At 65.5% G+C, this 113,284-nt stretch carries 113 protein-coding genes, 1 tRNA gene and 1 pseudogene (1 of these 115 cut by a window edge); 63 read left to right on the top strand and 52 right to left on the bottom strand.

All coding sequences use genetic code 11. From position 1 onward, the window contains the following. Together ASF09_RS17940 and ASF09_RS20770 are read right to left on the bottom strand one after the other, a co-directional pair. A protein-coding gene (locus ASF09_RS17940; RefSeq protein ID WP_060527446.1) for a hypothetical protein crosses the window boundary here: on the bottom strand, window positions 1-34 show its start. Its footprint begins 287 nt before the window's first position; 34 of the gene's 321 nt are visible here — the first part of the coding sequence; its start codon is at window positions 32-34; its stop codon lies beyond the left edge, outside the window. 2 nt (window positions 35-36) lie between these two features. Continuing rightward, on the bottom strand, window positions 37-213 hold the full coding sequence (locus tag ASF09_RS20770; protein WP_165899516.1) for a hypothetical protein: 177 nt from the start codon (window positions 211-213) through the stop codon (window positions 37-39). An 89-nt stretch (window positions 214-302) separates the two neighbouring features. Here ASF09_RS20770 and ASF09_RS17935 point away from each other — a divergent pair, with 89 nt between their 5' ends. Beyond that, window positions 303-935, top strand: a complete 633-nt coding sequence (locus tag ASF09_RS17935) for a S24 family peptidase (RefSeq protein WP_060527445.1) — start codon at window positions 303-305, stop codon at window positions 933-935. 199 nt (window positions 936-1,134) lie between these two features. On the opposite strand, the gene ASF09_RS17930 is transcribed toward ASF09_RS17935, so the two are convergent. Then, complete coding sequence (locus ASF09_RS17930) at window positions 1,135-1,332, bottom strand: hypothetical protein (RefSeq protein ID WP_082444461.1); 198 nt, start codon at window positions 1,330-1,332, stop codon at window positions 1,135-1,137. 174 nt (window positions 1,333-1,506) lie between these two features. On the opposite strand from ASF09_RS17930, the gene ASF09_RS17925 reads away from it, so the two are divergent. The 3 genes from ASF09_RS17925 to ASF09_RS17915 all read left to right on the top strand — a co-directional run bounded on the left by ASF09_RS17925 (window position 1,507) and on the right by ASF09_RS17915 (window position 8,768). Then, the gene (locus tag ASF09_RS17925; RefSeq protein ID WP_060527443.1) at window positions 1,507-3,507 is read left to right on the top strand and encodes an autotransporter assembly complex protein TamA; all 2,001 of its coding nucleotides are present in this window, start codon (window positions 1,507-1,509) and stop codon (window positions 3,505-3,507) included. 62 nt (window positions 3,508-3,569) lie between these two features. Continuing rightward, window positions 3,570-7,649 carry a translocation/assembly module TamB domain-containing protein gene (locus ASF09_RS17920; protein WP_060527536.1) on the top strand — a complete coding sequence of 1,360 codons (4,080 nt, stop codon included), beginning with the start codon at window positions 3,570-3,572 and terminating at the stop codon, window positions 7,647-7,649. Window positions 7,650-7,766: 117 nt separating this feature from the next. Next, the gene (locus tag ASF09_RS17915; RefSeq protein ID WP_060527442.1) at window positions 7,767-8,768 is read left to right on the top strand and encodes a glycoside hydrolase family 3 N-terminal domain-containing protein; all 1,002 of its coding nucleotides are present in this window, start codon (window positions 7,767-7,769) and stop codon (window positions 8,766-8,768) included. 325 nt (window positions 8,769-9,093) lie between these two features. On the opposite strand, the gene map is transcribed toward ASF09_RS17915, so the two are convergent. Further along, entirely contained in the window at window positions 9,094-9,867 is a 774-nt protein-coding gene (gene map, locus ASF09_RS17910) for a type I methionyl aminopeptidase (RefSeq protein WP_060527441.1), read from the bottom strand. A 1-nt stretch (window position 9,868) separates the two neighbouring features. Then, window positions 9,869-10,075 (bottom strand): ParD-like family protein, encoded by a 207-nt coding sequence (locus ASF09_RS17905; RefSeq protein ID WP_060527440.1) that lies wholly within the window; start codon window positions 10,073-10,075, stop codon window positions 9,869-9,871. A gap of 106 nt (window positions 10,076-10,181) precedes the next feature. On the opposite strand from ASF09_RS17905, the gene ASF09_RS17900 reads away from it, so the two are divergent. From ASF09_RS17900 to tatC, 5 genes are read left to right on the top strand one after another with little or no spacing between them, the layout of a single operon-like run. Beyond that, window positions 10,182-10,904 carry a segregation and condensation protein A gene (locus tag ASF09_RS17900; RefSeq protein WP_060527439.1) on the top strand — a complete coding sequence of 241 codons (723 nt, stop codon included), beginning with the start codon at window positions 10,182-10,184 and terminating at the stop codon, window positions 10,902-10,904. After that, window positions 10,901-11,515 carry an SMC-Scp complex subunit ScpB gene (scpB, locus tag ASF09_RS17895; protein ID WP_060527438.1) on the top strand — a complete coding sequence of 205 codons (615 nt, stop codon included), beginning with the start codon at window positions 10,901-10,903 and terminating at the stop codon, window positions 11,513-11,515. Before ASF09_RS17900 ends, scpB begins: the two co-directional genes overlap by 4 nt. A 35-nt stretch (window positions 11,516-11,550) precedes the next feature. Next, window positions 11,551-11,796, top strand: coding sequence for a Sec-independent protein translocase subunit TatA (locus ASF09_RS17890; RefSeq protein ID WP_056055794.1), 246 nt, complete (start codon window positions 11,551-11,553; stop codon window positions 11,794-11,796). 37 nt (window positions 11,797-11,833) lie between these two features. Further along, window positions 11,834-12,388: a Sec-independent protein translocase protein TatB gene (gene tatB / locus ASF09_RS19880; RefSeq protein ID WP_082444438.1), complete on the top strand. Its 555-nt coding sequence runs from the start codon at window positions 11,834-11,836 to the stop codon at window positions 12,386-12,388. A 43-nt stretch (window positions 12,389-12,431) separates the two neighbouring features. Further along, window positions 12,432-13,229, top strand: coding sequence for a twin-arginine translocase subunit TatC (tatC, locus tag ASF09_RS17880; protein ID WP_060527437.1), 798 nt, complete (start codon window positions 12,432-12,434; stop codon window positions 13,227-13,229). A 59-nt stretch (window positions 13,230-13,288) separates the two neighbouring features. Here the strand turns inward: tatC and ASF09_RS17875 are convergent, their stop codons facing one another. The 3 genes from ASF09_RS17875 to ASF09_RS17865 form a co-directional block, all read right to left on the bottom strand. After that, entirely contained in the window at window positions 13,289-13,423 is a 135-nt protein-coding gene (locus ASF09_RS17875) for an entericidin A/B family lipoprotein (RefSeq protein WP_056055798.1), read from the bottom strand. A gap of 272 nt (window positions 13,424-13,695) precedes the next feature. Beyond that, window positions 13,696-15,249, bottom strand: a complete 1,554-nt coding sequence (locus tag ASF09_RS17870; RefSeq protein ID WP_056056072.1) for a sensor histidine kinase — start codon at window positions 15,247-15,249, stop codon at window positions 13,696-13,698. 86 nt (window positions 15,250-15,335) lie between these two features. After that, window positions 15,336-15,545, bottom strand: coding sequence for a NepR family anti-sigma factor (locus ASF09_RS17865; RefSeq protein WP_056055800.1), 210 nt, complete (start codon window positions 15,543-15,545; stop codon window positions 15,336-15,338). A gap of 228 nt (window positions 15,546-15,773) precedes the next feature. On the opposite strand from ASF09_RS17865, the gene ASF09_RS17860 reads away from it, so the two are divergent. Together ASF09_RS17860 and ASF09_RS17850 are read left to right on the top strand one after the other, a co-directional pair. Beyond that, a complete protein-coding gene (locus ASF09_RS17860; RefSeq protein WP_056055802.1) occupies window positions 15,774-16,577 on the top strand; it encodes a response regulator in 804 nt (267 codons plus the stop codon). A 348-nt stretch (window positions 16,578-16,925) separates the two neighbouring features. Continuing rightward, entirely contained in the window at window positions 16,926-17,579 is a 654-nt protein-coding gene (locus ASF09_RS17850) for a sigma-70 family RNA polymerase sigma factor (protein WP_056055804.1), read from the top strand. Window positions 17,580-17,602: 23 nt separating this feature from the next. On the opposite strand, the gene ASF09_RS17845 is transcribed toward ASF09_RS17850, so the two are convergent. Further along, a complete protein-coding gene (locus ASF09_RS17845; protein WP_231420754.1) occupies window positions 17,603-17,854 on the bottom strand; it encodes a hypothetical protein in 252 nt (83 codons plus the stop codon). A gap of 6 nt (window positions 17,855-17,860) precedes the next feature. Here ASF09_RS17845 and ASF09_RS17840 point away from each other — a divergent pair, with 6 nt between their 5' ends. From ASF09_RS17840 to ASF09_RS17810, 7 genes are all read left to right on the top strand, one after another. Further along, on the top strand, window positions 17,861-20,575 hold the full coding sequence (locus ASF09_RS17840; protein ID WP_156359423.1) for a bifunctional [glutamine synthetase] adenylyltransferase/[glutamine synthetase]-adenylyl-L-tyrosine phosphorylase: 2,715 nt from the start codon (window positions 17,861-17,863) through the stop codon (window positions 20,573-20,575). Beyond that, a complete protein-coding gene (locus ASF09_RS17835) occupies window positions 20,565-21,020 on the top strand; it encodes a peroxiredoxin (protein WP_060527435.1) in 456 nt (151 codons plus the stop codon). Before ASF09_RS17840 ends, ASF09_RS17835 begins: the two co-directional genes overlap by 11 nt. 238 nt (window positions 21,021-21,258) lie before the next feature. Then, the gene (locus tag ASF09_RS17830) at window positions 21,259-22,458 is read left to right on the top strand and encodes a M23 family metallopeptidase (RefSeq protein ID WP_060527434.1); all 1,200 of its coding nucleotides are present in this window, start codon (window positions 21,259-21,261) and stop codon (window positions 22,456-22,458) included. Between the two features lie 305 nt (window positions 22,459-22,763). Then, window positions 22,764-23,102 carry an iron-sulfur cluster insertion protein ErpA gene (erpA, locus tag ASF09_RS17825; protein ID WP_056055811.1) on the top strand — a complete coding sequence of 113 codons (339 nt, stop codon included), beginning with the start codon at window positions 22,764-22,766 and terminating at the stop codon, window positions 23,100-23,102. Between the two features lie 7 nt (window positions 23,103-23,109). After that, complete coding sequence (gene xth, locus ASF09_RS17820) at window positions 23,110-23,880, top strand: exodeoxyribonuclease III (RefSeq protein ID WP_060527433.1); 771 nt, start codon at window positions 23,110-23,112, stop codon at window positions 23,878-23,880. A 95-nt stretch (window positions 23,881-23,975) separates the two neighbouring features. Continuing rightward, a complete protein-coding gene (locus ASF09_RS17815; RefSeq protein WP_060527432.1) occupies window positions 23,976-24,743 on the top strand; it encodes a transporter in 768 nt (255 codons plus the stop codon). Window positions 24,744-24,856: 113 nt separating this feature from the next. After that, the gene (locus ASF09_RS17810) at window positions 24,857-25,150 is read left to right on the top strand and encodes a hypothetical protein (protein WP_060527431.1); all 294 of its coding nucleotides are present in this window, start codon (window positions 24,857-24,859) and stop codon (window positions 25,148-25,150) included. A gap of 206 nt (window positions 25,151-25,356) precedes the next feature. Here the strand turns inward: ASF09_RS17810 and ASF09_RS17805 are convergent, their stop codons facing one another. Next, the gene (locus ASF09_RS17805; RefSeq protein ID WP_060527430.1) at window positions 25,357-26,508 is read right to left on the bottom strand and encodes an N-acetyltransferase; all 1,152 of its coding nucleotides are present in this window, start codon (window positions 26,506-26,508) and stop codon (window positions 25,357-25,359) included. A gap of 223 nt (window positions 26,509-26,731) precedes the next feature. Here ASF09_RS17805 and ASF09_RS17800 point away from each other — a divergent pair, with 223 nt between their 5' ends. Next, window positions 26,732-27,829: a fatty acid desaturase family protein gene (locus ASF09_RS17800; RefSeq protein ID WP_060527429.1), complete on the top strand. Its 1,098-nt coding sequence runs from the start codon at window positions 26,732-26,734 to the stop codon at window positions 27,827-27,829. 62 nt (window positions 27,830-27,891) lie between these two features. Here the strand turns inward: ASF09_RS17800 and lptG are convergent, their stop codons facing one another. The 9 genes from lptG to ASF09_RS17755 form a co-directional block, all read right to left on the bottom strand. After that, window positions 27,892-28,989, bottom strand: a complete 1,098-nt coding sequence (lptG, locus tag ASF09_RS17795; RefSeq protein WP_060527428.1) for an LPS export ABC transporter permease LptG — start codon at window positions 28,987-28,989, stop codon at window positions 27,892-27,894. After that, window positions 28,986-30,179 carry an LPS export ABC transporter permease LptF gene (gene lptF, locus ASF09_RS17790; RefSeq protein WP_183128819.1) on the bottom strand — a complete coding sequence of 398 codons (1,194 nt, stop codon included), beginning with the start codon at window positions 30,177-30,179 and terminating at the stop codon, window positions 28,986-28,988. The genes lptG and lptF overlap by 4 nt, the downstream gene beginning before the upstream one ends. A 110-nt stretch (window positions 30,180-30,289) precedes the next feature. Further along, window positions 30,290-32,206 carry an ATP-binding protein gene (locus ASF09_RS17785; protein WP_156359433.1) on the bottom strand — a complete coding sequence of 639 codons (1,917 nt, stop codon included), beginning with the start codon at window positions 32,204-32,206 and terminating at the stop codon, window positions 30,290-30,292. Window positions 32,207-32,374: 168 nt separating this feature from the next. Then, complete coding sequence (gene spt / locus ASF09_RS17780) at window positions 32,375-33,637, bottom strand: serine palmitoyltransferase (RefSeq protein ID WP_060527533.1); 1,263 nt, start codon at window positions 33,635-33,637, stop codon at window positions 32,375-32,377. Between the two features lie 138 nt (window positions 33,638-33,775). Beyond that, on the bottom strand, window positions 33,776-34,021 hold the full coding sequence (locus tag ASF09_RS17775; RefSeq protein WP_060527426.1) for an acyl carrier protein: 246 nt from the start codon (window positions 34,019-34,021) through the stop codon (window positions 33,776-33,778). 58 nt (window positions 34,022-34,079) lie between these two features. Continuing rightward, window positions 34,080-34,979 carry an NAD-dependent epimerase/dehydratase family protein gene (locus ASF09_RS17770; RefSeq protein WP_060527425.1) on the bottom strand — a complete coding sequence of 300 codons (900 nt, stop codon included), beginning with the start codon at window positions 34,977-34,979 and terminating at the stop codon, window positions 34,080-34,082. A 31-nt stretch (window positions 34,980-35,010) separates the two neighbouring features. After that, entirely contained in the window at window positions 35,011-36,108 is a 1,098-nt protein-coding gene (gene proB, locus ASF09_RS17765; protein WP_060527424.1) for a glutamate 5-kinase, read from the bottom strand. Window positions 36,109-36,226: 118 nt separating this feature from the next. Next, complete coding sequence (gene obgE / locus ASF09_RS17760; RefSeq protein ID WP_060527423.1) at window positions 36,227-37,273, bottom strand: GTPase ObgE; 1,047 nt, start codon at window positions 37,271-37,273, stop codon at window positions 36,227-36,229. 54 nt (window positions 37,274-37,327) lie between these two features. Further along, on the bottom strand, window positions 37,328-37,927 hold the full coding sequence (locus ASF09_RS17755) for a TetR/AcrR family transcriptional regulator (protein ID WP_060527422.1): 600 nt from the start codon (window positions 37,925-37,927) through the stop codon (window positions 37,328-37,330). Window positions 37,928-37,990: 63 nt separating this feature from the next. Here ASF09_RS17755 and ASF09_RS17750 point away from each other — a divergent pair, with 63 nt between their 5' ends. Then, window positions 37,991-38,866 carry a metal-dependent hydrolase gene (locus ASF09_RS17750; RefSeq protein WP_082444429.1) on the top strand — a complete coding sequence of 292 codons (876 nt, stop codon included), beginning with the start codon at window positions 37,991-37,993 and terminating at the stop codon, window positions 38,864-38,866. Between the two features lie 267 nt (window positions 38,867-39,133). On the opposite strand, the gene ASF09_RS17745 is transcribed toward ASF09_RS17750, so the two are convergent. From ASF09_RS17745 to hspQ, 4 genes are all read right to left on the bottom strand, one after another. Continuing rightward, the gene (locus ASF09_RS17745) at window positions 39,134-39,682 is read right to left on the bottom strand and encodes a GNAT family N-acetyltransferase (RefSeq protein WP_235529882.1); all 549 of its coding nucleotides are present in this window, start codon (window positions 39,680-39,682) and stop codon (window positions 39,134-39,136) included. 174 nt (window positions 39,683-39,856) lie between these two features. Beyond that, window positions 39,857-40,159 (bottom strand): 50S ribosomal protein L27, encoded by a 303-nt coding sequence (gene rpmA / locus ASF09_RS17740; protein WP_060527420.1) that lies wholly within the window; start codon window positions 40,157-40,159, stop codon window positions 39,857-39,859. Between the two features lie 13 nt (window positions 40,160-40,172). Continuing rightward, window positions 40,173-40,517 carry a 50S ribosomal protein L21 gene (rplU, locus tag ASF09_RS17735; RefSeq protein WP_060527419.1) on the bottom strand — a complete coding sequence of 115 codons (345 nt, stop codon included), beginning with the start codon at window positions 40,515-40,517 and terminating at the stop codon, window positions 40,173-40,175. A gap of 252 nt (window positions 40,518-40,769) precedes the next feature. Further along, window positions 40,770-41,165: a heat shock protein HspQ gene (gene hspQ, locus ASF09_RS17730; RefSeq protein WP_060527418.1), complete on the bottom strand. Its 396-nt coding sequence runs from the start codon at window positions 41,163-41,165 to the stop codon at window positions 40,770-40,772. 155 nt (window positions 41,166-41,320) lie between these two features. Between hspQ and ASF09_RS17725 the strand changes: the two genes are divergently transcribed. After that, window positions 41,321-41,410 (top strand) — tRNA-Ser (locus ASF09_RS17725). Between the two features lie 213 nt (window positions 41,411-41,623). On the opposite strand, the gene ASF09_RS17720 is transcribed toward ASF09_RS17725, so the two are convergent. After that, on the bottom strand, window positions 41,624-42,190 hold the full coding sequence (locus ASF09_RS17720) for a hypothetical protein (RefSeq protein WP_060527417.1): 567 nt from the start codon (window positions 42,188-42,190) through the stop codon (window positions 41,624-41,626). Window positions 42,191-42,336: 146 nt separating this feature from the next. Beyond that, window positions 42,337-42,684 (bottom strand): hypothetical protein, encoded by a 348-nt coding sequence (locus ASF09_RS17715; protein ID WP_156359421.1) that lies wholly within the window; start codon window positions 42,682-42,684, stop codon window positions 42,337-42,339. 175 nt (window positions 42,685-42,859) lie between these two features. Here ASF09_RS17715 and ASF09_RS20470 point away from each other — a divergent pair, with 175 nt between their 5' ends. After that, on the top strand, window positions 42,860-43,354 hold the full coding sequence (locus ASF09_RS20470; RefSeq protein ID WP_156359420.1) for a hypothetical protein: 495 nt from the start codon (window positions 42,860-42,862) through the stop codon (window positions 43,352-43,354). A gap of 819 nt (window positions 43,355-44,173) precedes the next feature. Here the strand turns inward: ASF09_RS20470 and ASF09_RS17705 are convergent. After that, complete coding sequence (locus ASF09_RS17705) at window positions 44,174-45,559, bottom strand: aminotransferase-like domain-containing protein (protein WP_235529881.1); 1,386 nt, start codon at window positions 45,557-45,559, stop codon at window positions 44,174-44,176. A gap of 113 nt (window positions 45,560-45,672) precedes the next feature. Between ASF09_RS17705 and ASF09_RS17700 the strand changes: the two genes are divergently transcribed. Further along, on the top strand, window positions 45,673-46,011 hold the full coding sequence (locus tag ASF09_RS17700; protein WP_060527413.1) for a UrcA family protein: 339 nt from the start codon (window positions 45,673-45,675) through the stop codon (window positions 46,009-46,011). Beyond that, window positions 46,008-46,850 (top strand): PhzF family phenazine biosynthesis protein, encoded by an 843-nt coding sequence (locus tag ASF09_RS17695; protein WP_060527412.1) that lies wholly within the window; start codon window positions 46,008-46,010, stop codon window positions 46,848-46,850. The genes ASF09_RS17700 and ASF09_RS17695 overlap by 4 nt, the downstream gene beginning before the upstream one ends. Window positions 46,851-46,900: 50 nt before the next feature. Here the strand turns inward: ASF09_RS17695 and ASF09_RS17690 are convergent, their stop codons facing one another. After that, window positions 46,901-48,052 (bottom strand): PepSY-associated TM helix domain-containing protein, encoded by a 1,152-nt coding sequence (locus ASF09_RS17690; RefSeq protein ID WP_060527411.1) that lies wholly within the window; start codon window positions 48,050-48,052, stop codon window positions 46,901-46,903. A gap of 4 nt (window positions 48,053-48,056) precedes the next feature. After that, window positions 48,057-50,225 carry a TonB-dependent siderophore receptor gene (locus tag ASF09_RS17685; protein ID WP_060527410.1) on the bottom strand — a complete coding sequence of 723 codons (2,169 nt, stop codon included), beginning with the start codon at window positions 50,223-50,225 and terminating at the stop codon, window positions 48,057-48,059. Between the two features lie 146 nt (window positions 50,226-50,371). Here ASF09_RS17685 and ASF09_RS17680 point away from each other — a divergent pair, with 146 nt between their 5' ends. After that, entirely contained in the window at window positions 50,372-51,058 is a 687-nt protein-coding gene (locus ASF09_RS17680; RefSeq protein WP_060527409.1) for a hypothetical protein, read from the top strand. A gap of 34 nt (window positions 51,059-51,092) precedes the next feature. Here the strand turns inward: ASF09_RS17680 and ASF09_RS17675 are convergent, their stop codons facing one another. Further along, entirely contained in the window at window positions 51,093-51,989 is an 897-nt protein-coding gene (locus ASF09_RS17675; RefSeq protein WP_060527408.1) for a LysR family transcriptional regulator, read from the bottom strand. Between the two features lie 109 nt (window positions 51,990-52,098). On the opposite strand from ASF09_RS17675, the gene ASF09_RS17670 reads away from it, so the two are divergent. From ASF09_RS17670 to ASF09_RS17660, 3 genes are all read left to right on the top strand, one after another. Further along, window positions 52,099-52,437 carry a hypothetical protein gene (locus ASF09_RS17670; protein WP_060527407.1) on the top strand — a complete coding sequence of 113 codons (339 nt, stop codon included), beginning with the start codon at window positions 52,099-52,101 and terminating at the stop codon, window positions 52,435-52,437. Continuing rightward, a complete protein-coding gene (locus tag ASF09_RS17665; protein WP_060527406.1) occupies window positions 52,434-53,594 on the top strand; it encodes an MFS transporter in 1,161 nt (386 codons plus the stop codon). Before ASF09_RS17670 ends, ASF09_RS17665 begins: the two co-directional genes overlap by 4 nt. A 752-nt stretch (window positions 53,595-54,346) precedes the next feature. Further along, window positions 54,347-54,634, top strand: coding sequence for a hypothetical protein (locus ASF09_RS17660; protein ID WP_060527405.1), 288 nt, complete (start codon window positions 54,347-54,349; stop codon window positions 54,632-54,634). A 234-nt stretch (window positions 54,635-54,868) separates the two neighbouring features. Here ASF09_RS17660 and ASF09_RS17655 read toward each other — a convergent pair whose 3' ends face one another. The 7 genes from ASF09_RS17655 to ASF09_RS17625 form a co-directional block, all read right to left on the bottom strand. Beyond that, window positions 54,869-55,144: a hypothetical protein gene (locus ASF09_RS17655; protein ID WP_060527404.1), complete on the bottom strand. Its 276-nt coding sequence runs from the start codon at window positions 55,142-55,144 to the stop codon at window positions 54,869-54,871. 177 nt (window positions 55,145-55,321) lie between these two features. Then, window positions 55,322-55,837: a DNA-3-methyladenine glycosylase I gene (locus tag ASF09_RS17650; RefSeq protein WP_156359419.1), complete on the bottom strand. Its 516-nt coding sequence runs from the start codon at window positions 55,835-55,837 to the stop codon at window positions 55,322-55,324. 690 nt (window positions 55,838-56,527) lie between these two features. Further along, on the bottom strand, window positions 56,528-57,556 hold the full coding sequence (locus ASF09_RS17645; protein ID WP_060527403.1) for a c-type cytochrome: 1,029 nt from the start codon (window positions 57,554-57,556) through the stop codon (window positions 56,528-56,530). Next, window positions 57,553-58,173, bottom strand: coding sequence for a cytochrome c oxidase assembly protein (locus tag ASF09_RS17640; protein WP_060527402.1), 621 nt, complete (start codon window positions 58,171-58,173; stop codon window positions 57,553-57,555). Before ASF09_RS17640 ends, ASF09_RS17645 begins: the two co-directional genes overlap by 4 nt. Then, window positions 58,170-58,553, bottom strand: coding sequence for a hypothetical protein (locus ASF09_RS17635; protein WP_060527401.1), 384 nt, complete (start codon window positions 58,551-58,553; stop codon window positions 58,170-58,172). The genes ASF09_RS17640 and ASF09_RS17635 overlap by 4 nt, the downstream gene beginning before the upstream one ends. Then, window positions 58,550-61,096 (bottom strand): cytochrome c oxidase subunit I, encoded by a 2,547-nt coding sequence (gene ctaD / locus ASF09_RS17630; RefSeq protein WP_060527400.1) that lies wholly within the window; start codon window positions 61,094-61,096, stop codon window positions 58,550-58,552. The genes ASF09_RS17635 and ctaD overlap by 4 nt, the downstream gene beginning before the upstream one ends. Then, window positions 61,093-62,061, bottom strand: coding sequence for a cytochrome c oxidase subunit II (locus ASF09_RS17625; RefSeq protein ID WP_060527531.1), 969 nt, complete (start codon window positions 62,059-62,061; stop codon window positions 61,093-61,095). The genes ctaD and ASF09_RS17625 overlap by 4 nt, the downstream gene beginning before the upstream one ends. Before the next feature lie 206 nt (window positions 62,062-62,267). On the opposite strand from ASF09_RS17625, the gene ASF09_RS17620 reads away from it, so the two are divergent. From ASF09_RS17620 to ASF09_RS17600, 5 genes are all read left to right on the top strand, one after another. Then, window positions 62,268-62,597 carry a DMT family transporter gene (locus tag ASF09_RS17620; protein ID WP_060527399.1) on the top strand — a complete coding sequence of 110 codons (330 nt, stop codon included), beginning with the start codon at window positions 62,268-62,270 and terminating at the stop codon, window positions 62,595-62,597. 266 nt (window positions 62,598-62,863) lie between these two features. Then, on the top strand, window positions 62,864-63,436 hold the full coding sequence (locus ASF09_RS17615) for an RNA polymerase sigma factor (protein ID WP_060527530.1): 573 nt from the start codon (window positions 62,864-62,866) through the stop codon (window positions 63,434-63,436). Then, complete coding sequence (locus ASF09_RS17610) at window positions 63,394-64,341, top strand: FecR family protein (protein WP_060527398.1); 948 nt, start codon at window positions 63,394-63,396, stop codon at window positions 64,339-64,341. Before ASF09_RS17615 ends, ASF09_RS17610 begins: the two co-directional genes overlap by 43 nt. 79 nt (window positions 64,342-64,420) lie before the next feature. After that, on the top strand, window positions 64,421-66,919 hold the full coding sequence (locus ASF09_RS17605; RefSeq protein ID WP_060527397.1) for a TonB-dependent receptor domain-containing protein: 2,499 nt from the start codon (window positions 64,421-64,423) through the stop codon (window positions 66,917-66,919). Window positions 66,920-66,971: 52 nt separating this feature from the next. Next, window positions 66,972-67,907 carry a metallophosphoesterase family protein gene (locus ASF09_RS17600; RefSeq protein ID WP_060527396.1) on the top strand — a complete coding sequence of 312 codons (936 nt, stop codon included), beginning with the start codon at window positions 66,972-66,974 and terminating at the stop codon, window positions 67,905-67,907. A gap of 144 nt (window positions 67,908-68,051) precedes the next feature. On the opposite strand, the gene ASF09_RS17595 is transcribed toward ASF09_RS17600, so the two are convergent. From ASF09_RS17595 to ASF09_RS17585, 3 genes are read right to left on the bottom strand one after another with little or no spacing between them, the layout of a single operon-like run. Next, window positions 68,052-68,342 (bottom strand): hypothetical protein, encoded by a 291-nt coding sequence (locus ASF09_RS17595; RefSeq protein ID WP_060527395.1) that lies wholly within the window; start codon window positions 68,340-68,342, stop codon window positions 68,052-68,054. A 39-nt stretch (window positions 68,343-68,381) separates the two neighbouring features. Then, window positions 68,382-68,786, bottom strand: coding sequence for a hypothetical protein (locus ASF09_RS17590; RefSeq protein WP_060527394.1), 405 nt, complete (start codon window positions 68,784-68,786; stop codon window positions 68,382-68,384). 22 nt (window positions 68,787-68,808) lie between these two features. Then, the gene (locus ASF09_RS17585; protein WP_060527393.1) at window positions 68,809-69,207 is read right to left on the bottom strand and encodes a hypothetical protein; all 399 of its coding nucleotides are present in this window, start codon (window positions 69,205-69,207) and stop codon (window positions 68,809-68,811) included. 69 nt (window positions 69,208-69,276) lie between these two features. Between ASF09_RS17585 and ASF09_RS20765 the strand changes: the two genes are divergently transcribed. Both ASF09_RS20765 and ASF09_RS20760 read left to right on the top strand, forming a co-directional pair. After that, window positions 69,277-69,882, top strand: a complete 606-nt coding sequence (locus ASF09_RS20765) for an AraC family ligand binding domain-containing protein (protein ID WP_200912590.1) — start codon at window positions 69,277-69,279, stop codon at window positions 69,880-69,882. Between the two features lie 17 nt (window positions 69,883-69,899). Further along, on the top strand, window positions 69,900-70,214 hold the full coding sequence (locus tag ASF09_RS20760) for a helix-turn-helix domain-containing protein (protein ID WP_200912589.1): 315 nt from the start codon (window positions 69,900-69,902) through the stop codon (window positions 70,212-70,214). A gap of 128 nt (window positions 70,215-70,342) precedes the next feature. On the opposite strand, the gene ASF09_RS20465 is transcribed toward ASF09_RS20760, so the two are convergent. From ASF09_RS20465 to ASF09_RS17570, 3 genes are read right to left on the bottom strand one after another with little or no spacing between them, the layout of a single operon-like run. Continuing rightward, a complete protein-coding gene (locus tag ASF09_RS20465; RefSeq protein WP_156359418.1) occupies window positions 70,343-70,495 on the bottom strand; it encodes a hypothetical protein in 153 nt (50 codons plus the stop codon). Continuing rightward, on the bottom strand, window positions 70,496-71,464 hold the full coding sequence (locus ASF09_RS17575) for a DUF6607 family protein (RefSeq protein WP_060527392.1): 969 nt from the start codon (window positions 71,462-71,464) through the stop codon (window positions 70,496-70,498). It lies immediately after the preceding gene. A gap of 8 nt (window positions 71,465-71,472) precedes the next feature. Next, window positions 71,473-73,749, bottom strand: coding sequence for a TonB-dependent hemoglobin/transferrin/lactoferrin family receptor (locus ASF09_RS17570; protein ID WP_235529880.1), 2,277 nt, complete (start codon window positions 73,747-73,749; stop codon window positions 71,473-71,475). 79 nt (window positions 73,750-73,828) lie between these two features. Here ASF09_RS17570 and ASF09_RS17565 point away from each other — a divergent pair, with 79 nt between their 5' ends. Further along, window positions 73,829-74,650: a DUF4198 domain-containing protein gene (locus tag ASF09_RS17565; RefSeq protein ID WP_082444425.1), complete on the top strand. Its 822-nt coding sequence runs from the start codon at window positions 73,829-73,831 to the stop codon at window positions 74,648-74,650. 286 nt (window positions 74,651-74,936) lie between these two features. Here ASF09_RS17565 and ASF09_RS17560 read toward each other — a convergent pair whose 3' ends face one another. The 5 genes from ASF09_RS17560 to ASF09_RS17540 form a co-directional block, all read right to left on the bottom strand. Then, entirely contained in the window at window positions 74,937-75,908 is a 972-nt protein-coding gene (locus ASF09_RS17560) for an FAD:protein FMN transferase (protein WP_235529879.1), read from the bottom strand. 25 nt (window positions 75,909-75,933) lie between these two features. Beyond that, a complete protein-coding gene (locus ASF09_RS17555) occupies window positions 75,934-76,773 on the bottom strand; it encodes a DUF4198 domain-containing protein (RefSeq protein WP_060527391.1) in 840 nt (279 codons plus the stop codon). Window positions 76,774-76,783: 10 nt separating this feature from the next. Then, the gene (locus ASF09_RS17550) at window positions 76,784-77,278 is read right to left on the bottom strand and encodes a DUF2271 domain-containing protein (protein ID WP_060527390.1); all 495 of its coding nucleotides are present in this window, start codon (window positions 77,276-77,278) and stop codon (window positions 76,784-76,786) included. Between the two features lie 11 nt (window positions 77,279-77,289). Further along, a complete protein-coding gene (locus ASF09_RS17545) occupies window positions 77,290-77,949 on the bottom strand; it encodes a PepSY-associated TM helix domain-containing protein (RefSeq protein ID WP_082444416.1) in 660 nt (219 codons plus the stop codon). A gap of 131 nt (window positions 77,950-78,080) precedes the next feature. Then, entirely contained in the window at window positions 78,081-78,992 is a 912-nt protein-coding gene (locus tag ASF09_RS17540) for an AraC family transcriptional regulator (protein WP_060527388.1), read from the bottom strand. Between the two features lie 121 nt (window positions 78,993-79,113). On the opposite strand from ASF09_RS17540, the gene ASF09_RS17535 reads away from it, so the two are divergent. Continuing rightward, on the top strand, window positions 79,114-80,232 hold the full coding sequence (locus ASF09_RS17535) for a zinc-binding alcohol dehydrogenase family protein (protein WP_060527387.1): 1,119 nt from the start codon (window positions 79,114-79,116) through the stop codon (window positions 80,230-80,232). Then, window positions 80,229-80,654, top strand: a complete 426-nt coding sequence (locus tag ASF09_RS17530) for a DUF3291 domain-containing protein (RefSeq protein ID WP_060527386.1) — start codon at window positions 80,229-80,231, stop codon at window positions 80,652-80,654. The genes ASF09_RS17535 and ASF09_RS17530 overlap by 4 nt, the downstream gene beginning before the upstream one ends. Window positions 80,655-80,700: 46 nt before the next feature. Here ASF09_RS17530 and ASF09_RS17525 read toward each other — a convergent pair. Next, a pseudogene (locus ASF09_RS17525) lies at window positions 80,701-81,839 on the bottom strand (efflux RND transporter permease subunit); the annotation flags it as partial. A 612-nt stretch (window positions 81,840-82,451) separates the two neighbouring features. On the opposite strand from ASF09_RS17525, the gene ASF09_RS17520 reads away from it, so the two are divergent. Genes ASF09_RS17520 through ASF09_RS17505 form a run of 4 tightly spaced genes read left to right on the top strand, consistent with a single transcriptional unit; the run spans window position 82,452 to window position 85,477 of the window. After that, a complete protein-coding gene (locus ASF09_RS17520) occupies window positions 82,452-83,702 on the top strand; it encodes a lipoprotein-releasing ABC transporter permease subunit (RefSeq protein WP_060527385.1) in 1,251 nt (416 codons plus the stop codon). Beyond that, on the top strand, window positions 83,695-84,408 hold the full coding sequence (locus ASF09_RS17515; RefSeq protein ID WP_060527384.1) for an ABC transporter ATP-binding protein: 714 nt from the start codon (window positions 83,695-83,697) through the stop codon (window positions 84,406-84,408). The genes ASF09_RS17520 and ASF09_RS17515 overlap by 8 nt, the downstream gene beginning before the upstream one ends. After that, entirely contained in the window at window positions 84,405-85,001 is a 597-nt protein-coding gene (locus ASF09_RS17510; protein ID WP_060527383.1) for a GNAT family N-acetyltransferase, read from the top strand. The genes ASF09_RS17515 and ASF09_RS17510 overlap by 4 nt, the downstream gene beginning before the upstream one ends. Next, window positions 84,998-85,477, top strand: a complete 480-nt coding sequence (locus ASF09_RS17505) for a glutathione peroxidase (RefSeq protein WP_060527382.1) — start codon at window positions 84,998-85,000, stop codon at window positions 85,475-85,477. Before ASF09_RS17510 ends, ASF09_RS17505 begins: the two co-directional genes overlap by 4 nt. 228 nt (window positions 85,478-85,705) lie before the next feature. Here ASF09_RS17505 and ASF09_RS17500 read toward each other — a convergent pair whose 3' ends face one another. Beyond that, a complete protein-coding gene (locus ASF09_RS17500; RefSeq protein WP_060527381.1) occupies window positions 85,706-86,293 on the bottom strand; it encodes an HdeD family acid-resistance protein in 588 nt (195 codons plus the stop codon). A gap of 151 nt (window positions 86,294-86,444) precedes the next feature. Between ASF09_RS17500 and dnaE the strand changes: the two genes are divergently transcribed. The 6 genes from dnaE to rutA all read left to right on the top strand — a co-directional run bounded on the left by dnaE (window position 86,445) and on the right by rutA (window position 94,833). Continuing rightward, entirely contained in the window at window positions 86,445-89,900 is a 3,456-nt protein-coding gene (dnaE, locus tag ASF09_RS17495; RefSeq protein WP_235529878.1) for a DNA polymerase III subunit alpha, read from the top strand. Window positions 89,901-89,919: 19 nt separating this feature from the next. After that, complete coding sequence (locus tag ASF09_RS17490; protein WP_060527379.1) at window positions 89,920-91,512, top strand: long-chain fatty acid--CoA ligase; 1,593 nt, start codon at window positions 89,920-89,922, stop codon at window positions 91,510-91,512. Window positions 91,513-91,737: 225 nt separating this feature from the next. Continuing rightward, complete coding sequence (rutB, locus tag ASF09_RS17485) at window positions 91,738-92,466, top strand: pyrimidine utilization protein B (RefSeq protein WP_060527378.1); 729 nt, start codon at window positions 91,738-91,740, stop codon at window positions 92,464-92,466. 112 nt (window positions 92,467-92,578) lie between these two features. After that, on the top strand, window positions 92,579-92,962 hold the full coding sequence (gene rutC, locus ASF09_RS17480) for a pyrimidine utilization protein C (protein ID WP_060527377.1): 384 nt from the start codon (window positions 92,579-92,581) through the stop codon (window positions 92,960-92,962). Continuing rightward, window positions 92,962-93,750 carry a pyrimidine utilization protein D gene (gene rutD / locus ASF09_RS17475; RefSeq protein ID WP_060527376.1) on the top strand — a complete coding sequence of 263 codons (789 nt, stop codon included), beginning with the start codon at window positions 92,962-92,964 and terminating at the stop codon, window positions 93,748-93,750. The genes rutC and rutD overlap by 1 nt, the downstream gene beginning before the upstream one ends. A 9-nt stretch (window positions 93,751-93,759) precedes the next feature. After that, the gene (rutA, locus tag ASF09_RS17470) at window positions 93,760-94,833 is read left to right on the top strand and encodes a pyrimidine utilization protein A (RefSeq protein WP_060527375.1); all 1,074 of its coding nucleotides are present in this window, start codon (window positions 93,760-93,762) and stop codon (window positions 94,831-94,833) included. Between the two features lie 384 nt (window positions 94,834-95,217). Here rutA and ASF09_RS17465 read toward each other — a convergent pair whose 3' ends face one another. Both ASF09_RS17465 and ASF09_RS17460 read right to left on the bottom strand, forming a co-directional pair. Continuing rightward, window positions 95,218-96,996: a cation:proton antiporter domain-containing protein gene (locus ASF09_RS17465; RefSeq protein ID WP_056055938.1), complete on the bottom strand. Its 1,779-nt coding sequence runs from the start codon at window positions 96,994-96,996 to the stop codon at window positions 95,218-95,220. A gap of 286 nt (window positions 96,997-97,282) precedes the next feature. Then, window positions 97,283-98,503 carry an NADP-dependent isocitrate dehydrogenase gene (locus tag ASF09_RS17460; RefSeq protein ID WP_056055940.1) on the bottom strand — a complete coding sequence of 407 codons (1,221 nt, stop codon included), beginning with the start codon at window positions 98,501-98,503 and terminating at the stop codon, window positions 97,283-97,285. Window positions 98,504-98,645: 142 nt separating this feature from the next. Here ASF09_RS17460 and ASF09_RS17455 point away from each other — a divergent pair, with 142 nt between their 5' ends. Beyond that, window positions 98,646-99,374, top strand: a complete 729-nt coding sequence (locus ASF09_RS17455; protein WP_060527374.1) for a phosphatidylserine decarboxylase — start codon at window positions 98,646-98,648, stop codon at window positions 99,372-99,374. Between the two features lie 29 nt (window positions 99,375-99,403). Beyond that, window positions 99,404-100,222: a CDP-alcohol phosphatidyltransferase family protein gene (locus ASF09_RS17450; protein ID WP_235529891.1), complete on the top strand. Its 819-nt coding sequence runs from the start codon at window positions 99,404-99,406 to the stop codon at window positions 100,220-100,222. Here the strand turns inward: ASF09_RS17450 and ASF09_RS17445 are convergent. After that, window positions 100,161-100,394, bottom strand: coding sequence for a hypothetical protein (locus ASF09_RS17445; RefSeq protein ID WP_056489532.1), 234 nt, complete (start codon window positions 100,392-100,394; stop codon window positions 100,161-100,163). The two genes, ASF09_RS17450 and ASF09_RS17445, sit on opposite strands and share 62 nt — an antisense overlap. A 323-nt stretch (window positions 100,395-100,717) precedes the next feature. Between ASF09_RS17445 and rpsB the strand changes: the two genes are divergently transcribed. From rpsB to ASF09_RS17380, 13 genes are all read left to right on the top strand, one after another. Beyond that, complete coding sequence (rpsB, locus tag ASF09_RS17440; RefSeq protein WP_060527373.1) at window positions 100,718-101,572, top strand: 30S ribosomal protein S2; 855 nt, start codon at window positions 100,718-100,720, stop codon at window positions 101,570-101,572. A gap of 89 nt (window positions 101,573-101,661) precedes the next feature. Continuing rightward, entirely contained in the window at window positions 101,662-102,594 is a 933-nt protein-coding gene (gene tsf, locus ASF09_RS17435; protein WP_056055945.1) for a translation elongation factor Ts, read from the top strand. A gap of 413 nt (window positions 102,595-103,007) precedes the next feature. Then, window positions 103,008-103,736, top strand: coding sequence for a UMP kinase (gene pyrH / locus ASF09_RS17430; protein WP_060527372.1), 729 nt, complete (start codon window positions 103,008-103,010; stop codon window positions 103,734-103,736). Window position 103,737: 1 nt separating this feature from the next. After that, complete coding sequence (gene frr, locus ASF09_RS17425; RefSeq protein ID WP_056055952.1) at window positions 103,738-104,295, top strand: ribosome recycling factor; 558 nt, start codon at window positions 103,738-103,740, stop codon at window positions 104,293-104,295. Continuing rightward, window positions 104,292-105,059 carry an isoprenyl transferase gene (locus tag ASF09_RS17420; RefSeq protein ID WP_082444408.1) on the top strand — a complete coding sequence of 256 codons (768 nt, stop codon included), beginning with the start codon at window positions 104,292-104,294 and terminating at the stop codon, window positions 105,057-105,059. Before frr ends, ASF09_RS17420 begins: the two co-directional genes overlap by 4 nt. Before the next feature lie 65 nt (window positions 105,060-105,124). After that, on the top strand, window positions 105,125-105,880 hold the full coding sequence (locus ASF09_RS17415) for a phosphatidate cytidylyltransferase (protein ID WP_060527525.1): 756 nt from the start codon (window positions 105,125-105,127) through the stop codon (window positions 105,878-105,880). Beyond that, entirely contained in the window at window positions 105,877-107,034 is a 1,158-nt protein-coding gene (locus ASF09_RS17410; RefSeq protein WP_060527370.1) for a 1-deoxy-D-xylulose-5-phosphate reductoisomerase, read from the top strand. Before ASF09_RS17415 ends, ASF09_RS17410 begins: the two co-directional genes overlap by 4 nt. Next, complete coding sequence (gene rseP, locus ASF09_RS17405) at window positions 107,031-108,164, top strand: RIP metalloprotease RseP (RefSeq protein ID WP_060527369.1); 1,134 nt, start codon at window positions 107,031-107,033, stop codon at window positions 108,162-108,164. The genes ASF09_RS17410 and rseP overlap by 4 nt, the downstream gene beginning before the upstream one ends. Window positions 108,165-108,217: 53 nt before the next feature. Next, entirely contained in the window at window positions 108,218-111,025 is a 2,808-nt protein-coding gene (bamA, locus tag ASF09_RS17400; RefSeq protein WP_060527524.1) for an outer membrane protein assembly factor BamA, read from the top strand. Continuing rightward, entirely contained in the window at window positions 111,025-111,687 is a 663-nt protein-coding gene (locus ASF09_RS17395) for an OmpH family outer membrane protein (protein WP_060527368.1), read from the top strand. The genes bamA and ASF09_RS17395 overlap by 1 nt, the downstream gene beginning before the upstream one ends. Window positions 111,688-111,698: 11 nt before the next feature. Beyond that, window positions 111,699-112,181: a 3-hydroxyacyl-ACP dehydratase FabZ gene (fabZ, locus tag ASF09_RS17390; protein ID WP_060527367.1), complete on the top strand. Its 483-nt coding sequence runs from the start codon at window positions 111,699-111,701 to the stop codon at window positions 112,179-112,181. A 104-nt stretch (window positions 112,182-112,285) separates the two neighbouring features. Then, complete coding sequence (gene rpmE / locus ASF09_RS17385) at window positions 112,286-112,516, top strand: 50S ribosomal protein L31 (RefSeq protein WP_055880673.1); 231 nt, start codon at window positions 112,286-112,288, stop codon at window positions 112,514-112,516. A gap of 125 nt (window positions 112,517-112,641) precedes the next feature. Next, window positions 112,642-112,956 carry a PilZ domain-containing protein gene (locus ASF09_RS17380; protein WP_060527366.1) on the top strand — a complete coding sequence of 105 codons (315 nt, stop codon included), beginning with the start codon at window positions 112,642-112,644 and terminating at the stop codon, window positions 112,954-112,956. The last annotated feature ends 328 nt before the right edge of the window (window positions 112,957-113,284 follow it).

The following is a 113,284-nucleotide window of genomic DNA, read 5'->3' as shown; positions in this document are numbered from 1 at the left end:
GCGTGCCCGCATCGGGGCCGCGGATCGCGTCCATCCTCACGATCCGTTCCGCGCGATGAACGACTCGATCCGCGCCACCATCGGTTCGCGCGCCTGACGACCGCGGCGCAGGTCGTGCACCAGCCTCGGATCGCCGACCGCCAGCCGGCCGAACTTGGTCATCGGCATGCCCGTCTGCCGCAGATATCGATCGATCTTCATCAGAATCGTCACCGTCGTTCCTCCCGAGTCCCTTGCTCCGTTCTTGATCTGTTCCGTCAAATCCTACTTGTCTAGGAAATTTCCTGCGCTAGGGTCGCGTGATGTCGAAAATCGCATCTGATCCCGATCCGAGGACCGCGCTGGCGACGCTGGCGGCGGCGCGGGGCGACAGTCTGGCGGCGCTGTCGGCGATGCTCGGGCGCAACGCGGCGTATCTCCAGCAATATGTCCGTCGTGGATCACCGCGAATCCTGGGCGAACGAGACCGACGATTGTTGTCCGCCTATCTTGGCGTGAGCGAGACGGTGCTCGGCGCGCCACCCGATCGCGCGGTGGGTTTCCGCATCCGCAAGCTCGATATCGCCGCGTCCGCAGGGCCGGGCGCGCAGGTCGACGGCGAAATCGTTCTCGGCACCGACACGCTAGACCCCGGCCTCGCGCGGAAACTCGGGCTAAGGGACGGGCAGGCGGCGATCATCCGTGTGCGCGGCAGTTCGATGGAGCCGGGGCTGTTCGACGGCGATCACATCGTGGTCGACACCGCCGACCGGACACCGCGCGCGAAAGGCGGGGTGTACGTCATCCGGATCGACGACGCGGTGATGGTGAAGCGCGTCGCGCTGGCCGGCGGGACGCTGGTGGCGACGAGCGACAACCCGGCGGCGGGACCGATCCCGGCGGGGCGGATCGCCGTGATCGGCCGCGTGGTGTGGCAGATGCGCGAGCCGCGTTAGGGGGGCTACCGCCCTTTCCATTCGTGCTGAGTAGCGACCGAGTAGCTCCCTCAGGAGCGTATCGAGGGCGCGTATCGAAGCACCGGTTCCGCGCGCCACCCTGTCCCTCGATACGCCGTCTCGGTACGCCGCCTGCGGCGACTACTCGACGGCTACTCGGGACGAACGGAAGAGGGGGCGGACGAGCGGAACGAGCCTTCTACCGCCGGTCCCGCAGCCACACCAGCACCGCCGCCAGCACGCCCACCCCGGTCCCGATCAGGAACCCCGGAGTCGCCTGCCCGATGGCAAAGCCGACCCCCGCCCCGCCGAGCATGCCGAGCGCCACGAGGAACCCGCCCGCGGCGCTGGGGTCCTTGTGGGGAGGGAGGGTGTCGCGGGAAGTGGGGTCGGCCATCGCCCCGTCCTGCCACGCACCGCGCCGGGATGCCAGCCGCGCGCGTTCGCCGACCCGCCGGACGACCCGCGTCAGGACGCCCCGCACCAGCGCAATCCCCCGCCCGGACGAAACGTGGCGGAAATGCGGCGTTAGATACTGTTCCGCAACGACAAGCCCGGCTAGGAGCCTGACATGGTGTTCCGCGTCGGGCGAGCCGGGCCGGCCGCCGCCTTTTTCGTTCTGACGACAGCGGGGGCGGTTTCCGGTGCCGGCGTATCCGCCGCGCGTGCCCAAACCGCACCAGCGCCCGCGCCTGCACAGATACCGGCCCCGCCGACCGCGAACACGCCGATGTCGCTCGACCCCAATTCGCCGCTCGCCGCGCTGCCCGATATCGGCGTCGCGTGGCCCGATCTCGCGAACTCGCCGATCGACCCGGCCGCCACGGTCGCCGCGGTCGATGCCAATACCGAAAGCCGCTACGCCTGGCGGATCGACGGTATCGACGGGATCGACGACACGCTGCTGCGGCAGCGGTTCGCGGCACTCTCGACGCTCGACGCGAACGATCACCAGGCCGCCAACGCCGCGCAACTCGACCGCCGCGCGCGCGAAGATGCCGATCTGCTCAACAGCCTGCTTCGTGCCGAGGGCTATTATGACGCCAACGTCGTCACGCGGGTCGAGCCGGGCACCAAGCCGATGGTCGTGCTGTCGGCCAGCCCAGGCACGCTCTACAAGTTCAAGGGCGTGACGATCGACGGCATCGCCGCGGCAGGCGACAAGGCGCCGGGGCTGACGACCGCATTCGGCGTGAAGCCCGATGACCCCGTCAATTCGGATGCGATCGTCGCGGGCCAGGCCAAGCTGACGACGCAGATCGGCCGCGAAGGCTTTCCGTTCGCCAAGGTCGGCGATCCGGCGATCGTCGTCGATCACGCCACCCGCACCGCGACGCTCGACCTGTCGGTGCAACCCGGCGGCGCGCGCAAATTCGGCACGATCCGCGCGCTACCGGGCAACCGCGTGTTTGGCGCGGATCACGTCGCCGAGATCGCGCGCTTCTCGCCCGGCGACCTGTACGACGCAGCGAAGCTCGACGATCTGCGCCGCGCTCTGATCCAGACCAGCCTCGTGTCCGCGGTCGAGCTCAAGCCGGTGCAGGGGGCAACGCCCGATACTGTCGACGTCGCGGTGAAGCTCGACCCGGCACCGCCGCGCACCGTCGCGGGCGAGCTCGGCTATGGCACCGGCGAAGGCGCGCGCGCGGAACTCAGCTGGACGCACCGCAACCTGTTCCCGCCCGAGGGCGCGCTGACGGTACGCGGCGTACTGGGCACGCAGGAACAGCTCGGCTCGGTCGTCTTCCGCCGCAACAATTTCGAGGGCCGCGACCGGGTGCTGACGTTCCAGGCCTCCGGCGTCCACACCAATCGCGACGCGTACGACGCGAAGACCTTCACGCTCGCGGGCAGCCTCGAGCGCCAGACCAACATCTTCTTCCAGAAGACCTGGACATGGTCGGTCGGTGCCGAACTGCTGGCGTCGGACGAGCGCGACGTGATTGTCTCGACCGGCGCACCGCGGCGGCGGACGTTCTTCATCGGCGCGCTGCCGACGACGCTCAACTATGACGGATCGGACGATCTGCTGAACCCGACCAAGGGGTTCCGGCTCGGCGCGCGGCTCAGCCCCGAGGTGTCGTTGCAGAACTCGGTGTTCGGCTATGCGCGCACGCAGTTCGACGGCAGCGTCTACCAGCCGTTCGGCGACCGGGTGGTGCTTGCCGCCCGTACCCGGCTCGGTACGATCGTCGGCGCCCCGCGTGACGAGGTTGCACCGTCGCGGCGTTTCTACGCCGGCGGCGGCGCGTCGGTGCGCGGCTATGGCTATCAGTCGATCGGGCCGCGCGATCCCAACAACGACCCGATCGGCGGGCGCAGCCTGACCGAATTCTCGATCGAGGCGCGGGTCAAGGCGTTCGGCAATTTCGGCATCGTGCCGTTCCTCGACGCGGGCAACATCTACACCTCGCCATTGCCCAAGTTCACCGGGCTGCAATACGGCACCGGCATCGGCGTGCGCTATTATTCGAACTTCGGCCCAATCCGCCTCGACGTCGGCACGCCGATCAACCCGCAGCCGGGCGACAGCCGCGTCGCCGTGTACGTCTCGCTGGGTCAGGCGTTTTGAGCGAGGTGGCCGCTCTTCCGAAGCGCCGGATCGCGTGGTGGCGCTGGATCGTCAGCGCGGTCATGGCGCTGCTCGTGATCGTCGGCACCGCGTTGCTGATCGTCGACACGGGGATCGGCCACCGCTTCGTCGCGGACCGCATCGCCGCGATCAGGACCGCCAACGGCCTGCGCTTCACGGTCGGGCGGATCGAAGGATCGCTGTACGGCGATACGCGGCTCATCGACCTGCGCGTGTACGACCTTGAGGGGCTGGTCTTCCAGGCGCCCAATGTGACGCTTGACTGGTCGCCGTTCGACTGGTTTTCCAACCGGCTGGAGATCCAGCGGCTGATCGTCGATCGTGCGATCCTGACGCACACGCCGCGCACCCGACCGTCCAGGACGCGTGGCCCGATCCTGCCCGATTTCGATATCCATATCGGCAAGCTGTCAGTCGGGCGGCTGACCTTGGCGAAGCGCGTGCTGGGAACGCAGCGGATCGGGACGCTCGAAGGTCGCGCCGACATCCGGTCGGGCCGGGCGCTGGTCGATCTCAAGGCGCGCGTCGCCGGCAGCGACGACCTGAAGCTCCGGATCGATGCCGAGCCCGCGCGCGACCGCTTCGACCTCGACGTCGCCGCTAAGGGGGCCGCGGGCGGCGTGCTCGCGCGGATGGTGAGGGCGAAGGGGCCGGTCGCGCTCGCGGTTACCGGCGACGGTAGCTGGGCGAAGTGGGACGGCCGCGCGAACGGCATCGTCGGCACGACGCGCGTCGTCGATCTCGCGCTCGCGCAGGTCGCCGGGCGCTACACGCTGTCGGGCACGCTCTCGCCGTCGTCGCTGCTCAAGGGGCGGCTGCAACGGCTGACGGCGCCGCGCATCCTCGTCAACGGCAGTGCGGAGTTCGCCAACCGCCGACTGGACGGGCAGCTTTCGCTCCGAACGCCCGCACTGGCGATCGACACGACCGGCATCGTTGATCTCGGTGCGAACGCGTATCGTGACGTCCGGATCAAGGCGCGGCTGCTGCGGCCGCCCGCGCTGTTCGACAACATGACCGGCAACATGGTCGAATTGCGTGCGATCCTCGACGGCCCGTTCGCGACCGCCGCGTTCGATTACCGCCTCGACGCGAGCCGGTTCGCGTTCGACCAGACCGGGTTCGAGAACGCCCACGCCGCCGGCAAGGGCCGCCTCTCCGCGGCGCCGGTCACCGTGCCGATCCGTTTCACCGCGGCGCGCGTCACCGGGGTCGGCACCGTCGCGGGCGGGATCCTGCGCAACCTGTCGGTCGACGGTCTGCTCCGCGTGACGCCGACGCTGCTCACCGGCGACGCGCTCAGGCTCCGCTCCGACAAACTCACCGGCAGCATCAATCTCGCGGTCGACCTGCGCAACGGCCAGTTCGAGGTCGGCATCAACGGCGGGCTCGGCCGCTATCTGATCCCCGGCCTCGGCATCGTTGACGTCAAGTCCACCTTGCGCGTCGTCCCCGGCCCGAACCGCCACGGCACGCGCGTGATCGGCCAGGGCAGCGCGCAGATGGTGCGGCTCGACAACGCGTTCTTCCGCAGCCTCGCAGGGGGGCTGCCGCGCATCACCACCAACCTAGAACGCACCACCGACGGCATCCTCCACTTCACCAACCTCGTGCTGACCGCGCCGCAGATCCGGCTGACCGGCAACGGCTATCGTCGTCGTGACGGAACCTTTCATTTCGAGGGAAGCGGGCGCCAGCAGACCTATGGCCCGGTACAGCTCGTGCTCGACGGCCAGATCGAAAAGCCGACGCTCGACCTCGTCTTCGCCAGCCCCAACGCGACGCTTGGCCTGTCGAACGTCCGCGCGCATCTCGACCCGACGCCGCAAGGGTTCGCGTTCACCGCAGCCGGCGGATCGCGGCTCGGCGCGTTCACGACCAATGGCGCGATCCTGTTGCCGCCGGGCGCCGATGCAACGATCCAGGGCGCTGCACTGAACGTCGCCGGCACGCGGGCGAGCGGCAACATCGCGGTCGTCGATGGCGGCTTCAACGGCGCGCTCGCGGTTGCAGGCGGCGGTATCTCGGGCGAACTTCTGTTCCGTCCGGTCGGGACCGTTCAGCGCATCGAAGGCCATCTCGCCGCCAAGGCCGCGACGCTCGACACCGTTGCGCTCCGATCGGGCAAGCTCGATTTCGTTACGTTGCTCGATCCCGCCGGCACCTCGATCGAGGCGACCGCAACCGGCCTCGGCCTGCGTCGCGGCACGCTCAGCCTCGCCCGGTTCAACGGCGCGGCGTCACTTAGAGGCGGCGTCGGGACGATCAAGGCATCGATCGCTGGCTCGCGCGGACGGGCGTTCGATATCCAGAGCGTCACGCAGGTGACCGCCAACAGCTACGCGATCTCCGCGCAAGGCACGCTCGACGGCCGCCCACTGAAACTGCTCACCCCCGCGATCCTGACTGAGGGCGAAGACGGCTGGCACCTCGCGCCCACCAAGCTCAGCTTCGGCGGCGGCGAAGCGCAGGTCGGCGGCCATTTCACCGGCACCAGCACGGCGGTCGACGCCAGCCTGACGCGCATGCCGCTCGCGCTGCTCGATATCGGGTATCCAGGGCTCGGGCTCAGCGGTTCGGCATCGGGCCGTTTCAACGTCGCCACCGCGAACGGCGCCGCGCCGACCGGCAAGGCCGATCTCACGATCCGCGGGCTCAGCCGCGCCGGGCTCGTCCTCTCGTCGCGGCCGATCGACGTCGGTGTCGCCGCGGTGTTGTCGCCCGACAAGCTCGGCCTGCGCGCGGTGATCGCGTCGGGCGGCAAGACGATCGGCCGTGCCCAGGCCCAACTCGCGCCGTTAGGGCAAGGCGATCTCGCCGCGCGCATCACCAACGCCCGCCTGTTCGGGCAACTTCGGTACAGCGGTCCGGCCGATACGCTCTGGCGGCTCACCGGTGTCGAGCTGTTCGACCTCTCAGGCCCGGTAGCGATCGGCGCGGACGTCGTCGGCACGCTCGCCAACCCGACGCTGCGCGGTATCGTCCAGGCGAACGGCGCGCGGATCGAAAGTGCGACCACCGGCACTGTCCTGACCAATGTCCAGGCGACCGGGCGCTTCGGCGGCTCGCGACTTGTGATCGACCGGTTCGGCGCGGACGCGGGCAAGGGGGGCCGTGTCACCGGCACCGGCCAGTTCGAATTCGCCGCCGCCGCCGGGATCGGCCTCGACCTCGCGCTACAGGCCGACAAGGCGGTGATGATCAACCGCGACGATATCGGCGCGACCGTGTCCGGCCCGCTGACGTTCAAGTCGACCGGCTCGGGCGGCACGATCGCCGGCGACGTCATACTCGACAAGAGCCGCTATCGCCTCGGCCAGGCCACCGCCGCCAGCGCGGTGCCGCAGCTCAACATCCGCGAAATCAACCTGCCCGACGGCGGCGAGGAAGTCGCAACCCCGACCAAGCCCTGGACGCTCGCGATCAAGGCGCGCGCGCCGAACCAGGTCATGGTCAGCGGCCTCGGCCTCACCAGCGAATGGTCCGCCAACCTCCAGATCGCCGGCCAGCCCGAGAACCCGGCGATCGCCGGCCGCGCCACGCTGATCCGCGGCGACTACGAATTTGCCGGGCGGCAGTTCGAGTTGGCACGCGGCGTGATCCGCTTCGACGGGCAGGTGCCCGCGAACCCGGCTTTGGATATCGAGGCGAATGCGGACTCGACGGGGCTGAGCGCATCGATCCGCGTTACCGGCTACGCGCTGAAGCCGGAGATCGGTTTCACCAGCACGCCCGCGCTGCCCGAGGACGAACTCCTGTCGCGGCTGTTGTTCGGTACCTCGATCACCAACCTGTCCGCGCCCGAAGCGTTGCAGCTAGCGGCGGCGGTCGCGGCATTGCAGGGCGGCGGCAGCGGTCTTAACCCGATCAACGCTGTGCGCCGCGCCGCCGGGCTCGACCGCCTCCGCATCCTCCCCGCCGATCCACAGACCGGGCAGGGCACCTCGATCGCGGCCGGCAAATACGTCACCCGACGCCTCTACGCGGAGATCGTCACCGACGGTCAGGGCTATTCCGCTACGCAGGTCGAGTTCCAGGTCACCCGCTGGCTGTCGCTGCTGTCGAGCATCTCCACGCTCGGCCGCCAGAGCGCCAACGTCCGCGTGTCGAAGGACTATTGAGGATATGGCCCCATTGCCGTTCGGGCTGAGCGAAGTCGAAGCCGCTTCCGATACGCAGGCCCTTCGACTTCGCTCAGGGCGAACGGTAAGGGGGGGCTTTCGGTTTAGGACCCAGTCATGAAGCCCGTCATCTTCGGCCTGTCCGGCCCCGTCCTCACCCCCGCCGAACGCGCGTTCTTCGCCGAATGCGAGCCCGCGGGCTATATCCTGTTCAAGCGCAACATCGTCGACCGCGCGCAGGTTAGGGCACTCACGGACTCGCTCCGCGCGCTGGCCGGACGTCAGGACCTGGCGATCCTGATCGACCAAGAGGGCGGCCGTGTCGCGCGGATGGGACCACCCGAATGGCCCGCATTCCCCGCTGGCCCGGTGTTCGATGCAGCCTACGAACGCGCGCCGATGACCGCGATCCAGGCGGCACGCGCCAACGCGCAGGCGCTTGGCGTCATGCTCAGCGAGGTCGGCATCACCGTCGACTGCCTGCCGCTGCTCGACGTGTCGCAGCCGGATACCACCGAAGCCGTCGCCTCACGGACGTTCGGCTCCGACCCCATGCGCGTCGCGGCCCTCGGCCGCGCAACGCTCGAAGGGCTGGCCGAAGGCGGCGTGGTCGGTGTCGTCAAGCACATGCCCGGCCACGGCCGCGCCAAGGTCGACACGCATCACCACCTCCCGACCGTCACCGCGACCGACGCCGACCTCGAGGTCGACATCGAACCGTTCCGCACGCTCAACCAGGCGCCGATGGGCATGACCTCGCACATCGTCTTCGACGCCTGGGACGCCGATCACCCCGCGACGCTCTCGCCGATCGTGATCGACGAGATCATTCGCGGGCGGATCGGCTTCGACGGCCTGCTGATGACCGACGACATCGACATGAAGGCGCTGTCCGGTACCGCCGGCGACAAGGCGGCGGGCGCGATCGCCGCAGGGTGCGATCTGGTGCTCGATTGCTGGGCGCGCATGGACGAGATGGTCGAGATCGCCGGGCGGCTTGGGGAAATCTCTGATGCCTCGCGCGCGAGGCTCGATCGGGCGATGGCGTCGGTAGGGGCGGCCAAGGGTGACTTTGCTGACCTGATCGCAACGCGGGATGCGTTGTTGGCGCGCGCCTGACGGTAGCCCATCATCCACCACCCCGGCGGAGGCCGGGGCCCAGTTGGAAAGATCGCAGTAACGGGGCGCCGTCCTCAATCATCGACGTCCCCCAACTGGGCCCCGGCCTTCGCCGGGGTGGTGGGCTCTGTGGAAAGCACACCATCCGTTCGTCCTGAGTAGCTGCTGAGCTTGTCGAAGCGGCGTATCGACGGACGGGTTGGCGCGCGGAACCTGTGCTTCGATACGCGCCTTCGGTACGGCTCTGCGAGCCTACTCAGGCACTACTCAGCACGAACGGAATGGATTGAACGGTTGCGACCGCCTCAATCACGCTCACCCCAGATTACCCCAACCCCCGAGCCCGCTCATCCCCGCGCAACGTCAGCACCTCGACCCCGCCGCACGTCACCGCCACCGTATGCTCGAACTGCGCCGAAAGCTTGCCGTCGTCGGTCACCACCGTCCACCCGTCATCCTCGGTCGAGACCTTGCGCGTCCCCTGGTTGATCATCGGCTCGATCGTGAACACCATTCCCTCGCGCAGCGTCATGCCGGTCCCGGCGCGCCCGAAATTGAGCACCTGCGGCTCCTCGTGCATCTCGCGGCCGATGCCGTGCCCGCAATAGTCGCGCACCACCGCATAGCCGTGTTTCTTCGCATGCCGCTCGATCGCGAAGCCGATATTGCCGAGATGCGCGCCCGCCCGGACCTGCCGGATACCCTGCCACATCGCCTCCTGCGCGACCCGCACGAGGCGCTTCGCAGCGGGCGAAACGGTGCCCACCATATACGTCTTGCTCGAATCGGCGATGAACCCGTTCTTTTCCAACGTGATGTCCAGATTGACGATGTCGCCATCGCGGATGACGTCGCGCGGGTTCGGCACGCCGTGGCAGACGACATGGTTGATCGAGCTGTTCAGGACATACTCGAAGCCATATTGCCCCTTGCTCGCGGGTCGGGCGGCGAGGTCTTCGGTGATGAAGCGATCGACCATGTCGTTGACCTGCAACGTCGACAGCCCCGCCAGATCCTGCACGTCGAGCATCTCGAACACCGACGCCAGCAACGCGCCCGACACGCGCATCAGCGCCAGTTCGGCCGGCGTCTTCACCATCTCAGGCTGCCGTTTTGTCGGACACGCGCACCGACGCCGCGGCGAGTTGCGCGGTGACGATATCGTTGAACGACAGAGTCGGGTTGGCCTCGGCGAGCATGCCGATCTTCATCCAGAACTCCGCCTGCGCATTGATCGACCGGCATAGTACCTGGCTCGCGCGTCGCGCATCCTCGTGCAGCGCGTCGTCGATCTTCACAATACCCATTCAAACCTCACATTCACCCTGACCATATGAAACGTGTACGGTTCATATGGTCGAGCGTCAAACGTAGAGGGTGGATGCCCGGCGGCACGCGCTGTAGCGTCCGGCGATGGACGAAGTGCAACTGACCCTGGATCTCGACGGATGGGAGGGGCCGCTCGATCTGCTGCTATCGCTCGCGCGTGGGCAGAAAGTCGATCTGCGAAAGATCTCGATCCTCGCACTGGTCGAGCAGTACCTTGCCTATGTCGACTCCGCGCGCGCGCTGAAGCTCGAACTCGCCGCCGACTATCTCGTGATGGCGGCTTGGCTGGCGTATCTGAAGTCGGCATTGCTCCTGCCACGCGACCCGCTCGCCGAGCCCGACCCGGAGGAACTCGCGCTGCGGCTCCAACTGCGGCTCGAACGCCTGAGTGCGATGCGCGAGGCCGGCGCGCGGCTGATGGCGCGCGACCGGACCGGGCGCGACGTGTTCCTGCGCGGCGCACCAGAGGGGCTGCGTACGGTGCGCAAGGCGGCATGGCAGGCCGAGATCTTCGACCTGATCGCCGCGTACGGCCGCATTTCCGCGCGGACGCGGCCGGTGATGCACGTCGTCGCCGACCGCGAGGTGATGACACTGGAGGCGGCGCTGGAGCGCGTGTCGATGCTGGTCGGCGAGCGGATCGACTGGAGCGTGATCGAAAGCTTCCTCCCCGAAGCGGGCGAGCGTCTCCGGCGATCGGCGCTCGCGTCCAGCTTCGTCGCAGCGCTCGAACTCGCGCGGCAGGGGAAGATCGAACTGCGCCAGGCGTCGCCCTTCGCGCCACTGTATCTGAGAGCCCGCGCGTGACGCCGCCCGACGATTTCGCGCGCGCCGTCGAGGCGGTACTGTTCGCGGCCGAGACACCGCTGACGCTCGACTCGATCCGCGCGCATGTCGGTAGCGGTGACGTCCGCGCCGCACTCGACCAGCTGACCGCCGACTATGCCGGTCGCGGCATCGCCATCGTCCGACGCGGCGAGCGCTGGCAGTTCCAGACCGCACCGGACATGGCGCACATGCTCCGCCGCGACCGCGAGGAACCGCGCAAGCTCAGCCGCGCGGGGATCGAGACGCTCGCGATCATCGCCTATCACGAGCCCGTGACCCGCGCGGAAATCGAGGCGATTCGCGGGGTGCAGATCTCGAAGGGGACGCTCGACGTCCTGATGGAGGCTGGCTGGGTGAAGCCGGCCGGGCGGCGCGAAGTGCCGGGACGCCCGCTGATGTTTGCGACCACGCCTGCATTCCTCGTCCATTTCGGACTCCAGAGCCGCCGCGACCTGCCCGGGATCGACGATCTGCGCGCCGCGGGACTGCTCGACCCGGTCGATCTGGCGTTCGATCGCTTGGACGGTGACGGCGATGGTCACCGCGACGCGGACGTCGATGGCGAGATGGCTGGCAATGAGACGGGATGAGGCTTAGATAGGGTCCAGTTTCCAGGAGAATTGCCATGGGCGGTTTCAGCCCGATTCACTTGCTAGTCCTCGCGGTCGTCGCGATCCTCCTTCTCGGCGGCGGCCGATTCTCGAACCTTATGGGCGACGTCGCCAAGGGCGTGAAGAACTTCAAGAAGGGCATGTCCGAGAACGACGACGAGACGCCGGCCAAGCCATCGGCGCGGATCGAAGCGCAGAAGACCGCCGATCCCGCGTTCGATCGCGACGGCAATCGCGTCCGTGACGACCGTCCCGCTTGAAACCGGTTGAGTTGACGTCTCCGAATAGGCGCTGCTGATGTTCAATATCGATGCCTCCGAGTTCCTGCTCGTGGCTTTCGTTGCGCTCATCGTGATCGGTCCGAAGGATCTGCCCAAGGCGATGCGCGTGGTCGGCTATTGGGTCGGCAAGGCGCGCGGCGTCGCGCGGCAATTTCGCTCGGGCTTCGATTCGATGGTCCGCGAGGCCGAACTCGAAGAGATGGAAAAGCGCTGGGCGTCGGAAAACGAACGCATCATGCGCGAGCATCCACAGACGGGTACGGATGCTACGGCCGATACCACGCAGGTCGTGCATTCGCCGGAGACGGAGGAGTACCGTCGCGATTATCGGTCCCTCGACCACGCGGACGATCATACGGACGAGCCAGTGATGGTCGAGAAGCCGGTCGTCGCCCCCGCCGCGCCCGTTGATGCTTCGGGTCACGATACCGGTCACGGCGATCGGCCTGGGGTGGCCCCGCTTTCGCCGGATCGCGCCCCGGACCTGTTCGATACGCAGACGACCGCTCCGGTTCCTGCGCCCCAAGCGATCGACGACAAGACCGGCAAGTCCGACGTCGCGTCGTCGTGATCGGTCTCAACCTCCGCGCCCCCGTGGCGGCTGAAAGCATGACATGAGCGAGATCGACGCTAGCCGGGCACCGTTGCTCGACCATCTGATCGAGTTGCGGCGGCGCTTGCTGTACTGCATCGCCGCGCTGGTCGTGACGTTCGCGATCTCGATGTATTTCGCCGAGGATATCTTCGGCTTCCTGGTCCACCCGCTGCTCGCGGCCGGCCAGAACAAGGTGATCTACACCGAGATATTCGAGGCGTTCTTCGTCCAGATCAAGGTGGCGTTCTTCGCGGCGATGATGCTGTCGTTCCCGGTGATCGCGAACCAGTTGTGGCAGTTCGTCGCGCCCGGGCTCTACAAGAAGGAGAAGCGCGCGCTCCTGCCGTTCATCCTCGCGACCCCGGTGCTGTTCCTGACCGGTGCGGCGATGGCGTATTATGTCGCGATCCCGATGGCGCTGCACTTCCTGCTCGGGTTCGACGGGATGGTCGGCGGCATCCACCGCGAGGCGCTGCCGGGGATCGGCAATTACCTGTCGTTCACGATGCAGTTCCTGTTCGGCTTCGGCATATCGTTCCTGCTGCCGGTGCTGCTCATGCTGCTCGAGCGGGCCGGCATCGTCACGCGCAAGCAGCTGATCGGCGCGCGGCGTTATGCGATCGTCGCGGCGTTCGCGATCGCCGCGGTGCTGACGCCGCCGGATATCGGCTCGCAGCTGCTGCTCGCGATCCCGCTCGTCATCCTATACGAAATGGCGCTGGTCGGGATCTGGTTCACCGAGCGCAGCCGCGCCAAGGCGCAGGCGACGGACGGTGAGGACGAGACCGACGCCGGTACCGATATCGTCGAGCGCTGATACGAAAACGGGGCCCGGTGCATGTGCACCGAGCCCCGCATTGCACTAAGCGTGAAGGCTTACTTGGCGTTGTCTGCGGTCTTCGCGACGGTCTTGCCGGCCGAAGCCACGTCCTTGCCTGCACCCTCGACGGTGTTGCAGGCCGATACCATCAAAGCGCTAGCCACGATCGCCAGTCCAACCAACTTACGCATAATACTTCCTCCAAGGGCTTGAATGCCACCGGAGATGCAATGTTCGGGCGGGAATTTCGTTCCGGCGGCGAAACTCGCCAACGCAGTGGTTTGGATAAATTAAAGGCCCGACAGCATCACCGGGGGGGGAGGGTGATGCGGCCGGGCCTGTGTTCGGGATAGCGAGAGCGGGGGGGCATAAATTCGCTATCCGAATTATCAAACGGTGGTCGCGGCACTCGGTTCCCAGTTTTTCCGAATTTTATCCTGCGAACCGGAAATACCGGGTTCGCTCAATCGCGACCGGTGACCGCGAAGGCGATCTCGTAAGCGCCGACCAACGGATCGTGATGGAGCGGCGAGCGCAACTGGCGCGAAAGACCCTCCATGACACGCCCATAGCGCGAGACGGACTCGCGCAGTGCATCGCTCTCGACCAAGGCGCGCGACACGACGCGTAGCAGTCCGCGGTCGGGTTTGTCGGCGATCTTTTCGGCGGGTTTCACGACGATCCGGATCTGCGCGACCGGATCGCAACTGATCGCGAGTTCGATCATCTCGGTGACGAGGAACGCGATCGCGACGGCGACATCCTGGTTGACGAGATACGGATCGATATCGAGCGTGATGCCGAGGCCATGCGACCGTTCGGACGCGGTCGCGCGGATGTTGGCCGACAATTCGCCGATCATGGTGCGCAGGTTGAGCCCGCGATTTTCCTCGAGCTCGGCGAAATGATTGCGGTGCACCACTGCCAGAGCATCGACGCGGCGCTGGATCGAGGAATAGGCCGCGGTCGCGTCCGCGCTGGGGGCGCTGCGCGCGTGGAAATTGATGAGGCTGGAGATCACCTGGAGGTTGTTCTTGACCCGGTGATGTACTTCGCGCGTCAGCTTAGTCTGTCTGACCAGACCCTCGGCAAGCCCCGCTTCGTGCAACGCGACCGTCCGGCTGATCGACTGGAACGTCTCGCCGAGTTCACGGATTTCCTGCGCGGGCAGCGTGCTGACGACACCGAAGTCGAGTTCCTCGCCCGGCGTGAACGCAGCGACCGCGCCGCGCAACCGCCGCAACGGCCGGATCAGCAGTCGGTCGACCACGAACCACGCGATGCTGGCGGCGGCGAGCCACATCAGCAGCGGCAAGAGCATCGCGACGATCAGCGACGACGTGACCGGCGCGCTGCGGACGCTCGTGCGCAGTGCGAGGCCTGCGACGCCCAGATCGGTACGGGTCGTCTCCATGCGATCGAGCGGCCGTTCGTCGGGGATGGTTTCGAGGTGGAGCGCTTCTTCGTCGAGGACGATCGCGCTGCTGACCGCCGAGGCGCGCGTCGACGGCGTCGCAATCTTTTCGAGGAACGCGCGGGGGAAATAGGCACGTGCGGAGGTGCCGCCGCGTCGGCCGGACGTGGGGCCGGAAATCGCCAACAGCAGCCCGGTGTCCGGTACGATCGCCGCCGAGATTGGCATGTCGTCGCGTCGCAACGTCACCGGGTTGGGCAATGCGACGCCGCACAGCACGTGGCCGGCGCGATCGGTGATGATGAAGCGCGTCCCGGCCGAAGACTGCTGTGCGAAGACGCCCTGTGCGCGTGCGCAACTCGGTGCATCGGCAGGATCGTTGCCAAGCGCGTTCACGGCGACGCGCAACGCCGTCATGTCGCCCACCAACTCGATCGCGATCGCACGCGCACTTTCGTTGGCGGTGACACGCAGCCGTGCCCGTGCTTCCTGATCGGCCAGCCGCGTAGTCTGCAAGGTCGCGAAAACCGCGATCAACGCCAGCGGCAGTAGCGCCGCACTAAGGATGAGGAACAGTTTTGCGCCGGTCGGCAGCCGCCGCATGGTTGCAAACAGTCGATGTTCAGGGAGTTCTGCGAGCGGCGATCGCTCGTCGGACAAATCGATCGGCGAGGCCATCCGGCCCGCCGTCAGTCTAGCTTGCCGAGAAGATCGAGCAGATCGTCCGGGATCGTCTCATCGACAGTTTTCTGATAGACCGAGCGCAAGGCCGACCCCATTTGCTGATCCTTGTTGGGGATAGCCTTCGGGATCTTGGCAGACGAAGTCTTCTCCGTGTCGTGGCCCAAACTCAAAACTTCCCCCTGCACGACGCATACCGATGGTGTGGTTGCGAGCATGGCACGATCCCTGACACAGGTCGCCTACTCACAAAAAGCTGTTCGTGAAACCAAATAGCATCTCGATAGTTCCGTGTTCGAGCGAAATTTCCCCGTCTCCGTACAACGTTGTCATATGTTAAGACGATCGGGCGACGGATCCGGGCCATTTTCGACCGACGCCATTGTAATGCTGCGAGCCGCCCGACACATGAGGGGCCGCATAGGATCAGGGAGTATTCGTTACCCATGTCGCTTGGACAGCAACTCGCACCGCACCTTCCCTTTTTGCGGCGCTATGGCCGGGCACTGACCGGTAGCCAGATGCATGGCGACAAGTATGTTCGCGCCACGCTCGAGGCCATCGTCGCAGCCCCCGAGGAGTTTCCTCGCGATGTCGATCCCCGCCTCGGCCTGTACCGGATGTTCCAGGCGATCTGGAATTCGGCGAACTTCGACGAGGTCGCCGACGAGGGTGTCGATGAGGCGAAGGGTCATGAGGCCGTCGCGCGTGCGCGCTTGGCCCGCATGACTCCGTTGTCCCGGCAGGCCTTGTTGCTGACCGCGATGGAAGGTTTCACACCCGAGGATGCCGCGTATCTCATCGAGGTCGAGCCGAGCGAAGTCGACGATCTCGTCGCCGATGCGCTGTCCGAGATCGAGAACCAGACCCGCGCGAAGGTCCTGATCATCGAGGACGAGCCGATCATCGCGATGGATATCGAGACGATCGTACGTGATCTCGGCCATGACGTGACCGGTGTCGCGGTTACCCGCGACGAAGCCGTCGCATTGGCTATGGAAATGCGGCCGGGCCTCGTGCTCGCCGACATCCAGCTTGCCGACGACAGTTCGGGTATCGACGCGGTCAAGGACATCCTGGCCGAGTTCGAGGTCCCGGTGATCTTCATCACCGCGTTCCCCGAGCGCCTGCTGACCGGCGAGCGGCCCGAGCCGACCTTCCTGATCACCAAGCCGTTCCAGCGCTCGACCGTTAAGGCGGCGATCAGCCAGGCGCTGTTCTTCGATCAGGCGACCGTCCCGGCAAACTAAATCGGTTGGGTCAGGGGCAGTCAACGCCTTGATTAGGGCGTATTTATAATTCAGTATGGGTTCGTGTTCGTTACGGCTGCGGACCCAAAACTGTTCCCGGGGGTTAAACATATCATGGCTGACCCGAACGATCGTATCCACGTCAAAACCGACGACGCGCGCGCTGGGGCAACGCCTCATATGACGCGGTATATTCTGGCGATCTCCTTGGTGTTGGTGATCGTGATTTTCGGTTTTCTCGTCCTTCGTTAACTTTTGTTGGGTGCGCGTTGTTGGTAATGACCACAGCGCATCCTTATGCTTGTCACGTGTCGACGGCATCGCTCCATCGGGATTGATCGGATTACCATGACCCAGCCTGCTCCACGCACCGATGTCGACGACGATATCGACGAAGTCGTCGTGCCGGTCGAGCATGTCTCGTTGTCGGATGCCGAGTTCAAGGTTCAGCTGGCGCAGGTGATCCCGCATCTGCGCGCGTTCGGTCGGTCGCTGTCGGGTAGCCGCGATCTGGCCGACGATTTGGTCCAGGAAACGCTGCTGAAGGCGTGGGCGGCGCGTCTGCGGTTCCAGGCCGGCACCAACATGCGCGCGTGGACGTTCATCATCCTGCGTAACCTGTATCTGTCGCAAATGCGCCGCGCGCGCTTCAAGGGCGAGTGGGACGATCTGGTCGCGGATCGCATCCTGGCAGCACCTGCTAGCCAGGACCGCCATGTCGAACTCGGCGATATGCAGCGGGCGCTGATGCACCTGCCGCAGCCTCAGCGCGAGGCGCTGATCCTGGTTGGCGCAGGCGGGTTCGCCTATGAGGAAGCCGCCGAAATCTGCGGCGTCGCGGTCGGAACCATCAAGAGCCGTGTCGCGCGCGGTCGCGTAGCGTTGGAGACGATCCTCAACGACGGATCGCTGCCGTCACGTCGCGATCACGAGACCGATACGACCAAGACCGCGCTGGATTCGATCATGGGTGACGTCGAGGAACTCAGCCGCGGTCGGTGATCGCGGCTACTCGACTGGTATCGTCAGTGCAGGCGACTGGGAACGGCGTCCAGTCTATGAAGCAACTCTGTAAAGTCTGACGGCGTCGCGTTCGGTTCGTCGAATGCGCCGCGCAACGCATAACCGATCACGTCGGTGACCCGCGGACGGTACACGGTCTGTCGACCATCCTCTTCGCGCTTGATCGTGAGAAATGCATAAGACATGGCCTGATAACGGCCAAAGGTGCTTTTTGTTGCTTTGTAGTTACAGGCTGTCGCCGCGGTCTGTATCATTCCGACATGGCCGAAACATTCTCCGATCCTACGCGCGCTGAGCGTCCCGCTCCCGCCGATCGTATCGTCGACGCGACGATCCGTGCTCGACACTGGTCGCCGTTCCTGTCGATGGTGCTGGACCGCGAGCCGGTGTTGGCGACAGCGCTTGGTGAAGGGCGGCTCGATTTGTCGCTGTCGAGCGCCGAACCCGATATGCCGACCGCCAAGCGATTGCGGCTCGAACGTCGCGCGATGGCCTTGACGGTCGCGGTCGGCGATCTGTCAGGCGTCCTCGATCTGACCGCGGTGACCGGCGCGCTCACCAGGTTCGCGGACCATGCGCTCGATACCGCGATCCGCGCCGCGATCGAGGAGCGCACCCCCGGCGCCGAGGTCCGCGGCTTCACCGCGATCGCGCTGGGCAAGCAGGGGAGCGGCGAACTCAATTACTCGTCGGATATCGATCCGATCCTGCTGTTCGATCCCGCCACGCTGCCGTGTCGTCCGCGTGAGGAACCCGACGAGGCCGCGGTGCGGATCGGCAAACGCGTCGTCGAACTGCTGCAGGCGCGCGATGGCGACGGGTATGTCCTGCGCGTCGATCTCCGGTTGCGACCGTCGCCCGAGATCACGCCGATCGTCCTGCCGGTGGAGGCGGCGATCGGCTATTACGAGGCGCAGGCGCTGCCTTGGGAGCGGGCCGCGTTCATTCGCGCGCGCGCCGCGGCGGGGGATATCGCGCTCGGCACGAAGTTCCTGGAGACGATCCGCCCGTTCATCTGGCGGCGCGCGCGCGATTTCGGCGCGATTCGCGAAATCCGCGGCATGTCGCGACGGATCCGCGATCATCATTCGCAGGGGCAGGCGTTCGGCGCAGGTTATGACCTCAAGCGCGGGCGCGGCGGCATCCGCGAAGCCGAGTTTTTCGCGCAGATCCACCAGCTGATCCACGGCGGGCGCGATCCGGCGTTGCGGGCGCCCGCAACCCGCGACGCCTTGGCGCGTCTTGCCGATGCAGGCTGGATCGCGGGTAACGAAGCGGCCGCGCTGATCGACGGCTATACGCTGCTCCGCACGATCGAGCACCGCGTGCAGATGATCGACGACCGCCAGACGCATACGTTGCCGACCGGCGATGCGCTCGACCGGGTGGCCAAGCTCCACGGCGTGCAGGATGCCGAGGCGCTGCTGGCGCTGCTCCGCCCCCGCGTGACCGAAACCGGGCGGATCTACGACGCGCTCGACGATACCGTGCGGCCCGCATTCTCGCACGATCCGGTCACGCTCGATGCGGATCTGACGCTGGCCGGGTACGCCGACCCGGAGGCCGCGCGGCGCCGGATCGAGGCATGGCGTGGGGGTGCTTACCCTGCGCTGCGCAGTCCTGCTGCGCGCGAGGCGCTGGAGGCGGTGCTGCCGACGCTGGTGCCGGCGCTGGCGACCGCGCCCGAGCCGCAGTCCGCGCTGCTGAGGCTCGATGCGCTGCTCGAACGGCTGCCGAGCGCGATCAACATCTTCCGCCTGCTCGAGGCGCGACCGGGGCTGGCGACCTTGCTCGCGGCGATCCTCAGCCATGCGCCGACGCTCGCCGATGATCTCGGGCGACGCCCCGGTCTGCTCGACGGACTGATCGATGCGAGCGCGTTCGAGTCGGTCGGCGACGTCGCGGCGCTGGAGGCGGTGATGCGCGCCGGCCATGCGGGCGCGGACTATCAGGCGCGACTCGATCATGTCCGCCAGGTGGTCGGCGAAATGCGGTTCGCGCTCGGTGCGCAGATCATCGCCGGAACGTCCGATCCGCTCGCCGTGGCAGCGGGCTATGCGCGGGTCGCAGAGGCGGCGATCGGCGTGCTCACGCGTGCGACGATCGACGAGTTCGCCAAGGTCCATGGCCGCGTGGCCGATAGCGAACTGGTCATCCTGGCGCTCGGTCGGATGGGCGGGGCGATGCTGACCCACGCCTCCGATCTCGACCTGATCTATCTGTTTACCGGCGACTTCTCGGCCGAGTCGGATGGTGCGAAGCCATTGGGGGCGACGCTCTACTACAACCGGCTGGCGCAACGGGTGACCGGGGCGTTGTCCGTCGCTACGGCGGCGGGGCCACTCTACCAGATCGACACGCGGCTGCGACCGTCGGGCGGGCAGGGGCCGCTGGTCGTCACGCTCGACAGCTTCGCGCGCTACCAGCGCGAGGACGCGTGGACCTGGGAGCATATGGCACTGACCCGCGCCCGGCCGGTGTTCGGATCGGCAACCGCGCGAAAGGCGGTGGCGACGATCGTGCGCGATGTCCTCGCCGGTGACCGGCCGCAGCGCGACGTAATGACCGATGCGCGGTCGATGCGCACCGAGATGGCGGCGCACAAACCGGCCAAGGGCCCGCTCGACGCCAAGCTGTTGCCGGGCGGACTGGTCGATCTCGAATTCGCGGTGCACGTCGTCCAGCTCGTCCACCGTACCGGATTCGACCCCAACCTCGGCGCAGCGATCGACCGGCTGATCGAGGCGAAACTGATGCCCGCGACGATGCGCGCGGCACACGATGTCCTGACCCGGCTGCTGGTGACGCTGCGGCTGGTCGCGCCCGATGCCACCGCGCCGGGGGCCGCGACCGAAGCGCTGATCGCGCGCGCGATCAGCGTGGCGGACTGGCCCGCGGCGATTGCCAAGCTCGACTCGACGCGGCAGGAGGTCCGCGAATTCTGGATGCAGCTCACGGGAGACCATGATGGATGACGGTGCGACTATCCCCGACGTGACGGTGACGATCGATGACACGGCGGTGTCGCTGGCCAGCCTCGGCGTGCCGCTCGTGGTCTATTTCTATCCAAAGGACGACACCACGGGCTGCACCACCGAGGCGAAGGACTTTTCCGCGCTTGCGGATGCGTTCGCGGCGGCTGGCGTCAGTGTCGTTGGCATCTCGAAGGACACGCCCGCCTCGCACGCGAAGTTCACCGCGAAACACGCGCTTACCGTGCGTCTGGCCAGCGATGTCGAGGGCATCGCCTGCGAGGCGTTCGGCGTGTGGGTCGAGAAGGCAATGTACGGCAAAAAGTACATGGGGATCGAGCGCGCCACCTTCCTGTTCGGCGCCGACGGCACGCTGGCCAAGGCGTGGCACAAGGTTCGCGTGCCGGGCCATGCGGAGGCCATCTTGGCTGCCGCCCGCGCGCTCTAAAAAGACCGCGATAACCCGCGAAGATCCGCGCGTTTTTCCGGTCGTGACGTCACTGTTCCATCGACTCGCCGTACCGACGCGGCGCTCCGCCGCGCGGTGGGCCGCGTGCTATTGCTGAAATCCATTGTATCCGGCCTAAACCCATCTGTCTGACGCGCGGAGGGGCTGCGAATCAGGACCGCGTTTCGGAGCCGTCCGCTTGGGGGCGAACGGCCCTGTATTATTTTGTCGGGGACCAATGGTCGAAATTTCCGCTGCCGCTCTCGGAACGCGCCTCAAGGCGCTGTTCGCACCGCGCGATGTTCTCTTTCACAATGGTACGACGCTGCGGCGCATCCGCTTCGGCGGCAAGCGCCAGGCTGCGATTGCCGCCATCGGTGCGGTCACGCTCGGCTTTTCCGGCTATGGCGCGGCGCAGGCGGCCCATGACGCGGCTGCGGCAACCGGCGTGGTCGTTCCGCCGACCGCCGATATCAAGCTCGCCCAGATGCAGCATCAGATCGGGCAGATGCGCCAGCGCGTCGCGACGATCCGCGAAACCGCCGAGGCACACGCCAAGCGTATCGAACAGCGTCAGGCGCTGATCACCGCCGCACTGACCGGTAGCGGCGATGCCAAGGCGCTGTCGCTCGCGACGCCGTCGATCGATCCCGCTGCCGACAAGCTCGCCGCCGAAATCGTCAAGCCGCTGGTCAAGCTCGAGGGACGCCAGGTCAAGCTGGCAAGCGTCGCGCAGGACCTGCTCGACCAGCGCTATGCCGAGACGACCGCGACCGTGCGTAAGCTCGGGCTGCGCCCCGAACGGATCGCCAAGCGGTCGCGCGGAGCCAGATCGGCAACGGCGATGGGCGGTCCGATGATCGCCGCCAACAGCGAGGAAGCTTCCGCCGATCTTCGTGCCGACGCGCAGTTCCGCACGCTGTTCCAGACCTGGAAGAAGCTCGACACGTTGCAGCAGGGCGCGATCGCGATCCCGTCGGTCCAGCCGGTGCATGCGCTGTCGTTCACCAGCAATTTCGGCATCCGCTCCGACCCGTTCCGCGGCACCGCGGCGATGCACGCCGGCGTCGACATCCCCGGCCCGATCGGCACGCCGATCTACGCGACCGCCGACGGCATCATCGCGCACGCGGGTCGCCAGGGCGGCTATGGCAACATGGTCGAGATCAACCACGGCAAGGGCATCGCGACGCGCTATGGCCACCTCTCGAAGATTCTCGTCGCGGACAATGCGCGCGTGACTCGCGGCCAGCTCATCGCGCTGATGGGCTCGACCGGGCGTTCGACCGGCTCGCATCTCCATTACGAGGTGCGGATCGACGGCCATGCGGTGAACCCTGTACCGTTCCTGACGACCGCCGATTACCTGCTCGCCGCGCAGGATCGCTCGGTGAATGCCATCCCGGTGTCCACCACCGGCCCTGCCGCGCAGGACTGATCCGACGTCTTTGCTCCCCTCCCTGAAAGGGAGGGGCTGGGGGTGGGTCGGCTTCCGCATGCTCCGATGGGGGTGGCCAAAGCGGGCCAACCCACCCCCCGACCCCTCCCTTCTAGGGAGGGGGGAAGGAGTGCATCGAGACGCCACGGCAGTTTCGGCCACACCCCCGTCATCCCGGCGAAAGCCGGGACCTCGATCCGCGTGGACGGACTCACCGCATGAGATCCCAGCGTTCGCCGGGATGATGATAAGGTGCCCTAAGCCCCGAGGTTGCCGCGGATAGCGCGACCGCCTATCTCTCAGCCATGGCAACGCTGGCACCCGACATCATCCTTACCCCCTCCGCAGCGGCGCGCGTCGCGGCGATCGCCGTCAAGCAGGGGAAGCCCGCGATCCTGCGTCTGTCGGTCGATGGCGGCGGCTGTTCGGGGTTCCAGTACAAGTTCGGGTTCGCCGACTCAGTCGAATCAGACGACGTGATCGCCGAGCATGACGGCGTTCGCCTGGTCGTCGACAGCGTCAGCATCGACCTCGTCCGTGGATGCGCGGTCGATTACGTCGAATCGCTCGCCGGTGCCGCGTTCAAGGTCGAGAACCCCAATGCCGCCTCGGGTTGCGGCTGCGGCTCCAGCTTCTCGGTCTGATCCTTTCATGAAAATCGTCACGTACAACGTCAACGGCATCAAGGCGCGGTTGCCGCGGCTGATCGAGTATCTCGTCGAAGAGCAGCCCGACATCGTCTGCCTCCAGGAGCTCAAGTCGAGCGACGACACCTTCCCCATCACGGACATCGAGGCGGTCGGGTACGGCGCAGTCTGGCACGGGCAGAAGGCCTGGAACGGCGTCGCGATCCTCGCCAAAGGCCGCGTACCGGAGGTGCGGCAACGCGGCCTTGATGGCGAACCCGAGGACGAGCATAGCCGCTACATCGAAGCGGAAATCGACGGGCTGATCGTTGCCGCGCTCTATCTGCCGAACGGCAATCCGCAGCCTGGCCCCAAGTTCGACTATAAACTGCGCTGGATGGACCGCCTCGCCGCACGCGCGCGCGTCCTGCTGGACGAAGAGAAGCCAGCCGTTCTTGCAGGCGACTACAACGTGATCGCCAACGACGACGACACCTATTCGGTGCGCGCGATGCAGGACGACGCGCTGATGCAGCCCGAAAGCCGCGAGCATTACCGCGCGCTCGTCGCACAAGGCTGGACCGATGCGCTGCGCACGCAATTTCCCAAGGGCGGCGTATGGACCTTCTGGGACTATCAGGCGGGGGCGTGGCAGCGCGATGCCGGGTTCAGGATCGATCATCTGCTGCTGAGTCCGCAGGCGGCGGACCGGATGATCGATGCCGGCGTCGACAAGGCGTATCGCGGTCGGGAAAAGGCCAGCGATCATGCACCAACCTGGGTTCGGTTGCGCTAGCAATCCCCATCGCCGACGCGCATGACGCTCCGAACAGGGGAGCGTTGGCGTTGAGAAAGTTTGGGATAAGGGCCGTTTGCTGGACGGTGGCAGCGATGGTCGGCGCGGCGCCGGCATTCGCGCAGGATGATCCGACATTCTGCCCGAACCGGCCTAGTCTGGGATCGTCCGCCTGCATTACCGCACCGGGGCATGTTCAGCTCGAATTGTCCGCGCTCGACTGGCAGCGCGACGACAATTCCGACGAGCGCGAGGACACGATCCTCGCGGGCGATTTCGAGGCCCGGTTCGGCGTTGCCAAGGCTACCGAGCTTCAGCTGTCGTGGGCACCGGTCGGCCGCGTGCGGACGCGCGACAAGGCGACTGGCCTGATCGATACGACGACGGGAATCGGTGACGTCCGTCTCGGGCTACGGCAGAATTTTCGGAATCCCGATGGCAAGGGGCTGTCGTTCGGCGCCGAGCCGTTCGTGACGCTGCCGGTCGGTCGCGATCCCGTCGGCGCGGGCGACTGGGGGGCGGGTATCGTCCTGCCGGTGACCTACGAAGTGAGCGAAAAGATCCAGCTGTCCTTCACCGGCGAGGGCGACGCGGCGGTCGACGACGACGGCGACGGGCGGCATCTGGCGTATAGCGGCATCGTCGGCGTCGGTTATTCGCTGACCGAGACGATAACCGCGACCGCCGAACTGTTCGTGCTGAGGGACGACGACCCGACCGGGCACCACACGGAGACGGCGACCGCCGGATCGGTCGCGTGGCAACCGCGCAAGAATCTGCAGATTCACATGCTCGCAGTGGCCGGGTTGAACCACGATACGCCGGATGTACGGGTCGTAAGCGGCGGGGCGGTGTTGTTCTAAGCCGGCCTCGATTTCGCGCGGCGACATGGATCGTCCGATCACGTTTGACTTGATCTGCGTCAGGCCGTTCCTTCGGTTTCGATGCTCGCGAGCCTGACTTCCTGTTCCAGTCGGTGGCCGGGCCACCGCTGCCGCGCGAGCTGCGCAAACCAACGCCGCGCGTCGCGATGCCGTGCCCCGTCACTCAGCCGGGGGAGGAGATCATCGTCTGCGCGCGTCCCACCGATCAGCGGATCGCTCCACTACCCGCACCGACCCGGCCACCGCGCGGCGATCCGCTCTCGTTCCGGCTACCCGGTGGTGGCCGGGGGAATGTTCACGCGATCTGGACCGAACTGCCGGGTGCGAGCGGGCAGGGCGCGGCTGTCACGCTGAAAATCCCGTTCGGCAAAGGCAAGCGCGACTAAGTGCGACCGCGGTGGGTCGACGATCGAGCCGGCCACAACGCTTCCCCCCTGGAAGGGAGGGGTAGGGGGGCCGCATTCCGGACGTCGGCGGCACAAGCCGACCAACCCACCCCCGGCCCCTCCCTTCCAGGGAGGGGGGAGAATTGCCGGTTGCCAGCGCCATTTTTGGGAAGGGCGAAGATAGCCGGCCCCGCCTCGCAAGCGAGCTAGAGCGTCTTCTCGTACACCTGGTACACCTTGTTGACGCGGCTCTCGATCGTTTCGGCGATCGAGCGCATCCCCTGGTTGTCGTCGAGGATCCAGCCGATCTCGCCGCGTACCGCACCGTAATGCTCGACCGAGGCGCGACGAATATATTCGATCATCATGAAGGCGAGCTGGCTGGCAAGCCGCGACGCCTGGAGTTCCTTGACCACGCCCATCAGCGGCACACGTACCGTTTTCGCCTTGGGTTTACGCAGCCACAGCAGCAGTTTCGCCCAGCCGAACGGCAACAGGCTGCCGTTGAGCGGCTTGATCGCCTCGTTCAGGTCGGGAAGCGTGATCATGAATGCGGAGGGTTTGCCGTCGACCTCGGCGATCCGGATCAGGTCGTTGTAGACGATCGGCTTCAGCTTGACGCCGACGTCCTTGACCTCGGGCGGAGTGAGCGGGACGAAGCCCCAATTGTCTTTCCACGCGTCGTTGAGGATCGCCAGGATGATCGCCGCCTCTTCCGCGAACTTCGTCTTGTCGACCTTGCGGATGACGATCCGCGGGTTCTTCTCGCCCGACTTGATGATGCGCTGGACGATCGGCGGGAACTGCTTCGTGATATCGACTTCATAGGTCAGCAGCTGCTTGATCGGGCGATACTGCGCCCATTCGATCCAGCCGCGATATTCGGGCTTGGCATGCCCCATCATGATCGTCGGCGCGTGATCGTAACCGTCGATCAAGAGGCCGGGCTCCTCCCAGATCGACATGCTGATCGGTCCGACCGCGCGCGTCATGCCTTGGTCACGGAGCCATTGCTCGGCACGCTCGAGCAGCGCCTGGAAGACGTCCTGCCGCTTGGCCTCCATCAGGCCCCACTGGCCGACACCGGGCCCGAAACCCTGCTCGGGCGGCATCGTCAGCGCGAGCGTGTCGATATGCGCCGAGATGCGGCCGACCACGCGACCGTCCTCCTCGGCCAGGAACAACTGCGCCTTGGCATGGCTGAACCAGCCGTTCTTCTCGGGCGTGATCAGCCCGAGCGCCTCGGACTTCAGCGGCGGCACCCAGTTCGGATCGTCGGCATAGAGGCGAAACGGCAGATCGATGAAGATCTTGCGATCCTTCCTGGTCTCGACCGGTCGAATGGTAAGCTTGGCCATGTGTCGTTCCTGTGTGCCTGTCGCGCGTGTCTAGCCAGCCGCAGCGACAAAGGCGAGCGACTCGCATGATGTCCAGGGCCCGTCCGACAAACGGTCCGAAGGAGTCCGGGATCGGCCATCGCCGCATGCGGTCACGGTGATCGCCTTTCCCGCGGAACTGGTGCATTCCCGGTGACTGTAAATGCCACGCTGCGGCCACTATGTTCGGACAATGGATACGCCCATGGACACTTCGCTCAGCCTGCCTCGTGGCACGGCCGCTCAAGACTCGCCGGTTGCGGCGGTCAGCACCGTACGGATCGCCGACGACAAGGCGATGCTGCGCGCTGCCGCCGATCTTACCCGCGACCTCGTGAAGCCGCGACCCGCGGTTTATTGGGCCGATCTGATCGGCTCGGTCGTCATCGGCTATGGTGCGCTGGTGGTGGCGGCGGCGTCTGGATCGACCGCGGTCGCGATCGTCGCCGGGATCGTGGCGATGCTCGGGCTGTACCGCGGTCTGAGCTTCATCCACGAAGTCAGCCACATGAAGCACGCCGCGGTGCCGAACTTCCGGCTCGGCTGGAACATCCTGGTCGGCGTGCCGCTGCTCACCCCGTCGTTTATGTACGAAGGCGTCCACAACCTCCACCACTCCAAGACGCGGTATGGGACGGTCGAAGATCCGGAATATCTTCCGCTCGCGCTGATGAAGCCTTGGACGCTGCCGCTGTTCATCGTCGTGTCGGCGCTGGCTCCGCTCGCGCTGCTGTTCCGCTATGCGGTGTTGTCGCCGCTTTCGCTGCTGTCGCCCAAGCTGCGGACGATGGTGGTAGAGCGGTACTCGGCACTCGCGATCAACCCGCAGTTCCGGCGTCGCAGCCCCGAGGGGGACGCGAAGGCGTATTGGAACCGGCTCGAGGTCGGTGCGAGCGTCTGGGCGCTGACCTTGATCGGGCTCACCGTCAGCGGCGTGCTGCCGTTGCGCGCGTTCCTGACCTTCCTCGGCGTGGCATCGGCGGCGGCGGTGATCAATCAGGTCCGGACGCTGGTCGCGCATCTGTGGGAGAACGACGGCGAAGTGATGACGGTCACCGCGCAGTATCTCGACACGGTCAACGTGCCGCCGCCCGCGTTGCTGCCGGCTCTGTGGGCGCCTGTGGGGCTGCGCTACCATGCGCTGCACCATCTGCTGCCGGGCCTGCCGTATCACGCGCTGGGCGAGGCGCATCGGCGGATTTCGGCAGAACTCGATGCGATGTCGCCGTATCACAAGGCGAGCTATCCGGGGCTGCCCGGTCTGGTGAGCAAGATCGCGCGGAGCACGATGACCCGCCGCTGACGCTCTGTCGTCGGATTGCTAAAAAGGAGAGGGATCGCGGCATCGTGTCGCGGTCCCTTTTTTTATTCCTCGGAGCGGATGAGGACGGCCTCGCCGATCAGGAAGAACAGCAGGAACGGCGCCCAGGCGGCAAGGAACGGCGGGTAGACGCCGAGGTTGCCCATCGCGAGCGCGAAGTTGTCGGCGACGAAGAACGCGAAACCGAGGCCCATGCCGATGACCGCGCGGACGAACAGCTTACCCGACCGGGCGATCCCGAATGCCGCGACCGCGCCGAGCAGCGGCATCAGGACGGCGGACAACGGTCCCGAAAGCTTGTGCCAGAGCGATCCTTCGAGGCCCTTGGTCGGCCGTCCGGCATCGGACAGATCGCCGATCGCGGACTTCAACGCGCCGAACGACAGCCCGTCCGCATCGACCGAGGCCAGGGTGAACTGATCGGGACGCACGTCCTTGGCGACCACAACCGAACCGAGGTTGGTCACGGTGCCGTGCGCCACCTCGAACCGCGTCGCCGGCCCTACCAGCCAGCCATTGGCGACGCGCCGGCCATGATCCGCCCGCAAGATAGCGACCAGATTGCCGCCGGTGCGATCGTACAGCGTAATCCCGCCAAGCCGCGTCGCAGTCCCGCGCCCGCGGATCTGCGCCACTTCGATCAGGTCGTCGCCATCGCGCACCCAGACGTTCGCCCGGTCGCCGCGGTCGATCGGCAGCTTGCCGTAATTGACCTTCTGCCACTGGTTGAGGGTCGCGGTCGCGCGCGCCACAACGTGATCGCTGAACACGAAGCTGATCACCGCCACGCCGAGGCTGGCGACGAGAAGCGGGGCGAGCACCTGGTGCGCGGACAAGCCGGAACCCTTCAGCGCGACGATCTCGCTGTTCTGGTTCATCGTGATCAGCGTCAGGATCGTCCCGAGCAGCACCGAGAACGGCAGGAACCGCGCGACGATCTGCGGGATGCGCAGCGACACATAGTGCCAGATCTGCGCATCGCCGTTGCCGGGGAAGGCGAGGATGTCGCCGGACTCGCTCAGCAGGTCGAGCGCCTGCAACACGAGCACCAGCGCGGCGAGGACGGCGAACGTCCGGAGCAGGAACATCCGCCCCATGTAGATCGCGACGGTTCGCGACGGGAAGAAGCTGACGAGTTTCATGCGACGCTGGCCTTGCGGCGTCCGGGCATACGCTTGGCGATGGCCTTGAAGGACTTGGAGAAGACGCGTTCGAGCGCGCCGATCGGCTGACCGCCGGGGACATAGGCGATCGTGTAATACATCCACAGGACGAGGCCGGCGAAGATCGTGAACGGGACCCACAGTGCGACGATCGGATCGATCCGTCCGAGCTCGCCGACGTCGGCCGCGTACTGATTCACCTTGTGATAGGTGACGATCATCACGATCGAGAGGAAGACGCCGAGCGCCGATGTCGATCGCTTCGGCGGCACGCCCAGCGCCAGCGCGAGCAGCGGCAGCAGGAACATCGAGGCGACCTCAGCCAACCGGAAATGGAATTCCGAGCGGCTGCCTTCGCGTTGTTCGAGCGTGGCGCCGCGTTGGCCCTGCCGCGCGAGTTCGGGCAGCGTATATTCCAGATTGCGACCGCCCCGCACGCGGAAGCTCTCGAATTTGGGCAGATTGATCGGCAGGTCATGGCTGCTGAAGGTCAGCACGCGGGGCGTCTTGAATTCGGGCCGATTGTGGATCAGCGTGCCGTTCGCCAGCCGGAAGATGATGACGTTGGGATCGTCGGTCGCGAGGAACTTGCCGCGCTCGGCGGTCACCCCCAGCCAGTCGCCATTCTGGCTCTGCGCATGGACGAAAATGCCCGACAGCTCGCGGCCCTTGTCCTTGCTCTCCTCGATCCGCAGCGTCATGCGGTCGCCCAATTGGGTAAATTCGCCGACCTTGATCGACGCACCCAGCGCGCCGGTCCGCAGTTCGAACCGCAGACCCTCGTAATAATAGCGGGCGATCGGCTGGACATAGCCGACGATCGCCAGGTTCAACAGCGCCAGCGCCATCGTATACATGTACGGCACGCGCAGCAGCCGATTGTAGCTCATGCCGACGCCGCGCAGGACGTCGAGTTCCGACGAGGTCGCCAGCCGGCGGAAGGCGAGCAGGATGCCGAGCATCAGCCCGATCGGAATCCCGAGCCCGAGATACTCCGGCAGCAGGTTCGCGAGCATCCGCCAGACGACGCTGATCGGTCCGCCCTGCGTCGCGACGAAGTTGAACAGTCCCAACATGCGATCGAGCACGAACAGCATGACGGCGATCAGCAGCGTCGACAAAAGCGGCACCGCGATCAGCCGGGCCATGTAGCGGTCGATGGATTTCATGCGGAATTGGGGCTCGGGCTGCTGGGCTGGCGGTGGTCAGGCGGGGTATAGGCGGGCGCACGCTAGGCGTCATCCTCAATCGCACCTCGCCAACGGTGCGCTACGGGGCATTATTCGGCGGCGATCAAGTCGCTTGCGCTCGGTCGATCGGAGGCCATCGCGGTCGCGACGGCGCGTTCCAGCCCGGTCAGCGTAAAGGGTTTGCGCAACACATCGTGCCCGCCGAACTGCGCGACGTTCACCTCTCCCGCGAACCCGGTCACGAACAGCACCGCGATATGCGGGTAGAGCGGGCTCAGCGCGGCGATCATCTCGGGGCCGGTCTGGCGCGGCATCAGCACGTCGGAGATGATCAGGTCGATCGCTCCGTTCGCGGCGAGCAAAGCGGGCGCCGCCAGCGGATCGTCGCAGGGGATCGCGCGGTAACCGAGTTCCTCCAGTGCATCGATCGTTGCCGCGAGAACGCGGGGATCGTCCTCGACGACGAGAATTTCGCGCTGGGTGGGCGGTGCCGGCGGGGCGGTGGCAGCGGCGGCTGTAGCAGTGCCGGCGGGCAGAAGCTCGAGGGGTGAGCCCGGCAAGGCCACGACGTCCGCGGTTCGCGGCAGGTACAGCGTCACCGCGGTACCCTCGCCGGGCTCGGAAGCGATCGCAACCGCCCCGTGCAGTTGCTGCACCAGCGCGAAAATCTGGCTGAGGCCCAGCCCGGTACCCTTGCCGACCGCCTTGGTTGTGAAGAACGGCTCGAACACGCGATCGGCGACGTCCGGCGTCATGCCGCAGCCATCGTCGGCGACCGTGATCGTCACATGCTCGCCGGCCGCGCATTCGCCGATCTGCTGCGCTTCCAGCATGGCGCTCCCCGTGACGATGGTCAGCGTGCCGCGGCCGTTCATCGCGTCGCGCGCGTTGACCGCCAGGTTGAGGACCGCGTTCTCCAGCTGCACCCGGTCGCCGCGAATGCAGCAGTCGGTCGCCTCGCTCCGCGTCACCAGCGTGATCGCATCGCCCAGCGTTCGGTCGAGCAGGTCGGACATTTCGGCGACCAATGCGGCGGCATCGATCGTCTCGGGTTTCAGCGCGTCTTCCCGGCTGAACGCCAGCAGTCGGCGGGTGAGCGCGGCCGCCCGGTTGGCACCCTCGGTAGCGCTGTCGATATGCCGCCGCGTGGTGGCCGGATCGCTCGCCAGGTTACGGCGCGCGAGTTCGAGCCCGCCCAGCACCACCGCCAGCATGTTGTTGAAGTCGTGCGCGATGCCGCCGGTAAGCTGGCCGACCGCCTCCATCTTCTGGACCTGGCGGAGCTTGGCCTCCTGCATGCGCAGTTCGGCGGTCGCTACGGCGACGGCCGCGGTCAGCTCGTCGGCACGCTCGCGCTCCAGTTCGGCGTCCGCCAGCGCGGTCGCGCGTTCACCGACGGCGCGGATCGTCAGCCAGCCGAGCATGATCGCGCCCAGCACGATCAGCACGCCGAAGACGGCGAGCACGCCTGCGACCCAGCTGGAGCGCTCGACCGATCCCATCGCCGCGGCGGTGCGGTCGTCGAGCAGCCCGCGCTCCCCTGCGATCAGCGTGTCGAGCGTCGTGTTGATCTCGGCGAGCGTCGGGGATTTTCGCGACTGATAATAGCGCGCGAGCGCCTGGCCGTTCTTGCCGTAGCTCGTGTTGAGCGCGGTCATCGACAGCTCCTGGCCGCGCGAATCATAGGCAGCGCGGAGCCGGTCGACGCGCGACTGCTGCTCGGGATTGTCGTTGGTGATCCGGTCGAGCCGGTCGATCTGCGTGCCGGCCAGCAGCCATTCGTCGAAATAGAGCTGACCGAGCTGCTTGTCGCCGCTGATGACGTAGCGCCCGAGCGACGCTTCGGACTGCGCGATCGTGCCCGACAGCGTGCGGGCGAGGATCATCACGTCATAGCTGTGCGCCTGAAGCTCGAGCGCGCGGTCGCGCTGGCGGTTGGCGTTGCCGAGAGTCACGATGAGCGCGACGAGCACCGCGGCGCCGAGCAGCGCCATCGCGACGAGCATGGCCACGCGCCACCTTTCCCCGCCCCCCTGGGCCGCAGTCTCGACCTCGTCATGGTTCACGAGCGGCATCCTAACGCGTCGTTGCCAACGCGCAATGACTCGGAGGACCGGTGCGGCCCCAACATTTCACCGGTGTTTCAATCCTCCCCTTCAGGGGAGGAAAGAGGATTAGCCGATCACCCCGACGGCGCGGCCCGCGGCCTCGAACATCCCGAGGATCGTCGTGATCTGCTCGTCGGTATGCTCCGCGCACAGCGAGCACCGCAGCAGGAACGTCCCCGCTGGCGTCGCGGGCGGGCGCGCCATGTTGACGTACAGACCGCCCTCAAGCAGCGACTGCCAGATCGCGATCGCCTGTTCCTGGTCGGTGAGGATGACCGCGATGATCGCCGAGTCGGACGTCTCGGTGCCGAGCTTGAACCCCATCGCCTTCAGCCCGCCGTGCAGCCGGCGCGCGTTCTTCCAGAGCTGCGCGCGCTTGTCGTGCGCGGTCATCAGCTTGCGGATCGAGGTCGCGGCGGTGGCGACTACCGACGGCGGCAGCGAGGCGGTAAAGATGTACGGACGGCACGCAAACCGCACCATCTCGAACTTCGGGTGGTTCGACACGACGAACCCGCCGACCGTGCCGACCGACTTCGAGAAGGTGCCGACGACGAAATCGACCTCGTCGGTCAGCCCCATTTCCTCGTACACGCCGCGCCCGTTGGGGCCGAAGAACCCCATCGAATGCGCCTCGTCGACCAGCACCATGCAGCCATGCTTCTTGGCGACCGCGACCATTTCCTTCAGCGGCGCGATGTCGCCGAGCATCGAATAGACGCCTTCGAGCACGACCAGCTTGCCCGCTTCCTTCGGCAGGCGACCGAGCCGCTTGTCGAGATCGGTGACGTCGTTGTGGCGGAAGCGGACGATCTCGGCATTGCCCTGCTTGCAGCCGTCGTAGATCGACGCGTGGCTGTCGGCGTCGAGGATGACGTACTCCCCCTTGCCGGCTAGCGTCGAGATGATCCCGAGGTTCGCCATGTACCCGGTCGAGAACACGATCGCGCCGGTCATGTCGTAGAATTCACGGAGCGCCTGTTCGACGTCGATATGATCGTGGAACGTACCGTTGAGCATCCGGCTGCCGTTGGTGCCCGACCCGAACGCGTTGAGTGCGTCCTTGCCCGCCTGGATGACGTCGGGATCGAACGTCATGCCCATGTAATTGTAGGTGCCGAGCAGGATCGTGTCCTTGCCGCGGATCACCGCCTGAGTCGGGCCCTTCACCTCGTCCATCACGATCGCGAACGGATTGCGCACGCCACTGGCGATCAGCGCCTCGCGTTCGGCGATCAGCGCGTCGAATTTCGACATGAGGTCGCGTTCGGGGGCGACCTCCGGAGCGTCGACGGGGAGGGCGTGGGCGGTGGTGGCGGCTTCGGTCATCGTCATTCGGCCTTGAAAATTTCCGTTCGTCCTGAGTAGCGGCTGAGCGAAGCCGAAGACGCGTATCGAAGGGCAGGTGGTTCGATACGGGCCTTCGCCACGCTCAGTCCCTACTCACCACGAACGGGATATTTTGAATTAGTCCTGCTTCAACTTCGCGACCGCATCGACCAGCTGGCCGACCGTCTCGATCTCGGCCTGCATGTTCATCGTGATGATGATGTCGAACTCGTCCTCGATCGCCGCGACGAAATCCATGACGGTCAGGCTGTCCCACTCCAGGTCGCCCTGGAACGTCGTCGCATCGGCGAGGGAGACGCCCTTCTTGTTGAACGGCTCGATCTGCGCGGTGACGGTGTCGTAGATCTGCTGACGGTCGCTCATGATAATCCCTTCGGTGTCGCAACGATCCCTGACAGGAAATTGCGGCGGCTTTTCGGCGCTATAGCAGCCCGGCGGCGCGATACCACGCCGCGGTTTGCGCAAGCGCCTGCGGAGTCGGGACGGACGGCGTCCACAGCGCGGCCGGTGGCGGCTTGTGCGAGACCCAGTCGGGATGGCAGAAATAACTAACCCGGTCGCGCGTGAGCTTTGCCTTGCGACGGCGGACGAGCCGGTCGGCGGCGGACGCGAGCTTCAGGAGCGCGCGGGGTGTCGAGAAGACCTTGACCGGCTTGCCGACCGCCACGCCTATTGCTCGTGCGAAATCGCGGTTGTCCCAACCGTTCGGCACCCCGTCGTCGGGCTCCATGATCGACGGCGCATCGGCACTCTCGGCGAGCGCGAGCAACAGCGTGGTCAAATCCTCGACATATAGCAACGAGACGCGCGTGCCGGCCGGCGGCATCGGTAGATAGCCGGACCGTGCCGCCTTGAAGAGATCAAGGATATCGAGATCGCGCGGACCAAAGATCGCGGGTGGGCGGACGATCGCCCAGTCCAGTCCCGACGTCTGGACGCGCGTCTCCGCCTCGGCCTTCGACCAGCCATAATTCGACAATGTCGGCTCGCGCGCGGCGAGCGACGAGACGTGGACGAAGCGGCGGATGCCGGCAGCGCGAGTCGCCTGGAGGATGCCTTCGGTGCCGGCGATATTGCCTTTGCCGAAGCCCGCGCGGTCGGGCGCGTTGACCACCCCGGCGACATGGATCACCACGTCGGCGCCTTCGACCAGCGTCGCGAGGCTCTTGGGGCGATCGAGCGCGCCTTCGATCCAGGTCACGCCGATGCGCTTGGCCTGCGGTTTGCGGGCGAGCGCACGGACGGTGTGCCCGGTCTCCAGCGCGTGATCGATCAGGTGGCTGCCGACGAACCCGGTGCCGCCGGTGATAGCCAGGATCATGCTGACGTCCTCAAGAACACTGCGCGGCCGGTCATACGAGCGCCAGATGATTGCGGTGCACGAGTGCGGATCTTGGAGCGTAGCCGAGGATGGCCGCATGATCGTCGCTATGTCGACCAAGCAGGCGCGCGGTGTCAGCCGCATCGTACTCCGCAAGGCCCCGCGCGACAGTGCCGTTGGGCCCTTCGATCGTCACCAGATCCCCCCGCGTGAAACCCCCGTCGATTCGCGTGGCGCCAGTCGCCAGCAAACTCCGCCCCTGACCAAGCGCAGCCGCAGCCCCCGCATCGACATGAATCGCACCCTTTGCGGTCAGCCCCCCCGCCAGCCAAGCCTTCCGCGCAGATGCAGTCCGCTCGGCTGTAAAGATCGTGTGGCGGGCAGGGGTGGACAGCGGATGCTCGATCCGCCCCGAAGCGATCGCGAGCGGAATACCCGCACCCGTCGCGATCCGCGCCGCCGCGATCTTCGACGCCATTCCACCCGAACCCATTCCCGAGCCCGAGCCGTCGTCCGCCATCCCCGCAACCGCATCGATCCGCGGCACGCTGGCAATATGAGTCGCGGATGGATCGGTGTGTGGATTGGCCGTGTAAAGCCCGTCGACGTCGGACAGCAGGATCACGCCCTGCGCGCCGGCGGCCTGCGCGACGCGGGCGGCCAAGCGGTCATTGTCGCCGAACCGGATTTCCTCGGTCGCGACGCTGTCGTTCTCGTTGATGACCGGCACGACCTTCAGCGACAACAGCCGGTTAAGCGTCGCCGCAGCGTTGAGATAGCGGCGGCGGTCTTCGAGGTCGTCGAGCGTGACGAGGATCTGCGCCGCGATCAGCCCTTGCGCGGCGAGCAGTTCGGCCCAGACTTGGCTAAGCGCAATCTGGCCGGTGGCGGCGGCGGCCTGCGCGTCTTCAAGACTCGCCCGCCCGCCCTTTGAGAGACCAAGCCGCCGCGCGCCCAAGGCAATCGCGCCTGACGACACGATCGCAACCTGCTGGCCCGCGCTAGTCCGAGCAGCAAGGTCAGCAACAAGCCCGGTCAGCCACGCCCGCCGGACGCTCCCATCCGGATCGACCAGCAACGCCGACCCGATCTTCACGATCAGCCGCGCACAAGACGAAGGTGGAAACATCACTGCTCCCTCTCCCCTGCGGGGAGAGGGCCGGGGTGAGGGGCGGCCACGAACGGTACCGCCCGGAACAGCCCCTCACCCGACCCTCTCCCCGCAGGGGAGAGGGCTAAGCAAGACGTCAGAGCGGCGACCATGCGACCGGCACTTCGCCTTCTTCCAGTTCCTTCGCCGCGCCCGGGGCCGGTCCGATCGCCTCGATCAGCTGGTCCAGCACCGCTTCGATCCCAGCGCCACTAGCCCCCGAAATCGCCATCACCTCGGCACCGCTGGCTTCTGCCAGTTCCGCCAACAACGCCGCGATCAGCTCGGAATCGAGCATGTCGATCTTGTTCAGCGCGACGATCACCTTCTTGTCGGTGAGCCCCTCGCCGTAATTCTCGAGCTCGTCGCGCACGATCCGGTACGATTCGGCCACGTCACGGTCGTTCGCATCGACCAGATGCAGCAGCACCCGGCACCGCTCGATATGCCCGAGGAATCGATCGCCGATCCCCGCGCCCTCGGCAGCACCCTGGATCAGCCCCGGAATATCCGCGACCACGAACTCGCGCTGCTTGTGGCGCACCACGCCCAGCTGCGGCCGCGTGGTCGTGAAGGCGTATTCGCCGACCTTGGCCTGCGCGTTCGTCACCTGGTTGATGAAGGTCGACTTGCCTGCATTCGGCAAGCCCACGAGCCCCGCGTCGGCGAGCAGCTTCAGCCGCAGCCACACCCACGCCTCGCCGAATGGCCAGCCGGTACCGTGCTGGCGCGGGGTGCGGTTGGTCGACGTCTTGTAGCTCGCGTTACCACGCCCACCATCGCCGCCGCGGAACAGCACTTCGCGCTGGCCGACCTCGGTGAAGTCGATCAGCACCTCCTCCTTGTCTTCCGACAGCACCTGCGTGCCGAGCGGAACGCGGATGACGAGGTCCTTGCCGCCCGCGCCGGTGCGGTTCGAACCCGACCCGCCCGAGCCGCGGGGCGCGCGGAAATGCTGCGTGTAGCGGAAGTCGATCAGCGTGTTCAGGCCGGCGATGCATTCGAATACGATGTCGCCGCCCTTGCCGCCATTGCCGCCGTCGGGGCCGCCATATTCGATATATTTCTCGCGGCGGAAGCTGACGGCACCGGGGCCGCCCTCACCCGAACGTACGTAGATCTTGGCTTGGTCTAGAAAATGCATCGCCGCCCCATAGCGAAATTGGCGAAAATCTCCACCCTCTGCGATTCGGCGACGTTAGCAATTGGTTGGGGCGGCGGCGTCCTTGCTGGCGAGCAGCGCATCGAGCGCGAGTTCGCGTGCCTTGCCGACCGGCAGCCCCAGCGCGCGCGCCATCGGTGCCCCCATCAACGCGTCGCCAAGCGCCATCAGCACCAGCGTCAGCGTCTGCTCCTGGATCGGCTGATCGCCGGGCATGTCACCCTCCGCCAGCTCGTCGACGAGGTCGTGGATCGCGGTCAGGATCGGATCAAGCGCATTGGTATTGCCCGACAGGATCATCCAGCTCGCCAGCGCCCCCGCGCCCCCTTTGCCAAACGCATCGAAGGTCATCTCGACGACCTCGCGCGGATCAAGCTCGCCCGCCCGCACGCGCAGAACCGCTGCACCTATAGTGCCGACGATGTCCGCCGCCATCCGCGTGATCAGCGCGGTATGCAGCGCTTCCGCCGAGCCGAAGTGATGCAGCAGGTTGGCGTGCGTGCGCCCGACGCGGCCTGCCACGGCCTTTAGCGTGACGGCGCTGGGGCCGCTCTCGACGAGCAGCGCACGCGCGGCCTCGACGGCGGCTTCACGTGATTCGGTGGGGGAGAGGCGCTTGCGCGGTGTTGACGTCACGGACCGGGAAACCTATTTACATCAATGTAAGTAACGAGTGTTCATTCCTGTTTGGAGGTTTCCGTGGCGAAAGCAACCACGCCTGCCGATCTGACGATCACCCCGCGCGACCGCCGCTTCGGCCGCGGTGCCGCGATTCGCCGCTGGTGGCTGAACGATGATCCGATCGCAACGGCGTTCTACAATGCGTTGTCGGTGACGTTTCCGAAGGGCGAGGGCTATTTCGTCGACAGCGTCCGGAAGTTCCGCGAAGGCACGCCGCCGAAACTTCACGCCGAGATCAACGCCTTCATCAAGCAGGAGGTGATCCACACCCGCGAGCACGTCGCGTTCAACCGCCACGTCACGGACCAGGGGTACGACGTCGCGCCGCTCATCGTCGATGTCGACGCGGCACTGGCGCTGACCAAGGGCCGCCCGGAGATCGCGAGCCTCGCCGCCACCACCGCGCTCGAGCATTTCACCGCGATGCTGGCGCATGAACTGATCGCGAATCCGAAACACCTCGCGGGCGGCGACCAGCAGGCGGCAGCGCTGTGGCTGTGGCATGCCGCAGAGGAGATCGAGCACAAGGGTGTCGCCTACGACACGTGGCTGCATGCAACGCGGGGCTGGCCGCGCTTCACGCGCTGGCGGGTGAAGTCGCTGGTGATGCTGATCACGACGTGGCGCTTCTTCACCGGACGCGCACGGGGGATGGCGGAACTGTTGCGGCAGGACGGGCTTACCGGACCGAAGGTGTGGGCGCGGATGGCGTGGTACGCGTTCGGCAATCCGGGGATGGCGCGCAAGATCGCCGGCGTCTGGGCGGGGTATTTCCTGCCGGGGTTTCACCCGTGGAAGCATGACGATCGCGCTCTGATTGGGCTGGCGGAGAGCGAGTACGAGGCGGCGGTGCTGCCGGTTGCGAAGCGGGCGGCGGCCGTGGCGGTGGCCTAAACCTTCTCCCGTCATCCTGACGAAAGTCAGGATCCAGAGCCATCAACGACCGCACCCGTTACCCGACATCCTGACTTTCGTCAGGATGTCGCGGCATGAACAACATGATCGCAGACCGCCCTTTGACATCAATCCACCCCGGCGAAGGCCGGGGCCCAATTGGGGGACGCTGTGAACGGAGGTCATCGCTCCGTTACTGCGACCTTTCCAGTTGGGCCCCGGCCTTCGCCGGGGTGGTGTACCTTTAGAGGATGGCCAGTCTCGGACTTACGCCGCGAGCGGCATCGGCGCACATCGGTCGTCATCCAGATCCAGCTCGAACATCACCGCAGGAGCCTCACCCCCACGCCCGCGCGACGTCCGCGGCTCGATCCGCCCCGTCGGCCGAAACCCGAGCTTCGCCAGCACACGCCCCGACGCCGGGTTGTCGACGAAATGCGCCGCCGTGAGCCGGCGTATCCCGAGCGCATGGCGCGCCATCGATACCACGGACTGACCTGCCTCGGTAGCATAGCCGCGACCCCACGAGTTCGGGGTTAACCAATATCCGAGGTTTGCCGAACCGCCATCGACATCGCTGATCCCGATACCGCCGACGAGTCGCGTTTCACCCAACTCCATCGTCTCGATCAGGAAACGCGGCTCATGGGCTCCACGGGGGCAAGCGAGGAACGCCTCGGCGTCGCCCAGCGCATACGGCCAGGGCACGCGGCCCAACTTGGCGACCACGCTCTCATGGCCGATCGCCCGCGCCAATGCAGGCGCATCTTCGGGCCAACCCGGCCGCAACGTCAGTCTCTTGGTGCGCGCGAACACGGCTCTCTCCTATCGCGTCATTGGCTGCGCGCATGCCACGTCGGGATGACGGGACCGCGACAGCCGCGGGGAGGGAGCAATAAAAAAGGGAGCCGGGGTGACCCGTCTCCCTTGTTCAGGTTCGCTTTCGCGACCCGGGTCACCCTGGTGGGCAACCCGGATGGTTACCCGATGTTATTCGGCTGCTGCTGCCATGTCGCCAGCATCCTGGCCGACGTCGTTCGCTGCCAGCTCGACCGAGCAGAACTTGCGCCCGAGTTTGCCTTGGCTGAACACGACGCGGCCATCGACCAGCGCGAACAGCGTGTGGTCGGTACCGATGCCGACATTCGTGCCCGGGTAGAACTTCGTCCCGCGCTGACGCACGAGAATGTTGCCGGCGACGCACGCCTGGCCACCGAACTTCTTGACGCCGAGGCGACGACCGGCCGAATCGCGACCGTTGCGCGAAGAGCCGCCTGCTTTCTTATGTGCCATCTGAAGCTACTCCTTATGCCTGAGCGGCCGGGGCGTCAGCCTCGGTATGCTTGGCGGTCTGGCCACCCACGGACACGATCTTGAGGATCGTGTGCTGCTGGCGATGGCCGTTCTTACGACGATAGTTATGACGACGACGCTTCTTGAAGACGATGACCTTGTCCGCCTTCGCCTGCGCGATGATCTCTGCAGCGACGACGAAGCCCTCGACGGACCGCAGCTCGGAGCCTTCGCCCGCCAGCAGAACGTCACCCAGCGTCACCGACGCACCTGCATCGCCCTCGATCTTCTCGATGACGATCTTATCTCCGGCGGCGACGCGATACTGCTTGCCGCCCGTGCGCACGACTGCGAACATGGCCCTTGTCACTTTCCAAATACGTGTATCCCACGAACGCAGGGTCCGCCGGAAGAAGCCGGGCAGCTAAGCGAGGGGGGGAGAGTTGTCAACCGCGAAGGGGCGGGAAGGGGTGGTTTAGGTAGGGCAATCACCGCCACTCCGTCACCCCGGACTTGTTCCGGGGGCCACGGTTCCGCGAATCGACGGCCGATGATCAAGCGCAACGGTGGATGCCGGAACAAGCCCGGCATGACGGAGCGCGATTCGCCTCTAGTGCCGATGAACCTGCCGCAGCGCGTACCGACCATCCGCATACTCACTGAACAGCCCATCGATCGCCGGATGGTCGACCGGCTCGTCGCTATCGTCGGGTACCAGGTTCTGCTGGCTCACATAGGCGACGTAGCTCGACTCCATGTTCTCCGCGAGCAGGTGGTAGAACGGCTGGTCCTTGCGCGGACGAATGTCCTCGGGGATCGCCGCATACCATTCGTCGCTGTTCGCGAACACGGGGTCGACGTCGAAGATCACCCCGCGAAAGTCGAACAGCCGGTGCCGCACGACGTCGCCGATCGAGAAATTCGCATGCGAGATCGGCGGTGCGATCACCTCGGCCGGAATAAGCGGGCAGGTGATGTCGTGAGCGATACTGTCGTGTCGGGGCATATCCGCCAATCTAGGGTCTGTTTTGCGCTGCACAAGGAAAACGCGCCCGACGGTTCCCCGAACCTCGAAATCCGCTTGCGTCCCCAGGGGCACTTGATTAGAGGCCGCGCTTCGACCGATCGGAGGAACTGTTCGCAGCGCCTTGGATGACCTGCGGAGAGGTGGCAGAGTGGTCGAATGTACCGCACTCGAAATGCGGCGTACCCGCGAGGGTACCGTGGGTTCGAATCCCACCCTCTCCGCCAACTTCCTAGATCAACCGGTCTCATGCTGTCCTACACGGCACAGATTAGCCGTGCTTTTTCTCGTGCGGTAGTCTCGCACCGTTCCATCGTGCCTCAGCCGAGCGCAGGCTTGGTATTCTGGGGAGCGCTAAAGACGTCCTAGGGGTATCAAGTGCGCTGCCATCAGGCCAAGGCAGCGGAGAAGCACTCGTGCAGCCCGGCAAGCCGTGTCAGCTAGGGTTGCTTGCCGGGAGGGAGGTCCAGCGCGGACCAGGGAATGATGGCCCAATCCGGGCTGTCGCACGGCCGCTGCGCTCGTGCGAAATAGGCGCCGAGCCACAGTCCCTTGTCCGACAGAGCCCAGGCTGGGAATTGCCACACCTCCGGGTCCGCATAATTGCAGTCGTCATCGCTCGTGCTCGGCGGCGCCATCTCGTCTGGGTGATAGCGCTTGAGCAACGCGACCACGCCGGGAGCGAAGCTTTTGCCGCGATATTTGTACCAGGCGTCGCTGTCTTCATCAGGAATGGGACCCGATCCGAAGTGCAGCAATTCGTCCAGCGTCAGCGCGTGCCCGGTGCGCATGTCATAGCTGTAGCCTTGGGTTCCGAAATCCGGATGCGCGGCGCCGGCACAACTCCAGCTCGTGGTCCACACATAGCTCATGTGATTGACACCGAGCCAAGGCTTGTCCGCCTGCGTCACCTCGATGCCGGGCTTCCCGCCCATGTCGGTACAGGCGAACCACGCTGCCACATTCTGCCATTGGCTGCGGGCAAACGCATGGTTGACCGCAGCCATCGCCGGTGCAGCATAGCCGCGTTCGAGCCGGAACAGCCGGATGCCGGACAGCGGCTCGCGGTACCAGCGGATGGTCCTGCCGCCGATCGTCTCGCTTTGCGCGGGCGTGAAGCGGAGCCCGGCGAAATGCCAGCGCTCATAGGCGGTCAGCTTGGGCGGCAGGTCGTCGGCAGCCCGACCGGAACGCCCGCGGGATGCAGACTCACCGGCAGGCGCCGCCCCTTCGACGTCGTCAGCGCACCGGTAAGGTTGGCCCCCTGCCGGGTCAGGACCAGTTGATCGCCCGTCGTCCGCGATTCCAGGCGCAGGGTGGTACCCGCAATCTTGCCGGAAAGATCGATGTCGAGCCGCGACGTCCGGTAGAAATACTGGCCGGACACCTCCCCCTCGTTTTCCTCGATCGACAGGACGACGCGGGCGGTGCCGACCATCCCTTCATACATCGTCTCGGGTGCGGCAGTCGCGCTCGCTGGCAGCGCTAGAAGGAAAAACATCCCGGCAAGAAAGCGGAGGCCGTGCATGGGAAGCCTGTCGAGCAAAAGGAGTTGGGGCCTTGGCTGTACGGCATCGCTACCGGGAGAGCGATACGGATCGCCACGACCGAAAGCCCCGGCACGATCGCATCAAGGCCGGTCCACCGCCGCCCGAAGTCTGATACGAGCAGACAGCATGATCTCTTCCCTTCTGGTCAACACTGCGACGTTGCTTCTCGCTCTCGTCCTGGCACCTGCAAGCGGGCCCACCGTCGTCACGCCCGCGCCGGGCAGCCCCGAACGAAGGGCCATTCTGAAGGTGCTGCACCACGGTGACGCGCGGCCGGAGGCGCGCTTCCGCATCAGAGACTTTCGCGTCTTTCGTAACGCACCGCGAGCAATCGCCTATATTCAGGGTCAGGGCGAAGTCGGCGGATTTCGAACCATCCTTACCCAGAAAGCACGGATGCCGTGGCGCGAGGTGTGGGGCGAGAGCGACGGCGGCAGCAGCAGCTGCGACACAGGCGCACGCCATTATGCCTGGGTGGTTCGCCTGATCCGTACCTACAAGATCGATCCCGACATGCTGTTCCCTGGGGTGACCACGAAGGCGCAAGACCTGAAGCAGAAGGCGGTAGACGATCCCGAGGCGCAGTGCGTTGGCGATCTGGATGGCGGGCCGGGTGGCTAAGGCGGTGCTGGCGCTGCCGGAAGACTGTGGCGCGGGGCGGAGACTTTCGACAGAAATGATAAAATCGCGGATCGCAACCGCGCTCGCGGGATCGGGCGGACAGGCCGTGCCTACCGCCCGATCCGAGGCGCCGGTGGCCGCGCGCACCATCGACCTTGCACCTAGCATGCGCCATTCGGCTTCTGGATGACGGTGAGCCGGATCGGGCCGGACAAGTGCTATGCGGAGGCGATGCGCTATCGAAGTGCAACGCGCTATGGGGCGGCAAAACGCTAGCGGTGATCGATCCCGAGATGCCGAACCTCCAGCGGCGGGCGGGCCTCTGGCATCCCGAGTCGCCGATGCCGCTTACCGCGGGTTCCTGCGCCAACCCTCACCTGGCCAGCGGCGCGCTCTGGTGCCGTTGAGGCGGGTGCTGCCGCATAGAAGGGTGCTTGCGCCGGCATCTCATACCTACCGAAGCGTGATCGGTCGGGCACTCGCCTGCGCTACCGGGGAGTTGGCAGTCCTCTTTGTCTCCATTTCTGCAACCGTAACGCTCGACGCCGGTTCGACTAGCCGGAACGGACATTTGACAGGTTGGCGATGATCATGTCCCCCACGTTTTTGCTCGTCAGATCGCGATCAAAAACGGTCAGTTTATCGCATGACGAATACCGAAAACTGGTAGAGGAAAAGCCTCGCGGACGACCGGAAGGGTCACACGGAACACGACGTTGCCACCGTTGCGCCAAGGTTCGGGAGTTCGTCAATCACATGGTCGACAGTCTGCTGCCCGTCAGTGAATAGTAATTATCACTAGCCTTGGGCGGCAGCGCGTCACGCCTTCGCCAGAAACGCAAACAGCGCTTCATCGTCACACATCGATACGTTGAACCGAAGATAGTCGCTCCACGCGCCACTGGTGCTGAACACGTTGCCGGGCGCGAGTACGATGCCTTCCGCCAGCGCAGCGCGGGCCAGCGCGACCGCGTCCATTTCGTCGGGTAACCGCGCCCAGAGGAAGATGCCAGCGTCGGGCTCGATCCACGGTTCGATCCCGACCGCGCGGAGTCGCTTCGCCGTCTGCGCCATCGCGCGCGCCAGCCGGGCACGGACGGTCTCGACATGCCGACGATAGCTGCCGTCGGTCAGGACGCCGTGAAGCAGGTCGGCCGACAGCGGGTTGCCCGACATCGATGTCGCGATCCGCAGATCGGCAAGCGCCTCGATCCAGTCTGGCCGCGCGACGATATGGCCGCAGCGGACGGCCGCGGAGAGCGACTTCGAGAAGCTGCCGATGCGGATCACGCGGTCGAGCCCATCGAATGCCGCGAGCCTGGGTGCGACCGTGTGTTCGAAATCGGCGAAGATGTCGTCCTCGACGACGACCAGGTCATGCGCGTCTGCGAGCTTCAGCAGCTTGTGCGCGGTCGCTGCCGCCAGCGTGGCGCCGGTTGGATTATGGACCGCGGAATTGGTCAGGTAGAAGCGCGGGCGGTGCTCCGCCAGCACGGCTGCGAACGCCGCTACGTCCGGCCCCGTTGGCGTCATCGGGGCGCCAACCACCTTGACCCGGTGCGCGCGTAGCAAAGCGAGGAAGTTGAAATAGCACGGATCGTCGACCAGCACGGTGTCGCCGGGTTCAAGCAGGAAGCGGCAGACGAGATCGAGCGAATGCGTGCTACTGTCGGTCAGCAGGATCTGGTCGGGCGCGGCGTCGATGCCCTGTGCGGCCAGACGTCTGGCGAGCAGGGAACGCAACGGCAGCGATCCCTGCGGCGAGGCATAGCCGGTCAGCGCGCCATCGCCCGTATCCCGTGCGGCGGCGCGCAGCCCCTTGCGGATCGCATCGCCCGCAAGCCAGTCGTCGGGCAGCCAGCCGCATCCTGGCATCAGTCGCTTGCCACCCTCGCTCGACGACTGATTGGCAAGCGACTGGCGCAGCATCCACAACGGATCGACCTCGCGCTCTACCGCGCTACCCAGCCGGTCGAGCGCGAGCGGGGCGAGCGGCGAGGCTACGTAGAAGCCCGAACCCGGCCGCGACCGGATCGTGCCATCCGCGGCCAGCCGGTCATACGCCTCGACCACGGTGGATTTGGAGAACCCGATCGTCTCGGCCATCGCGCGGACCGAGGGCAGGCGCGAGCCGGGCATCAGTGTCCGCCGTTCGATCCGATCGCGGATGACGTGCATGACCTGCCCGGTTCGCGTGTCCTGCATGTTCGTCGCCATCGTACCGTTCTCTTGACCAATACAGTTCGGCCCGATCGTACGCATCCGTCCCTGTCAGGGCCAGCCGCAATTCGGCATCGGTCATCGCACAGGAGGCCATCATGAAGACTATCGTTCCCGTTGCATCGATCCTTGCCGCACTGTCCACGCCGGTGATGGCGCAGGAGGTGAAGGTCGGCCCCGCCCGCTATGCCGTCACGGTAGCGCGTGCCGATGTGTCAGCGACCACGCCCACCTTGGCGCTGCGCGCGTTGCAGCGGATCGGTCGTGCGGCGATGGCGGTCTGCGGCGGTTCCGGTGGCAGTCTCCGCGAAGTGACGAGGGCAGTCGAAGCCAGTGCCTGTTGGCGCGAGGCGGTCGACGGTGCGGTCCGCCGGGTAGACGCGCCGCTGCTGTCGCAAGCCTGGCAGGCCCACCACGCATCGGAGAACCGCTCATGACCCGACCCTTCAAGCTCGTCGACGTGTTCGGCACCGCTCCGTTCACCGGCAATCCGCTAGCGGTCATCGCCGATGCCGAAGGGCTTTCCACGGATGAGATGCAGCGGATCACGCGCTGGCTCAATCTGTCGGAAACCACCTTCCTGCTGGCACCGACCGACGTCCAGGCGGACTACCGCGTCCGCATCTTCACGCTTGCGCGCGAACTGCCGTTTGCCGGACATCCGACGCTCGGGACGTGTCACGCGTGGCTGGAGGCAGGGGGCATTCCGAAACGCGACGGCGTGGTCCTGCAGGAGTGTGGCGTCGGGCTCGTCGAGGTCAAACGCGACGACGGTCGGCTCGCATTCGCAGCGCCGCCGCTAGTTCGCAGCGGTGCACCGACCGAGGCGGAGATCGCGGAAGTGGCCGCGCTGCTGCGGATCGAACGGACCGCGATCGTAGACGCACAGTGGGTCGACAATGGTCCCGGGTGGATCGCGGTGATGCTTGCCTCCGCCGCTGAGGTGCTCGCGGTCGACCATGCGCGGTATCACTCCCGCCGCATCGATATCGGCATCGTCGGTCCGCACCCGGCCGGCAGCGACGCCGAATTCGAGATTCGCGCGATCTTCAGCGATGCACACAGCGCGCTGATCGAGGACCCGGTCTGTGGCAGCCTCAACGCTTCGGTCGGGCAATGGCTGTTCGCTAGCGGCCGGGCGACCGATCGCTACGTCGCCGCGCAAGGTTCGTGCATCGGCCGCGACGGACGGATCGATGTCTCACAGGACAAACAGGCGCAGGTGTGGGTAGGGGGCCGGACGATGACGCTGTTCGACGGACAGTGTCGAGGCTGAAATTCCAGCGGGAACGACCCCGTCGGCAATCACGAGCGCGCTCCTGCCGATCAAAGCCGGCGGGCGCGCGACCGGGATCTGGCACTTAACTTTCGCGCGCCGCGCCGTATCCACCAGAGATAGATGCCGGCGATACCGATGGCGAGGAATGCCAAACCGAGGATGAGGACGACGATCTTGCCGACGATCCCGAACGCTTCGCCCGAGTGCAGCGGACGCAGCCAGTAGAAGATGCGGCTGGAGACGTCGCCGCGTTCGTCGTTAATTCCGGTGATCGTCCCGGTGCAGGCGTTCACCGTCACCGTTGCGGACCCGACGTAGCGGACGCGGTCGTCGGGCCGGCTCAGGCGGACCTGCCACGCGCAGTCGGTCGGGTCTTCCGGGGAAAACAGATAGGTCCCGGTGGTGCCGGGCACCTGGCTAGCGAGACGCGCTATGGCGGTTGGGCTTAGCGGCTGGTGCGTATTGATTGGCTCGGCCTTCGCCGGCGGCGCGGTGCGCACGGTCTGTTCGTTGCGCGGGCGCGTATCGATCGGAAGGAGCCCGACGATCCACGACGGACGGATCATGTACGTCCCCGAGATCCCCCAGAGCAGGCACATCACGGCCAGCACGGCGCCCAGCACACGGTGCAGGTCGAAGGTCAGCCGCGGCAGCGTGGCGTTCTTCTTGATCGCAAGCGCCTTGCGCCATTTTCCAGGCTTCGGCCACCACAGCACCAGCCCGGAAACGGTTGAGAGCACGAGGACTAGACCGCTGACCGCGATCAGCAGATCCCCGGCCAGCGGGACGGCGAGCCGCTTGTGCAGCGTCCAGATGAACTTGAGCACCGCCCCGACCGGGCGCTGATGGTCGCGATCGACGCGGCCCGAACTCGGGTCGACGAAGAGCTCGCGAGTGGTGTGGTCCTGGCTGGCGATCAGGACACGGTAGGCATGATCGGCATTGGACGCGGGCAACCCGACCAGCGCCAGGTCGCCGCCGCCATTGGCCGCGCGGGCGAGGGCGACCGCGCGATCGACCCCCACGCCGACGGGTGCGCCGACCGCCGCGTAGGGCGCATCGAACGCGTCCGAAATCTCGTGCTGGAACACCAGGATGCACCCAGTCACGGCTTCGAACACGAACAGAAATCCGAAGCTCAGGCCGATCCATTTGTGAATCTTGAGCCATATCCGACGGCCTCGCGCGGGACCCGCCACGCGGTTAAAACTCGATCTTGCCGGTGAGCATCACCGTCCGCGGCTCGCCGACGCCGATCCGGTAGACGCCGTTCGCATAGGGATAATAGTTTTTATCGAGCAGGTTTCGGGCGTTCAACTGGACGCGGTAGATTATGCCGTTGGCCAGCCGCGCCCGGTAGCGCAGCACTGCATCGACCGTCGCGTAGCCGGGCAGGAATGCCGAGTTTGCGGTGTCGACGGCGATCCGGCTGGAGGCGGTGACGCCCGAGCCCGCCGCCAGTCCCTTGAGCGCACCCGACCTGATCTCGTACGTGCCGAAGATCGATCCCTTGTTGTTGGGGACGTTGACGAAGCGATTGCCGCTAAGCGTCGGATCGTCGCGCACCTTCGCATCGAGATAGGTGTAGGTGGCGGTCAGGTTGAACGCCGGCGTGACCTGACCCGAGACCGTCAGCTCGCCGCCCTGCGCGCGCACGCTGCCCGCGGTCGAGGTAACGTCGTCGGACGTGGTGAGCACGTTGGTCTTGTCGATCCGGAACAAAGCGGCGGTCGTCAGCAGCTTGCCGCCGAAGAACTCGGCCTTTGCGCCCGCTTCCCAGCCTTCGCCCTTTTCGGGTGCGAACGGTCCCGAGGCGGGGACCGGTCCGGCGGCGGGCACCGATGCGTTCGGATGGTAGGACGTGCTGTAGCTGCCATAGACGCTGACGCGATCGGTCACACGGTAGAGCAGGGATGCGCTCGGCAGGAACACGCCCTTGCTGGAATCGTCGCTGACCTCGCCTTGCGCCGCACCGAACTGCATGATGTGCGACCAGCGCAGTCCGGCGGCCGCGGTCAGCCGGCCGAGCGTGACGCTGTCCTGCGCGAAGACGCCCCATTCGCGGCTGCGGTTGACGAAGAACGAGCCATCGCTCGGCTGCGCGACGGCATCGCTCTCGGAACGCTGTCCGTAGACGGGATTGTAGATGTTGAAGCCGCCGCGGATGTCGGACATGTCCTGCCCCGCCTGACGCCGGTTCTGGTAGCGATAGTCCGCGCCGAACAGCAGTTCATGCTTGAGCGCGCCGGTGGCGAACGTCGCGACGCCCGTCTCCTGGAGATAGGTGTTTTCCTGTCGGCCGTGACGATTGGCGAGGACGAACCGCGTCAGGTCGCCCTGCGCGTTCAGCCGCGACGCATTCACCTGAACGTCCGAGGTGAGGTAGTTCATGTACGCCGCGCGGGTCCGCAGCGTGAGCCAGTCGGTGGCCTCGTAATCGAGATTGCCGCGGACGAAATGGCTGACGCTGTGATAGCGCGAGAAATCCTCCGAAAAGCTGCGCTTCGCCGGCACCGCGACGGGCTTGCCGTTCTGCAGGATCGTGCCGCGATCCATCGGCGCGGTGCTGTCGTTATACTCGTAGGCGAGCACCAGCTGCGCCTTGTCGCCGCGCCAGCCGAGCGACGGCGCGATCAGCAGGTTACGCATGTCGTGGCCGACGTTGCGCCAATAATCCTGCTTCTCACCGGCGACGACGAGGCGGTAGGCGGTTTCGCCACCGGCAAGCTGGCCGATCGGTCCCGACAGATCGCCGACCGCGCGGTACTGGCCATAGCTGCCGATATTGCCCTCGAACGCCCGATACGCGGTATAGAGCGGCTGCTTGCGGACGATGTTGATGACGCCGCCGGGCTCGGTGCGGCCATAGAGCATCGCCGAGGGGCCGGAGAGCAGTTCGACCCGGTCGGTATTGGCCTGGAAGCCTCTCGCCATCGCGCCGCGCACGCCGTCGATCAGGATGCCCGGGTTGGTCGAGGCGACCGAGGAATAGACACGAAAGCCGCGGATGTTGAAGCTGTCCTGCGTGCCCCCAAAGCTGTTGTCCTGGCTGACGCCCGGCAACGTCTTGATCGCCTGTTCGAGATTGACGACGCCGCGGTCCTGCAGGACCTGCTGGCTGGCCATGCTGATCGAACGGGGCGTGTTGAGGACATCGGCTGCAACCCCGGATGCGACGTAGGAATCCGTCGGCCGATACCCGTCCGCGGACCGGCTGGCCTGGACGATGATCTCGGCGCCGGTGGTGTCGCCCGTCGGAACGGTGGCCTGCTCGATCGCCTGCGCGAGGGCCGGGAGCGGCGCCAGTATCGCTAGGGTCAGTCCCCCTAATGCGGCGTTGCGCGAAAATCGGCGCGTCGTTTGAAGCCTCATGCTTGCGTACCCCTTTTGATGCGGCGGCAATTAAGCTAATGCGAATGAGTTGCATATATTGTTTCGGATAGGTAGCGGTGACCAGCGTAGAGGTCCGGCTTGTGCTACGGGGTGCACCCGGTTCCCCTTTTACCAACGGACGAGACATGAAGCTTGGGTTTGCGTTTCTGGCCGTCATTGCGGTGGCATGGGCTGGTCCTGCCTTTGCCGACATGACGGCGCACTATGTCGGTTCCGACGACAACAGAATGATGACGATAGAGATCGCCACCAAGGGCGATTTCCGGGTGACGATCGGCGACGCTTCCCATTATTTCCTCACCAGGGCGGGGCGAGACTATCTCGTAGAGACCAATGCTGCCGGGCCGACGGTCATGCGGCAGGAGGACGTCGCCACCGCGATGATCGAACAGGTGAAGCCCAATGTGCGATCGTCGCCGCACAAGAGCGAGGCCGACGCGCGTCTCGTGGCACGCGGCCCGGTCAGCATCCGGGGGCGCAAGGGGGTGGCCTATGGCCTGATCTTCGACGGCAAGAGCGGGGGCGACGACGAACCCTATCTGGTCGTCAGCGACGATCCGACCCTGGTGCCGCTTGCCGCGGTGATGCGCAAGCAGTTCGCCGCGTCGATCGGCACGATGCACGGCATTTTCGGCACCGAAAACCCGTGGGCCTTCATGGAGGGTATGCTGGACAAGGGCGCGCCGCTCGTCTTCCTCGGCATGACGCTCGACACGATCGACCACGCGCGCATACCGGCGTCGCGCTTCGTGTTGCCTGCCTCGCCGATCTCGCTCGACGCGGTCAGGCGCGACTTCGCTACGGCCCCATAGATGATGTCGAGGGACTGCGTCGGTAAACGTGCCGTCACTGACATCGGTTCGACGGTTGCTCCAGTGTCAGGCGGGACGTCATGAAGTCGATGAACGCCCGCAACCGCGCTGTGACCTGGCGACTGGCTGGCCACAATACGCTGAACTGATCGAACGCGTGGATATGCTGTTCCAGCAACGACACGAGCCGACCGTCGAAGATTTCCTGCCGTATCGAGAACGGCGGCAGGCAGGCGATGCCGTGTCCAGCGATCGCCAAGTGGATCAGGGGATCGACCACGTTGGCGCTCATCGTTTCCGGTATGACCGATGCAGCCCCGGCGAGGGGCCAGGGGCGGAGCTTGCCTGTACTGGGTGAGCGTTGTCGCAGACAGCGGTGGGCTGCCAGATCCTGCGGCGACGCCGGGCTGCCGTACTCGGCCAGATAGGCGGGGGCGGCAACTAGCAGTAGCCGGAAGCGCCCGGCGTTGCGGCTCATCAGCCGGCTATCCGTGGGGTATCCCGTCCGCACTACGGCGTCGAAGCCTTCATCGATTACGTCGACCAGCCGATCGCTGAAGTCCAGATCGAGCTGGACCTCGGGATATGCGGCCATGAAGTCGGCCAATACCGGCGCAAGGAACATCGCAACCAGCGGCAGGCTGACGCGGAGCCTGCCCCGCGGTGTAGGATGAGTCTGGCCCAATTCCGCGCGTGCCGCTTCCATCTCGGCCAGGATGCGGCGGCATCGCTCGAGGAACATGCGCCCTTCCTCGGTCAGCGCCATCTTGCGGGTATTCCGGTGGAACAGGCGCGTCTGCAATTGCTCCTCCAGCCGCACGACCGCCTTGCCGACGGCAGATGCGGTCAGTCCCAATTGACGGCCGGCGGCGACGAAGCTGCCGGTCTCGGCAGCTTGGACGAATGCGGTAAGTGCAACGAACTGATCCATCGAGCCGACATATCGGAACGATGTTCCGCAGTCATCGGAACAGCGGCCCGTTTTTCCCCCTCGCCGACTGGCCTAACTCCGGCTCTCCAGGCACGATCAGGAGCGCGAAATGGCCGCCACGTTTACACATTCACCCACGCCGACGACGTTCATCGTCAATGTCATCCACACCCATCGCGGCAAGCCGGACGAGGCGTTCCGTATCATCCAGGACGTCGTCCACGATGTTGCCGAGCGGAAGCCTGGGCTTCTCTGGAGCAACCTTGCCAAAAGCACCGATGGCCTGACCGTCGTGAACGTCGAAGCCATTTCCGACCCCGGCGATGTCGCGCTGTTTTTCTCGGACTCCGTCTTCGTCGAGAAGTTCGAGCAGCTGAACGCCGTCTCGAGCAGTGAATTTCATACCTATACCGTCGGCGACCTCGTGCTGCCGCCGGTCGCCGCATGACATCCGCATCCGATCGACTGCCGTTGTCAGGGCTGCTTGCCTTGGCCGCCGCGGGGTTCGTCACCATCCTGACAGAGGCGCTTCCCGCCGGTCTGCTGCCGCAGATCGGGCGCAGCTTCAGCGTGAGCGAGGCGCTGGCCGGGCAGTGGGTCAGCGTTTTCGCGCTCGGGTCGCTGCTCGCCGCGATACCGCTGACGGCCGCGACTCGACAATGGCGACGACGCCCGCTGCTGATCGGTGCGATAGCCGGGTTCGCCGTCGCCAATCTGCTGACGGCGATGACGGGCAGCTTCGTCGTGTCGCTCGTCGCACGCTTCGTCGGCGGGGTATCGGCGGGTTTGCTGTGGGCGTTGCTGGCTGGGTATGCCCTCCGCATGGCGCCCGATCGCATGGCCGGACGCGCTATGGCGGTGGCGATGGCCGGCACGCCGCTGGCATTGTCGATCGGAATCCCCGCCGGAACGATGCTCGGCACTCTGGCGGGGTGGCGTACGGCGTTCGTGCTGCTGAGCGCGATTGCCGTAATGCTGGCAGGCTGGATGGCGCTGCGACTGCCGGATTTTCCGGGCGAGGACGCGGTGGACCGCCCCTCGCTGGGGCGTGTCTTCGTGCTACCCGGCGTGCGTCCGGTGTTGCTTCTGACGCTTGCCTTCGTCCTCGCGCACAACATCCTTTACACATATATCGCACCGCTGCTGGCACGGGCCGGCATGCCTGCGCAGATCGACCGCGTGTTGCTCGCCTTCGGTGTGGCCGGGCTGGTGAGCATCGTGCTGACGGGGATGCTGGTCGACCGCCATCTCCGCCTGCTGACCGGCGTCGGCATCGTGCTGTTCGCCAGCGCCGCGATGCTGTTGGCGGCGTCCGTCGGACCTATCGGCGTCTACGTGGCGGCTGCAGCCTGGGGGCTGGGCTTCGGTGGCGCAGCGACCGTGTTGCAGACCGCTTCCGCACGCGCAGCGGGCGCGTCGGCGGATATCGCGCAAGCCATGATCGTCACCGCCTGGAACCTAGCGATCGCCGGCGGTGCGGTTGTCGGCGGGTATTTGCTAGACGGGTTTGGCGCGGGCGCATTGCCATGGGCAGCGTTGCTGTTGCTTGCGGTGGCGCGGGTAACTGCCCTGCAGCCCCATCAAGACAGCACGCCCTTGCCGTAGTGGTCACGCTGTAGCAGACCATCGACATGCGACTCCTGTCCAATCTCCTTTTTGCCTTGTCGGCCTTTGTCAGCGGCTGTGCGATCCTGTTCTACGTTTACCTGTCAAATTTGGCATGTGGATATTCGCCAGGTGCCTCAAGCTGTCATGCTTGGCCTTGGGATCTTGGCAGCGATGACAGGTTCTGGTTGGTAAAGATGCCGGTAGGTATCGTGATTGTCCTCATAGTTGGTGGCTTATTGTTCCGCCGTAAGGCGACGCTGAGGGGAATGCGACAGTCCAGCTGAGGATGTACTTCGTCGCGTAAGATTATCGCTGCCCCGGCGGTTTGAGGCCGTGCGCGTGGGACTATTCTGTGCCCGTTACGTTTCCCGAAGTTTGATCCCTTTTAAGAAAGGCCGCAGCGTCATGCGACGTCTGCTAACGCCATCTGCCTTCCCAATAGCGGACGGGCCGTTTTCCTCCCCACAGCGGCCCAACTGCGGACGCTGACGCATCAAATTTGCGGATTGAGAACTGGCGTAGCTTTCGTGCGCAAAGCCTGACATCGTTATAGGATGAGAATCAGGTTAGCGCAGTTGCGGTGGACCTTTGCCGCATGCGCCCTTGTTATCACATCGTGCGGATCCAAGGGCTTGCAGCGAGAAGATCAGTTCGCTTGGGCGATGGAAACGGGAGCCGGTTCAACGTCACCGCCAGTCGTCCGGATACGGCTATTCGATACACAAGGCGGCTCCGGTTCTATCCGCTGCGTGCTCAGCGACGAGTTGATCCATGCAATCATGCTAGAGAACCGCATACCGCTGACCAAAGAAGGTTACGATAGGGCAATTTCTATTGCGCTTGCCTCCCGTGACCATAGCTTCCGCTTCGATCAGCCCGCGGCTCGCAACGTGATTACAGCGACACACGGCATGACCGATGCCGGGCTGTCCAAGGCCTGCAGAATGATTGAGCAAGGCAAGTCGGCGCTCTGGGCGGACATGCAGGCGCGGGTCGTCGAAGGACCGCACTTTCCGCGTGGGACCGAACGCAGATAGGCGGCGGTTATTTCTGCGGGAACTCCGCGAAAACCGGCCAGTCCGCTTTGCTTCCCGTCAAGACATTCTAGAGTGGATAGCCGGGCGTCAAAGTTGGTCGTATCGCAAAGGTGAACCAGCGTCCGAAGTTGGGCAGCGGGGATAGTGACGTGAATATCCGCTTCTAGGTCCAAACGTAAGGCTATCGCCTGCCATGCTCTTGACCGAGTGTCGCAAATGCAATGATGCCTGCCGTTACCGCGAACGTTCTGTCAGCAGGGCTGCGGTATGGAACGCACTAGTCAACTGTACTACCGATGCGGCGACAACGGCACGCGCCAGCACCGTTGCGATCAAGCCGCGGGTTCGTGGGATAGCGCTGTTGAACCCCGATGCGGTGCCGATCACGATCGAGAAGGGGAGCAACGCGAAACCCGCCTGGGTCGGTGTGTATCCGCCGCCGACGATCAACCGATACGGCAGCAACACCAGCAATCCGCCCAGCGCGCCGTACAGCAGCAGCGTCAGCAAGGTCGGCCAGACGAGCGGCGTGACGCGAACAGCGTCAGCGGCATCATCGCGCTGTCGCCTAAACGGTGGTTCTGGATGCCACCATCGTCGCGGCGATCGCCCTGCCGGGATAGCGAACAGCTATGGTCCGTAGGGTCCCTGAATGAGAGTGGTCGCCAGATCCCGGCAGTGGTGCATTCATGATCCGGCTCGACGGAAACAGCATGTCTCGTGGTCGTTCACGAGACCGCAGGGCTGCATCGAGGCGTAGACGATGACGGGGCCGACGAACTTGAACCCGCGCTGCTTGAGCGCCGCGGATAGGGCTTCGGAGGCAGGCGAGCGGGTCAGCGCCTTGGCACCGTCGCCGATCACCGGCGTACCATCGACGAAACTCCAGACGAAGCCACCGAAATCCTCGCCGGTGTCGCGCATCGCGAGATAGGCGCGGGCATTGCCGATCGTCGCCGCGATCTTGGCGCGGGAGCGGACGATACCGGCGTTGCCGAGCATCGTCGCGATGTCCGGCTCGCCGAACCGCGCGACGATGTCCGGATCGAAGTCTGCGAAAGCAGCCCGGAATGCGTCGCGTTTGCGCAGGATCGTGATCCAGGCCAGCCCGGCCTGAAATCCGTCGAGCATCAGCTTTTCCCACAGCGCGCGCGGGTCGCGTTCGGGCACGCCCCATTCGGCGTCGTGATACGCCGCAAGCAACGGGTCGCTCTGCGCTCATCGGCAGCGGGATAGCTCGGCGCGAGTCATGGCAGGCATTGTCCGGTCTTTGCTGTCGATCTGCATGATGCTCGGGACGATGCTCGCTCGGTTCCGACGTGTCGATGCCGTTCGCCATCGGCGGCGCGGATCAGGTCTCGATGACGTTCAGCAGTTCGGTGTTGATCCGGTCGAAGCTGGCCGATTGCTATCCTCGCCTTTCAGGCCGTCCATGCAGCTGATCGGCTGCCGCGCGCTGCCGCCCAACTGGATGAACGAGTTGCCGAAGGTGGGATGCAGGGAAGGGCGGTTTAAGTGTCTGCGAGTGGGTCTCGGTGCGCGGAAGTAGTAGATCAGCCGGCGACGATAAGGGGGGCACCGCCGCCAGAAGAGATATGGGCGAGACGTCGGTGCGCACCACCAACGTCTGCCCGGGTACCACAAAGCTCACAGCCTATCTCGGATCAGGCATAGTACACCGTTGCCTCCCAAACGGGAGGGCAAGAGCTATTCATGCTAAGGCTGAATGAACGTCCAGAGGTGGGAAGGGTGCTGCCGCCCCGAATGTCTGGAAGTGGGGCCGCATTGAGACTGCCGCTAAGGATCGAGCGCTGAAACTATGATCGCGGGCACCCGTGGGCACGAGGCAAAAGCCTTGCGTGCAAGAGGCGACGGAATCGCCTCTGCGGTAATTCAGCGACCCGCAAAATACCGCGCGAGCGGGTCGATCATGTCCTCGGGAATGCGGCGGGCGATGACCGGCATCGTCGATTGCGACTTCCGCGCATCCACCACCGTCTCGTCGCCGCGCCAGTTGCGGAGGCGTTGCGCGATGTAGCTAGCGCGCTGGCCGGCGAGTACGGGGTAGGGCTTGCCGGGAGCGTGGCAGCTCGCGCAGGCGGGAAGCTGGACCTTCGGCAAACCCTCGCGATCGATCCTGTGAGCCGCGGTAGATCCCAACGGTGTGACGCCGCCGATACCCGGCATGGCGGCGAAGTGGTTGGCCAGCCGGCTCATTTCTTCCGGCGTCAGCGTCGCAGCGGCGTTCGCCATCACCGCGCTCTGCCGCTTTCCAGTCGCATAGGCCTCCAGCGCCGCGCGGAGATACGCGGGACTCTGGCCGCCGAGCACGGGCATGTCGGGCTGGCCGAGCCCCCGGCCGTCGGCACCGTGACAGCCTGCGCAGGTGGCGATCTTGGCATCGGTGACGCCCGGCACTTCGGTCAGCGAGCGATAGGTCGCGGGCGACATCTCCGGCAGCAGGCGGACGAAGGCGACCATGCGGCGGACTTCGTCGTCGCGGTCCTTGGCGGCCCAGCCGGGCATGCCGGTGTATTTGACGCCGTGCTTGAGGATCCAGAAGATCTGCTTGTCGGTCCACTCGCGTGCGTTGATCGACAGGTTCGGGGCGGGCGGCGTCGCGGCCTGCATGACGGGGAGCGGGCGGACGCCAGGCGCGCCGTGGCACGAGGCACAGCTAGCCTTGAACAGGCCGGCGGCGCTGATGAGCCCCTCGTTCGCCTTGGGATCGTCGGGCGCTGTGAAGGCAGCGTAGGTGCGGACCGAGTTGCGCATCGTCCAGTGGAGGAACCAGTCGGTGATCTTCCAATGGCCCGACGATGCGGCGATGTTGAACACGCCGGACCAGGCAAACAACAGCCCGGCCAATGCCAGTCCGACAATGGCGGCGGCGGCGCGCGCCCAGGTAATCCGGATCGTCATGCGGTCGCGCTCCGTGTCTTCAACAGTCCGCCGAGCATCGCGAGCCCGCCGATGAAATAGCTCGCCGCGCCGACCATCAGCATGACGACGCCGCCGATTTGCTGGTCTTCGAGTGCGTCGAAGCCGTGTGCTGCCGGGTGCATCGCCATCATTGTGTAAAGGGGGCGCGGCGCGAGGCCGATCAGCGCGCCGAGCAATGTCATGTGCATCGAGGTGAGTAGTAACGCCGCAACGCCCGAGGCGCGGCGGTCGGTTGCGCCGCCGATGCGTGTGCCAAGCACCGCGCTCCAGAGAAGGACGCCGGCGATGAGGAAGCTCGCTTGTTCGATGAGCAGCGCGAGCGGCTGCATGTCGACGCGGAGCCTCAGCGCGGGGAGGTGCCAGAGCCAGACGATAACGAGTTCGACGAGCGACATTGCGAGCGGGGTGACGACTGCGGGCCAGCGTTCGGCTGGGTCGAAGCGGCTCCCGGCGACCCCGTAGGCGAGGAACGGCGCGGCGACGGCGACCGCTATCATGTGACCCGCCATGTGGCCGACCATCCCTAGCGGTGCTGCGGCGAAGGCCCAGCCGAGCGGGACTAGCACGGCGCCCAGTGCGAGGCTCGCGCGTCTCATCGGCAATCGCCGAACATGATGACGGGCAAGGCCGTGAAGATCACCGCGACGAAGCTCAACCCTGCCAGCAACCGCGTCGACAGCGCGAGGAAGCGGAGGCGGTCGATCGCGGTGCCCTGTTCGTGCGGTGCCGGATCGCCCGGTGTCTCCGACTGGACGCGCGCGATATAGCCCGCCGCGACGATCCCCAGCAGCGCGACGATCGTCGCGATCAGCGTCGCCAGCGGGAAGCCGGTCAACGCCGTCCCCGGGGTCGAGGATTTCGCGCAGGTCACTGCCACCCACAGGTAACAGAACAGGAAATGCACGGCCCAGATCGTCGGCGGGACGATCAGCGTCCACAGCGTCACCTTCAGGTCGCGGACCCAATGTTTCTTCATGCGACACCCGGGAACAGGCCGATCGTGCAGAACGTCACGATGCCCGTCAGCGCGAGGAAGTGATGGTACACGGTGATGTTGCGCAGGTCGGCGTCATAGACCGGCGTAATCTTGCCTGCGAGGCTGCGCGCGAGCGTGTAGGCCTGCATGATCACCCCGATCGCGGCGTGGACCGCGGTCCAGATCGCCAGCGTCCAGACGATCGCGGGATAGACGTGGAGTTCGGGATCGAGCCCCGAATACCACGGCCCGGCAAGCCCGGCGAAGAGGCTCGCCAGCGTCGCGACGATCCCGACCACCAGTAGCGCACGGCCGGCACCGACGTTGCCGCGACGATGCACCTCGCGCGCACCGACGGTCGCGGCCCAGCCGGTCAGCGTCAGCGCCAGCGCGACCATCGGCCAGAACACGCCCGGTCCGTTCAGCCCGCCTCCGCTCGGCGGGAAGTCGTTGTGGATCGTCCAGAAGAAGAAATAGCCGAACACGAGGCCGGAGAACGCGGTGGCGTCCGCCATCATCGTGATGAACATCGCCCACCAGCCCGGCGCCGATGGCCCCGACGTATAGAGCGGCACTTCGATCCCGTGGCCGATATGCTTGGTCGGCTTTTCGGGGATCTCGGCGGTGCCGGTCCACAGCCACCACAGCACGCAGGCGAGCGTCGCCACGCCGCTGACCGCCGACCAGATGTAGAGGTGGTAGGTCGTCAGGATGAATACGCCCGCGAGCGCGACCGCGGTCATCATCGGCTTCACGCTCGGCGTACCGAGGCGGATCACCTGCACCGGACGCGCGTCGAGCACGGTCGTGATGATCGACTCGCGCCGCATCTCCTCCGCGTCGGGCAGGAAGAAGCGCCCCTCGTCGACCTTCTGGACGAAGTTCTTCTGGTCCCAGATCGGATAGCGGCTCTCGATCAGCGGCACCGAGCGGATACCCCAATCCTCGTCGTCGGGCAGCGCGAGCCATTCGAGCGTGCCGGCGTTCCACGGGTTGCGCGGCGCCTTCGGGCGACGCGGCGACAAAGCGAGGTCGATGCAGACGATCAGCACGCCAAGCGCAAACATGTACGACCCTGCGGTCGAGGCGAGGTTGAGTCCGCCGATGCCGAGTTCCTCCGGATAGGTGAACACGCGCCGCGGCATCCCGAGCAGGCCCGACAGGTGCATCGGGAAGAACGTCAGGTTCATGCCCACGAACATGATCCAGAACGCGATCCGCCCGAGCTTGTCACTCAGCTTCTTGCCCGTCACCAACGGCCAGTAATAATAGAGCCCCGCGAACAGCGGCAGCAGCGTGCCACCGATCAGCACGTAGTGGAGATGCGCGACGATGAAATAGGTGTCGTGCGCCTGCCAGTCGAACGGCGCGACCGCGACCATCACGCCGGTCAGCCCGCCGATCACGAACACCGCGAGGCTCCCGCTCGCGTACAGAAGCGGCGTCGATTTCTTGACGTTGCCCGCCCAGAGCGTCGCGATGAACACGAAGATCTGGACGCCGGTCGGAATCGCCACCGCTTCCGACGCCGCCGCGAAGAAGGCGAGGCTGATCTTTGGGAGCCCGGTCGTGAACATGTGGTGGACCCACAGCCCGAAGCTCAGGAACGCCGTCCCGACCGCGGCCAGCACGATCCACGGATAGCCGAGCAGATGGCGTTGCGCGAACGTCGGGATCAGCATCGCGAACAGCGCGATCGACGGCAGGAAGACGATGTAGACTTCCGGGTGGCCGAAGATCCAGAACAGGTGCTGCCAGAGGAGCGGATCGCCGCCCTTCTCCGCGTTGAAGAACGGCCAGTTCAGCAGCCGCTCCATCTCAAACAGCACGTCGCCCGCGATCAGCGGCGGGAACGCGAACAGGATCATCACCGCGACGACCAGGATGTACCAGGCATAGAGCGGCATGAGGTTAAGCCGCATGCCGGGCGGGCGGCATTTCAGCACGCCGACGATCAGCTCTACCGCCGCCGCCACCGACGACACCTCAATGAAGCTCAGCCCCAGCATCCATATGTCGGCGCCGAGTCCGCTCAAATCGGTCCGCGTCGTCAGCGGCGGGTACATGAACCAGCCGCCATCGGGCGCCGCGTCGAAGAAGATCGAGCCCGACACGAACACGCCGCCGATCAGGAAGCTCCAATATCCGAATCCCGACAGCCGCGGAAACGGCAGGTCGCGCGCGCCGAGCAGCTGCGGCAACAGGATGATCGACACCGCCTCGAACATCGGCACCGCGAACAGGAACATCATCATCGAACCGTGCAGCGTGAACAGCTGGTTGAACGTGTTCGCCGTGACGAGGTCGTTGTTCGGTACCGCGAGTTGCGTGCGCATGATCAGCGCCAGCACGCCCGCGAACAGCATGAAGCCGAACGCGGTCAGCGTGTACCACACGCCGATCCGGTTGTTGTTGACGTCGGTCCAGCGGAAGAACCAGCCCGAGGGCGGCTTCCACACTTCGCGCAGCCGATCCTCTTGGCCCTTGCGGACCGCGGGATCGTTCTGGTCGGGCGCGATATATTGGGTGCTCTCGGTGGTCATTTGAGCCCCTGAAGGTAGCTTGCGATCTGGTCGGCTTCGGCGGCCGACATCTGCGGGAAAGCGGGCATCCGCACGCCGGGCTTGGTCTTGCCCGGGTCGCGGACGAAGCCGGCGATATTGGCGTGGGTCATCGGCAGCACGCCCGCGGCGAGCGTCGGGCGCGAGCCGAAGTGCGTCAGGTCGGGGCCGATCTTTGCGACCGGACCGACGCCGCGGACGCTGTGGCAACCGCTACAACCGTAACTCGCGAACAGACGTGCGCCCGGCGAGGCGGTTACGACAGCGGGCTTGCGCTGCTCGGCGAGCCAGCGCTCGAATGCAGCGGGCTCCATCGCGATCACGTCGAACGCCATCAGCGCGTGGCCGAGCCCACAGAACTCCGCGCAGACGCCGCGGTACGTCCCCGCCTTGGTTGCGCGGACGACTAGGCGGTTGGTGCGGCCGGGGATCATGTCCATCTTGCCGGCGAGTCCCGGCACCCAGAAGCTGTGGATGACGTCGGGGCTGCGCAGCGACAGTTCGACCGTGCGACCGACGGGGAGGCGAAGTTCGTTCGCGGTCTCGACCACCGAACCGCCCGGCGGCGCATAGCGGACGCGCCACCAAAATTGCTCGCCCTCGACCCGCATGCGCAGGTCGCCGTTGGCCACCTCGCGCGGCCGCATCGCAGGAAGGGCGTAAAGCAGCAGGCCCAGCAGCAGGATCGAAGGCCCGATGCCGCCGAGCCACAGCACCAGCTTCATCCCGCCCTTGTGCGTCAGCCGACCTTCTGGCGCGCGCATCGCGTGGCGCATCAGCAACGCGAGCCCGCCAGCGAGAATGATCGCGCCGATGACCAGAACGATGGTGATCGAGAGGACCTTGTCCGCCTCCTCGCCGAACGGCGCGAGCGTCGACTGGTGCCGGTTGCACGCCGCCAACAGCGGAAGGCACGCGCCCACGGAAAGAAAAATAGCCTTCCGCATCATCACCTTGCCACCCTTGCGAAGCGCGTCCCTAACCCGGCTGGCGGGGGCGCGTAAACCCAAAATGACAGAAATTTCATGTAGGCCTGTCAACCATAACAGGCGCGTAGGCAGGTCTAATTCCTACGTTCGGCTCGTACCGCTGGAGGAACCGAGCTGGAGATCGATTGGGGATTGGCCGCATTCGGTGTGCTAGCGGATCGTGCATGAACTATCTCATGCTAGCGATCGCGATCGTCTCCGAGGTTTGTGCCACGACGGCAATGAAGCAGTCGAATGGTTTTACCCGCATGCCTTGGACGGTTGTCACCGTCATCGGCTACGGTATTGCCTTCTACTGCCTGTCGCTGACCCTTCGAACGATACCGACAGGCATTGCATACGCTATCTGGTCAGGTGCCGGCATCGTCCTGATTTCGGCGGCTGCATGGGCATTCCAGGGTCAAAAGCTCGATGCTGCTGCTGTATTTGGCATGGGCCTGATCATTGCCGGCGTCATTGTCATGAACGTGTTCTCGAACGCTTCGAGCCATTGAACAGACGGGGTATTTCCTCGTTTTAAGCCCGTCAGGTCGTTGATCCGGCCGCTGAAAGCTTTCGTCCACCCAAATGCACAAACGGCTGAAGCTGGGGAGCGGCGAAGGGTGCTCGAATGGCCGGGTATCGGGCGTTTAACGGGGGCGAGCGTACAGCCGCACGGCATCAGCAGAGGGCTATGTTCGAATGCCATGGTGCAACGACGCTGTCCCCGTCGTGTAAGAATACCGGGCTAGGCGGCGCAACATGGCTTCTGGAGCATGTGTTGAGCTGGCTGCGTGACATCGATCGCTGGTTTCTCGCCGAGGTGCTGCCGCATGCGGCGGCCTATCGCGCGAAGGCGGCGTATCTGTGCGGCCGCGACAACGCCGAGGATCTGGTCCAGGATGCCTATGCGCGGATACTGAAGACGCCGGATTATCGCGCGATCGTCACGCCGCGCGGCTTCGTCCTGACGATCGTGCATAATCTTGCGCTCGAACGGTTGCGACGGGCGAACGTGGTGCGGATCGACGCGTTCGCTTCGCTCGATCTCCTGGGAGTCGCGGACCCGGCACCCGATGCGTTTGCCGTCGCGTCGGGACGATCCGAGTTGCAACGCCTGCTCGACCTGATCGACGCGCTGCCCGCGCAATGCTCGCGCGTCCTGCGCATGCGGAAGGTCGAGGGGATGCCGCCGGGTGACATCGCCGAAGCGCTTTGCATATCGGTCTCGACCGTGGAAAAGCATATCGCTAAGGGGCTGGCGCTCATCACGAGAGCCCGGCGCGATAGAGAAGCGCAGGCGGAGGAAGCGTGCCAGGCCGTTCCGACATTCCGCAGCGTCATGCCGACCTGACCGACGAGGCTGCCGGCTGGCTGGCCGCGCTCGACGCGGGATCGGCGGATTTCGCGGCATTCGAGGCGTGGCGCGACGCCGATATCCGCCATGCCGTGGCTTTTGCGGAGGTCGCCGGGACGTGGCGCGATCTCGATGGCCTGCGCGGCACACGGGGCGAGACGAGGGCTTCGCCTGAAGCGCAGCCCCTGCCGAAAACCGTCGCGCGGCCGAACCGGCGCCAGCTCCTGCGTGCTGCCAGCTCGATCGTCGGTGTCGCGGCGGTCGGCGGGGGCATCGCCTACCGCGCTGCGGCGCGCGACATGGCGGAGACGCGGGTCGGTCAGCGGATGGCGGTCGCGGTGACGCCCGGCATCTCGCTCGACCTGAACACCGATAGCCGCGTCTACTGGCGCGACGGAACGCCTGCACGGCTCTGGCTCGATCGCGGTGAGATCGCACTGCGGCTGGCAGCCGACCACCGCCTGCAGTTGCTGACGCCGGGGGGGCAGTTCCAGCTCGATCCCGGTGCGTACAACGTCCGGCTGCGCGGTGCGGGGTGCGAGCTGGCGGTGCTGGCGGGCGGTATTGCCGATGGATCGACGCTGCGCATCGGTTCGGGCGAAGTCGCGCTCGTCACGGCGGGGCAGGTCAGTGTCCAGGCGCGTGAGGATATCGGCGGGGTCACCGCGTGGCAGCACGACACGCTGGTGCTCAACGGCGAAAGCCTCGACTATGCGGTCGCGGAAATGAACCGGTACCTGCCGAACAAGATCGTGATCGGCGACCCCGCGTTGTCGCGCCTCCGGGTGGGCGGCAGTTTCGCGACCACCAGGCCGGCAGAATTCCTGCGCGCGCTGCGTAGTTCGTTCGGCATCCGCGCGACCGCAGGCCGGGCCGGAGGGATAGTCCTGACCCGCGCGTAAAGTTTATTGTCGCGGTCGATGGCGGTTTGTCCGCGCTCATCCATCCCTGCTCCGACACACGGTGCGATGCGGGGATTTCATGTTCAAGTTTCTGACGACGACGGCCATCATGGCGGTGGTGGCGATTCCCGTTGCCGCCAGTGCGCAAACGCAGGCGGCAAGCGTCGCGTTCGACATCAAGGCCTCCGACACCGCGACCGCGCTCAACGCGTTCGCCCGGCAGGCCGGCGTGCATGTCAGCTTTCCCTACGATGCCGTCGCCAATCGGCGTGCGGCAGCGCTGCGCGGTCGGTTTACGCGCGGCGAGGCGCTGCGCCGTCTGATCGCGGGGCAGGGGCTGACGATCGCCGAGGAAACCCCCTCGATGATATCGCTGAAGGTCACCCCGGTCGAAACGCCGCGGGACTCCACCGATGCTGCGATCACCAGTGCGCCCGGGCAGGATATCGTCGTGCTCGGCCAAGGTCAGTCCCGCCAGGTCCAGACGGTTTCGGCCAAGGCGATGGCGAAGCTGACCGGCGGCTCGTCGCCGTTGCGCTCGCTCGGCAGGTTGCCCGGTGTGAACTTCGACTCGTCCGACGCGCACGGCACGTATGAGGCGGCGACCCAGCTCTCGATCCGCGGCTTCCTCACCGACCAGATGGGCTTCACGCTCGACGGCGTGCCGCTCGGCAACATGCAGTACCGCAACAACAACGGCCTTTCGATCAACCGTGCGCTGCTCAGCGAGAACAACGGCGCCGCGACGCTCTCGCAAGGCAGCGGCGCGCTTGGCACAGCCTCGACCAGCAACATCGGCGGCACCGTCGATTTCACCTCGATCGACCCCACCGACAAACTCGGCATCGATCTCGAGCAAAGCTACGGCAGCGCCAATTCGTGGCGCTCGTTTGCTCGCGTCAACAGCGGCGAGCTGCCCTGGGGCGGGCGGCTGGCGGTGTCCTACGCGCATGACCGTCAGGGCAAATGGCGTGGCTGGGGCAAGCAGGTACAGGACCAGATCAATGCGAAATACGTCCAGCCGCTCGGCGACGCGGTCAAGTCGACCACGTTCCTCAACCTGATCGACCGGCGCGAGGACGATTACAACGACGTCTCGCTCGCCCGCCTCCGGACCTATGGCTACAAGTTCGACAACATTCGCGATTTCGCACTGGCCGAGCAGCTCGCCACGATCGTCCAGAATGGCGGCACCCCGCCGGCCCCGTTCGCGGCCGCCGACGACACGATCTACCAGGGCGGCGGCGTGCGGCGCGATCTGCTGGCGTACGAGAAGCTCGACTATGCGCTCGGGGCCCAGCTGAGCGGTTTCACGACCGGCTACATCCATCTCGACAAGGGTATCGGCACCTATGCGAGCCCCTATGACCCGACACCCGCCGCGTTCGGCGGCTCGCCCGTCTCGGTGTCCGCGCTCCGCTACGCGATCAATCGGAAAGGCGTGATCTCGCGGCTCAAATTCGCCGCCGGCGATCACAAGATCGAGGGGGGCATCTGGTACGAGCGCAATGCCTTCGATCAGGGTTCGTATCTCTACGGCCTGCAAAAGGGCGTCGCGCCGAGCGAGTTCCAGCAATTCTACACCAATCCGTTCAAGACCAATTTCTACAACGAATACGTCACGAACACCGTCCAGCTCGACATCAGCGACACGTGGCAGGCGACCGACGCGCTGCGGCTCAACGCGGGCGTGAAGGGCGTGGTCTCGACCAACCGCGCGCACAGCGTCGTCAGCACCAAGCCGATCAACGGCTCGATCCAGGCGAAGAACTGGTTCCTGCCCACCGTCGGCGCGCTGTATACGCTGGACGGCAACAACGAGCTGTTCGCGGATTATACCCGCAACATGGCGGCGTTCGTCGCGTCGACCTCGAGCGGCCCGTTCTCAAGCAGTTCGCAGGCCGGGTTCGATTTCATCCGAAGCGACCTGAAGCCCGAGATGACCAACACGTTAGAGGCCGGTTATCGTTTCCACGATCGCGACCTGCAGCTCTCACTGACCGGCTATTACGTGAAGTTCTCCAACCGCCTGCTCGCCTCGTCAATCAGCGCGACCATCGTCGGCAACCAGAACGTGCTCCAGAACGTCGGCGGCGTCTCGTCGAGGGGCGCTGAAGCGGCCGCCAACTGGAAGTTCGCGCGCGGCTGGTCGCTCTACGGCAGCTACGCCTATAACGACGCGACCTATGACGACGATGTCCAGCCGCTAGGCGGCGCGGTGGTCGCCACCAAGGGCAAGCAGGTCGTGGCTTCACCCAAAAATGTCGGCACTGCCGAGCTCAACTACGACGACGGCACGATCTGGGGCGGGGTCAGCGCGCATTATCGCAGCGCCCGCTATTACAGCTATCTCAATGACGCAAAGCTGCCCGGCGCGGTCAACGTCAACCTTTCGGCAGGCTATCGGTTCAGCCGCATGTTCGACGTCCAATTCAACCTGACGAACGTGTTCGACAAGAAATACATCGCCTCGACCGGGACCGCCGGCTTCGTCACCTCGGATCCGAACGGCACCTACACGACGCTGCAAACCGCCGCCCCGCGCCAAGTGTTCGGCACCGTTCGCGTCCACTTTTGAACGTCGCCGCGTATCGGGAATTCCCCCTCTTCCTCCTGTCGACAGGTGCCCCATGGAACGCCGCAATCTCCTGAAGCTCGCGCTTGGCGCGCCGCTCGTCCCCTTGGCAGCGCGGGCCGCAGCGACCGAGCCGGTACGCGGCGGCGGCGACAGCTTCAGCTTCGCGTTCGTGGGCGATTGTCACATCCGGCCGGAACTGGGCGCGGATCGCGCCTGCGCGCGGTGCTTCGAACAGATCTCCGCGTCGCCCGTCGATTTCGTGATCCAGGGCGGCGACCATGTCGAGGATGCGCTCAAAACCGGGCGGGAGCGTGCAACGCTGCTGATGGATATCTATCAGCGCACCGAACGCGCGCATCTGCGCAAGCCCGTGCATCACGTCATCGGCAACCACGACTGCTTGGGTGTCTTCCCCAAGAGCGGTGTCGATCCGTCGGCGCCCGATTACGGCAAGCAATTCTACATCGATCGGTTCGGGCCGCGCTATTACGCGTTCGATCACAAGGGCGTGCATTTCGTCGTGCTGGACTCGATCGGCCTGACCGCCGACCGCAATTACGAAGGCCGCGTCGACGCCCCTCAGTTGGCATGGCTGCGCGCCGATCTCGCCGCGCAACCCAAAGGCACGCGGATGATCGTGGTAACGCACATCCCGCTCGTCACCGCGATGCGATGCTACGAGCCCGAATCCTGGCTCGACACCCCGCACAACTGGACGTTCGTCGTCAACGGCCGGGAAGTGCTGCGCATCATGCGCGACTATGATGTATTGGCGGTGCTCCAGGCACATAGTCATGTCTGCGAGCGGATCGAGCTCGACGGGATCTCGTTCATCACGACCGGCGCGGTTGCCGGCGCCGACTGGCACGGATCGTTTCTCGGCACACCGGAGGGCTATACCGAAATCACGATTGCCGGCCGCAAGGTGGAGAGCCGGTACAGGACCTATGGCTTCACCAGTGTCGATCGACAGGACGTGCCGATCTGAGTCGACCGTGCGAAAGGCTACGCGGACTGGGGCCGGCCGTAAGCCGTAGGGCAGGGTGCGTCCGCCATAACCGGACGCTTGGGTTGGTGTCGCACCAGTCGTCAGCGTGATCGACCGTCAGCGTGATCGACGGAGAAGGCGTATTCAGTCGAGGCCGGCCTTGTCCGGCGTCCAGTAATTTCGCGCGACGATCCTGTTCGAAGGCACGCCCAGGGAGGCGAGCCTGTGCCGCAAGCGCTGCACGGTGCTGGCTTTGCCGGCCAGAGCGAATGTGCATTCCGCTGCGAGCGCGGGCAGGCCTTGCTCGATACGGGTGATATGACCGTCATCGGGTTCGCGCGTGATCAGCTCGAAACCATGGAGCGCTAAATCGTCGAGAACCGTGCGGCAGGCATCGATGTCATCGACCTCGAAGCCACCGACGAACCACGCCATGGGATCGCGTCGTACCAGCGTCGTCGATTTAGTCGATGCTCAGGCTGCTGCCGACCCGCCGCGCTCTGAAATCATTTCCGCAGCGACCTGGGATGCTTCCTCGTGTGACGACACCAGCTTCAAAGGATAGCCCCAGAACTTGGCGAAGGCCACGCCGAAGGGTTTGAAGGCCAATCGCTTGATGGCACTGGGCTCGATCACGATCATCGCCAGCACGAGCGAACGAAGCTCCGCCTTGTGCTTCTTCATCCACAGCGAGGTGCGTTTCTTCTCTTCCTGACTATGTTCATGCTCCTCGTTTGGAGCCGAGTCGGTCAGGATCACGAACGGCGTGCCGCGCTTCAGATTCGCCTCGAACGCCTCGAAGTCCTTGTCGTGGTCGTGATCGGGGCCTTCGTCGTAACTTATCCAGACGAGCGGGAATTTCGTGCTGTCGAAAGGCATGTTTCGTCTCCTTGCAATGCTTTCAATGTAGGCGGATGTGCCGCCACGACATGACCAGCGCGACTGCGGCGGGGAGCGTGACGGCGAGCAGTTCCAAGGCAACGAGATGGCCGCCGTCGCGGAGGCCATCCGATACGCCGCCAAGCGTACTCATGGCGGAAACACCACCACCGATGACGAGCATCGCCCAGTCGGTTCCGCGCTTTCCGGCAAGCGCCAGCACTGGAGGGACGACCCAGGCACCGTAGAAAATGGATACTGCCCACAATGCGGTGGGGCCGAACGTGATGGCCTTCATCGTTCCGCCGCTGCCGACATAGCCGTTCAGGTAGGAGAAGCATTGGATCGTGACGAAGAGTGCGGCGCCGACCGCCGGGACGAGCCACGCAAGTGCGAGTTCAACTGGCTGCTTTCTGATCACGTCGACATTCCCATCCGGAGGCATTTGGTGGGCTGCTGAATGTTGCCCTTCTCGAAGAGGAGCGCGATCGTGATCGCCGCTTCTCCCGTCCGTTCGAACGGCATATGGCGATTAACAGATGGCGTCATTGCGCAATCCGGCCATGATATGTTTCGATCCGGCCGAACCCTCAGATTGCCGAGTCTCTTGATGCATATCGATGTCCGCAGTGACTGGCTTTCCTATGTCGATCAGGTTCCTCGGGCCCTTGTCGCGGCCAACACCGTCACCAGTCTCGATGCCCTTGAGCAATCGTCCCGGCACCAGCATCAGAAAGCGCAGCTGCTCCTGACTGTTAGGGGCGTCATCAATTGCGAGGTGGAAGACGCCGTCTGGATCGTGCCACCACAATGCGCCGTGTGGATTCCCGGCGGGCTGCCCCACACTGCTTTCGGCTCGGGCGAAGTGGAGTGCATATCCCTTTTCATCGAGCCACCTGCCGCTCTGGCCCTGCCGAGCAAATGCTGCACGATCACCGTATCGCCGTTGCTGCGTCATTTGCTGATGCGGGCGAATGAACTGGCCGAGCGCTATGATGTCGATGGTCCAGACGGCCGGATCGTGTCGGTTATTCTCGATGGGCTGCCGCCCCGGTCGAGGACCTCCGCCTCCCGATTCCCAGCGATCCGCGCCTGAGGAAACTCACCGATCTGTTGATCGCGGCGCCGGCGGATCATGCCTCCGTCGCACAATGGGCCTCGCGGATCGCACTCAGCGAGCGCAGTCTGAGCCGTATGCTGGCGGAAGAGGTAGGCATGAGTTTCGGCCGCTGGCGGCGACAGTTGCATATCGTCCTTGCCTTGCGGCATCTGAGTGCCGGTCAGACGGTCCAGGCCGTCGCAATGGATCTAGGCTATGAAAGCGCCAGCAGCTTCGTGACCATGTTTCGAAAGATGGTCGGCAAGCCACCAAGCCGCTATCTGCTCGAGCGACTTCGGCCTGCACCCCTCGATCATGGCCAACGATAGGCACTGCCGGAGTTTATAGACGATCGCGGTGCAGCCATGCTCCGGCGGATCGCCGTCCGGTATACGCTGCGTACACGCTCAGAAGTTCTTGCTGATCACCGGCCCGGACGCTTGCCCGAGGTCCAATTTCAACGCGGGGCGGCGATCTCCGCGCCGGAAAAGTGGGCTCGATCGCGCAATCGGAACACGAATGAACGGCTGGCTTCGGTGAGAGGCGGGCCCGGCCCGAATGTCGCTTTGTCGATCAGATTGCGGGAACCGGCCAGATCGACGCGAGACATTCATGATGTCCCGCTCTCGCGCCGGATCAGATTGGCGGCTTCGGCCTCTCCCGACTTCTGATCGGTTTCACGCGCCGCGATATCGTCGGCGAGTAACATCAACTGGTGGCCGGTGGTCGACCCATTCGACGCATCTTCCGCAACCCGCAGGCCTGAGCCTTTCGCGATCGCGCGGTCCCAGTCGGTGCGGACCGCGGCCCAATAGTCCTTCGTCTTCGCCCAATACGCGTCCGCAGCCGCTACCGCGAAGTCGGTCGCGGGGGTGTAGGTGTTGATGACGTATTCGTGGACGTACGTGGCGGGTCTGCCGTCCTTGAGGCCGATCTTGGCGTTGTCCTGTTCGTGGACCCAGCCGGCGGGGGTGAGCACGTGGCGATTGCTGCCGACGTAATGGTCATAAGGCGGATTCCGGGTCGCATCGCGGCGCGCGAGCGGCCGGCGCGTCTCGTCGCTGGTCCAGCGAGAGGCGCCGTCGTCGTAGCGCCAGCGACCGATCCCGCCGTATCGCGGGGAATCGTCGGTCTGCCACACCGTCTGCGACCATGCGCCACGTCGTTCCGCCTCGGCGAGCGGACGCAGGGTCCAGCGGCCTGCCGCGGTATAGACGAGCACGCTCTCGGGCTGCCACGTCCAGTCCTGCCGCCAGTGCTTGATCACCATCGTCTTGGCGTTGCCGTCCGTGACGACCAGCAGATGCTGGAGGACGACGTGGTCGGGCGTATCGACGATCGCGCGGACGACCTCGTGCCCGCCGCTGAGCTTGGCGGGGTAGGGCTTGTAGCCCGCGACCAGCGGCGTCGTCTCTCGCATGTCGAACGTCACTTTGAAGGTGCCGGCCATCGCCAGGATCGATGCGTGATCGCGGGCCTGGTCGCCATAGACGGCCTGCGTTTGCGCCGACGCGATCGTCGGCGCGAGGGGGAGCGCAGCCAGCGTCAGCCCGGTCGCGAGAAGAAGGGAGCGGAACATCAAAAGCCTCACAGATTGAGCGAGAAGGAGAGCCCGGCGTTGCGGCCGGGTTGCGAATAGGCGTCGCGCACGACCGAGGTCGAGGTCAGTCCGCGGACGTCGCTCCACCAGAAATACTTCTTGTCGGTGATGTTGAAGATCCCCGCGCGCAGCGTCGCATGATCCATCACGCGCAGCGACGCGGTGGCGTCGAGGATCCAGAACCCCGATGGCGTGAAGCAACTGGTGGCTGCGGTGTTGCAGCTGTTGTTGGTATCGCCAACCTTCTTGCCCGCCGAATGCGTCGCGATGACCTCGGCGCGAAACGGCCCGGCATCGGGCTGGTAAAAGATGCCTGCGACGAGCTTGACGGGTTCGATGCTGTCGAGCGGCTGCGTGCCGGCGACACCGGGCGTCCGCATCGTGCCCTTGGCGTAGGACGCAGCGGCGCGGACGCCGACGCCGATCGGCAGGCGTGCCTCGCCACGTGCTTCGAGGCCCTCGATCTTGACGCGGCCACGATTGATGTACTGGTACACCGCCGGGTCGGCCGCAGTGAAAGCGCCACTCACCTGAACCTGGTCGATGAAGTTGCGGAAGCGGCTGCTGAACGCGGTTCCGCTCAGCGACCAGCCGGTACCGCTCAAGCGGATGCCGCCCTCGACGCTGCTGCTCGTCTCGGGCTTCAGATCGGGATTGGGAACCGAGCGGTAATTCTGCGTGATATTGGCGAAGCCGTTGTTGATCTGGTTCGGCTCGGGCGGCTTGAAGCCTTGCGCGTAGTTGGCGAACAGCCGGACGCCCTCGGTCAGCTTGGCGACCGCACCGATCCGCGGCGTCACCTTCGATCCGCTCTGCTCGCGCGGGACGAAGGTGGTGAACAGCGGATCGTTCTGCGGGTTAAGCTTGTAGTGATCGTAGCGGATCGACGGGAACAGCGTCAGTAGCCCGTCTGCGATGGCAATCTCGTCCTGCGCGAACACGCCGACCAGCGTGTAGTCGGTAGTCGGGAAGGCGCGGGTCGGATAGACCTCGCCCGCAGGCGCGACGGTGCCGTCTCGCACACCCGTCTGGCGGGTGTGCGAGTAGTCGGCGCCATAGGCGAACAGGTGCGTCAACGCCCCGGTCGCGGCGCGGCTCTCGAGTTGCAGCGTGCCGCCGTACACTTCGTTGTCGAAGCGGTTGATGCGCGTGCGGTCGGCGGCGGTGTTGCGGTCCTCCGCCGCAGCCTGAAGCGTGAGGCTCTTCTGGTAATAGCCCGCCGCGCGGATACCGCTGACGATCCCGTCGCCGATATAGCGATAGTCGAGCGTACCGCGATTGCGCTCGGTCGTGTCGTGCGCGCTGAGGCCGATCACCGATGTCGCCGCGAGCGGGGGCTTGGCGATCGCGCTGAGGACGTCGGTGTCGACCACGGACGAGAAATGCTCATAGGTCAGCCGCAACCGGTTGGCATCGTTCGGCGCCCAGACGAGGCGGCCGAGCAGCGCGTTGGACTCGATGTCCTGCGGGTTCGCCGTCGTGCGATCGGTGGTCGCGCTGTCGTTGCTGCCCTTGGTCTCGGTCTCGTGTCCGTCGCGACGGGTATAGGCGACCATCGCCTCGATATCTCCCGTCTTGCCGGCAACGACGAAGCCGTTGGTCCAGCTGTCGTCCGAGGAATCGTAGCTGGAGCGAAGCCCGCCGCCCACGAGCTTGCCATCGGCGAGGAAATCGCGCGGGTCCTTGGTGATGAAACTGACCGCGCCCGCGACACCGTCGCTGCCATAGAGCGCGGAGGCGGGGCCGCGCAGGATCTCGACCGATTTGAGCAGGTCGAGATCGACGTAATCGCCGCGGCCGACCGATTGCGCGCCGAAGCTGAACGCGTCCGGGACGCGGACGCCATCGACGGTGATGAGGACGCGGTTGCCTTCGAGTCCGCGGATGTTGAACCCACTGTCGCGGTCGCGTCCGGTCGAGGATCCGGCGGCGGTGAAGCGCGACGGCGCGCGGCGGACGGTGACGCCCGGCTCGTAGCGCACCAGATCTTTGATGTCGGAGATGAAGCGATCCTGGATCGTCTTCGCGTCGATCACCGACACGGTCGCGGGAACGTCCTCGACCGCCTTTTCAGTACGCGTCGCGGTGACGGTGATCGTCTTGTCCTGACCCTCCGGATCGGCGGCTGGCGCGGTCGTGGCCGACATGTCGGTCGCCGAAGCGCGCGCCGCTTCCGCCAGAATGGGCTCTGCATGGGCAAGGCCGGCGGTGCCGATCATCAGCGCGACCGGCGAGATGCCGGCCAGCAATTTGATCAATGTCATGTTCGTTATCCCCACAGTCTGAAAGCTTGCTAGTGCGAATCATTCTCGTTATCAAGTGGCATCGAAAAGGAGCATCGCGATGACGAAGATCAGGGGAAATTGGCGCACGGCGCGAGCGACCGGGGCGCTCGCCCCCGCCATAGCCACCGTGCTTGCCCTCGTGTCGGGGCCTTCGGCGGCGCACATGCCGTATGTGCTGCCGAGCGTGTTCGACGCGGCAGGGCGTGATCGCGTCACGTTCCAGGCGTCGTTCACCGAGGACGCATTCCGGCCCGAGATCGCGATGAAGGATGCACCGTTCGAGATCACCGGCCCCGACGGAAAGACCGTCAAGCTAGCCACGCCGACGCTGACCACCGACCAGGCGATCGTCGAGGCTGTGCTACCGGCGGACGGTGTGTACCGGCTTTCGTCCGGGCAGCGGATAGGGCGGTTGAGCAAGATGTACCGGACCGGCGATACCTGGACGATCGTCCGCGAAGGCAAATCGCCACCGCCCGGCGCGACATTGGTCGACGTGCGCAGCACGACGCTGGCCGACGCGTATGTGGTGCGGGGCAGGCCGGGCGCGTCGGGTGCTCTCGCGGCGCGCGGCAAGGCGCTGGAAATCCACCCGCTCGGCGATCCGAGCAGCTACGCGCCGGGTGCGGCGGCCGCGTTCGAAATCCTGTACGAGGGCAAGCCGCTCGCCGGCGAACCCGTGACGCTGTTCCGCGAGGCGGGGTTCTATGACGGCCGCAAGCAGGTCGCGGTGGTGAACAGCGACAAGGCCGGGAAGGTGACGCTGATCCCGTCCGATGCCGGGCGGTATCTGATCCTGGTGCGGCACCGCGCAGCTACGCCGGGCGCGGCGGATGCGTACTCGAGCTTCACCGTGACGCTGGCGTTCGAGGCAATCTGAGGCGACGTCGCTGTCTCCGTATCCTCCCCCTGGCGGAGGATTACAGCGTGCTGCTAATTCTCGTCGGTGATCGACATCACCCGGTTCTGCAGCGTCTTGGCCTTGGTCCGCTGCAAGGGGTTGGGAACGGACCCGATTTGATCGGGCTGTATCCGACGTCATCTTACGCCTCCTTGTTCTCCCGCGAAGGCGGGAGTCCAGTCTGGGTCCCCGCCTTCGCGGGGAAACAAGATCTTGCCGGGTTTAGGATGCCACCTGTTCGGTCGGATGTATCGAGTGGCGGCGATCAGTCGATCAGCATCGCGGATAGACCGGGAGTGAGGTATTCTCGTACGGTGCCGCCGATCTCCGTGACGAGCCGAGCGGCGATCCTTTGGTCGTCCGCAAGGTTAAGGCCGTCCGGGCCGAGCACGGTCAACGCGGTCGCCCAGGCGTCGGCGTCGAGCGCGGTCTGGTGGACCGCGCTGGCGGAGACGACGTGCGTTTCGATCGGACGTCCGGTGCGTGGATCGAGCGTGTGCGCGCCGCGGCAGTAGTCGCCGGAGGTCGCTACTGCCATCCCGTGCAGCGCAAAGCGCAATGAGGGGAGCGCCATTCCAGGCGGACTTTCGAGGTCGACCCACCAGGGATCACCGTCCGGCTTGATACCACGACCGACGAGTTCGCCGCCGATCTCGACCAGTGCGTTCGGGATGCCGACATCGTGCAGCAGGTCGGCGACGGCGTCGACCGCGTGGCCCTTGGCGATTCCCGACAGGTCGAGCGCGGTGCCGCCGGGCTGACGAAGATGCGCGCCGTCGGGGGCGAACGACAGCCGACGCCAGCCCGATGTCGCGCGGGCCCTCTCGATTTCGGGTGTGCTTGGGGGGCAGGCGACGGGGACGGAGCCGAAACCCCAGGCATCGACGAGCTTGCCGATCGTCGGATCGAACGCGCCGCCGGTCAGCTCGGCGATCGCCAAGCCGCGCGTCATGACATGCGCGAAGTCGGACGGGAGCGTCGTCCAGGTGCCGGGCGCCGACCGGTTGAAGCGGGACAGCAGCGAATCCGGTGCCCAGTGGCTCATCTCGGCGACGAGCCTGGCCAGCCGCGCGACGATCGCTGCGCGGATCGGCGACGGGTCGGTGCCGGCGGGCGCAGCGAAGCGCATGCTCCACGACGTCCCCATGGTCGCGCCGTGCAGATCGAGCACTACCGCCGACGGATCGCGCGCCGCGAACGCCGTGGCGTCGATCGTCGGTGGCAGCGCGATCCTCATGCCGCCAAACTCACACCCGGACGCCTCAGGGCGTGAGGACTTCGAGCGTCGTGACATAGCTCATCCGGCGCTCGGTCGCGCGCGGGCTCGTTGCCTTGGCGTCGGTGAGCGTCGCGTTGAGCCAGTACATCCCGGCGGTCGGCCATGAGACGCTCAACACGCCGTCCGCGCCGGTGGTCAGCTCGCGTGCGCCCTCGTCGTTGCGATAGCGCTTGCCGCCGGGGATCACCGTGACCTTCAAGCCGGACGCGGGCTTGCCGTCGACCAGGAAGCGAAACTTCGCGGTCTCGCCCGCGACCAGCTCGTCGGGGTGCGTGAGCGGCGCGAACTCGAGGCCCTTGCCGGTCGTCTTGAACACAGTGGTGGTCGGTGCGCCCGCGGTCACGAAGATCTCGTTGCGGCCCGACACCTCCGTGACCTTCACGTCGGTCGCGTTGGCGGGGATGTCGGCGACGGTCAGCGGGGCAGGCGCGTTCGGCTGTGGCGGACCGCGACGACCGCCGAGGCGCTTCTCGACGCCATCGACCTTGAAGCTGCCCATGACCGCGGACATCTGCGTGCCGATCTTCCACGTGCCGGGCTTGTCGAGCTTGACGTCGAACACCGAGCGATAGCGGCCGGTCGCGCCGTTCTGCAATGCGCCTTCGCTGCCGTCGGGCTGCCAGACCTTCATGCCGTCGAGCCTGAGCGGCTGGTGGTCGAAGAAGAACAGGTCGTTCGAGACGGCGGCGTCGACCGTCACCCAGCCGTCGGTGCCCGAGAACACGGTGGCGGATGGCAACAGCCACATGCGGTGCGCCGACAGCGCGGCGGGGATCGACAGCAGCGCAGCGGCGGCCATCAGGCGTGCAACAAAAGGCTTCATGCTGTGATCCTTAGCGGGCGGAGATGGCGACGGCGCCGAGCTCGGTCTTGCCCGTTGTGCGGGCTCCGGCGGTAAGCGGTACGGACACGAGCTCGCGGCCGCCGGTCTCGCGCGCAGCCTCAACGTTCAGGACGTATTGGCCGGGCTTGATGTCGGCGGGCAGGGGAATGGTGTACTGGCCCGGCGCACGCGTCGCGCCGCTGATACCGTCTGCGGGCATCGTCATGCTGCGGCCACCCTTGCGCCACCAGGCGCGCAGGTCCGCCAGCCATTTGGTACCGGGATCGTTGCCGCGCTTCTTCAAATCATACCAGACCGCGAGCGTGCGCGGTGCGCCGCCACCGACCGGCTCCAGCCAGACCGCGACATAGGGCTTGTGATATTCCGCGACGCTCAGCTGGGGGATGGTGATCGTGACGGTGCCCGCGGGCGCGGCGCTGGCGGGCAACGACAGCGCAGGCGCGGTGATCGCCCCGCCAAACAAAAGCAACGCGGTAGGACGCATGGCAGAACCCCTCAATGGACGAACAGGATGGCAAGCAGGACGGGAATGGCGAGCCCGGCGGCGACGATCGGCCAGGTCGTCGGCCGATGGCGCGCATGGAGCTGCAACAGGAGCAGTCCGGTCAGCGTGAACAGGATGCAGGCGCCGGCGAAGATGTCGATGAACCACGCCCAGCCTTCGCCCGCATTCCGCCCCTTGTGGAGATCGTTCAAATACGAGATCCAGCCGCGATCGGTCGTTTCCGCGGTGATGCGTCCGGTCGCGCGCTCGATGCTGACCCAGGCGTCGCCACCGGGGCGTGGCAGCGCGATATAGGCGTCGGTGTCGGACCACTCGACCGACTTGCCGGCGGGATCGAGGCCGACCGTGGCCGCGACGCTTTTCGCGACGGGCGCGGGCAGAGGGGTGTCCGGCGTGTGCGGTGCGGTCAGCATGCGACGCAGCGAGGGGAGCAGCATGCCGCTTTTCTCGATGACCACCGGCTTGGCACCGATCGATGCCGCATGATTGAGTGTGATGCCGGTGATCGCGAACAACAGCATGCCGACTAGCGACAAAGCCGCGCTGATCCAATGCCAGCTATGGAGCTGCTTCAACCACCAGCTACGCCATTTTTTCCGGTTGCGGCTGACTGATGTGCGGCCAGGTGAAGAGGGAGATTGCGATGTCACATCCCCGCCTAACGCCTGTCGAAACGCGCATCAAGAATAATGCGAATAACTCTCATTATCGATCGCACGCGCTCGTTGTTGTACGCTGAAAAGGACGTCTGCGCGATCGCCGCGTGCGGCAATAAGGCCGGCTACACGGCCACCGCCTTGGTGAACTCGCTCGGCGAGTGGCCGAACGTCCGCTTGAACGCGGCACTGAACGCGCTTTCAGACTCGTAGCCGACGGCGGGGGCTACGGTCGCGATCGAGACACGCCCGCTTGCCAGCCGATCGGCCGCCAGCATCATCCGCCAGCGGGTCAAATAGTCCATTGCCGGCTCGCCGACCGTTTGCTTGAACCGCACGGCAAAGCTGGACCGCGACATGCCGCCTGTTCGGGCGAGGTCGGCGAGCGTCCAGCGCCGGGCGGGGTCTGCATGCATTGCCGAGATCACGGCGCGCATCTGCGTGTCGGCCAGCGCGAACAGCCAGCCAGCGCTATGCGGCGAGCGTTCGGCGAGGTGGAGTCGCAGCGCCTCGATCAGCAGCGTCTGCGCCAGATGCCCCGCCATCAGCGTGCCGCCCGGTTGCGGGTCTCGCAGCTCGCGCATCAACCGCTCGATCAGCCAGCCGAGTGCCGCCTTGGTCGCCTCTGCCCGGATGTGGACGATCGGGGGCAGGATGCCGAGCAAAAGGTCGGCGTGGAGCCCGGTGAAGTCGAAGAAGCCGCCCACGCCCGAGCAACTGCCGCCGCCGCCCAGCACACCGGTCTCGCCGGCGGGGAACGACGGGAAGAATGCAAAGGCGTCGGTCACCGGCGCGCCGATCGCGCTGTAGAGGCTGAACGCGACGCGGCCGGGCAGCAGGATGAAGTCGCCCGCGTAAAGCGCCATCGGCTCGCTTCCGCCCTCCAGTGCAATCCAGCATGTCCCGGTGTGAATCGCGAAGCATTTGACTCCTTCGGCCGGCGGGTAGGCAAGCGCCCAGTCCTCGCCGGCGTCCAGGCCTCGAAATCCGTAGCTGCTGGGCTTCAGCAGGGCGAGTACGTCCGACAAGGGATCCATTGCGACAATTCCTGGACGCTGGCGATGAATTGGCGGACTTTGCAGCATGGGCCGTCCAGTGTCACGGGACTATCCCGGATCCCAGCGATGCATCTTCACCTGGCACCGCGGGAGACAGATCATGACCGACAACACCGCCCTCTGGCTTTCCTCCAAGCGTGCTGCCTTAACCGTGGGAGCAGCGCCGTTTCCAACCGCGCAGTCGGGCGAAATCGTCATCCGCACCCGTGCGATCGCGGTGAACCCGATGGACCGGCTGGTGCAGACCTCGGGCGACCTGATGACTCCCTATCTTCATTACCCGGCGATCGTCGGCTCCGACGTCGCCGGCGAGGTCGTCGCCGTTGGCGCGAATGTTACGCGGTTTCAGGTCGGTGACCGGGTCGTGGGTTTTGCCGGGAGCACCGACAAGACACGTAACCGCGCCGCGGAGGGTGCTTTCCAGACCTACGTCGTCCTGCTTGAGCATATGACCGCCGCGATCCCGGATGCGCTCGCCTTCGAGGATGCTTCCGCGCTGCCGCTCGGTATCTCGACGGCAGCCTGTGCGCTTTTCCAGCGCGATTTCCTCGCGTTGAACACGCCCGCCAAGGGAGCACGGGCGACCGGTCGGATCGTCCTGGTATGGGGTGGGTCGACCAGCGTCGGCGTCAATGCGGTGCAACTGGCCGTCGCCGCTGGCTACGAGGTGATCGCCACGGCCTCGCCGCGCAACTTCGACCTCCTCAAGCGGCTCGGCGCCACCGCTGTATTCGACTATCGCAGCCCGACCGTCGTTGCCGACATAGGCGCGGCGTTGCGTGGGAAAACGGTCGCAGGCGCGGTCGCGATCGGTGCGGGATCGGTGCAGCCGTGCATCGACATTCTTGGATTGTGCAAAGGCAATCGCTTCATCGCGATGGCCACGCCGCCCGCGTCCTTCGACGCGGTCCCGGTGGGACGCGGTCATTGGCGCAAGTTGATTGCCGCGATGGCCGGCACGGTCGCCGGCAATATCGCACTCGCGCTGAGCGCACGCCGCAAGAAGGTGACCCTGAAAATGATCTGGGGCAGCACGTTGATCAGCAACGAGGTCGGGCCGATGATCTTCGAGACATTCCTGCCCGAAGCGCTGGCCGACGGCCGCTACGTGGCAGCGCCTGCAGTCGAAATCGCAGGACACGGGCTGGCGGCGATCCCGGTGGCACTCGAGCGGCAATGCCGCGGTGTCTCGGCGACCAAGCTGGTGGTGACGTTGTGAGCGGCTTCGTCGTCAGCGTCACTCGCTTCCGCGTTCGCAGCCTGCGGTTCCTGCCCTTCTTCCTGATCCATGCGCAGCGCTGCCTCGCGCGGATCAGGCGAAGCGACGGTTACATCGCCGGAGCGCTGCGCCACGATCGCGACCGCGCCTATTGGACGATGAGCGTATGGCGCGACGAGGCCGCACTGCTGGCGTATGTCACCGGCGGCGCCCACCGCAACGCGATGCCCAAGATGAGCGAGTGGGGCGACGAGGCCAGCACCGTTCGCTGGGTTCAGGACAGCGCCGACCTTCCGTCCTGGCCGGAGTCGATCGAGCGGATGCGCCGCGAGGGACGCTCCGTGCCGCTTCGCCATCCGGGACCGGGGCATGCCGGTCTCGGCTTCGCGGCGAGCGAGCCTGCGCAGATGGTGCGGATCTGAAGGGGAGCCTGTGCAGGGTCTTCCGGATCGAGCGCGTTCCCGGAGATCACATCCTTCGACGCCCTCCATTGCCGAACCGTGCATAGAGTGTCGGCAGGACGAAGAGCGTCAGCAGCGTCGCCGAGATCAGGCCGCCGATGACGACGGTCGCAAGCGGCTTCTGCACCTCGGCACCGGCGCCGTGGCCGAGCGCCATCGGTACGAAGCCGAGGCTGGCGACGAGCGCCGTCATGGCCACGGGGCGCAGCCGGGCCAGCGCGCCATCGTGTGCGGCACGGACCCTGTCCATGCCTCGGGCCATCAGGTCGCGGATCGACGACACCATGACCAGGCCGTTGAGAACGGCGATCCCCAACAGCGCGATGAAGCCGACCGCGGCGGAGACCGAGAACGGCATCCCTCGAACCACGAGCGCGAGCACGCCGCCGACCAGTGCGAGCGGCACGCCGGTGAACACGATCGCCGCGTCGCGGACCGAGCCGAGCGCGCCGTAGAGCAACAGCATGATGACCGCGAAGCAGACCGGCACGACGAGCATCAGCCGATCGCGCGCGGAGGCGAGGTTCTCGAACTGGCCACCCCATTCGACATAGGTGCCCGGCGGCATCGTCGCCTGCGCGTCGATCGCCGCGCGCGCGTCGGCGACCACGCCCGCGACGTCGCGGTCGCGCACATTGGCCTGGACCACCACGCGGCGCTTGCCGTTCTCGCGACTGATCTGGTTGGGGCCATCGACGACCGCGATGTCGGCGACGGTCGACAGCGGTACGAATCCGCCCGCCGATGTCGGGACGGGGATCTGCGCCACCTGGGTCAAGTCCGATCGCGACGCTTCGGACAGGCGGATCACTACCGGGAAACGCCGATCGCCCTCGAAGATCATGCCGGCCTCGCGCCCACCGATCGCGGCGGCCACCGTGTCCTGCACGTCGCCCGCGGTGACGCCGATCCGCGACATCGCCATGCGGTTCGGGCGGATGTCGAGCATCGGAAGGCCCTCCGTTTGTTCGACGCGGACATCGACGGCGCCGCGGGTCTTGCGCAGGACCTCGGCGATGCGATCGGCGGCGGCGTTCATGCCCCGAAGTCGTCGCCGAACACCTTGACGGCAATGTCGCCGTGCACGCCGGCGATCAGTTCGTTGAAGCGCATCTGGATCGGCTGCGTGATCTCGTACGCGTTCCCGCTGGATCGATGGCACGCCCTCGCTGCTCTGCCTCGAGATATCCACCCGCTCTCGTGACCGCGCCCGTCATCCTGACGAAAGTCAGGATTCGTAGTGGCGCGCGCAGCGCTGTTTAGCTCTGGGCACCGACTTTCGTCAGGATGACTGCACAGCCGTGGCGTCAAACGCTACTGCCGAAGATGTCTCGAAGTATAGCCCGCGCGGAAAACTGCACCGAACAAGCAAACGCCCGGACCGTTGCCGATCCGGGCGCCTGCGTGACGATCGCTCGTCAGCCCCCATTTTTTCGCTTCCGCTCTGCACCTTGCGGCGCGGCGTAAAAGCAGTCCCCGAACCACGGCCGTTGCCTGTGTCTCAGCGAGTTTGTTGCTAGTTATGTCGATGGATTTTGTCACGGTCTTTGCGCAAGCCGTTTCACGATTGGACTGCGGCTGTGGCGGTTTCGCAACAGACCAATCTAGACACTCCCGAACCGGGACTAACGCGGGACGCGCCGTATGGTCCGCCGTACGCTCCGCCGCACCGTCCCAAGCAGGCCCGACGGTTGCCTCGCAACGGGCCGCGTCCTAGAGCCGCTGCACTGTATCCCTAACGATCGAACCTGGCCGCCCATGATCCTGTCCCGCTACGAACGGATGATAGCCCGCCGCTATCTGCTGCCGGGCAAGGGCGAGGCGTTCATCTTCCTCGTCGCCTCGATCAGCCTGGTCGCGGTCATGCTCGGCGTCGCCGCGCTGGTGATCGTGATGAGCGTGATGAACGGCTTCCGCGCCGAGTTGTTCGACAAGATCGTCGGGCTCAACGGCCATGCGGTGGTGCAGGGCGTCGGCGGCCGGCTTCCCGACTGGCGCGAGATCGTTGCGCAGGCGCAGAAGACGCCGGGCGTCACCAGCGCGCTGCCGCTGATCGAACAGCCGCTCGCCGCCACTTATAACGGCCGCGCCGAGGCGGTGCTGGTGCGCGGGATGCGCGTCGACGACATCCGTCGCAATTCGACGATCAGCAACAAGGTCGTGATGGGGTCGCTCCAGTCGATCACGCAAGGCTCCGGCCGCATCGCGATCGGTTCGCGGCTCGCCGAATCGCTCGGCGCGCAGGTCGGCTCGGAGATTTCGCTGTTCAGTCCGCAAGGCCAGACCACGCCGTTCGGCACCGTGCCACGGATCGTCAGCTATACGGTCGGCGCGATCTTCGAGATCGGCGTCTATGATTACGACAAGGCGTACATCATCATGCCGATCGAGGATGCGCAGACGCTGCTCCTGATGGGCGACGCCGCCGGCATGGTCGAGCTGAAGACGGTCGATGCGGACCGCGTCGGCGAGATCCTGAAGCCGCTCGCCGACAAGATCGGCGGCAACGCGGTGATCGCCGATTGGCGGACGATGAACGCGCAGCTGTTCGAGGCGCTCGCGGTCGAGCGCGTCGCGATGTTCACCGTGCTGTCGATCATCATCCTGGTCGCGGTGTTCAACATCCTCTCGTCGCTGATCATGCTGGTCCGCGCCAAGACGCGCGACATCGCGATCCTGCGAACGATGGGCGCGACGCGGGGCTCGATGATGCGGATCTTCATCGTCGTCGGCACCACCATCGGGGCGCTCGGCACGGTCGCGGGCCTCATGCTCGGCTTCATCTTCCTGTTCTACCGACAGGGCGTGGTGAACTTCGTCCAGCTCGTCACCGGCCAGAATTTGTGGGATCCGTCGATCCGCTACCTGACCGAACTCCCGTCGAAGACCGACCCCGTCGAGATCGTCGTCATCGCGCTGATGGCGCTCGTCTTCAGCTTCCTCGCAACGCTCTATCCGGCCTGGAAAGCGGCGAGTACCGACCCCGTGCAGGTGCTGCGTTATGAATGAAGGCCTTCGTATCGACCGCAAGATCGAGAAGTTCGACGATTACGTCCTCCAGACGAGCGGTCTGACCAAGAGCTTCACGCAGGGCGGCGCGACCATCGACGTGCTGCGCGGTGTCGACCTCGCGATCGCGCCGGGCGAGATCGTCGCGCTGCTCGGGCCGTCGGGCTCGGGCAAGTCGACCTTGTTGCAAGCCGTGGGCCTGCTCGAGGGTGGCTTCCAGGGATCGATCAGGATCGCCGGTACCGAGGCGGCCAAGCTCAACGCGCATGAGCGTACCGTGGTGCGCCGCGACAGCCTCGGCTTCGTCTACCAGTTCCATCACCTCCTGCCGGACTTCAACGCGACCGAGAACGTCGTCCTCCCGCAGCTCGTCCACGGCGCCACGCGGGTCGAGGCGGACCGGCGGGCAGCGGAATTGCTGACGCAACTCGGCCTCGGCCACCGCCTGACGCACCGCCCGAGCCAGCTGTCCGGCGGGGAGCAACAGCGCGTCGCAGTCGCCCGCGCGCTCGCCAACAAGCCAGCCCTGGTCCTCGCGGACGAGCCGACCGGCAACCTTGACGAACACACCGCGGACATCGTTTTCGCCGAGTTCATCCGACTGGTCCGCGAACAGGGCACAGCGGCGGTGGTCGCGACGCACAACGAGCGGCTCGCGGCCCGCATGGACCGCGTGCTGCGACTGCACGAGGGACGGCTGGCGTGACCTGGGGCGAGACGCCGACGCTCACCGGGCGTCACGTCACGCTCCGCCCGCTGGTCGCCGAAGACATGGACGCGCTGGTCGCGGCGGCGTCGGCGGACAAGTTGTGGGACACGTTCTACGCCAACGTCGCGATGATGAAGGCGCCGGACCGCTGGCTCGCCGCCGCGTTACACGAACAGGACTTCGGGCGGGCGCGACTGTTTGCGGTAGAGGCCGCCGGGATTGTCGTCGGCACCACGCGATTCATGCGGATGAACGCGGCGCACAAGCGACTCGAAATCGGCGGCACCTTCTACGCCAAGTCTGTCCAGCGCACCGGCGTCAACACCGAAGCCAAGCTCATGCTGCTGACGCACGCTTTCGACGCACTCGGCTGCGAATGCGTTCAGATCCGCACCGACTCACTCAACAAGAATTCCCAGCGCGCGATCGAACGCCTCGGCGCCAAGCGCGATGGCGTGCTGCGCGGGCATCAGGTGATGGCCGACGGCCGCTTGCGCGACACCGTCGTCTACAGCATCCTCCGCCACGAGTGGCCGGGCGTGCGTCAGAACCTGGCGTATCTGCTCGCCCGCAACGAGGACCGGCCATGACCGCGATCACCGACTTCACCGTAAAGAGCGCCGATGGCAGCGCGGCGTCGCTCGAACCCTATCGTGGCAAGGTGCTGTTGATCGTCAACACCGCCTCGAAATGCGGCTTTACCCCGCAATATGACGGACTCGAAGCACTCCATCGTGACTATGCCGATCGGGATTTCGAAGTGCTCGCGTTCCCGTGCAACCAGTTCGGCGGGCAGGAGCCGGGGGACGCAGCGGAGATCGCGAACTTCTGCACGCTGACCTACGACGTGACGTTCCCGGTCTTCGCGAAGATCGACGTCAACGGGGCAGGGGCGGACCCGCTGTTCGAGCGGTTGAAGTCGGATGCGCCGGGGGTGCTCGGGTCGAAAGCGATCAAGTGGAACTTTACCAAGTTCCTAGTCGGGCGCGATGGGGAGGTCGTGGATCGCTACGCCCCAACGACCAAGCCTGAGGACATCCGCAAGGACATCGAAAAGCTGCTCTAGAGCCTCGACCTACCACCCCGCACTTTCATCACCACCCCGGCGAAGGCCGGGGCCCAATTGGGGGACGGCGGTGAACCACAGCGCTTCGTTACTGCAACCTCTCCAATTGGGCCCCGACCTCCGCCGGGGTGGCGTTTATGTTGTGGAGCGCGATCGCAAACTAAGCTTGTTCCCCCGCGAAGGCGGGGGCCCAGACTGGACTCCCGCCTTCGCGGGAGAACATCGCGCTCACACCGAAAACGCCGGCGCCCCCTTCTTATGCGCAAGCGCCGAAGCCACCGAAGTAACCCCACCAAACAAGAAACTGATCCCCAGCACATACCCCGGCAACGTCAACGCCGACCAAGGCAGCGTGGCCAACACGATCACCGCCAGCACGATGTTCACCACCCCCAGCGCGATCATCAGCCCCTTACCCCGCCGAAACCGCGCCCCCAGCCCGATCTCCAACGCCCCACGCACACCCAGCCAAACCGCAATCAGCAACGTCAGCGAGATCGCGCCCGTCGCCGGCTCGAACGCCATGATCAACCCGATCACCAGCGACACCAGCCCGAACCCGATCGCATAGCCGCGCCCCTCATGCCCCTTGCCGGCAAACCCCGACACGATCGACACGATCCCGGCCGCAATGAAGAACGCGCCGATCACCAGAGTCGCGGCATAGGTCGCGGAAAACGGCGACGCGAACGCCATGATCCCGAGCGCCACCGACAGCACGCCGTACGCCAGGATCCACCCCCAACCGGCGCCCGCACGAGGCGTCCCAGCCGCCGTAGTTTCGGTATCGGCAAAGCGCCCGCGTGGATCGGTCATCAGAAATGCTCCCAGAAGTCCCCGCCGCAACGGCTCGTCGTGTCCGCAGTTCCGATCGGACTCATCCCGGCTGGTCGAATCACGCCGCAGCGCCTACCTCCTGTCGATGCATTCCGGTTACGTCCCCCTCCGCGTTTTCTCCTGCTACACCATGCTCGACGGCGCCATCGATCCCAAGGCGATCGCCAAGCAGGCGCGCGCGCTGGGCTTTCCCGCCGCCGCGCTGACCGATCGCAACGGGCTCTACGCCGCGATGGCCTATTCGGACGCGGCCAAGAAGGACGGCGTCCAGCCGATCATCGGCGTCATGCTCGGCGTCGGTCGCCCCGACATGCCCGACGGCGTCGCGACGCAGTTCGACTGGCTCGCGCTCTACGCGCAGAACATGACGGGCTACGACAATCTCTGCGCGCTCGTCTCGATGGCGCATCTCGACCGCCCGATCGAAATGCCCGCGCACGTCGATTTCGCCGCGCTCGAACGCCACACCGACGGCTTGATCGCGCTGACCGCAGGGGGCGAAGGCGGTCTCGCCCGGCTGTTCGCGGAAGGCCAGCCCGATCGCGCCCGCGCGTATCTCGACCGCCTGCAAGGCCTGTTCGACGACCGCCTCTATATCGAACTCTCGCGCCGCAACGACGCGATCGAGACCGCGGCCGAAGCTGACCTCATCGACATCGCCTATGAGCGCAACCTGCCGCTGGTCGCGACCAACCCGTGCTGCTTCACCGAGAGCGCGTTCGGCGATGCGCACGACGCCATGCTCTGCATCGCGCACTCGACCTATGTCGAGACCGAGGACCGCATCCGCAGCTGCCCCGAAGCCTGGATGAAGCCCGCGCCGGTGATGCACGAGATGTTCGCCGACCTTCCCGAGGCGATCGCCAACACGCTCGTCGTAGCCCAGCGCTGCGCGGTGATGGCGCCGTATCGCAAACCGATCCTCCCCAGCCTCGCCGGCGATATCGAGGGCGAGGCCAAGCTGCTCCGCGACGACGCCGAAGCCGGTCTCGAAGCGCGCCTAGCCCGCATTACTGAACTCCACGGTGAGGGCGAGGACGGCTGGCGCGACGTGTACCGCAAGAGGCTCGCGTTCGAGGTCGACGTGATCGTCCAGATGGGCTTCCCCGGATATTTCCTGATCGTCGCCGATTTCATCAAATGGGCGAAGGACCACGACATCCCGGTCGGCCCGGGCCGCGGCTCGGGCGCAGGCTCGGTCGTTGCCTGGTCGCTGACGATCACGGACCTCGACCCGATCAAGCTCGGCCTGCTGTTCGAGCGTTTCCTGAACCCGGAACGCGTGTCGATGCCCGATTTCGACATCGATTTCTGCGAAACCCGCCGCGTCGAGGTGATCCGCTACGTCCAGGAGAAATACGGCCGCGATCAGGTCGCGCAGATCATCACCTTCGGGAAGCTGAAGGCACGCGCGGTGCTCAAGGACACCGGCCGCGTGCTGCAGATGAGCTACGGACAGATCGATCGTCTCGCGAAACTGGTCCCGAACCACCCGACCGACCCGTGGACGCTGGAGCGCGCGCTCAACGGCGTCGGCGAACTGGCAAAGGAATACGCCAACGACAACGGTGTCCGGAAACTTCTAGATCTGGCGATGAAGCTGGAAGGCCTGCCGCGTCACTCGTCGACGCACGCCGCCGGCGTGGTGATCGGCGACCGGCCGCTCGCACAGCTCGTGCCCCTGTACCGCGATCCGCGCTCCGACATGCCCGTCACGCAGTTCGACATGAAATACGTCGAGGGCGCGGGCCTCGTGAAGTTCGATTTCCTCGGGCTCAAGACGCTGTCAGTGCTCCAGAAGGCGGTGCAGTTGCTTGCCAAGCGCGGCGTGACGGTCGATCTCGATGCGCTCGAATGGGACGACACCGGCGTCTACGCGCTCCTGCAAAAGGGCGACACGGTCGGCGTGTTCCAGCTCGAGTCGGAGGGCATGCGCCGCACGCTGTCCGCCGTGCGCCCGTCCAATTTCGGCGACATCATCGCGCTCGTGTCGCTCTATCGACCAGGCCCGATGGACAACATCCCCTCGTTCGGCCGCCGCAAGAACGGCACCGAGGCGATCGACTATCCGCACCCGCTGCTCGAACCGATCCTGTCGGAGACCTATGGGATCTTCGTCTATCAGGAACAGGTCATGCAGGCCGCCCAGGTGCTGGCCGGCTTCTCGCTCGGCGGCGCGGATCTGTTGCGGCGCGCGATGGGCAAGAAGGTGAAGGCTGAGATGGACGCGCAGCGCGCGGGGTTCGTCGAGGGCTGTCTCACCGTCAACGGCATCAAGAAGGCCGAGGCCAACGCGCTGTTCGACTTGATCGACAAGTTTGCCGGCTACGGCTTCAACAAGAGCCACGCCGCCGCGTATGCGCTGCTCGCCTACCAGACCGCCTGGCTGAAAGCGCATCACCCGCACGAATTCTTCGCCGCCTCGATGTGCTACGACCTCCACCAGACCGACAAGCTCGCGATCTTTACGGATGACATGCGCCGTCTCGGGATCACCGCGCTGCCGCCGTGCATCAACGCGAGCCAGGCCGAGTTCGACGTCGAGGTTCTGCCCGACGTCGAGGAGAACAATCTCGCCGTCCGCTACGCCCTCGGCGCGCTGAAATCGGTCGGCGAAGGCGCGATGGAGAAGCTCATCGTCGAGCGCGTCCAGAACGGTCCGTTCGCCGGTCTCGACGATCTCGCCAAGCGCGTCGACCCGCGCCTGCTCAACAAGCGCCAGCTCGAAACGCTCGCCGCCGCCGGCGCGTTCGACGGCTTGGACCCGAACCGCGCCGGCATCCACGCCACCGCCGAGACGATCCTCGCGATCGCCGCGCGTACGCACGAACAGAAGACCAGCGGGCAGGGCGGCCTGTTCGGCGACGCCGAACCCGCGGGCGACGCGATCAAGCTCCCCCCCGCGGTCCGCTGGACGCTCAGCCAGCGCATGGACCAGGAGAAGGAGGCGTTCGGCTTCTATTTCTCCGCGCACCCGGTCGATCGCCACCGCCATATCGCGGTCAGCCACGGCGCCCGCGCCTACACCGCGCTATCCGAGCTCAACATCCCCGACGACGGCAGCCGCGCCGGCGCGACGATGGCGGTGCTGGTCGAGGACGCGCGTTATCGCACGTCCGCGCGCGGCAAGCGTTTCATGATGGCGCAATGCTCCGACGCCAGCGGCCAGTTCATGGCAACCTGCTTCGACGATCAGGTCTCGAAGGATCTCGAAGAAGCGGCCAAGGCCGGCGGCTGCGGGCTCATCACCGTCGAGCTCGACCGCAAGCCCGGCGAGGACACGCCGCGCGTCAGCATCAAGCGCATTCAGCCGTTCGAGGGCCTCGCCAACCTCGCGCGCTTCCAGGTGGTCGTGACGATCTCCGAGATGACCGCGTTCGCCGGCCTCGCCTCGCTGCTCGCCGAACATCGCGGTGCGCGCGGTGAGGTCCGCGTGCGCGCGCAACTGCCCGACGGCGAGGTCTGCATCCTGCTGGGTCGCGACTTCCTGCTCGACGGAGAGCTTGTCGAGCACATCGAGTCGTTGCACGGTGTCGCCAAGGTGGAGATGAAGACCTCGGAAACGAGGCTCGCTCTGGTCGGGTAACTGCTTGGGAGAGCGCAAAATGCTGGGTGGAATGCAGGATTTCGAGCTTCGTGTTCCCCGCCTGATCGACCACGCGGCCCGCGAACACGGGCGCCGGGAAGTCGTCAGTTACTGGGCCGATGGTCGCGAAACCCGCACGAATTGGGCCGGCATCTCCCGCGACGCTCGCAAACTGGCCCAAGCGCTCGAAAAACTAGGCGTAGCGCCCGGTGACCGGGTAGCGACGCTGGCGATGAACCACGCGCATCACTTGGTCGCCTGGTACGGCACGATCGGCATGGGCTGCGTCATCCACACCATCAACCCGCGCCTGTTCGACGAACAGCTCGTCTACATCGCCAACCACGCCGAAGACCGCGTGATGCTCTACGACAAGGCATTCCAGCCGCTGGTCGATCGCCTTCGCACGCAGTGGACCAGTATCCGCCATTACGTGTGCTTCGATGACCTGGGACCCGACGGCTTCCAGGCGCTGCTCGACGCCGAGGACGGCGATTATGAATGGGTCGAAGGCCCCGAGCGCGAGCCTTGCATGCTCTGCTACACCAGCGGCACCACCGGCAATCCGAAGGGCGTGCTTTACACGCACCGCTCGACGCTGATCCACGCGATGGCCGAGGTCGCGCCGTGGGTGTTCGATCTCTCCCCCAACGCCGTCGTGCTCCCGGTCGTGCCGATGTTCCACGCTGCCGCCTGGGGCCTGCCGTTCGCCTGTGCATTGTCGGGGGCCAAGGTCGTCTATTCCGCGGTCAACGATCCGGCCGTGCTGTGCCGCCTGATGAACGACGAGAAGGTGACGCACTCCGCCGGCGTGCCGACCGTCTGGCTGGCGATGTTCGGTCACATGGACGCGACCGGCGATGCGCCCGCGCACCTTAAGCTCGTCACCATCGGCGGTTCGGCAGCGCCGCGCGCGATGATCGAGCGGATCATGGGCATGGGTGCAACCGTCAAGCACCTCTGGGGTATGACCGAGACCTCGCCGATCGGCACCGCCGGCTTCGCGCCCCCGCACTGGGATGACATGACGCACGAGGAGAAGCTGGATCTCGTCGGCAAGCAGGGCAGCGTCCCCTTCGGCATAGAACTCCGCATCATCGACGACGAGGGCACGGTGCTAGCCCGCGACGGCAAGGTCGCCGGCCGGTTGCAGGTCCGCGGTCCTTGGGTCGTCCAGCGCTATTTCGGCGCCGACGAGGATGCGGTCGACGCGGACGGCTGGTTCGATACCGGCGATGTCGCGATGCTGCATGCCGACGGCACGATGCAAATCACCGATCGTTCGAAAGACGTCATCAAATCCGGCGGAGAATGGATCAGTTCGGTCGACCTGGAGAACGCCGCGGTCGGCTGTCCGGGCGTGGCGGAGGCGGCGGCGATCGGCATTCACCATCCGAAATGGGACGAGCGCCCGCTGTTGCTGGTAGTCCGTAAACCCGGCAGCGACGTGGGAGAAGCCGAGATCCGCGACCACCTGGCAAAGCACGTCGCCAAATGGTGGCTCCCCGACGCGATCGTGTTCGTCGAGGACCTGCCGCACACCGCGACGGGCAAGCTGCTGAAGACCGCCCTACGCGAACGCTTCAGGGACTTCGTGTTGGCGACGGCTTAGCCTCCCCCGTCATGCCGGGCTCGTTCTGGCATCCACCGCTACGAACTTGCGAGCATAGGAGACGCTGCGCGGTCAGTTCGCCGTTCCTTGTTCTCCCGCGAAGGCGGGAGCCCGGTCTGGGTCCCCGCCTTCGCGGGGAAACAAGTTCTCTGCCCCCCGACGCTCCCCAACCGCCCAATTCATTTCGCACTTGCACAATTCCGAAGATGCAGCGAGCTTGTCACAATGACCGAGGCTACCCCGATCATCCGTACCGGCGCGAACGAGGCGAACGCCGTCACGTTGCCCGCACGGCCGGAAGCGCTCCGCCTCGATCCCGCGGAAACCGCCGTCGTCGTCATCGACATGCAGAACGCCTACGCCTCCCCCGGCGGCTACGTCGACACGGCCGGTTTCGACATCGCAGGCTCAGCCGGCACCATCGCCCAGATCGCCAAGGTCCTCGACACCGCCCGCGCGGCGAAAATGCCGGTCGTGTTCCTGCAGAACGGCTGGGACCCCGACTATGTCGAGGCCGGCGGCCCCGGCTCTCCAAACTGGCACAAGTCCAACGCGCTGAAAACGATGCGCGCCCGCCCCGAACTCCACGGCCAGTTCCTCGCGCGCGGCGGCTGGGACTATGAGATCGTCGACGCGCTCGCTCCCCAACCCGGCGACATCCGCGTTCACAAGACACGCTACAGCGCATTCTTCAATTCGCAGCTCGACAGCATCCTGCGCAGTCGCGGTATCCGCAACATCGTCTTCGTCGGCATCGCCACCAACGTCTGCGTCGAGAGCACGCTGCGCGACGGCTTCCACCTCGAATATTTCGGCGTGATGCTGGAGGACGCGACGCATCACCTCGGGCCGCCCGAGATGCAGGCGGCGACGGTCTACAACGTCGAGAAGTTCTTCGGCTGGGTCAGCACGGTCGGCGATTTCTGCGGTTCGTTCGGGCAGTTGCCGAAGTGACCCTTCCTTGTTCCCTCGCGAACGCGGGGGGCCAGGAATCACGAACGCTACCGCCCGCAACCCTGGACCCCCGCCTCCGCGGGGGAACGGCGATGACTTGAAAGGAAAGCAGATGCCGTTCGAAGCCATCAACCCGCCCCAGTTCCCGACCCCCATCGCACCCTATTCGGCCGCCGCGAAGGCGGGCAACACGGTCTACGTCTCGGGCGTGCTGGCACTAGGCGAGGGCGGCACGGTCCTCCACGTCGGCGACGCCGCAGCCCAAACCCGCGCCGTCCTCGATACCATCAAGACCACGCTCGAGGCCGCCGGCGCGACGCTGGCGGACGTCGCCTTCAACCACATCTTCCTGAAGGACCTCGCCGACTACGCCGCCTTCAACACGGTCTACGCCGAGTATTTCCCCGGCCCCAAGCCCGCGCGCTACTGCATCAAGACAGACCTCGTGAAGCCCGAGTGCCTCGTCGAGATCGCCAGCACCGCCCACCTCGCCTGATGGGGATCGCAGGCGGCATCCATTGGGAGGAACACGGCCAGCCCGACGGCCCCGCGATCCTCTTGTCGAGCGGCCTCGGCGGCTCGGGAAGCTACTGGCAGCCGAACCTCGCGGCCCTCGGCGCCGGTCACCGCGTCATCACCTACGACCACCGCGGCACCGGCCGCTCCGACGCCCACGTCCCCGGCGACCTGACCGTCGACGCAATGGCCGCCGACGTCGTCGCGCTCATGGACGCGATCGGGCTCGGGAGCTGCACCTTCATCGGCCACGCGCTCGGCGGCCATATCGGCCTCGCGCTCGCCCTGTCCGCACCCGAACGGCTAGACCGTCTCGTCGTCATCAACGGCTGGGCCAAGCTCGACCCGCACACCGCGCGCTGTTTCGACACGCGCCTCGCGCTGCTGAGCGACAGCGGCCCCCGCGCGTATCTCCACGCGCAACCGCTGTTCCTCTACCCGCCGCAATGGATTTCGGACCATCACGACCGGATCCAGGACGAGGAGGAGGCGATGCTCGCGCATTTCCCCGGCGCGGAGATGATCCAGCGACGCGTCGCGGCGGTCCGCCGGTTCAACATCGCCGGCCGCCTCGACGAGATCCGCGTCCCGACGTTGCTGGTAGCCTCGGACGACGACATGCTCGTCCCCCCGTCCGCGTCCGAGAAACTTGCCGCCGGCATCCCCGGCGCGCAGCTTGCGCGGATGGCGGCGGGCGCGCACGCCTGCAACGTGACGCGCGCGGAGCATTTCAACATGTGGCTGCTCGACTGGCTCGACGGCGAATAGGAGCGGCATATGCAGGTCGGCGTCTTCGTTCCCATCAACAACAATGGCTGGCTGATCAGCGAAAACGCGCCGCAGTACAAACCAAGCTTCGACCTCAACAAGGCGATCGCGCAGGCGGCCGAGAAGCACGGCCTCGATTTCCTGCTGTCGATGATCAAGCTGCGCGGGTTCGGCGGCAAGACCGAATTCTGGGAATACGGGCTGGAGAGCTTCACGCTGATGGCCGGGCTCGCCGCCGTCACCGAGAAGATCAAGATCTACGCGACCTGCGCCACGCTGCTCGTGCCGCCCGCCTACGCCGCACGGATGTGCAACACGATCGATTCGATCAGCCACGGGCGGTTCGGCCTCAACCTCATCACCGGCTGGCAGCCGCCCGAATATACGCAGATGGGCATGTGGCCCGGCGACGAGCATTTCCGCAATCGCTACACGATGCTCGACGAATACGCACACATCCTCCGCGAGCTGTGGGAAGAGGGGACGTCCGACTTCAAGGGCGACTATTACCAGATGACCGACTGCCGCGTCTGGCCCAAGCCGACCGGCGACATGAAGATCATCTGCGCCGGCTCCTCCGACGACGGCTTGGCGTTCTCGGCGAAATGGGCCGACTACGCGTTCTGCCTGGGGAAGGGCGTCAACACCCCGACCGCTTTTGCGTTCAACAACGAGCGGCTGGCCGTAGCGACCGCGAAAACCGGCCGCGACGTTCAGATATTCGTCCTGATCATGATCATTGCCGCCGAAACCGACGACGAGGCGATGGCGAAGTGGAAACACTATAACGCTGGCGTGGACGTCGACGCGATCGCCTGGCTGATCGATCAGGGCGCCAAGGACACGCACAACACCGACACCAACGTCCGCCAGCTTGCCGCCCCCGAAGGTGCGGTCAACATCAACATGGGCACATTGGTCGGCTCGTACGAAAGCATCGCGCGGATGCTCGACGAGATGGCCGCCGTCCCCAACACCGGCGGGGTCCTCCTGACCTTCGACGACTTTCTCGAAGGCGTGGAGGCATTTGGGACGCGTATCCAGCCGCTGATGAAGAGCCGCGCGGGCGAGGTCCCGGGCTGAAGTAGCGGCTTGCTGGCCTAACCCGCCCCAACCTTCTTTTGCCTCGCCCTCTCCCGTTGAGAGAGGGAAGGGCCAGCGGCATCTCCGCCGTGGAAAGGGTGAGGGCAAGAGGAGGGCGCGCGTGACGAAGCGATCACCGCGCAACACCACCCCGGCGAAGGCCGGGGCCCAATCGGGGAACGAAGATAATGGAGGGCAGCGCTCCGTTACGACCACCTTTCCACTTGGACCCCGGCCTCCGCCGGGGAGGTTACGAAGCCCTGCCTCCATCTGAGGATGCCACCTCTCAAGGAACCTACCAAAGCTTGTTCCCCCGCGAAGGCGGGGGCCCAGACTGGACTCCCGCCTTCGCGGGAGAACAGCCTGTTTACGAACCGGTAAGCGTCAAACCGCCCGAGGAGTCCGCTTCGCCTTCCTGATCCGAGGCTCGGCAATCATGTCCGCCGCCTTCTTGATCTCCTGCCGCAATTCATCCCGCTTCTCATGGATCGAAGCAATCACCGGCCCCATCGCCACCCCAAGATCGACCAGCACAGCCTCCGCCAGCTGCAGCGAACTCTCCAGCGTCTCCGGCACCGCATCCGTCACGCCCGCCCGATACAGCTCCGCCGCATGCGCCGTATCCCGTGCGCGCGCCACGATCGGCAAGTCCGGCGCCAAAGCCCGAACCCGTCGCGCCAGCCGCACCGTCAACACCGGATCGTCCATCGTCAGGATCAGCGCCTTGGCGGTATGCAGCTTCAGCCGATCCACCAACTCCGGGCGTGCCACGTCCCCGAACAACACCGGATGCCCCTGGGCCCGCGCGGCCTCGACGGAATCGATATCCGCCTCCACGGCAACGTACTTCTGCCCGTGGACCGCCAGCATGTCCGCCACCATCCGGCCCACGCGACCAAAGCCGATCACGACCGTTCCCGGCCCATCGTCGTCGATCTCGATATCCCCGGCATCGGCACCCGACCGGCTTTCGAGTTGACGCGAGACGGTGCGGCCGAGCTTTGCCAGCAGCGGCGTGATCGTCAGCCCGATCGCAGTGACGGTCTGCCAGAAAGCGGCGGTCGACGGCATGATCAACTGCGCCTGCGCGGCCGTCGCAAGCACGATCAGCGTCGTCTCGGAAGGGCTGCCCATCAGCAAGCCCGTCTCCGCCGCAACCCCGCGCCGCGAATTGGCGACGCGCAGGAACAGGAAGGTGACGATCGCCTTGGTCGCCACCACGCCCGTCACCGCCAGCAGCAACGACGGCCAGTTCTGCGCAATGAGCCGGAGGTCGAGACTCATGCCGACCGTGATCAGGAACACGCCAAGCGCGAGGCCCTTGAACGGCGCGGTGATGACCTCGACCTCGCTGTGATATTCGGTCTCGGCGATCAGCAGCCCGGCCAGCAGCGCACCGACGATCGGCGACAGCCCGGCGGCCGTTGTCGCGACGCTCGCGACGATCACCACCAGCAGCGACGCGGCGAGGAACAGCTCAGGGCTCTTGGTCCGTGCGGCCTGCCCGAACAGCCGGGGCAGGACGACCCGCCCGCCGATATACATCGCGACCACCGTCAACCCGCCGCGCAGCGCGACACCGGCGATGTTCGACCAGCCGTCCGCACTTGCTGTCGGCGCCAGCGCACCGAGCACGAAGATGATCGGGACGAGCGCCAGATCCTCGAACAGCAGCATCGCGAACGCACCACGCCCGACCGCGCCGGTGGTGCCGACGAGCGGCAGGACCAACGCGGTGGACGACAACGCGAGCGCAAACCCCAGTCCGATCGCGCCCGCCCATTCCTGGCCGATGAAGTGCAACGCCACGCCAATGATGAGCGCCGAGCCGATCAGTTCGGCGGCGCCGGTGCCGAACACGAGCTGCTTCATCGACCACAGTCGCTTGAACGAGAGTTCGAGGCCGATCGAGAACAGCAGCAGGATGATCCCGAACTCGGCAAACGGCTCGATCGACTCCGGGTTCGAGATCGTCAGGTAATAGAGCCAAGGCGCGGAGCCGGTGAGCGAGCCTAGCCCGGCGGGCCCAACCAGCAGGCCGACCAGGATGAAACCGATGACCGGGCTGACCCGGAACCGCGCGAATGCGGGGATGACGAGCCCGGCCGCGCCAAGAATGACGAGCGCGTCGCTGAAACCTTGATTGTCGAGCCGTAATGCCATGCATGCGACCTTAGGGGACGCATGACGGATTTGTCAGGAAGAAATACTGCGTGATCGAGAGGGGAGGGCGCCGGTAGCTATTATCGCTTCGGACGATGCGCCTCCCCGGCGAAGGCCGGGGTCAAGTTGGTGAGGTCGCGGTAACGAAGCGCGGCGGCGATCAGCGACGTTGCCCAACTGGACCCCGGCCTTCGCCGGGGAGGTGCGCAGGATGGCCAAGCACAAACCCGAAGGCGCATGCTCGATTAGGTAGCCCCGCTCCCGTTTCCGGGAACGGGGCGCCAGGTCAGGCCCAGTTGGCCATTTCCGTCTCGAGGTTGGACCGCACCTGCTCGAAGAACTGCTCGGTCGTCATCCAGGGCTGGTCGGGGCCGATCAGGATCGCGAGATCCTTGGTCATGTGGCCGTTCTCGACCGTCTGGACGCAGACGCGCTCGAGCGTCTCGGCGAACTTCGTGACGTCGGGCGTATCGTCGAACTTGCCGCGATACTTGAGGCCACCGGTCCATGCGAAGATCGATGCGATCGGGTTGGTCGAGGTCGCCTTGCCCTGCTCGTGCATGCGGAAGTGACGCGTGACGGTGCCGTGCGCCGCCTCGGCCTCGACCGTCTTGCCGTCCGGGGTCAGCAGGATCGAGGTCATCAGGCCGAGCGAGCCGAAGCCCTGTGCGACCTGGTCCGACTGGACGTCGCCGTCATAGTTCTTGCAGGCCCAGACGAACTCGCCGTTCCACTTGAGCGCCGATGCGACCATGTCGTCGATCAGGCGATGCTCGTAGACGATGCCGGCTTCCTTGAACTTGTCCTTGAACTCGGCCTCGAACACCTCGGCGAACAGGTCCTTGAAGCGGCCGTCATAGGCCTTCAGGATGGTGTTCTTGGTCGACAGGTACACCGGCCACTTCAGGTTGAGGCCGTAGTGCATCGACGCGCGGGCGAAATCGCGGATCGAATCGTCGAGGTTGTACATCGCCATCGCGACGCCCGCCGACGGGAACTGGAACACTTCGCGGTCGATGACCGTGCCGTCGTCGCCTTCGAAGACGAGACGCAGCTTGCCCGGACCCGGGACCAGATAGTCGGTCGCGCGGTACTGATCGCCGAATGCATGACGGCCGACGACGATCGGGTGCGTCCAGCCCGGGATAAGGCGGGGGACGTTCTTGATCACGATCGGCTCCCGGAAGATGGTGCCGCCGAGGATGTTGCGGATCGTGCCGTTAGGCGACTTCCACATCTTCTTCAGACCGAACTCGGTCACGCGCTGCTCGTCGGGCGTGATCGTCGCGCACTTCACCGCGACGCCGTGCTTCTGCGTGGCGAGCGCGCTGTCGATCGTGACCTGGTCGTCGGTCGCGTCGCGATGCTCGACGCCGAGATCGTAATAATCGAGCTGGATGTCGAGATACGGCTTGATCAGGCGCTCGCGGATCCATTCCCAGATGATCCGGGTCATCTCGTCGCCATCGATCTCCACGATCGGATTCTTTACCTTGATCTTCGCCATATCCGGGTCCTTCGGGGGAGGGGTTTGGGGAGCGTCTAGGGGAGCATGCCGCGGCGATCAACCGCTGGCCAACTGTTGGTGCTGTAAGGAAAAGCCGGTTCATCGTTGTATCGCGCGTCGTGCACGGATAGACCCGCGGGTTATGGCATCGCTCGACAAGCCGCCCGTCACGACCTCCACGGTCAAATGGCGATTTCCCGCAGTCCATCCGGAGGGCCACAAATACGTCGCGATCGCGACCGGCATCACGCTGCTGCTGACGATTCTCAGCCACGTGCTGTTCTGGCCGATGGTCGGCGTCGTGATCTGGGTCGCGACGTTCTTCCGCGATCCGATCCGCACCACCCCACAAGGCGAGGGCCTGATCGTCGCCCCCGCAGACGGGCTGATCACGATGATCCAGCGCGTGCCGATCCCGCGCGAACTCGCCGGCGAGAACGGCCTCGGCGATGCACCGCTTGTGCGCGTGTCGATCTTCATGTCGGTGTTCGACGTGCACATTAATCGCACCCCGATCGCCGGGACTATCCGCCAGGTGGTCTACATTTCGGGCAAGTTTCTCAACGCCGACCTCGACAAGGCGAGCGACGAGAACGAGCGCCAGCATTTCGTGGTCGAGGACCGCAACGGCATGCGGATCGGCTTCACGCAGATCGCCGGCTTGGTCGCGCGCCGTATCCTGGGCTTCGTGAAGGCCGGTGACATGGTGGCGGTCGGACAGCGAATCGGCCTGATCCGGTTCGGTAGCCGAGTCGACGTGTACCTGCCCGATCATGTCGTGCCGCAGGTCTGCCTCGGCCAGCGCAGTATCGCGGGCGAGACCGTGCTTGGTCGCGTCGGCGGCGTGCCGGTTGGCGGCATCGCCCAGTGATTGATCGCGACGGGATCGACGGCGACTCGATTGAAGAGCGGGTCCAGGGGCGGTTTGGTCGCACGCGGCGTGCTCCGCGCGGACTCCCCCTGCGCGCCGTCGCCCCCAACGCGGTTACCGCGCTAGCCCTGTGTTCAGGTCTGAGTGGCGTGCGATTCGCGATCGGTGGGCAGTGGGAAAGTGCCGTCGCGATGATCATGGTCGCGGGCGTGCTCGACGGCCTGGATGGTCGCATCGCCCGGATGCTGCACGGCGAAAGCCGGTTCGGTGCCGAACTCGATTCGCTGTCCGACGCTATCTCGTTCGGCGTCGCGCCTGCGCTGATCGTCTATCTCTGGTCATTGACGGCTTTGCCGCGCGTCGGCTGGATCTGCTCGTTGATCCTCGCCGTGTTCTGCGCGCTGCGTCTCGCGCGCTTCAACGCCAAGATCGACGAGAGCCATCAGCCGCACAAGTCGGCGGGTTTCCTCACCGGTGTCCCGGCTCCGGCCGGCGCAGGACTCGCGCTGATGCCGATGTTCTTCTGGTTCTGGACCGACGAGCCCAAATTTGCGTCGCCGTATTTCGTGGCACCTTGGGTCGCGTTCGTCGCGTTGCTGATGGTGTCGAGTATCGCCACCTACTCGTGGAGTTCGGTCAAACTCCGCAGCAACATCCGGTTCGAAGCCATCGCGCTTGTCGTATTGCTTGGCGCTGCCATCGTGAGCGCGCCATGGCATACGCTCAGCATCATCTGCGTGCTGTACCTGCTCTCGATGCCGTTCAGCATCGCGAGTTACGCCAAGATCAGGCGGCAGCGTTCCAGCGGCGGGCGGGCACCGGAGCCGACGTCGAAGCCCAGCGCCTGACCGCAATCCGGCGCTCCGCAACGGCCAACGTACGGAGCGGCTGGAACGCGGGTTCGACGTTGCCCATCGCGAGACGGACGATACGGTCCCACTGCGGCGCGATCGACGAGACGATCATCATGCCCGCGACCGCGAATGCACCAGCAAAAACCATGAAGCTCAGAACCAACATCACGTCCGCCTTCCTATGAGTTGCGAACAATTTCTTAATATCCGCAAACACTTGGTCAGAAACATCGTTCCACTCGTCGCATTTCGAATCCCGTCCTGCCGGGGTGATTCTGCGCCGAGTCGAACATCTGTTCCCCTCTGAGCCCTTTATGTTCTCATTGCGTTCCATGAGTCAAGCGGCGCGTTGAGGATTGCTTTTCAACGAGCGCCCGGTTAAGGGCCGCGCCTAACCCCGCATGGGAGGCATCATAGCCCGGTGCGTCACGGTCATTTGGCCACGACGTCATCCGCTTCCCAGAGGCACAACCGGAAGGATATATCCCTATGGCGGCTCCAGTCGTCTCCATGCAGCAGCTCATCGAAACGGGCGCGCATTTCGGCCACCAGACTCATCGGTGGAACCCCAAGATGAAGCCTTACATCTTCGGTGATCGTAACGGCGTCCACATCCTCGACCTTTCGCAGACCGTGCCGCTGTTCGCGCGCGCGCTCGAATTCGTCTCGTCGGCTGTTGCCGGTGGCGGCAAGGTCCTGTTCGTCGGCACCAAGCGCCAGGCGCAGGAGCCCGTCGCGGACGCAGCGCGTCGTTCGGGCCAGCATTTCGTCAACCATCGCTGGTTGGGCGGCATGCTCACCAACTGGAAGACCATCTCGGGTTCGATCAAGCGTCTCAAGACGCTTGAGGAAATGCTGTCGGGCGACACCGTCGGCCTGACCAAGAAGGAAGTCCTTCAGCTCACCCGCGAGAAGGACAAACTCGAGCTTTCGCTCGGCGGCATCCGCGACATGGGCGGCATTCCCGACGTGATGTTCGTGATCGACGCGAACAAGGAAGAGCTGGCGATCAAGGAAGCGAACACGCTGGGTATTCCCGTTGTCGCGATCCTCGATTCGAACGTGTCGCCGGACGGCATCGCCTTCCCGGTTCCCGCGAACGACGACGCAGCCCGCGCCATCCGCCTGTACTGCGAGGCGATCGCGATCGCAGCGACGCGCGGCGGCCAGGAGCAGCAGCGCCGCACCGGTGCCGACATCGGCGCGATGATCGAGCCGCCGAAGGAAGAGGCACTGAGCGCAGAGCCCGTCGTCGAGGCAACAGCCGACACGGCACAGGCAACCGCGAATGCCGATACCGCTGCAGAATTCGCAGCCGAGGGTGAGCGCCAGATCGACGCATAAGCGTCGTCGCCGAACCGTCATGCGGGCGGGGTAGGGCGAAAGCTCTGCCTCGCCCGCAACCATATTCAGACCTAAAAAGGATTAGAGACATGGCCGATATCACGGCAGCGATGGTCAAGGATCTGCGCGAGAAGAGCGGCGCGGGCATGATGGATTGCAAGAAGGCGCTGAGCGAGAACGCCGGCGACATGGAGCAGGCAATGGATTGGCTGCGTACCAAGGGGCTCGCAGCCGCCGCCAAGAAGTCCAGCCGTACCGCGGCCGAGGGTCTGGTCGGCGTCGCCGTGTCGGGCACCAAGGGCGCAGCGGTCGAAGTGAACTCGGAGACCGATTTCGTCGCGAAGAACGACCAGTTCCAGTCGTTCGTCCGTGACGTCACGCAGATCGCGCTCGCAACCGGTGGCGACATCGAGGCGCTGAAGTCGCAGGCGATGCCATCGGGCAAGACCGTCGAGGAAGTCCTGACGAACAACGTCGCGACGATCGGCGAGAACCAGTCGCTGCGCCGCTCGCGCACGCTGGAAGTCAGCAAGGGTGCGGTCGTTCCGTACATCCATAATGCAGCGGCCCCCGGCCTCGGCAAGATCGGCGTGCTCGTCGCGCTCGAGTCGGAGGCTTCGGACGAGGTTCTCCAGGCGCTCGGCAAGCAGCTCGCGATGCACATCGCAGCCGCTTTCCCGAAGGCGCTGAACGAGGCCGACCTCGACGAGTCCGAGATCGAGCGCGAGCGCGCGATCGCGACCGAGAAGGCTGCCGAGTCGGGCAAGCCTGCCGACATCATCGCCAAGATGGTCGAGGGCGGCATCGCCAAGTACCGCAAGGAGCATGCTCTGGTCAGCCAGCTGTTCGTGATGGACGGCAAGACCAAGATCTCCGACGTCGTCGCCAAGGCCGGCAAGGACGCGGGCGCAGAGATCAAGCTGGTGGACTATGTCCGCTTCCAGCTGGGCGAAGGCATCGAGAAGGAGCAGTCCGACTTCGCAGCCGAGGTTGCTGCTGCTTCGGGCGTGCCCCAGGCGTAAGCTGACTTCCTCCCTCGCCCCTCCGGGGAGAGGGAAGGGGCCCGCTCGGCTCTTGTCGAGTGGGAAGGGTGAGGGGAGTGATTAGGTCTCGAACCTCACGCCCCCTCATCCGGCCCTGCCGGGCCACCTTCTCCCCGAGGGGAGAAGGATAGCGGGGCAGCCTTGGTGCTGCTTCGTCATCCCCGCGTAGGCGGAGATCCATAAACTCCGGCGCCGGTGATCCATCGAGCCGCTAGCCAGTATGGGTTCCCGCCTCCGCGGGAATGACGATCGTTCTCCGTTGCGCGCTTCTGCGAACGAGGATTTTCCGTCTCATCTCCACCCAGTTTCGATGCACGCGCCGCACAGCGCTTCACATCCCGGGCCTCGCCGCCTAAGGTCCGCGCCGCCCCGCCAATCACAATTCGAGATTTATGACGCCTCCGCGCTACAACCGTATCCTGCTGAAACTGTCGGGCGAAGTCCTGATGGGCACCTCCGGCCTGTCGATCGACACCGAGGTTACCGCGCGCGTCGCGCAGGAGATCGCCGACATCAAGGCCCGAGGCTACGAGATCTGCATCGTCGTCGGTGGTGGCAACATCTTCCGCGGCATGGCGGGGGCGGCACGCGGCATGGACCGCGCGACCGGCGATTACATGGGCATGCTCGCGACCGTGATGAACGCGCTCGCCGTGCAGAACGCGCTGGAGCAGATCGGCGTCGACACGCGCGTCCAGTCGGCGATCCCGATGGCGTCGGTGTGCGAGCCATTCATCCGCCGCCGCGCCGAGCGTCACCTCGAAAAGGGCCGCGTCGTGATCTTCGCGGCGGGCGTCGGCAGCCCCTATTTCACCACTGATTCGGGCGCCGCGCTGCGTGCTGCCGAGATGAAGTGCGATGCGCTGTTCAAGGGCACTTCGGTCGACGGCGTCTACAACGCCGACCCGAAGACGCACCCCGACGCGGTGCGCTACGAAACGGTGTCGTACAGCCGCGTGCTGTCCGACGACCTCAAGGTCATGGACGCGAGCGCGATCGCGCTGTGCCGCGACAACAACATCCCGATCGTCGTCTTCAACATCCGCGAACCCGGCAATCTCGCTGCGGTCTTGGCGGGTGATGGCGTGTCGACGATCGTCCAGAACGAGCAGGAGCTTTAAGATGGCAGCCTACGACAAGACCGACCTCGAACGCCGCATGGCGGGTGCCGTCGAAGCGCTGAAGAGCGATCTCGCCGGCCTGCGCACGGGTCGCGCGTCGACCGCGTTGCTCGATCCGGTGATGGTGACGGTGTACGGCTCGTCGATGCCGCTGAACCAGGTTGCGACCGTCTCGGCGCCCGAGCCGCGGATGTTGTCGGTGCAGGTCTGGGACAAGTCGAACGTCGGCCCGACCGACAAGGCGATCCGTTCGGCCGGCCTCGGGCTCAACCCGATCGTCGACGGCCAGACGCTGCGCCTGCCGATCCCCGACCTGACCGAGGAGCGCCGCAAGGAACTCGCCAAGCTTGCCGGCCAGTACGCCGAGAAGGCGCGCATCGCGGTCCGCAACGTCCGCCGCGACGGCATGGATTCGCTCAAGGTCGACGAGAAGAAGGGCGTGTTCGGCGAGGACGAGCGCAAGCGTCACGAGACCGAAGTGCAGAAGCTGACCGACAGCATCATCGCCGAGCTCGATGCGACCGCGACCGCCAAGGAAAAGGAAATCCTGGGCAAGTGAGGGCGTTCGGCGCTGCACAGGCGGGAGCCTCTTCGGCCGCGCCACTTGCTGCGGTTCCGGCGGGCGGCGCGGTGCCGCGTCATGTCGCGATCATCATGGACGGCAATGGCCGCTGGGCGAAGAAGCGATTCCTGCCGCGCTTCGCCGGGCACAAGGCCGGCGTCGAGGCGGTCCGGAAAGTGGCGCGGGCGGCGCGTGCGATGGGGATCGAGGCGCTGACGCTCTACGCTTTCTCGTCGGAGAATTGGCGGCGCCCAGCCGAAGAGGTCAGCGACCTGATGGGGCTGCTCCGGCATTTCATCCGCAGCGATCTTGACGAACTCGCGCGCGAGAACGTCCGGCTTCGCGTGATCGGCGATTACCACAGCTTTTCGCCCGATCTGGTGGCGATGGTCGACGATGCGATCGCGCGGACCGCGGGGAACAGCGGTCCGATTTTGGCGATCGCGCTGAATTATGGCGCACATGCCGAGCTGGTGGGCGCGGCACGTCGCCTTGCCGAGCGCGCGCGTGACGGCGCGCTGGATCCGGCGAACATTGATGCGGCGACGATCGAGGCTGAGCTCGACACGCACGACCTGCCGCCGCTGGATCTGATGATCCGCACCTCGGGCGAGCAGCGTCTTTCGAACTTCCTGCTGTGGCAGGCGGCGTATGCGGAGCTCCTGTTCGTCGACACGCTCTGGCCCGATTTCGACGCGGCCGCGCTCACCGACGCAGTCGCCGCGTTCGGTCAGCGCCAGCGCCGCTACGGTGGTCTGTGAACCTTACCGACCCTGAAAAGGCGCCCGATCAGGCGTTGCGTACGCCGTCCAATCTCCAGCTCCGGATGATCGCCAGCGTCGGCATGATCGCGGTGGCGAGCCTTGCGCTGACGCTCGGCGGGATCGCGTTCTGGGTGCTCGGCGTGGTCGCGGCGCTGTTCATGATGGCGGAATGGTCGATGCTGCAAGGCGCCGATGCCAAGACCAAGCGGATGACGCAGTTCGCGCTGTCGGTGCCGCTCGCACTGATGGCGCCGGCGTCGCTCATCCTGGTGATACACGATTTCTTCACGCTGGGGCTGCTTGTGGGGGCGGCGTTCTTCGTCGTCATCACGACACGCAAACCGCCGCTCGCGCTGGGCATCCTCTATTGCGGGCTCCCCGTGCTCGCGCTGATGATCATCCGGCGGCAGGACGAGGGCATCCTCTTCACGTTGTGGGCGCTGTCTCTGGTGTGGGCGTGCGATATCGGTGCGTTCTTTACCGGGCGGACGCTGGGCGGGCCCAAGCTCGCGCCGGTGATCAGCCCGAACAAGACGTGGTCGGGCCTGATCGGTGGCGTTGTGCTGGCGAGCGCGGTCGCGGCGGTGCTGCACATGCAATACGGCCTGCCGATGCGGATGACGCTGGCAACGCCGGTGCTCGCGGTACTCGCGCAGATGGGCGATCTTTATGAGAGCTGGTTGAAGAGAGTGGCAGGCGTGAAGGACAGCGGCAACATCCTGCCAGGGCATGGCGGCGTGATGGATCGCCTCGATGGCCTGGTCCCGGTCGCGCCGGTCGCGGCATTCCTCGTCCTGTTGCCGCATTTCTACGCATGAAGAGCATTACCATTTTAGGCGCGACCGGCTCGGTCGGCACCTCGACGCTCGACCTGATCGAGCGTGAGCCCGACCGCTTCCGCGTCGTTGCGCTGACCGCCAATTGCGACGTGGCCAAGCTCGCCGCCGCGGCAATCCGGACCAAGGCTGAGTTCGCGGTCGTGGCAGACGAGCGCTGTCTTCCCGAACTCCGCGAAGCACTGGCCGGCTCGGGGATTCGCGCAGGTGGCGGTGCCGAAGCGATTGCCGAGGCGGCGTCATCGGGTGCGGACTGGACGATGGGCGCGATCGTTGGGTGTGCGGGGCTCAAGCCGGTGATGGCGGCGATCGAGCAGGGCGGGACCGTGGTGATCGCCAACAAGGAGCCGCTGGTCTCCGCCGGCGATGTCATCCTCGCCGCAGCCAAACGGACCGGCGCGACATTGCTGCCCGCAGACTCCGAGCACAACGCGATCTTCCAGTGCTTCGACGCGACTCGACCCGAGCGCGTCCGGCGGATCATCCTGACGTGCAGCGGCGGACCGTTCCGCGACTGGACCACCGAGCAGATGCGCGGCGTCACGCTCGAACAGGCGGTCAAGCATCCCAACTGGTCGATGGGCGCGAAGATTTCGGTCGATTCGGCGACCTGCATGAACAAGGGTCTCGAACTGATCGAGGCCGCGCGGCTGTTCCCGATTCCGCACGACCGGATCGAGATCGTCATCCATCCGCAGTCGGTGGTCCACAGCCTGGTCGATTACGTCGACGGCTCGGTGCTGGCGCAGCTCGGTCCCCCCGACATGCGCACGCCAATCGCGCACACGCTTGCCTGGCCGGACCGGATGGCGACGCCGATGGCCCCGCTCGACCTGGTCGCGATCGGTCGACTCGACTTTGAGGCACCCGACCAAGTCCGCTTCCCGGCATTGCGCCTCGCCCGCGAGGCGCTCGACGCAGGTGGCGCGCGGCCGGCAATTCTCAACGCTGCCAACGAAGTAGCGGTCGAGGCCTTCCTCAAGCGCCGCATCGGCTTCCTCGAAATTGCCGCAATCGTCGACCATACGCTATCGTGCTACGATCCGGCCGCACCGGACAGTGTCGACGCCGTTCTGGCGATCGATGCCGAGGCGCGGGTTTTGGCGGGCGAGCGTGTAGAGGATTGCGCGGTTTGATCGAAACACCCGGTATCCTTCTGACGATCCTGTCGTTCGTGCTGGTGATCGGACCGCTCGTGTTCGTGCACGAGATGGGACATTACCTCGCCGGGCGCTTTTTCGGGATCAAGGCGGATGCCTTCGCGATCGGTTTCGGCCGCGAGATCGCGGGCTTCACCGACAGCCGCGGCACCCGGTGGAAGTTCGGATGGTTGCCGCTCGGCGGCTATGTGAAGTTTGCCGGCGACATGAACCCGGCGAGCCAGCCCTCGGCCGAGTGGCTTTTGCTACCCGCCGAGGAGCGTCAGCGCACCTTCCAGTCGAAGCCGGTGTGGCAGCGTGCGATCGTCGTTGCCGCCGGACCCGTCGTGAACTTCGTCGTCGCGATCCTGATTCTCGCCGGTTTCGCGTTCGCATACGGCGATGTTCGCATGCCACCGATCGTCGGGGGCACGGTACCCGGCAGCGCCGCGGCGACCGCCGGATTGCAGCCCGGCGACCGGATCACCGCGATCGGCGGCCGCTCGGTCGAGACGTTCGACGATCTCGCCCGCTATGCGCGTATCCGCGCTGGCGAACGCACGCAGATCGACGCGGAGCGCGACGGGCAGACGGTATCGCGCGACATCGTGATCGGTACCGAACTCCAGCGCGATCGCTTCGGCAACGAATACCGCATCGGCCGCCTCGGCATCGCCGGCAGCAAGCCCGTCATCGTTCCTGTCAGCCTGATCGAGGCGCCCGTCGTCGCGGTGAAGCGCACCGGCGAGATCGTCTCGATGATGGTCGAGACGCTGGGGCAGGTCGTCACCGGGCGTCGGTCGGTCAAGGAACTCGGCGGACCGCTCAGCATCGCCAAGGTCTCGGGCGAGCAGATGTCGCTCGGGCTTGACGCCTATGTGTTCCTGATCGCCCTCGTTTCGATCAATCTGGGGTTCATCAATCTGCTGCCAGTGCCGATGCTCGATGGCGGGCACCTGTTCTTCTACGCGATCGAAGCGGTGCGCAGGCGTCCGGTCGAGCCGCAGGTGCAGGAATGGGCATTTCGCGGCGGGCTCGCAGCAATTCTCGCGCTGATGCTGCTGGTGACCTTCAACGATCTCGGCAATTTCGGGCTTTGGAAGAATCTGGCCGGCTTGATCGGCTGATCACGATAGGGCAGGGCGGGCGCGCCTTGTATGTGCACGTTTTGAAGGTGGGTTTGGTGACAGCGATCAACGGTTACGATTTCGCGCGTAAGGGCGCCCTGCTGCTCGCAGGTACGATCCTGTCGGGCGTTCCCGCGCTGGCACAGACCGTGCCGGCTGGATCCGCGACTCCGGCGGCAACGCCTTCGTCGAGCCCCGCGTCGGGTCGTCAGGCGCCGACCACGGCCGCCCCCGCAAAGGGTGCTGTTGGTGTAACGCCCGTAGCCGCGCCGGTATCCGCGCAAACGATAAAGACTTTGCGCGTCGAGGGATCTCAGCGCATCGAGCCCGAGACGGTGCTGTCCTACACGAAGCTGCGCGTCGGCATCCCGTACACCGCGGAAACGCTCGACCAGGCGCTGAAGGACCTCCAGGCCAGCGACCTGTTCGCGGATTACTCGATCGCCGGCGTCGAGGACGGCAACATCGTTCTCCGCGTGCGCGAGAACCCGATCATCAACCGCGTGATCATCGAGGGCAACAAGGCGCTCAAGACCGACAAGATCACCAAGGAGATCAAGCTCGCGCCGCGCCAGATCTTCACGCGCACCGCGGTCCGCCAGGATATCGCGCGGATCATCGAGCTGTATCGTCGCCAGGGCCGCTTCGCCGCGGTGATCGATCCGAAGATGGTCAATCTCGACCAGAACCGCGTCGACGTCGTGTTCGAGGTCAGCGAAGGGCCGAAGTCGAAGGTCCGCCAGATCAACATCCTCGGCAACGAGGTGTTCTCCGACGACCAGATCCGTGGCCAGATGGCGACCAAGCAGTCGCGCTTCTTCCGCCTGCTGTCGTCGGCGACCAGCTATGATCAGGATCGCCTTTCGTACGATCAGCAGAAGCTCCGCCAGTTCTACCTGACGCAGGGCTATGCCGATTTCCGCGTGACCTCGGCCGTGGCCGAGCTGACGCCGGACAAGAAGGACTTCATCATCACGTACGTGGTGGAGGAGGGCAAGCGCTACAAGTTCGGCGACGTCACCGTCGACAGCCAGATTCGCGACTTCGACAACAAGAAGCTCGCGGCGTCGCTGCCGCTGAAGAAGGGCGATTGGTACAACGCCAAGCTTGTCGAGGATTCGGTCGACAATCTCAGCCAGACCGCGGGCCTGTTCGGCTATGCGTTCACCGAGGTGAACCCGGAGTTCGCCAAGGACGCCGACACGCTGACGATGGGGATTAATTTCAACATCGCCGAAGCCAAGCGCACCTATGTCGAGCGTATCGACATCAACGGCAACACGCAGACGCAGGACAAGGTCGTGCGTCGCGAGATCCGTCTGGCCGAGGGCGATGCGTTCAACAGCTTCCAGGTGAAGCGTTCGCAGGATCGCATCAACTCGCTGGGGTATTTCCAGGACAAGATGGAGATCAAGCAGCTGCCGGGTTCGGCGCCCGACCGCGTGATCTTGGAGACCAACCTCGAAGAAAAGTCGACCGGCGAACTCCAGCTGTCGGCGGGCTATTCGAGCCTCGAACGCTTCATCATCCAGGCGAACATCACGCAGCGCAACTTCCGCGGCAAGGGCCAGGAACTGCGCGCCGGCGTGAACTATTCGAGCTATTCGAAGTCGATCGAGCTGGGCTTCACCGAGCCGTATCTGTTCGACAAGAACATCGCGGTCGGCGGCGACATCTTCCGCCGCGACTACAACTCGTTCAATTATATCGGCAACGATCGTCAGACCACCTATTCGCAGGTCTCGACCGGCTTCCAGCTTCGTGCCGGTGTGCCGCTGACCGAATTCTGGTCGCTGTCGGCGCGCTACGGTCTGTCCTACGACAAGGTCGGACTGAACGAGTCGACCTACTTCACCGATGGGCAGTGCGACATCCTCAAGGCCGGCCGTTATCTCTGCGAAGCGATCGGCAACCGCTGGACCTCGTCGGTCGGCTATTCGCTGATCCGCGACACGCTCAACAGCCGGTTGCGCCCGACGGCAGGCTCGCGCTTCTCGTTCAGCCAGGATTTTGCGGGTCTCGGCGGCGACGTGAAATACATCCGTACGCGCGCTGAGGGCGCCAAGTACTGGAACGCGGGTAGCGGCTTCATCCTGTCGGCGATCGGCGAGGGTGGCTATATCAAGTCGCTCGAAGGCAGCAAAAGGTCCGGCATCGACGGTGTCCGCATCACCGACCGCTTCTATCTCGGCGAGCCGCAGTTCCGCGGGTTCGACATTCGCGGCGTAGGCCCACGCGTGTTGCGCATTCCGTACACGACGGACTCGGCGACGGGTAAGCAGATCCTGGTGACCGATCGCAACCAGTACATCGACGATGCGCTCGGCGGTAACGCCTATTATCTTGGCCGCATCGAGATGGAGATCCCGCTCGGTTCGGGTGCGCGCGAACTGGGCCTGCGTCCTTCGATCTACGTCCAGGCGGGCTCGCTGTTCAGCATCACGAAGCCCAACCTGACCGTCGACCCCAACTCGTACCCCAGGACGGTCGATGCCAACGGCAACGTCACGATCCTGCCGTTGCAGACTCCGATCAAGACCGCCGACGGCAAGCTGCAGTATGTCGTGCCGTCGACCGACACGACGAACCCGAATGCCGTCACGACCTGCGCCGTCGGCTATTCGTCGACGCTCGGCGGGGCCTGCACCGGGACCAGCGTCAACAGCCAGTATTCGTCGACCTATGGTCCGTATTCGGAGCAGTTCCTCGGCAATTCTGCCAAGCCGCGTCTGTCGATCGGCATCGGCGTGAACTGGAACTCGCCATTCGGTCCGCTTCGTATCGATCTCGCTCGTGCTCTGCTCAAGCAGAAGGGCGACGACCCCAAGCTCATCACTTTCAACGTAGGGACACAGTTCTAATGACGACGTTCAAGACGCTTCTCCTCGCTGCCGCGCTCGTCGCGCCGGCCGCCATGACCGCAACCGCTGCCGATGCGCAGGTTTCGGGTATCGCCGTCGCCGACGCACAGGGTGCGATCGCCAACTCGAAGGCCTGGAATGCCGCGCGCGCCCAGATCGAGACGACCTATAAGGCGCAGCTCGACCAGGCCGAGACCCGCCGCCAGGCTGTCGCGCGTGAGCTTCAGCCGCTCGTGACCGCGTTCCAGGCCGCGCAGCGTGCGCCCGGCGCTTCGGAGGCATCGCTGCGTCCGCAGGCTCAGGCGATCCAGACGCGCGAAAACGCCGCCAATCAGGAACTCGCCCGCCTGACGCAGCCCGCCCAGCGCGCGCAGCAATACGCGATCGAACAGATCCAGGCGAAGCTCAGCGATGCCGTCACGGCGGCGGTTCGCGCAAAGAACGTCAGCCTTTTGCTGCGTCCTGAGGCCGCTCTGTTCGCACAGCCGACTGCCGATATTACGTCGGCGATCACCACCGAACTCGACCGCCTGGTGCCGACCGTAAGTACCGCTGTCCCCGCCAATTGGCAGCCAAGCCAGAACGGCCAGCAGCAGGGCGCAGCACCGGCGTCGGCACCTGCAGCCGCGACCGGCAAGCGCACCACGCCGCAGGGCCGTTGAGCGAGCCGAGGATGACCGACTCGGTTGACGCCGTGAAGACCGGCATGGGCCCGCTCGATATCGGGCGGGTGATGGCGGCGTTGCCGCATCGCTATCCGTTGCTGCTGGTCGATCGTGTCGAGGATCTGATCCTCGACACGTCGATCACCGCGATCAAAGCGGTGTCGATGAACGAGCAGTTCTTCCAGGGGCATTTCCCTGGGCGCCCGATCATGCCGGGCGTGCTGATCGTCGAGGCGATGGCGCAGGCGGCGGGGATCCTCGCGGTCGAGTCGCTGGGGCTCGCCGGATCGGGCAAGCTCGTCTATTTCATGGCGATCGACGGTGCGAAGTTCCGCAAGCCGGTCGAGCCCGGCGTGTTGCTGAAACTCGACGTGACGTTCGTCCAGAAGCGCAGCTCTGTGTGCAAGTTCGCCGGCCGCGCGTCGGTCGACGGACAGCTAGTGGCCGAGGCGAACTTCACGGCGATGATCGCCGACCCGCCGAAAGCCTGACGACAAGGCTCCAGCCGCGCGATCTTGTAAAATCGGGCGCGTCCGTGTACGGGCGCGCCTTCCTTTTCAGGCTGGTCGGAACCAGCCACTTACGGAGAATTCCCATGAAGGCCGACACGCACCCCGATTATCACATGATCACCGTCCAGATGACCGATGGCAGCAAGTACCAGACTCGCACCACCTGGGGTAAGGAAGGCGATGTGATGACGCTCGAGATCGATCCGCTCGCGCATCCGGCATGGACCGGCGGCCGCGGCACGATGCTCGACACCGGTGGCCAGGTCGCGCGCTTCAACAAGCGTTTCGGTGGCGGTCTCACGCTCCGCAAGTAAACGTAACCCCCCGGAACGGATCGATACTCATTCGTTCCGGGGGCATTTATTAAGATCACGTTAGGCACCGGCGGCTAGGCTTGTAATTGCAAGCCAGACTTAGGACTCGCAAGGACGAGGACGCCATGTTCGCCGCCGATTTCGAACCTGCAGAGCGCACCAGCCGCCGCGGTTCGCCCCGTGCCCCTGTCGCGTTGGACGTTAGCATCGGCAAGACGCGCCGCACCTTGTGCAGGGTCGTCGACATCTCGATCAACGGCGCGCGGCTCCAGACCTATTCGGCGCTCAGGCGCGGGACGAGCATCTGGCTCAACCTGCCGCAGATCGGGCAGATAGTCGCCGAAGTCATGTGGGCGGACGATTTTACCGCCGGCTGCAAGTTCCACCGACCGCTATCGATCGAAGCGTTCGATGCGCTCATTCGGGACCATCCGGCATAGCGTCGTTAATCGCGATCACGTCAGGTGTACCTTCACCAATACGGCTCTGAGCTTTGGGACATGATGGCCGCCAGCAATCCTGCGTCGCATCGGACGAGACCCGCGAATTCGAAATCTCGAGGTGATGTGGGCCAGACCGACGTTCGCATAATGACTTACAGCGAGCAGCGTCACGGGGGTGGGCAGCAACGAGAGCCCGTAGAGCGGCACGCGAGCCGAAAAATGGAAAGCCGACCAAAAACTGTAAAATAGTGTTTGACGGGGTGGGGAGGTGGGCCTAGAGGGGTGTCACCGCAGCGGAGTGCCTCACCGGCTTCTGAAGCGGTCG

This window comes from Sphingomonas sp. Leaf242 (assembly GCF_001422045.1).
In the GTDB taxonomy this organism is placed as follows: domain Bacteria; phylum Pseudomonadota; class Alphaproteobacteria; order Sphingomonadales; family Sphingomonadaceae; genus Sphingomonas.
The sequence above is the reverse complement of the archived record's forward strand: the minus strand, read 5'-3'. Positions and strand labels throughout refer to the sequence as shown.

Coding starts and splice junctions, on each gene's coding strand:
- ASF09_RS17935 (WP_060527445.1), top strand. CDS start 303: ATGTCGAAAATCGCATCTGATCCCGATCCGAGGACCGCGCTGGCGACG.
- ASF09_RS17930 (WP_082444461.1), bottom strand. CDS start 1,332: ATGGCCGACCCCACTTCCCGCGACACCCTCCCTCCCCACAAGGACCCC.
- ASF09_RS17925 (WP_060527443.1), top strand. CDS start 1,507: ATGGTGTTCCGCGTCGGGCGAGCCGGGCCGGCCGCCGCCTTTTTCGTT.
- ASF09_RS17920 (WP_060527536.1), top strand. CDS start 3,570: ATGGCGCTGCTCGTGATCGTCGGCACCGCGTTGCTGATCGTCGACACG.
- ASF09_RS17915 (WP_060527442.1), top strand. CDS start 7,767: ATGAAGCCCGTCATCTTCGGCCTGTCCGGCCCCGTCCTCACCCCCGCC.
- map (WP_060527441.1), bottom strand. CDS start 9,867: ATGGTGAAGACGCCGGCCGAACTGGCGCTGATGCGCGTGTCGGGCGCG.
- ASF09_RS17905 (WP_060527440.1), bottom strand. CDS start 10,075: ATGGGTATTGTGAAGATCGACGACGCGCTGCACGAGGATGCGCGACGC.
- ASF09_RS17900 (WP_060527439.1), top strand. CDS start 10,182: ATGGACGAAGTGCAACTGACCCTGGATCTCGACGGATGGGAGGGGCCG.
- ASF09_RS17890 (WP_056055794.1), top strand. CDS start 11,551: ATGGGCGGTTTCAGCCCGATTCACTTGCTAGTCCTCGCGGTCGTCGCG.
- tatB (WP_082444438.1), top strand. CDS start 11,834: ATGTTCAATATCGATGCCTCCGAGTTCCTGCTCGTGGCTTTCGTTGCG.
- tatC (WP_060527437.1), top strand. CDS start 12,432: ATGAGCGAGATCGACGCTAGCCGGGCACCGTTGCTCGACCATCTGATC.
- ASF09_RS17875 (WP_056055798.1), bottom strand. CDS start 13,423: ATGCGTAAGTTGGTTGGACTGGCGATCGTGGCTAGCGCTTTGATGGTA.
- ASF09_RS17870 (WP_056056072.1), bottom strand. CDS start 15,249: ATGCGGCGGCTGCCGACCGGCGCAAAACTGTTCCTCATCCTTAGTGCG.
- ASF09_RS17865 (WP_056055800.1), bottom strand. CDS start 15,545: ATGCTCGCAACCACACCATCGGTATGCGTCGTGCAGGGGGAAGTTTTG.
- ASF09_RS17860 (WP_056055802.1), top strand. CDS start 15,774: ATGTCGCTTGGACAGCAACTCGCACCGCACCTTCCCTTTTTGCGGCGC.
- ASF09_RS17850 (WP_056055804.1), top strand. CDS start 16,926: ATGACCCAGCCTGCTCCACGCACCGATGTCGACGACGATATCGACGAA.
- ASF09_RS17845 (WP_231420754.1), bottom strand. CDS start 17,854: ATGATACAGACCGCGGCGACAGCCTGTAACTACAAAGCAACAAAAAGC.
- ASF09_RS17840 (WP_156359423.1), top strand. CDS start 17,861: ATGGCCGAAACATTCTCCGATCCTACGCGCGCTGAGCGTCCCGCTCCC.
- ASF09_RS17835 (WP_060527435.1), top strand. CDS start 20,565: ATGATGGATGACGGTGCGACTATCCCCGACGTGACGGTGACGATCGAT.
- ASF09_RS17830 (WP_060527434.1), top strand. CDS start 21,259: ATGGTCGAAATTTCCGCTGCCGCTCTCGGAACGCGCCTCAAGGCGCTG.
- erpA (WP_056055811.1), top strand. CDS start 22,764: ATGGCAACGCTGGCACCCGACATCATCCTTACCCCCTCCGCAGCGGCG.
- xth (WP_060527433.1), top strand. CDS start 23,110: ATGAAAATCGTCACGTACAACGTCAACGGCATCAAGGCGCGGTTGCCG.
- ASF09_RS17815 (WP_060527432.1), top strand. CDS start 23,976: ATGGTCGGCGCGGCGCCGGCATTCGCGCAGGATGATCCGACATTCTGC.
- ASF09_RS17805 (WP_060527430.1), bottom strand. CDS start 26,508: ATGGCCAAGCTTACCATTCGACCGGTCGAGACCAGGAAGGATCGCAAG.
- ASF09_RS17800 (WP_060527429.1), top strand. CDS start 26,732: ATGGACACTTCGCTCAGCCTGCCTCGTGGCACGGCCGCTCAAGACTCG.
- lptG (WP_060527428.1), bottom strand. CDS start 28,989: ATGAAACTCGTCAGCTTCTTCCCGTCGCGAACCGTCGCGATCTACATG.
- lptF (WP_183128819.1), bottom strand. CDS start 30,179: ATGAAATCCATCGACCGCTACATGGCCCGGCTGATCGCGGTGCCGCTT.
- ASF09_RS17785 (WP_156359433.1), bottom strand. CDS start 32,206: ATGCTCGTCGCGATGGCGCTGCTCGGCGCCGCGGTGCTCGTCGCGCTC.
- spt (WP_060527533.1), bottom strand. CDS start 33,637: ATGACCGAAGCCGCCACCACCGCCCACGCCCTCCCCGTCGACGCTCCG.
- ASF09_RS17775 (WP_060527426.1), bottom strand. CDS start 34,021: ATGAGCGACCGTCAGCAGATCTACGACACCGTCACCGCGCAGATCGAG.
- ASF09_RS17770 (WP_060527425.1), bottom strand. CDS start 34,979: ATGATCCTGGCTATCACCGGCGGCACCGGGTTCGTCGGCAGCCACCTG.
- proB (WP_060527424.1), bottom strand. CDS start 36,108: ATGTTTCCACCTTCGTCTTGTGCGCGGCTGATCGTGAAGATCGGGTCG.
- obgE (WP_060527423.1), bottom strand. CDS start 37,273: ATGCATTTTCTAGACCAAGCCAAGATCTACGTACGTTCGGGTGAGGGC.
- rpmA (WP_060527420.1), bottom strand. CDS start 40,159: ATGGCACATAAGAAAGCAGGCGGCTCTTCGCGCAACGGTCGCGATTCG.
- rplU (WP_060527419.1), bottom strand. CDS start 40,517: ATGTTCGCAGTCGTGCGCACGGGCGGCAAGCAGTATCGCGTCGCCGCC.
- hspQ (WP_060527418.1), bottom strand. CDS start 41,165: ATGCCCCGACACGACAGTATCGCTCACGACATCACCTGCCCGCTTATT.
- ASF09_RS17720 (WP_060527417.1), bottom strand. CDS start 42,190: ATGGCTGCGGTCAACCATGCGTTTGCCCGCAGCCAATGGCAGAATGTG.
- ASF09_RS17715 (WP_156359421.1), bottom strand. CDS start 42,684: ATGTTTTTCCTTCTAGCGCTGCCAGCGAGCGCGACTGCCGCACCCGAG.
- ASF09_RS20470 (WP_156359420.1), top strand. CDS start 42,860: ATGATCTCTTCCCTTCTGGTCAACACTGCGACGTTGCTTCTCGCTCTC.
- ASF09_RS17705 (WP_235529881.1), bottom strand. CDS start 45,559: ATGCAGGACACGCGAACCGGGCAGGTCATGCACGTCATCCGCGATCGG.
- ASF09_RS17700 (WP_060527413.1), top strand. CDS start 45,673: ATGAAGACTATCGTTCCCGTTGCATCGATCCTTGCCGCACTGTCCACG.
- ASF09_RS17695 (WP_060527412.1), top strand. CDS start 46,008: ATGACCCGACCCTTCAAGCTCGTCGACGTGTTCGGCACCGCTCCGTTC.
- ASF09_RS17685 (WP_060527410.1), bottom strand. CDS start 50,225: ATGAGGCTTCAAACGACGCGCCGATTTTCGCGCAACGCCGCATTAGGG.
- ASF09_RS17680 (WP_060527409.1), top strand. CDS start 50,372: ATGAAGCTTGGGTTTGCGTTTCTGGCCGTCATTGCGGTGGCATGGGCT.
- ASF09_RS17675 (WP_060527408.1), bottom strand. CDS start 51,989: ATGGATCAGTTCGTTGCACTTACCGCATTCGTCCAAGCTGCCGAGACC.
- ASF09_RS17670 (WP_060527407.1), top strand. CDS start 52,099: ATGGCCGCCACGTTTACACATTCACCCACGCCGACGACGTTCATCGTC.
- ASF09_RS17665 (WP_060527406.1), top strand. CDS start 52,434: ATGACATCCGCATCCGATCGACTGCCGTTGTCAGGGCTGCTTGCCTTG.
- ASF09_RS17645 (WP_060527403.1), bottom strand. CDS start 57,556: ATGACGATCCGGATTACCTGGGCGCGCGCCGCCGCCGCCATTGTCGGA.
- ASF09_RS17640 (WP_060527402.1), bottom strand. CDS start 58,173: ATGAGACGCGCGAGCCTCGCACTGGGCGCCGTGCTAGTCCCGCTCGGC.
- ASF09_RS17635 (WP_060527401.1), bottom strand. CDS start 58,553: ATGAAGAAACATTGGGTCCGCGACCTGAAGGTGACGCTGTGGACGCTG.
- ctaD (WP_060527400.1), bottom strand. CDS start 61,096: ATGACCACCGAGAGCACCCAATATATCGCGCCCGACCAGAACGATCCC.
- ASF09_RS17625 (WP_060527531.1), bottom strand. CDS start 62,061: ATGCGGAAGGCTATTTTTCTTTCCGTGGGCGCGTGCCTTCCGCTGTTG.
- ASF09_RS17620 (WP_060527399.1), top strand. CDS start 62,268: ATGAACTATCTCATGCTAGCGATCGCGATCGTCTCCGAGGTTTGTGCC.
- ASF09_RS17605 (WP_060527397.1), top strand. CDS start 64,421: ATGTTCAAGTTTCTGACGACGACGGCCATCATGGCGGTGGTGGCGATT.
- ASF09_RS17600 (WP_060527396.1), top strand. CDS start 66,972: ATGGAACGCCGCAATCTCCTGAAGCTCGCGCTTGGCGCGCCGCTCGTC.
- ASF09_RS17595 (WP_060527395.1), bottom strand. CDS start 68,342: ATGGCGTGGTTCGTCGGTGGCTTCGAGGTCGATGACATCGATGCCTGC.
- ASF09_RS17590 (WP_060527394.1), bottom strand. CDS start 68,786: ATGCCTTTCGACAGCACGAAATTCCCGCTCGTCTGGATAAGTTACGAC.
- ASF09_RS20465 (WP_156359418.1), bottom strand. CDS start 70,495: ATGTCTCGCGTCGATCTGGCCGGTTCCCGCAATCTGATCGACAAAGCG.
- ASF09_RS17575 (WP_060527392.1), bottom strand. CDS start 71,464: ATGTTCCGCTCCCTTCTTCTCGCGACCGGGCTGACGCTGGCTGCGCTC.
- ASF09_RS17570 (WP_235529880.1), bottom strand. CDS start 73,749: ATGACATTGATCAAATTGCTGGCCGGCATCTCGCCGGTCGCGCTGATG.
- ASF09_RS17565 (WP_082444425.1), top strand. CDS start 73,829: ATGACGAAGATCAGGGGAAATTGGCGCACGGCGCGAGCGACCGGGGCG.
- ASF09_RS17560 (WP_235529879.1), bottom strand. CDS start 75,908: ATGAGGATCGCGCTGCCACCGACGATCGACGCCACGGCGTTCGCGGCG.
- ASF09_RS17555 (WP_060527391.1), bottom strand. CDS start 76,773: ATGAAGCCTTTTGTTGCACGCCTGATGGCCGCCGCTGCGCTGCTGTCG.
- ASF09_RS17550 (WP_060527390.1), bottom strand. CDS start 77,278: ATGCGTCCTACCGCGTTGCTTTTGTTTGGCGGGGCGATCACCGCGCCT.
- ASF09_RS17540 (WP_060527388.1), bottom strand. CDS start 78,992: ATGGATCCCTTGTCGGACGTACTCGCCCTGCTGAAGCCCAGCAGCTAC.
- ASF09_RS17535 (WP_060527387.1), top strand. CDS start 79,114: ATGACCGACAACACCGCCCTCTGGCTTTCCTCCAAGCGTGCTGCCTTA.
- ASF09_RS17520 (WP_060527385.1), top strand. CDS start 82,452: ATGATCCTGTCCCGCTACGAACGGATGATAGCCCGCCGCTATCTGCTG.
- ASF09_RS17515 (WP_060527384.1), top strand. CDS start 83,695: ATGAATGAAGGCCTTCGTATCGACCGCAAGATCGAGAAGTTCGACGAT.
- ASF09_RS17505 (WP_060527382.1), top strand. CDS start 84,998: ATGACCGCGATCACCGACTTCACCGTAAAGAGCGCCGATGGCAGCGCG.
- ASF09_RS17500 (WP_060527381.1), bottom strand. CDS start 86,293: ATGACCGATCCACGCGGGCGCTTTGCCGATACCGAAACTACGGCGGCT.
- dnaE (WP_235529878.1), top strand. CDS start 86,445: ATGCTCGACGGCGCCATCGATCCCAAGGCGATCGCCAAGCAGGCGCGC.
- ASF09_RS17490 (WP_060527379.1), top strand. CDS start 89,920: ATGCTGGGTGGAATGCAGGATTTCGAGCTTCGTGTTCCCCGCCTGATC.
- rutB (WP_060527378.1), top strand. CDS start 91,738: ATGACCGAGGCTACCCCGATCATCCGTACCGGCGCGAACGAGGCGAAC.
- rutC (WP_060527377.1), top strand. CDS start 92,579: ATGCCGTTCGAAGCCATCAACCCGCCCCAGTTCCCGACCCCCATCGCA.
- rutD (WP_060527376.1), top strand. CDS start 92,962: ATGGGGATCGCAGGCGGCATCCATTGGGAGGAACACGGCCAGCCCGAC.
- rutA (WP_060527375.1), top strand. CDS start 93,760: ATGCAGGTCGGCGTCTTCGTTCCCATCAACAACAATGGCTGGCTGATC.
- ASF09_RS17465 (WP_056055938.1), bottom strand. CDS start 96,996: ATGGCATTACGGCTCGACAATCAAGGTTTCAGCGACGCGCTCGTCATT.
- ASF09_RS17460 (WP_056055940.1), bottom strand. CDS start 98,503: ATGGCGAAGATCAAGGTAAAGAATCCGATCGTGGAGATCGATGGCGAC.
- ASF09_RS17455 (WP_060527374.1), top strand. CDS start 98,646: ATGGCATCGCTCGACAAGCCGCCCGTCACGACCTCCACGGTCAAATGG.
- ASF09_RS17445 (WP_056489532.1), bottom strand. CDS start 100,394: ATGTTGGTTCTGAGCTTCATGGTTTTTGCTGGTGCATTCGCGGTCGCG.
- rpsB (WP_060527373.1), top strand. CDS start 100,718: ATGGCGGCTCCAGTCGTCTCCATGCAGCAGCTCATCGAAACGGGCGCG.
- tsf (WP_056055945.1), top strand. CDS start 101,662: ATGGCCGATATCACGGCAGCGATGGTCAAGGATCTGCGCGAGAAGAGC.
- pyrH (WP_060527372.1), top strand. CDS start 103,008: ATGACGCCTCCGCGCTACAACCGTATCCTGCTGAAACTGTCGGGCGAA.
- frr (WP_056055952.1), top strand. CDS start 103,738: ATGGCAGCCTACGACAAGACCGACCTCGAACGCCGCATGGCGGGTGCC.
- ASF09_RS17415 (WP_060527525.1), top strand. CDS start 105,125: ATGATCGCCAGCGTCGGCATGATCGCGGTGGCGAGCCTTGCGCTGACG.
- ASF09_RS17410 (WP_060527370.1), top strand. CDS start 105,877: ATGAAGAGCATTACCATTTTAGGCGCGACCGGCTCGGTCGGCACCTCG.
- ASF09_RS17395 (WP_060527368.1), top strand. CDS start 111,025: ATGACGACGTTCAAGACGCTTCTCCTCGCTGCCGCGCTCGTCGCGCCG.
- fabZ (WP_060527367.1), top strand. CDS start 111,699: ATGACCGACTCGGTTGACGCCGTGAAGACCGGCATGGGCCCGCTCGAT.
- rpmE (WP_055880673.1), top strand. CDS start 112,286: ATGAAGGCCGACACGCACCCCGATTATCACATGATCACCGTCCAGATG.
- ASF09_RS17380 (WP_060527366.1), top strand. CDS start 112,642: ATGTTCGCCGCCGATTTCGAACCTGCAGAGCGCACCAGCCGCCGCGGT.